Origin of the sequence: Streptomyces niger (genome assembly GCF_000718305.1) — a bacterium.
Lineage (GTDB): Bacteria > Actinomycetota > Actinomycetes > Streptomycetales > Streptomycetaceae > Streptomyces > Streptomyces niger.
On record NZ_JOFQ01000005.1, the window covers coordinates 171,672 to 287,014 of the forward strand.

Annotated in this window: 98 protein-coding genes and 1 riboswitch (2 of these 99 cut by a window edge); of the genes, 49 read left to right on the top strand and 49 right to left on the bottom strand. The window is 72.0% G+C overall.

Annotated features, from left to right (window positions below; translation table 11 throughout):
- Positions 1-377, bottom strand: partial view of a TetR/AcrR family transcriptional regulator gene (locus IF20_RS11715; RefSeq protein ID WP_052865037.1) — the 5' portion only. Its footprint begins 274 nt before the window's first position; 377 of the gene's 651 nt are visible here — the first part of the coding sequence; its start codon is at positions 375-377; its stop codon lies beyond the left edge, outside the window.
- A gap of 109 nt (positions 378-486) precedes the next feature.
- On the opposite strand from IF20_RS11715, the gene IF20_RS11720 reads away from it, so the two are divergent.
- Positions 487-1,230 carry a nitroreductase gene (locus IF20_RS11720; protein WP_110944077.1) on the top strand — a complete coding sequence of 248 codons (744 nt, stop codon included), beginning with the start codon at positions 487-489 and terminating at the stop codon, positions 1,228-1,230.
- A 54-nt stretch (positions 1,231-1,284) separates the two neighbouring features.
- Here IF20_RS11720 and IF20_RS11725 read toward each other — a convergent pair whose 3' ends face one another.
- The 11 genes from IF20_RS11725 to IF20_RS11775 all read right to left on the bottom strand — a co-directional run bounded on the left by IF20_RS11725 (position 1,285) and on the right by IF20_RS11775 (position 14,143).
- Positions 1,285-2,454, bottom strand: a complete 1,170-nt coding sequence (locus IF20_RS11725) for a cysteine desulfurase family protein (RefSeq protein ID WP_052865194.1) — start codon at positions 2,452-2,454, stop codon at positions 1,285-1,287.
- A gap of 102 nt (positions 2,455-2,556) precedes the next feature.
- Positions 2,557-3,402 carry a thioesterase family protein gene (locus IF20_RS11730; protein WP_052865038.1) on the bottom strand — a complete coding sequence of 282 codons (846 nt, stop codon included), beginning with the start codon at positions 3,400-3,402 and terminating at the stop codon, positions 2,557-2,559.
- Positions 3,403-3,503: 101 nt separating this feature from the next.
- Positions 3,504-4,907: a M1 family metallopeptidase gene (locus IF20_RS11735; protein WP_052865039.1), complete on the bottom strand. Its 1,404-nt coding sequence runs from the start codon at positions 4,905-4,907 to the stop codon at positions 3,504-3,506.
- A gap of 104 nt (positions 4,908-5,011) precedes the next feature.
- Complete coding sequence (locus IF20_RS11740) at positions 5,012-6,097, bottom strand: ABC transporter ATP-binding protein (RefSeq protein ID WP_052865040.1); 1,086 nt, start codon at positions 6,095-6,097, stop codon at positions 5,012-5,014.
- Positions 6,094-7,239, bottom strand: a complete 1,146-nt coding sequence (locus IF20_RS11745) for an ABC transporter ATP-binding protein (RefSeq protein ID WP_052865195.1) — start codon at positions 7,237-7,239, stop codon at positions 6,094-6,096. The genes IF20_RS11740 and IF20_RS11745 overlap by 4 nt, the downstream gene beginning before the upstream one ends.
- A 14-nt stretch (positions 7,240-7,253) precedes the next feature.
- Entirely contained in the window at positions 7,254-8,264 is a 1,011-nt protein-coding gene (locus IF20_RS11750; protein WP_052865041.1) for an ABC transporter permease, read from the bottom strand.
- Positions 8,265-8,338: 74 nt separating this feature from the next.
- A complete protein-coding gene (locus IF20_RS11755; protein WP_052865042.1) occupies positions 8,339-10,090 on the bottom strand; it encodes an ABC transporter substrate-binding protein in 1,752 nt (583 codons plus the stop codon).
- Between the two features lie 77 nt (positions 10,091-10,167).
- The gene (locus IF20_RS11760; RefSeq protein ID WP_052865043.1) at positions 10,168-11,166 is read right to left on the bottom strand and encodes an ABC transporter permease; all 999 of its coding nucleotides are present in this window, start codon (positions 11,164-11,166) and stop codon (positions 10,168-10,170) included.
- A gap of 408 nt (positions 11,167-11,574) precedes the next feature.
- Positions 11,575-12,363, bottom strand: a complete 789-nt coding sequence (locus IF20_RS11765) for an enhanced serine sensitivity protein SseB C-terminal domain-containing protein (protein WP_052865044.1) — start codon at positions 12,361-12,363, stop codon at positions 11,575-11,577.
- Between the two features lie 138 nt (positions 12,364-12,501).
- Positions 12,502-13,326: an enhanced serine sensitivity protein SseB gene (locus IF20_RS11770; protein WP_052865196.1), complete on the bottom strand. Its 825-nt coding sequence runs from the start codon at positions 13,324-13,326 to the stop codon at positions 12,502-12,504.
- 118 nt (positions 13,327-13,444) lie between these two features.
- The gene (locus IF20_RS11775) at positions 13,445-14,143 is read right to left on the bottom strand and encodes an AAA family ATPase (RefSeq protein WP_407702483.1); all 699 of its coding nucleotides are present in this window, start codon (positions 14,141-14,143) and stop codon (positions 13,445-13,447) included.
- 212 nt (positions 14,144-14,355) lie between these two features.
- Positions 14,356-14,452: riboswitch (glycine riboswitch) on the top strand.
- Between the two features lie 150 nt (positions 14,453-14,602).
- Between IF20_RS11775 and gcvT the strand changes: the two genes are divergently transcribed.
- From gcvT to IF20_RS11810, 7 genes are all read left to right on the top strand, one after another.
- Positions 14,603-15,811 carry a glycine cleavage system aminomethyltransferase GcvT gene (gene gcvT, locus IF20_RS11780; RefSeq protein WP_052865045.1) on the top strand — a complete coding sequence of 403 codons (1,209 nt, stop codon included), beginning with the start codon at positions 14,603-14,605 and terminating at the stop codon, positions 15,809-15,811.
- 130 nt (positions 15,812-15,941) lie between these two features.
- The gene (gene gcvH, locus IF20_RS11785; protein WP_052865046.1) at positions 15,942-16,319 is read left to right on the top strand and encodes a glycine cleavage system protein GcvH; all 378 of its coding nucleotides are present in this window, start codon (positions 15,942-15,944) and stop codon (positions 16,317-16,319) included.
- Positions 16,320-16,383: 64 nt separating this feature from the next.
- Positions 16,384-17,661: a serine hydroxymethyltransferase gene (gene glyA, locus IF20_RS11790; RefSeq protein ID WP_052865047.1), complete on the top strand. Its 1,278-nt coding sequence runs from the start codon at positions 16,384-16,386 to the stop codon at positions 17,659-17,661.
- Between the two features lie 239 nt (positions 17,662-17,900).
- Positions 17,901-19,298, top strand: a complete 1,398-nt coding sequence (locus tag IF20_RS11795; RefSeq protein WP_052865048.1) for an L-serine ammonia-lyase — start codon at positions 17,901-17,903, stop codon at positions 19,296-19,298.
- 492 nt (positions 19,299-19,790) lie between these two features.
- Positions 19,791-20,348: a GH25 family lysozyme gene (locus IF20_RS11800; protein ID WP_052865049.1), complete on the top strand. Its 558-nt coding sequence runs from the start codon at positions 19,791-19,793 to the stop codon at positions 20,346-20,348.
- 87 nt (positions 20,349-20,435) lie between these two features.
- Positions 20,436-21,266, top strand: coding sequence for an ammonia-dependent NAD(+) synthetase (nadE, locus tag IF20_RS11805; protein WP_052865050.1), 831 nt, complete (start codon positions 20,436-20,438; stop codon positions 21,264-21,266).
- Between the two features lie 252 nt (positions 21,267-21,518).
- Positions 21,519-21,851 (top strand): hypothetical protein, encoded by a 333-nt coding sequence (locus IF20_RS11810; protein WP_052865051.1) that lies wholly within the window; start codon positions 21,519-21,521, stop codon positions 21,849-21,851.
- Positions 21,852-21,870: 19 nt separating this feature from the next.
- Here the strand turns inward: IF20_RS11810 and IF20_RS11815 are convergent, their stop codons facing one another.
- The 9 genes from IF20_RS11815 to IF20_RS11850 all read right to left on the bottom strand — a co-directional run bounded on the left by IF20_RS11815 (position 21,871) and on the right by IF20_RS11850 (position 29,952).
- Positions 21,871-22,572 carry a disulfide bond formation protein B gene (locus IF20_RS11815; protein WP_234426612.1) on the bottom strand — a complete coding sequence of 234 codons (702 nt, stop codon included), beginning with the start codon at positions 22,570-22,572 and terminating at the stop codon, positions 21,871-21,873.
- Between the two features lie 81 nt (positions 22,573-22,653).
- The gene (locus IF20_RS39095; RefSeq protein WP_199896561.1) at positions 22,654-22,818 is read right to left on the bottom strand and encodes a DUF5993 family protein; all 165 of its coding nucleotides are present in this window, start codon (positions 22,816-22,818) and stop codon (positions 22,654-22,656) included.
- A gap of 111 nt (positions 22,819-22,929) precedes the next feature.
- Entirely contained in the window at positions 22,930-23,760 is an 831-nt protein-coding gene (locus tag IF20_RS11820; protein ID WP_052865053.1) for a cytochrome c biogenesis CcdA family protein, read from the bottom strand.
- Entirely contained in the window at positions 23,757-24,524 is a 768-nt protein-coding gene (locus IF20_RS11825; RefSeq protein WP_052865054.1) for a DsbA family protein, read from the bottom strand. Before IF20_RS11825 ends, IF20_RS11820 begins: the two co-directional genes overlap by 4 nt.
- Positions 24,525-24,628: 104 nt before the next feature.
- Complete coding sequence (locus IF20_RS11830) at positions 24,629-25,078, bottom strand: hypothetical protein (RefSeq protein WP_052865055.1); 450 nt, start codon at positions 25,076-25,078, stop codon at positions 24,629-24,631.
- Between the two features lie 445 nt (positions 25,079-25,523).
- On the bottom strand, positions 25,524-26,072 hold the full coding sequence (locus tag IF20_RS11835; protein ID WP_052865056.1) for an ATP-binding protein: 549 nt from the start codon (positions 26,070-26,072) through the stop codon (positions 25,524-25,526).
- A 276-nt stretch (positions 26,073-26,348) separates the two neighbouring features.
- The gene (locus tag IF20_RS11840) at positions 26,349-27,116 is read right to left on the bottom strand and encodes an enoyl-CoA hydratase/isomerase family protein (RefSeq protein WP_052865057.1); all 768 of its coding nucleotides are present in this window, start codon (positions 27,114-27,116) and stop codon (positions 26,349-26,351) included.
- A 129-nt stretch (positions 27,117-27,245) separates the two neighbouring features.
- A complete protein-coding gene (locus IF20_RS11845) occupies positions 27,246-28,499 on the bottom strand; it encodes a L,D-transpeptidase (RefSeq protein ID WP_052865058.1) in 1,254 nt (417 codons plus the stop codon).
- A gap of 235 nt (positions 28,500-28,734) precedes the next feature.
- Entirely contained in the window at positions 28,735-29,952 is a 1,218-nt protein-coding gene (locus IF20_RS11850) for a L,D-transpeptidase (protein WP_407702484.1), read from the bottom strand.
- Positions 29,953-30,117: 165 nt separating this feature from the next.
- Here IF20_RS11850 and glgX point away from each other — a divergent pair, with 165 nt between their 5' ends.
- From glgX to IF20_RS11880, 6 genes are all read left to right on the top strand, one after another.
- On the top strand, positions 30,118-32,337 hold the full coding sequence (gene glgX, locus IF20_RS11855; protein ID WP_052865059.1) for a glycogen debranching protein GlgX: 2,220 nt from the start codon (positions 30,118-30,120) through the stop codon (positions 32,335-32,337).
- A 106-nt stretch (positions 32,338-32,443) separates the two neighbouring features.
- Positions 32,444-34,339 carry an ABC transporter ATP-binding protein gene (locus tag IF20_RS11860; protein ID WP_110944079.1) on the top strand — a complete coding sequence of 632 codons (1,896 nt, stop codon included), beginning with the start codon at positions 32,444-32,446 and terminating at the stop codon, positions 34,337-34,339.
- Positions 34,336-36,210 carry an ABC transporter ATP-binding protein gene (locus IF20_RS11865; protein WP_052865061.1) on the top strand — a complete coding sequence of 625 codons (1,875 nt, stop codon included), beginning with the start codon at positions 34,336-34,338 and terminating at the stop codon, positions 36,208-36,210. Before IF20_RS11860 ends, IF20_RS11865 begins: the two co-directional genes overlap by 4 nt.
- Before the next feature lie 24 nt (positions 36,211-36,234).
- The gene (locus IF20_RS11870; RefSeq protein ID WP_199896562.1) at positions 36,235-37,044 is read left to right on the top strand and encodes a hypothetical protein; all 810 of its coding nucleotides are present in this window, start codon (positions 36,235-36,237) and stop codon (positions 37,042-37,044) included.
- 338 nt (positions 37,045-37,382) lie between these two features.
- Positions 37,383-39,383 carry a M4 family metallopeptidase gene (locus IF20_RS11875; protein ID WP_052865063.1) on the top strand — a complete coding sequence of 667 codons (2,001 nt, stop codon included), beginning with the start codon at positions 37,383-37,385 and terminating at the stop codon, positions 39,381-39,383.
- 221 nt (positions 39,384-39,604) lie between these two features.
- Entirely contained in the window at positions 39,605-41,233 is a 1,629-nt protein-coding gene (locus tag IF20_RS11880) for a M4 family metallopeptidase (RefSeq protein ID WP_052865064.1), read from the top strand.
- Between the two features lie 267 nt (positions 41,234-41,500).
- On the opposite strand, the gene glgP is transcribed toward IF20_RS11880, so the two are convergent.
- The gene (glgP, locus tag IF20_RS11885) at positions 41,501-44,140 is read right to left on the bottom strand and encodes an alpha-glucan family phosphorylase (RefSeq protein WP_052865065.1); all 2,640 of its coding nucleotides are present in this window, start codon (positions 44,138-44,140) and stop codon (positions 41,501-41,503) included.
- 415 nt (positions 44,141-44,555) lie between these two features.
- Here glgP and IF20_RS11890 point away from each other — a divergent pair, with 415 nt between their 5' ends.
- The 5 genes from IF20_RS11890 (at position 44,556) to glgB (ending at position 54,907) form a co-directional block, all read left to right on the top strand.
- Entirely contained in the window at positions 44,556-45,821 is a 1,266-nt protein-coding gene (locus IF20_RS11890) for a S8 family peptidase (RefSeq protein WP_052865066.1), read from the top strand.
- Between the two features lie 337 nt (positions 45,822-46,158).
- On the top strand, positions 46,159-48,150 hold the full coding sequence (locus IF20_RS11895) for an alpha-1,4-glucan--maltose-1-phosphate maltosyltransferase (protein ID WP_052865067.1): 1,992 nt from the start codon (positions 46,159-46,161) through the stop codon (positions 48,148-48,150).
- Positions 48,147-49,868: a maltose alpha-D-glucosyltransferase gene (gene treS, locus IF20_RS11900; protein ID WP_052865068.1), complete on the top strand. Its 1,722-nt coding sequence runs from the start codon at positions 48,147-48,149 to the stop codon at positions 49,866-49,868. The genes IF20_RS11895 and treS overlap by 4 nt, the downstream gene beginning before the upstream one ends.
- A gap of 376 nt (positions 49,869-50,244) precedes the next feature.
- Complete coding sequence (locus IF20_RS11905; RefSeq protein WP_199896563.1) at positions 50,245-51,849, top strand: maltokinase N-terminal cap-like domain-containing protein; 1,605 nt, start codon at positions 50,245-50,247, stop codon at positions 51,847-51,849.
- 61 nt (positions 51,850-51,910) lie between these two features.
- A complete protein-coding gene (gene glgB, locus IF20_RS11910; RefSeq protein ID WP_110944080.1) occupies positions 51,911-54,907 on the top strand; it encodes a 1,4-alpha-glucan branching enzyme in 2,997 nt (998 codons plus the stop codon).
- A 333-nt stretch (positions 54,908-55,240) separates the two neighbouring features.
- Here the strand turns inward: glgB and IF20_RS11915 are convergent, their stop codons facing one another.
- The gene (locus tag IF20_RS11915) at positions 55,241-56,653 is read right to left on the bottom strand and encodes a cation:dicarboxylate symporter family transporter (RefSeq protein ID WP_052865069.1); all 1,413 of its coding nucleotides are present in this window, start codon (positions 56,651-56,653) and stop codon (positions 55,241-55,243) included.
- A 152-nt stretch (positions 56,654-56,805) separates the two neighbouring features.
- Here IF20_RS11915 and IF20_RS11920 point away from each other — a divergent pair, with 152 nt between their 5' ends.
- From IF20_RS11920 to IF20_RS11945, 6 genes are all read left to right on the top strand, one after another.
- Positions 56,806-58,422, top strand: a complete 1,617-nt coding sequence (locus tag IF20_RS11920) for a sensor histidine kinase (protein WP_110944100.1) — start codon at positions 56,806-56,808, stop codon at positions 58,420-58,422.
- Entirely contained in the window at positions 58,419-59,159 is a 741-nt protein-coding gene (locus tag IF20_RS11925; RefSeq protein WP_110944081.1) for a response regulator, read from the top strand. Before IF20_RS11920 ends, IF20_RS11925 begins: the two co-directional genes overlap by 4 nt.
- A gap of 178 nt (positions 59,160-59,337) precedes the next feature.
- The gene (locus tag IF20_RS11930; protein WP_052865071.1) at positions 59,338-60,696 is read left to right on the top strand and encodes an ABC transporter substrate-binding protein; all 1,359 of its coding nucleotides are present in this window, start codon (positions 59,338-59,340) and stop codon (positions 60,694-60,696) included.
- Positions 60,693-61,613, top strand: a complete 921-nt coding sequence (locus IF20_RS11935) for a carbohydrate ABC transporter permease (RefSeq protein ID WP_052865072.1) — start codon at positions 60,693-60,695, stop codon at positions 61,611-61,613. Before IF20_RS11930 ends, IF20_RS11935 begins: the two co-directional genes overlap by 4 nt.
- Positions 61,614-61,631: 18 nt before the next feature.
- On the top strand, positions 61,632-62,471 hold the full coding sequence (locus tag IF20_RS11940; protein ID WP_052865201.1) for a carbohydrate ABC transporter permease: 840 nt from the start codon (positions 61,632-61,634) through the stop codon (positions 62,469-62,471).
- A gap of 75 nt (positions 62,472-62,546) precedes the next feature.
- Positions 62,547-63,020 carry an RICIN domain-containing protein gene (locus IF20_RS11945; RefSeq protein ID WP_052865073.1) on the top strand — a complete coding sequence of 158 codons (474 nt, stop codon included), beginning with the start codon at positions 62,547-62,549 and terminating at the stop codon, positions 63,018-63,020.
- A 19-nt stretch (positions 63,021-63,039) separates the two neighbouring features.
- On the opposite strand, the gene IF20_RS11950 is transcribed toward IF20_RS11945, so the two are convergent.
- Together IF20_RS11950 and IF20_RS11955 are read right to left on the bottom strand one after the other, a co-directional pair.
- Positions 63,040-63,243, bottom strand: a complete 204-nt coding sequence (locus tag IF20_RS11950; protein WP_052865074.1) for a DUF397 domain-containing protein — start codon at positions 63,241-63,243, stop codon at positions 63,040-63,042.
- The gene (locus tag IF20_RS11955) at positions 63,240-64,112 is read right to left on the bottom strand and encodes a helix-turn-helix domain-containing protein (RefSeq protein ID WP_052865075.1); all 873 of its coding nucleotides are present in this window, start codon (positions 64,110-64,112) and stop codon (positions 63,240-63,242) included. The genes IF20_RS11950 and IF20_RS11955 overlap by 4 nt, the downstream gene beginning before the upstream one ends.
- A 107-nt stretch (positions 64,113-64,219) precedes the next feature.
- Between IF20_RS11955 and IF20_RS11960 the strand changes: the two genes are divergently transcribed.
- The 3 genes from IF20_RS11960 (at position 64,220) to IF20_RS11970 (ending at position 65,997) form a co-directional block, all read left to right on the top strand.
- On the top strand, positions 64,220-64,864 hold the full coding sequence (locus IF20_RS11960) for an ATP-binding protein (protein WP_052865076.1): 645 nt from the start codon (positions 64,220-64,222) through the stop codon (positions 64,862-64,864).
- Positions 64,865-64,903: 39 nt separating this feature from the next.
- The gene (locus IF20_RS11965; RefSeq protein WP_052865077.1) at positions 64,904-65,086 is read left to right on the top strand and encodes a hypothetical protein; all 183 of its coding nucleotides are present in this window, start codon (positions 64,904-64,906) and stop codon (positions 65,084-65,086) included.
- A 209-nt stretch (positions 65,087-65,295) separates the two neighbouring features.
- Positions 65,296-65,997, top strand: coding sequence for a helix-turn-helix domain-containing protein (locus IF20_RS11970; RefSeq protein WP_407702485.1), 702 nt, complete (start codon positions 65,296-65,298; stop codon positions 65,995-65,997).
- A 39-nt stretch (positions 65,998-66,036) separates the two neighbouring features.
- On the opposite strand, the gene IF20_RS11975 is transcribed toward IF20_RS11970, so the two are convergent.
- Positions 66,037-67,062 carry an ATP-dependent 6-phosphofructokinase gene (locus IF20_RS11975; RefSeq protein ID WP_052865079.1) on the bottom strand — a complete coding sequence of 342 codons (1,026 nt, stop codon included), beginning with the start codon at positions 67,060-67,062 and terminating at the stop codon, positions 66,037-66,039.
- A gap of 278 nt (positions 67,063-67,340) precedes the next feature.
- Between IF20_RS11975 and pta the strand changes: the two genes are divergently transcribed.
- From pta to pyk, 3 genes are all read left to right on the top strand, one after another.
- A complete protein-coding gene (gene pta / locus IF20_RS11980; protein ID WP_052865080.1) occupies positions 67,341-69,431 on the top strand; it encodes a phosphate acetyltransferase in 2,091 nt (696 codons plus the stop codon).
- Between the two features lie 72 nt (positions 69,432-69,503).
- On the top strand, positions 69,504-70,715 hold the full coding sequence (locus tag IF20_RS11985) for an acetate kinase (protein WP_052865081.1): 1,212 nt from the start codon (positions 69,504-69,506) through the stop codon (positions 70,713-70,715).
- Positions 70,716-70,776: 61 nt separating this feature from the next.
- Positions 70,777-72,204, top strand: coding sequence for a pyruvate kinase (gene pyk / locus IF20_RS11990; RefSeq protein ID WP_052865082.1), 1,428 nt, complete (start codon positions 70,777-70,779; stop codon positions 72,202-72,204).
- Positions 72,205-72,318: 114 nt separating this feature from the next.
- Here pyk and IF20_RS11995 read toward each other — a convergent pair whose 3' ends face one another.
- The 4 genes from IF20_RS11995 to IF20_RS12010 form a co-directional block, all read right to left on the bottom strand.
- The gene (locus tag IF20_RS11995; protein WP_052865083.1) at positions 72,319-73,638 is read right to left on the bottom strand and encodes a hypothetical protein; all 1,320 of its coding nucleotides are present in this window, start codon (positions 73,636-73,638) and stop codon (positions 72,319-72,321) included.
- Complete coding sequence (locus tag IF20_RS12000; RefSeq protein WP_052865084.1) at positions 73,628-74,218, bottom strand: DUF6114 domain-containing protein; 591 nt, start codon at positions 74,216-74,218, stop codon at positions 73,628-73,630. Before IF20_RS12000 ends, IF20_RS11995 begins: the two co-directional genes overlap by 11 nt.
- Before the next feature lie 144 nt (positions 74,219-74,362).
- Positions 74,363-74,980: a DUF6230 family protein gene (locus IF20_RS12005; protein ID WP_052865085.1), complete on the bottom strand. Its 618-nt coding sequence runs from the start codon at positions 74,978-74,980 to the stop codon at positions 74,363-74,365.
- 578 nt (positions 74,981-75,558) lie between these two features.
- Positions 75,559-76,524: a tetratricopeptide repeat protein gene (locus IF20_RS12010; RefSeq protein ID WP_052865086.1), complete on the bottom strand. Its 966-nt coding sequence runs from the start codon at positions 76,522-76,524 to the stop codon at positions 75,559-75,561.
- A 407-nt stretch (positions 76,525-76,931) separates the two neighbouring features.
- On the opposite strand from IF20_RS12010, the gene IF20_RS12015 reads away from it, so the two are divergent.
- Positions 76,932-77,609, top strand: coding sequence for a TetR/AcrR family transcriptional regulator (locus IF20_RS12015; RefSeq protein WP_052865087.1), 678 nt, complete (start codon positions 76,932-76,934; stop codon positions 77,607-77,609).
- Positions 77,610-77,634: 25 nt separating this feature from the next.
- Here the strand turns inward: IF20_RS12015 and IF20_RS12020 are convergent, their stop codons facing one another.
- Positions 77,635-78,639 carry a GDP-mannose 4,6-dehydratase gene (locus IF20_RS12020; protein WP_052865088.1) on the bottom strand — a complete coding sequence of 335 codons (1,005 nt, stop codon included), beginning with the start codon at positions 78,637-78,639 and terminating at the stop codon, positions 77,635-77,637.
- Complete coding sequence (locus IF20_RS12025) at positions 78,636-79,811, bottom strand: UDP-N-acetylglucosamine--N-acetylmuramyl-(pentapeptide) pyrophosphoryl-undecaprenol N-acetylglucosamine transferase (protein WP_052865089.1); 1,176 nt, start codon at positions 79,809-79,811, stop codon at positions 78,636-78,638. Before IF20_RS12025 ends, IF20_RS12020 begins: the two co-directional genes overlap by 4 nt.
- Positions 79,812-79,874: 63 nt before the next feature.
- Here IF20_RS12025 and IF20_RS12030 point away from each other — a divergent pair, with 63 nt between their 5' ends.
- On the top strand, positions 79,875-80,603 hold the full coding sequence (locus tag IF20_RS12030; protein ID WP_052865090.1) for a response regulator transcription factor: 729 nt from the start codon (positions 79,875-79,877) through the stop codon (positions 80,601-80,603).
- Positions 80,600-82,015, top strand: a complete 1,416-nt coding sequence (locus tag IF20_RS12035) for a HAMP domain-containing sensor histidine kinase (RefSeq protein ID WP_052865091.1) — start codon at positions 80,600-80,602, stop codon at positions 82,013-82,015. The genes IF20_RS12030 and IF20_RS12035 overlap by 4 nt, the downstream gene beginning before the upstream one ends.
- Before the next feature lie 7 nt (positions 82,016-82,022).
- On the opposite strand, the gene IF20_RS12040 is transcribed toward IF20_RS12035, so the two are convergent.
- The 7 genes from IF20_RS12040 to IF20_RS12070 form a co-directional block, all read right to left on the bottom strand.
- Complete coding sequence (locus IF20_RS12040; protein ID WP_052865092.1) at positions 82,023-83,132, bottom strand: alpha/beta fold hydrolase; 1,110 nt, start codon at positions 83,130-83,132, stop codon at positions 82,023-82,025.
- Positions 83,133-83,226: 94 nt separating this feature from the next.
- Entirely contained in the window at positions 83,227-84,927 is a 1,701-nt protein-coding gene (locus IF20_RS12045; protein ID WP_052865093.1) for an acyl-CoA mutase large subunit family protein, read from the bottom strand.
- A 75-nt stretch (positions 84,928-85,002) separates the two neighbouring features.
- Positions 85,003-86,097, bottom strand: coding sequence for an acyl-CoA dehydrogenase family protein (locus IF20_RS12050; protein ID WP_052865094.1), 1,095 nt, complete (start codon positions 86,095-86,097; stop codon positions 85,003-85,005).
- 10 nt (positions 86,098-86,107) lie between these two features.
- Positions 86,108-86,449 (bottom strand): DUF3817 domain-containing protein, encoded by a 342-nt coding sequence (locus IF20_RS12055; RefSeq protein ID WP_110944082.1) that lies wholly within the window; start codon positions 86,447-86,449, stop codon positions 86,108-86,110.
- Between the two features lie 88 nt (positions 86,450-86,537).
- Positions 86,538-87,047 carry a MarR family winged helix-turn-helix transcriptional regulator gene (locus IF20_RS12060; RefSeq protein ID WP_052865096.1) on the bottom strand — a complete coding sequence of 170 codons (510 nt, stop codon included), beginning with the start codon at positions 87,045-87,047 and terminating at the stop codon, positions 86,538-86,540.
- Positions 87,048-87,134: 87 nt separating this feature from the next.
- Positions 87,135-87,437, bottom strand: coding sequence for an MTH1187 family thiamine-binding protein (locus IF20_RS12065; protein WP_052865097.1), 303 nt, complete (start codon positions 87,435-87,437; stop codon positions 87,135-87,137).
- Complete coding sequence (locus IF20_RS12070; RefSeq protein ID WP_052865098.1) at positions 87,434-87,799, bottom strand: DUF3817 domain-containing protein; 366 nt, start codon at positions 87,797-87,799, stop codon at positions 87,434-87,436. The genes IF20_RS12065 and IF20_RS12070 overlap by 4 nt, the downstream gene beginning before the upstream one ends.
- Before the next feature lie 169 nt (positions 87,800-87,968).
- On the opposite strand from IF20_RS12070, the gene IF20_RS12075 reads away from it, so the two are divergent.
- The 4 genes from IF20_RS12075 to IF20_RS12090 all read left to right on the top strand — a co-directional run bounded on the left by IF20_RS12075 (position 87,969) and on the right by IF20_RS12090 (position 90,636).
- The gene (locus IF20_RS12075; protein WP_052865099.1) at positions 87,969-88,607 is read left to right on the top strand and encodes an AIM24 family protein; all 639 of its coding nucleotides are present in this window, start codon (positions 87,969-87,971) and stop codon (positions 88,605-88,607) included.
- A complete protein-coding gene (locus IF20_RS12080; RefSeq protein WP_052865100.1) occupies positions 88,607-89,257 on the top strand; it encodes an AIM24 family protein in 651 nt (216 codons plus the stop codon). Before IF20_RS12075 ends, IF20_RS12080 begins: the two co-directional genes overlap by 1 nt.
- The gene (locus tag IF20_RS12085) at positions 89,254-90,024 is read left to right on the top strand and encodes an AIM24 family protein (RefSeq protein ID WP_052865101.1); all 771 of its coding nucleotides are present in this window, start codon (positions 89,254-89,256) and stop codon (positions 90,022-90,024) included. The genes IF20_RS12080 and IF20_RS12085 overlap by 4 nt, the downstream gene beginning before the upstream one ends.
- A 135-nt stretch (positions 90,025-90,159) precedes the next feature.
- A complete protein-coding gene (locus IF20_RS12090) occupies positions 90,160-90,636 on the top strand; it encodes a MarR family winged helix-turn-helix transcriptional regulator (RefSeq protein ID WP_052865102.1) in 477 nt (158 codons plus the stop codon).
- 151 nt (positions 90,637-90,787) lie between these two features.
- On the opposite strand, the gene IF20_RS12095 is transcribed toward IF20_RS12090, so the two are convergent.
- Positions 90,788-92,185 carry a sensor histidine kinase gene (locus IF20_RS12095; protein ID WP_052865103.1) on the bottom strand — a complete coding sequence of 466 codons (1,398 nt, stop codon included), beginning with the start codon at positions 92,183-92,185 and terminating at the stop codon, positions 90,788-90,790.
- 4 nt (positions 92,186-92,189) lie between these two features.
- A complete protein-coding gene (locus tag IF20_RS12100) occupies positions 92,190-92,852 on the bottom strand; it encodes a response regulator transcription factor (protein ID WP_052865104.1) in 663 nt (220 codons plus the stop codon).
- Between the two features lie 199 nt (positions 92,853-93,051).
- On the opposite strand from IF20_RS12100, the gene IF20_RS12105 reads away from it, so the two are divergent.
- Positions 93,052-93,741: a PepSY domain-containing protein gene (locus tag IF20_RS12105; RefSeq protein ID WP_052865105.1), complete on the top strand. Its 690-nt coding sequence runs from the start codon at positions 93,052-93,054 to the stop codon at positions 93,739-93,741.
- A gap of 104 nt (positions 93,742-93,845) precedes the next feature.
- Here IF20_RS12105 and meaB read toward each other — a convergent pair whose 3' ends face one another.
- Both meaB and IF20_RS12115 read right to left on the bottom strand, forming a co-directional pair.
- Positions 93,846-94,805 carry a methylmalonyl Co-A mutase-associated GTPase MeaB gene (meaB, locus tag IF20_RS12110; RefSeq protein ID WP_052865106.1) on the bottom strand — a complete coding sequence of 320 codons (960 nt, stop codon included), beginning with the start codon at positions 94,803-94,805 and terminating at the stop codon, positions 93,846-93,848.
- Positions 94,806-94,900: 95 nt separating this feature from the next.
- A complete protein-coding gene (locus IF20_RS12115) occupies positions 94,901-96,076 on the bottom strand; it encodes an acetyl-CoA C-acetyltransferase (RefSeq protein WP_052865202.1) in 1,176 nt (391 codons plus the stop codon).
- 168 nt (positions 96,077-96,244) lie between these two features.
- Here IF20_RS12115 and mce point away from each other — a divergent pair, with 168 nt between their 5' ends.
- The 8 genes from mce (at position 96,245) to IF20_RS12155 (ending at position 107,688) form a co-directional block, all read left to right on the top strand.
- The gene (gene mce / locus IF20_RS12120; protein ID WP_052865107.1) at positions 96,245-96,673 is read left to right on the top strand and encodes a methylmalonyl-CoA epimerase; all 429 of its coding nucleotides are present in this window, start codon (positions 96,245-96,247) and stop codon (positions 96,671-96,673) included.
- Between the two features lie 162 nt (positions 96,674-96,835).
- A complete protein-coding gene (gene scy, locus IF20_RS12125) occupies positions 96,836-101,266 on the top strand; it encodes a polarized growth protein Scy (protein ID WP_052865108.1) in 4,431 nt (1,476 codons plus the stop codon).
- 114 nt (positions 101,267-101,380) lie between these two features.
- Entirely contained in the window at positions 101,381-102,316 is a 936-nt protein-coding gene (locus IF20_RS12130; RefSeq protein ID WP_052865109.1) for a coiled-coil domain-containing protein, read from the top strand.
- 259 nt (positions 102,317-102,575) lie between these two features.
- Positions 102,576-103,685, top strand: a complete 1,110-nt coding sequence (locus tag IF20_RS12135) for an ABC transporter ATP-binding protein (RefSeq protein WP_052865203.1) — start codon at positions 102,576-102,578, stop codon at positions 103,683-103,685.
- Between the two features lie 2 nt (positions 103,686-103,687).
- The gene (locus IF20_RS12140) at positions 103,688-104,458 is read left to right on the top strand and encodes an ABC transporter permease (RefSeq protein WP_052865110.1); all 771 of its coding nucleotides are present in this window, start codon (positions 103,688-103,690) and stop codon (positions 104,456-104,458) included.
- Positions 104,455-105,345 (top strand): hypothetical protein, encoded by an 891-nt coding sequence (locus IF20_RS12145; protein ID WP_234426614.1) that lies wholly within the window; start codon positions 104,455-104,457, stop codon positions 105,343-105,345. The genes IF20_RS12140 and IF20_RS12145 overlap by 4 nt, the downstream gene beginning before the upstream one ends.
- A gap of 97 nt (positions 105,346-105,442) precedes the next feature.
- On the top strand, positions 105,443-106,648 hold the full coding sequence (locus IF20_RS12150) for an ABC transporter ATP-binding protein (RefSeq protein ID WP_052865111.1): 1,206 nt from the start codon (positions 105,443-105,445) through the stop codon (positions 106,646-106,648).
- The gene (locus tag IF20_RS12155) at positions 106,645-107,688 is read left to right on the top strand and encodes an ABC transporter permease subunit (protein WP_234426615.1); all 1,044 of its coding nucleotides are present in this window, start codon (positions 106,645-106,647) and stop codon (positions 107,686-107,688) included. Before IF20_RS12150 ends, IF20_RS12155 begins: the two co-directional genes overlap by 4 nt.
- A 73-nt stretch (positions 107,689-107,761) precedes the next feature.
- Here IF20_RS12155 and IF20_RS12160 read toward each other — a convergent pair whose 3' ends face one another.
- Entirely contained in the window at positions 107,762-108,079 is a 318-nt protein-coding gene (locus IF20_RS12160) for a hypothetical protein (RefSeq protein ID WP_052865112.1), read from the bottom strand.
- A gap of 192 nt (positions 108,080-108,271) precedes the next feature.
- Here IF20_RS12160 and IF20_RS12165 point away from each other — a divergent pair, with 192 nt between their 5' ends.
- Positions 108,272-109,300: an LLM class flavin-dependent oxidoreductase gene (locus IF20_RS12165; RefSeq protein WP_052865113.1), complete on the top strand. Its 1,029-nt coding sequence runs from the start codon at positions 108,272-108,274 to the stop codon at positions 109,298-109,300.
- A gap of 191 nt (positions 109,301-109,491) precedes the next feature.
- On the opposite strand, the gene IF20_RS12170 is transcribed toward IF20_RS12165, so the two are convergent.
- Positions 109,492-109,884, bottom strand: coding sequence for an SCO5389 family protein (locus IF20_RS12170; RefSeq protein WP_052865114.1), 393 nt, complete (start codon positions 109,882-109,884; stop codon positions 109,492-109,494).
- 283 nt (positions 109,885-110,167) lie between these two features.
- On the opposite strand from IF20_RS12170, the gene nucS reads away from it, so the two are divergent.
- Complete coding sequence (nucS, locus tag IF20_RS12175; protein ID WP_052865115.1) at positions 110,168-110,830, top strand: endonuclease NucS; 663 nt, start codon at positions 110,168-110,170, stop codon at positions 110,828-110,830.
- 89 nt (positions 110,831-110,919) lie between these two features.
- On the opposite strand, the gene IF20_RS12180 is transcribed toward nucS, so the two are convergent.
- From IF20_RS12180 to IF20_RS12195, 4 genes are all read right to left on the bottom strand, one after another.
- Complete coding sequence (locus IF20_RS12180) at positions 110,920-113,433, bottom strand: ATP-binding protein (RefSeq protein WP_052865116.1); 2,514 nt, start codon at positions 113,431-113,433, stop codon at positions 110,920-110,922.
- Positions 113,434-113,716: 283 nt separating this feature from the next.
- The gene (locus tag IF20_RS12185; protein WP_052865117.1) at positions 113,717-114,040 is read right to left on the bottom strand and encodes an STAS domain-containing protein; all 324 of its coding nucleotides are present in this window, start codon (positions 114,038-114,040) and stop codon (positions 113,717-113,719) included.
- 223 nt (positions 114,041-114,263) lie between these two features.
- Positions 114,264-115,112: a 3-hydroxyacyl-CoA dehydrogenase family protein gene (locus IF20_RS12190; protein WP_052865118.1), complete on the bottom strand. Its 849-nt coding sequence runs from the start codon at positions 115,110-115,112 to the stop codon at positions 114,264-114,266.
- 120 nt (positions 115,113-115,232) lie between these two features.
- Positions 115,233-115,343, bottom strand: partial view of a TetR/AcrR family transcriptional regulator gene (locus tag IF20_RS12195; protein ID WP_052865119.1) — the final stretch only. The gene runs 564 nt beyond the window's last position; 111 of the gene's 675 nt are visible here — the last part of the coding sequence; the start codon falls outside the window, past its right edge; its stop codon occupies positions 115,233-115,235.

A 115,343-nucleotide genomic window follows, 5' to 3' on the forward strand; every position in this document is an offset into this window, starting at 1 on the left:
TCTTCCGGGTCGGGGAACTCCGCCGCGGCGTCGATGAACGGGCAGCCTCGCACCGCGCCCGCGTCCGCCTCCGCGCCCGCGGCGGGCAGGTCGAACAGCCGAAGGATGCGCTCCCGGGGCGGCAGGTCCTCGCGGGTCAGCACGCCCTCCAGCGTGTTCCCCGAGGAGGCGAGCGCCTGCAGGTGGGCGAGCACCAGCTCACTCTTGGTCCGGAAGTGCACGTAGAGCGTGCGCTTGGAGACCGGCGCCTCCTCCGCGACCTGCTCCATGCCGGTCGAGGTGATCCCTTGCCGCGCGAACAGCCGGTCGGCCGCGGCCAGGATGCGGTCCCGTGCGCCCTGACCTCGTCGCTGCCCCGTCTTCGTTGCCGCAGTCACACGGCAAGTATACGACTGCGTTTACTTACGCCCGGGTGGATGGCTAGAGTGCGGAGCAGTATGTAAACGCCTGCGTTTACCTTGTCCGTCTCTCACCGGGGAGCGCTTCATGAGTCCTGTCGGTCACACCGCACCGAATGGCCACGCCGTATCGAATGGCCACGCCGCACCGCGTGCTCGCACCGAGCTGAGTGCGCACGCCGAGAAGCTGATCCGCGGCCGGCGCGCCGTGCGTGCGTTCCGGCCCGATGCCGTGCCCGAGGAGACCATGCGGGCGGTCTTCTCGCTGGCCGGCGCGGCACCGTCCAACTCCAACACCCAGCCGTGGCGGGTGGAGGTGGTCAGCGGCGCGGCGCGCGACCGGCTCGCGAGCTCGCTCCGGGCCGCCCACGCCGCGCGGCGCACCTCCGTCGACTTCCCGTACGACGAGGACATGTACGCACCGGCGCACCGGCAGCGCCGGGCCGCCTTCGGTGCGCAGCTCTACGGCGCACTGGGCATCGGCCGCGACGACCACGCCGCACGCGCGGCTTACGACGCCGAGAGCCTGGGCTTCTACGGCGCGCCGCACGTCGCGTTCCTCTTCGCCCCCGAGGGGGCCGGCGCGCGGCCGGCCGCGGACGTCGGCGCGTACATGCAGACGCTGCTCCTGGCGATGACCGCGTACGGCGTCGACAGCTGCCCGCAGGGGCTGCTGAGCTTCTACGCCGACACCGTGCGCGCCGAACTCGGCATCACCGGGGGAAAGCTGCTGGTGGGCGTCTCGTTCGGCTACGCCGACACCGCGGCACCGGTGAACCGGGTCACCGCCGGGCGCGCCGCCCTGGAGGCGACCACGACCTTCCACGGCTAGCGGGCCGTTCCGCCCGCCGCACCCTGGCCCGTGCCCGCCGCGGTCCGCCCCCTGTCAGCTCAGCCCCGCGCTCCGTGCCCGTTGCACGGCCGGGCCGATCGCGTCCGCCAGGGCCGCCACGTCCTCCTTCGTGGAGGTATGGCCGAGGGAGAAGCGGAGGGTGCCGCGGGCCAGGTCCGGGGCCATGCCCGCGGCGAGCAGGACATGGCTGGGCTGGGCGACGCCGGCCGTGCAGGCCGAGCCGGTCGAGCACTCGATGCCCTGCGCGTCCAGCAGGAGCAGCAGGGAGTCGCCCTCGCAGCCGGGGAAGGAGAAGTGCGCGTTGGCGGGCAGCCGGCCCGCCGGGTCGGGGTCACCGCCGAGGACGGCGTCGGGCGCGGCCGCGCGGACGGCCGTGATGAGCTCGTCCCGGAGGGCGCCGATCTCGCGCGCGAACTCCTCGCGGTGCGCGACGGCGTACCGCCCGGCCGCGGCGAAGGCGGCGATCGCGGGCGTGTCGAGGGTGCCGGAGCGGACGTGCCGCTCCTGGCCGCCGCCGTGCAGCACGGGCACGGGCGCGTACTCGCGGCCCAGCAGCAGCGCCCCGATGCCGTACGGGCCGCCGATCTTGTGGCCGGAGACGGTCATCGCGGCCAGCCCGCTGGCGGCGAAGTCCACCTCCAGCTGGCCGAAGGCCTGGACGGCGTCGGCGTGCATCGGGATGCCGAACTCGTTCGCCACGGCGGCCAGTTCGGCGACGGGCTGGACCGTGCCGATCTCGTTGTTGGCCCACATGACGGTGACGAGCGCGACGTCCTCGGGGTGCCGGGAGACCGCCTCGCGCAGCGCGTCCGGGTGCACCCGCCCGTACGTGTCCACCGGCAGCCACTCCACGCGCGCGCCCTCGTGCTCGGCGAGCCATTCGACCGCGTCCAGCACGGCGTGGTGCTCGACGGGGCTGGCCAGGACGCGGGTGCGGGCCGGCTCGGCGTCCCGGCGGGCCCAGTACAGGCCCTTGACGGCGAGGTTGTCGGCCTCCGTGCCGCCCGCGGTGAAGACGACCTCACTGGGGCGTGCGCCGAGCGAAGCGGCGAGGGATTCCCGGGCCTCCTCGACGGTACGGCGGGCACGCCGGCCGGCGGCGTGCAGCGAAGAGGCATTGCCGGTCACGGTCAGCTGGGCGGTCATCGCCTGCACCGCCTCCGGCAGCATCGGGGTGGTGGCGGCGTGGTCGAGGTAAACCATGGTGCGCACGATTCTACGAGCTTCCGAAAGGCGCACCGGGAGCGCACACCCCGCGCGCGGAGGCACCCTCCACAAGTCCGACCGGACGCACCCGGCCCCGGGTCAGTCCAGCAGCGCCCGCGCGAGCTGCCGGGACTGCGCGACCAGGCGGTCGTCGGCGTCCCAGACCTCGGCGTCCTCCTCCAGGAAGCCGCCGGCGAGGTTGCGGGTGGCGATCGAGACGCGGAGCGGGCCGGGCGCGGGGCGGCAGCGGATGTGGGTGGTGAGTTCCACGGTGGGGACCCAGCCCTTGAGGCCCATCTCGAAGGCGGTGGGCGGCAGCGCGTCGACCGTGAGGAGGAGGGAGAGCGGGTCGGCGTCGCGGCCGTCGGCGAGGCCGAACCAGCCGCGCATCTCGCCGTTGCCGCTGGGCGCGCCGACGGCCCAGCCGCAGGTCGCGGGGTCCAGCCGGACGTCGAGCCGGGCGGTGATCGCCGAGCTGCCGGGCAGTGCGGGGCGGCCACCGGGCGCGGCGTCGGCGCCGAAGCACTCCGCGCGGGCCGGCATGGCGGGCGGCTTGGCGGTGGTGCGCACGTCGTCCGGGAGCGCGTCGAGGTCGCCGTACGCGGCCAGCACGCGCAGCCGCTCGACCTCGGTGCCGTCGTCCTCGAACTGGACGAGGGTCGCCGTGCCGGTGGACATGGTGCGGCCGGTGCGCACGACCTCGGTACGGATGACGGCCGGACCCGGCCTGGACGCGGTGAGGTAGTGCGCGGTGACCGTCATCGGGTCCGGGTGCGGCAGCGCGTCACCGAGGGCGCGGCCCATCAGCGCGAGGAGGTAGCCCCCGTTGACCGCGTGGATGATCGTCCAGCCGGCCGAGAGCTCGGCGTCGTAGACGCCGGGAGAGCGGCGGACGACCGCCGTGTCGCGGTCGAACTCGCTGTTACCTATGGTCACCTGTGCCATGCGGTGCACCGTACATGGAATTATTACCGACCGGTAGGGGCGGCGGGTGCCCACACCGTCCCCACCGGCGGCTCCGGCGGCTCCGGCGGCTCCGACGCCCGTTACGGCAGCGCCGGCCGGCTGTCCGTGAAGAGCCAGGTGTCGAACAGGTCGTCCAGCTGCTGCCCGGATATCCGCTCCGCCAGCGCGATGAACTGGCCGGTGGTGGCGTTGCCGTACCTGTGCTGCTCCGTCCAGGCCGGCAGCAGCTCGAAGAACGCCTTGTCGCCGATGCGCTCGCGCAGCGCCTGCAGGGTCATGGCGCCCCGCTGGTACACCGCCGAGGCGAACATCGTGTCGCGCTGCGGGTCGCCGACCCGCACCTTCCAGAAGTCGGAGTCCGCGGGCCGCGCCGCGTACGCCTTCAGGAAGGAGTCGTGCGCGGTGGCCTTCCCCTTGTGCTCGCTCCACAGCCACTGCGCGTACGTGGCGAAGCCCTCGTTGAGCCAGATGTGGTGCCAATCGGCCACCGAGACGGAGTCGCCGAACCACTGGTGGGCCAGCTCGTGCACGATGGTGGACTCGCTGCGCACCGCGGAGTAGACGGGCTTGGACTGGGTCTCCAGGGAGAACTCCGCGTCCGGCATGTCGTCGACGATCGCCCCGGTCGTCTCGAAGGGGTACGGGCCGAACACCTTCGACCAGTAGTCGGTCGCCTCGGAGGTGACCTGGTAGAAGTCGACGCCGCCGGTGGGCAGCGTCGGGTCGCTGGCCACGTAGACCGGGATGCCGCCGGGTGTGGTGCCGGTCCGGACGTCGAACTTCCCGATGGTCGCGGTGGCGAGGTAGGTCGCCATCGGACGCGACTCGCGCCAGTGGGCGTAGGAGCGGCCGTGCTTCTCGTACGAGGCGACGAGCCGGCCGTTGGAGACGCCGGTCAGGCCCTTCGGGGCGTCGATGCGGATGTCGTACGTCGCCTTGTCGCCCGGGTGGTCGCTGGAGGGGAACCAGGTGGACGCGGCGTTCGGCTCGCACGCGACGAAGACGCCGTCCGGGGTCTTCATCCAGCCGTACTTCGAGCCGAAGACGATCGGGCCGCCGAGCGGTTCGGGGACGCCGCCGTAGTCGACGCGCACGGTGAAGCGCGCGCCCTTGCGGAGCGGGGACCGCGGGGTGACCGTCAGCTCGTCGCCGGAGCGCGTGAAGCGGGCCTTCGCGCCGTCGACCCGGACGGACGAGACGTCGAGCTGCTGGAGGTCCAGGTCGAAGGAGCTGAGGTGCTGGGTGGCCCGTGCGGTGATCGTCGTACGGCCGTCGAGGCGGTCGGTGTCCGGGGCGTAGCGGACGCCGAGGTCGTAGTGGAGGGCGTCGAAGCCGCCGTTGCCCAGGTTCGGGAAGTAGGGGTCACCCGCGCCGGGCGCGCCGGGCGAGGCGCCGGGCGCGGCGGCGACGGTGCACGCCGCCGCGACGGCGGTGGCCAGCGCGAGCAGGCGGGTTCTGTGACGTGCTGAACGGGAGAGTGCCATGAGTGAGCCGGTCCCTTCGAACACACGGATGTCTGTGGAACAACCGCGCCGACTCTGCACTCTCCCGTTCAGTCACACACGTCACTTTGCCAACTCATCAGCAATTACGCCGCAGTTGACTCCTTACCGGGCGACTCCGGGGCGTTGTCCGGGGCGTTCTCCGGGTGATGGCACGCCACCTGGTGCCCCGCGCGCAGCGCCACCAGCGGCGGCTCGGTCGTCGAGCAGACCTCCGTCGCCTTCCAGCAGCGGGTGCGGAAGCGGCAGCCCGACGGCGGTTCGATCGGCGAGGGCACGTCGCCCTTGAGCAGGATGCGGTCCCGCTCGGTGCGCCGCTTGGGGTCCGGTACCGGCACCGCGGAGAGCAGCGCCTTGGTGTACGGGTGCATCGGCGTCTCGTACAGCGAGGCGCGGTCCGCCAGCTCCACGATCTTGCCGAGGTACATCACCGCGATCCGGTTCGAGACGTGCCGGATGACCGACAGGTCGTGCGCGATGATCACGTAGGTCAGGCCCAGCTCCTCCTGGAGGTCGTCCATCAGGTTCACGACCTGCGCCTGGATGGAGACGTCCAGCGCGGAGACCGGCTCGTCGGCGACGACCAGCTTGGGCTTGAGGGCGAGCGCGCGGGCGATGCCGATGCGCTGCCGCTGGCCGCCGGAGAACTCGTGCGGGTACCGGTTGTAGTGTTCCGGGCTCAGCCCCACCAGCTCCAGCAGCCGCTGCACCTCCTTCTTCACGCCGCCCTCCGGCTCGACGCCCTGGAGCCGGAAGGGGGTGCCGACGATGCCGCCGATGGTGTGGCGCGGGTTCAGCGAGCCGTACGGGTCCTGGAAGATCATCTGGACGTCGCGGCGCATCGGGCGCATCCCGCCGGTCGACAGGTGCGTGATGTCCCGGCCCTCGAACTCGATGGTGCCGCCGGTCGGCTCGTCCAGCCGCGTGATCAGCCGGCCCATCGTGGACTTGCCGCAGCCGGACTCGCCGACCACGCCCAGCGTCTCGCCCGGGAACACGTCGAAGTCGATGCCGTCGACCGCCTGCACCGCGCCCACCTGGCGCTTGAGCACCCCCTTGGTGATCGGGAAGTGCCGGACCAGGCCGCGTACCTTCAGCAGGGGCGCGGCCGCGGGGGCGGCGGACTCCGGCGGGGCCGCCGCCGTGTTCTTCTCGTCAGTCGTCTCGGTCACAGCTTCGGCGCAATCTCTTCGGTCCAGATCCGCTCCCGTTCCTCCGCCGCCATGTGGCAGGCGGAGAAGTGGCCTCCCCCGCCGGCTACGCCCTCATCGGCGGGGGTGCCCCCATTGCCGACCTCGCGCAGCTCGGGGCGGACGGTACGGGTGAGGTTGTCCTTCGGCACGTCCGCGTACGGGCAGCGCGGGTTGAAGGCACAGCCGGAGGGGACGTTGATCAGGCTGGGCGGGGTGCCCTTGACCGGGATCAGACGGTCGGTCTGCGCGCGGTCGATGCGCGGCATCGAGCCGAGCAAACCCCAGGTGTAGGGGTGCTGCGGCGCGTAGAAGACCTTCTCCGCCGGGCCGCGCTCCACGCACCGGCCGCCGTACATCACCAGCAGGTCGTCCGCGAGCTCGGCGACCACGCCCAGGTCGTGGGTGATGATGACGACGGCCGAGCCGAACTCCTTCTGCAGGTCCCGGATGAGGTCCAGGATCTGCGCCTGGACGGTCACGTCCAGCGCGGTGGTCGGCTCGTCGGCGATCAGCAGCTCGGGGTTGTTGACCAGCGCCATCGCGATCATCGCGCGCTGCCGCATGCCGCCGGAGAACTGGTGCGGATGGTCGTCCACCCGCTTGTCCGGCTGCGGGATGCCCACCCGGTCCAGCATCTCGATCGCCCGCTTGCGCGCGGTCTTCTTGTCCACGTCGTGGTGGACCCGGTACGCCTCCACGATCTGGTTGCCGACCGAGTAGAAGGGGTGCAGCGCGGACAGCGGATCCTGGAAGATCATCGCCATCTCGCGGCCGCGCAGCCGCCGTACGTCGTCGGGGTCGGCGCCGATCAGCTCCTTGCCGTCCAGCCAGATCTCGCCGGACATCCGCACCTTGCTGCGCTGCCGGCGCGAGGCCCGGTGCAGGCCCATGACGGCGAGCGAGGTCACGGACTTGCCGGAGCCGGACTCGCCGACGATGCCGAGCGTCCTGCCCTTCTCCAGCTTGAAGGAGAGCCCGTCGACGGACTTCACGACGCCGTCGTCGGTCGGGAAGTGGACCTTCAGGTCGCGTACTTCGAGGAAGGCGGTGGGGGCCGTGCCGCCCTCCGCCACGGGCTCGGCGATCGCCGACGAGCCCGCGTCCGGTTCGCTCCTCGTCAGTTCTTCGGAGTCGGTCACGAGAGCCTCACCCGCGGGTCGACGGCGGCGTACAGGACGTCCACCACCAGGTTGCACAGGACGATGAAGAAGGCGGCGAGCAGGGTGACGCCGAGGATGTTGGGCAGGTCGTTGGCGGTGATCGCCTGGACGGCGAAGGCGCCGACGCCCTGGAGGGAGAAGACCTGCTCGGTGATGAGCGCGCCGCCCAGCAGCAGGCCGAGGTCCATGCCGAAGACGGTGATGATCGGCGTGAGCGCGGCCCGCAGGCCGTGCCGGACGACGACCTTCCGCTCGCGCAGGCCCTTGGCGCGCGCGGTACGGATGAAGTCCTCGTTCAGCGTCTCCAGCATGCCGGCCCGGGTGAGCCGGGCGTACAGCGCCGAATAGAGGAAGGCCAGGGTGACCCAGGGCAGGACCAGGGTCTGCGCCCACCCGAACGGGTCCTCCAGCAGCGGAACGTAGTCACTGCGCTGGAAGATCGGCCACTGGTAGGTGAACAGGGCCAGCGCCAGGGCACCGGTGAAGAACATGGGGAGCGAGACGCCGGCCAGTGCCACGCCCATCGCGGCGCGGTCGAAGAGCGAGCCGGGGCGCAGCGCGGAGAGCACGCCGGTGGCCACGCCGGAGACGACCCAGACCACCGCGGCACCGGCGGCCAGCGACAGGGTCACCGGGAGCCGGGACTGGATCTCGGGCCAGACCTCGATGTGGGTCTTGAAGGAGTAGCCGAAGCACGGGAAGTTGCAGCGGGCCGCTTCGGGCCCGAACTTGTAGTCGACGCCGGCGAAGATGCCCTTGAGGAAGTCCCAGAACTGCTCGTACACCGGCTTGTCCAAGCCGAGGTTCTTCTTCACCGCGGCGATGTCCGCGGGCGTGGGGGCCTTGCCGATGTACTGCTGCGCGAGCTGGTCGGTGGTCTGCCCGGCCAGCTTCGGCAGCACGAAGAAGATGCCGAAGGTGACCGCGCTGACGATCAGCAGCAGGATCACTGCGCTGATCAACCTGCGGATGATGTACGAGAACACGGGACTGCGGCGTCGTGCCCGCCGGCCGTCACCGGCCGGCGGGCACCGATGCCTTCACCTGCCTTCCGGGGCTGCTACTTCTTGACGCCGACGTTGAGGTAGTCGTACTGGCCGCTGAAGGCCGACGTGGACACCAGGTTCGTGGCCTCCGGCGAGCGGTAGTTCAGCACCTTGAAGTAGGTCAGCGGCACGATCACCGCCTGCTCCATCGTCTTCTTGTCGATCTCGGCGTACGCCTTCTCGCGCGCGGCCTTGTCGGTGTCGGCGATGGCGGTCTCGAGCAGCTTGTTGATCTCCGGGTCGTCCAGCTCGGAGAGGTTGGTGTTGCCGGACTGGCTGATCGCCTTGCCGTTCAGGATCTGCTGCAGGTAGCCGTAGCCGGTCGGGAAGTCCGAGCCCCACTGCATCATGATCAGACCGACGTTGTTCTTCTTGTTGAACTTCGGCACGCCCGCGTAGTCCGAGAAGTACTTGCTGGTCGGGTACTGCTGGATCTTGGCGTTGATGCCGATCTTCTTCAGCGACTCGACGACCGTGGTGGCCGCGTCGACCTCGTCCTGGCGGTCGGAGCGGGCGAGGATGGTGGTGTCGACGTTGCCGGCCCCGCACTCCTTCCACTTCTTCTTCGCCTCGGTCAGGTCCAGCTTGTTCTTGGCGTCGTACTTCTGCGGGTACAGGTCGAACTTCTGGTACCCGGGGATGTCCGTCGGCAGGACGGTGGAGGCGAGGTCACCGCGGATCGGGCCGCCGAGCGAGGTCTGCACGGCCTTCTTGTCGATCGCGTACTGCACCGCCTGGCGGCACTCCAGCTTGTCGAACGGCTTCACCTTGGAGTTGATCGCCGTGTAGACCAGCCGCTGGCCGAGCGCGTTGTCGGTGTTGGCCTTCTCCGACTCGCTGGTCAGCAGCTGGGCCTGGGTCTGGCCGTCCACGCCGGTGCCGGCGAGGTCGATGTGGGTGTTGCCGGACTTCAGGTCCTTGTCGATGGTCGACTTGGCGACCTTCATCTTCACGACGATCTTGTCCGGGAGCTGCTTGCGCAGCGGGTCCGTCTTGGCGGACCACTGCGGGTTGCGCACCAGGACGAGCTGCTTGCCCTCCTGGTAGCTCTGGAACTTGTAGCTGCCGGAGGAGACCACGGACCGGGTGTACTCCGCACCCTTGTCCTTGTCCTGCGGGACCGGGGCGGTCTGCGGCGCCGAGACCAGGTAGTCGAACTCCGCGAACGGCTTCTTCAGGTGGAAGACGATCGTGTGGTCGTCCGGCGTCTCGATGGACTTCAGCCCGGCCTTGGACTTGTCCTTGTAGGGGCCCTTGTACTTGTCGTCGTCCACCAGGAACTGCTGGAAGTAGTTCGGGCCGAGCGAGAGGGTGTCCCGCGCGAAGTTGGAGCGCTCGACCGCGTACTTGACGTCCTGCGAGGTGACTTCCCTGCCGTCCTCGTACTTCACGCCCTTGCGGAGCTTGTACGTCCAGGTCTTCCCGCCGTCGCTGGCCTTGCCCATCGACTCGGCGAGGTCCGGCACCAGCTCGTTGCCCTTCGCGCCGGGGGCCGGGTTGAAGGTGGTCAGCGGACGCGCGTAGAGACGGCTGAAGTTGTAGATGAAGGCGTAGTACGTGTTGCCCGGATCGAAGGACTCGGGGGCGTCGCTGATCGCGTAGTTGAGCGTGCCGCCCTTCTCGTTCGAGGCGTTGACGACCCCCTTGGTGGCGGCGTTCGCCTTGGACGAGCCGTTGGCGGAGTCCTTGCCGCCGCTGCAGCCGGCCAGCAAAAGGCCCGCACAGGATATGGTCGCGATCGCCGCGACCGGAACTGACCTTCGCATGATGGTCGGTTTCCCCTTCGTTCGTCGGAAACTTCGGGTGGAACTGGTGGGACCGCCCGGGCACCGCCGGAGCGGCGTCAGCGGCTGCGTGGGTCCAGCGCGTCCCGGAGACCGTCACCGAGCAGGTTGAACGCGAGTACGGTGACGAAGATCGCGAGGCCGGGGACGAGCATGTACTGGGGGTCGACCTCGTAGTACTTGACCGCCTGGTTGAGCATGCCGCCCCAGGAGGCCTGCGGGGGCTGGATACCGACACCCAGGAAGCTGAGCGCCGCCTCGAAGAGGATGTTGGAGGGGATCAGCAGCGTGGAGTAGACCACGATGGGCCCCACCAGGTTCGGCAGCAGTTCACGGAAGAGGATGAACGGTCCGCGGGCGCCCATCCCCCGGGCCGCGTCGACGAATTCGCGCTCCCGCAGCGACAGCGTCTGGGCCCGCACGATGCGGCCCATGTAGGGCCAGTTGAAGAAGCCGATCACGAAGATCAGGACCGAGATGTGCAGCGGCAGGCCCTCCAGGCCGAAGGCGCCGCCCTGCAGCGAGGCGGAGATGGCGATGGCGAAGAGCAGCAGCGGGAACGCCAGGAAGACGTCCATCAGCCGGCTGATCACCGCGTCCACCCGGCCCCGGTAGTAGCCCGCCACCACGCCGAGGACGGTGCCGATCGCCACCGACAGCAGGGTCGCGCCGAACGCCACGATCAGCGAGACCCAGGAGCCCTCCAGGACCCGGGCGAGCAGGTCGCGGCCGAACTTGGGGTCGACGCCGAGCGGGTGGTCCGCGCTCATGCCGCCCAGGTCACCCAGCGGCAGGGTGGTGTTGGGGTCGATCAGCGACTGATTCGGCTCATTCGGGTCCAGGCCCAGGAGCGACTGGAGCGGGCGGGAGAGCGCGGCGATGACGATGAGGAGGATGACAACGATGGCACCCGCCACCGCGACCTTGTCGCGCTTGAAGCGCAGCCAGGCGATCTGTCCGAGCGAACGGCCTTCGATCCGCTTGCTCCCGACGCCTTCCAGCACCGCTTCCGGCTGCGCTTCGGCAGCCGCCCCGGTGGTCTCGATCGGTGCGGTCACAGTGCCTTTGACCCCTCTCGGCCCGCCTGTGGCCGGCCCACGTCCGCCGCATCGGCGGCTCGGTTCACATCACTGGTGTGCACGCCGGCGGACGCCCGGAGGTCTTGCAGCTCATCGGTCTTCGGATGTCCGCGCGACAGTGGTCGAGTTGCTTGTCGCACACAGGGTCTAGACCCCTGCTGCGGGAGTCTTCATCCGAGTCGCGATCAGTCACCAGACCTGCCGGGGAAAGGATGCGCAACTGTGATGTGCTCCACGGCATACCGTTATACGGACATCACGGACGGCTGAGCGGTTCGCGCGGCCAGTTCGCGCCAGCCTCAACGGCGGTACGCACACGGGCAATTCGGCACACTACGGCACACGGGGAGGGCGGCGGGGCCCGCCGCACCCCGGCCGCGCGGAACGTCAGTGGGGGCGGGGGTAGCCGTAACCGTACGAGGCGGCCGTGGCCGGCGCCGGGCCGTGCGCCCCGCGGTCGAAGAAGGGGCGGGAGTAGGCGCGCATCCACATGGCCACGGGGTCGTACTCGTCCTCCATCGCCACCGTGGAGACCGGCAGGCCCTCCGGCACCGCGCCGATGGACTGCTGCATCATCAGCCGTACCGACTCCACCGCGGCCCGCCCGGTCTCGTACAGATCCAGGCCGATCGCGAGGTAGGGGACGCCGAGGGCGGGCTGCACCCAGGCCCGGCGCAGCGAGCGGACGGCGGGCGTGCGGTGCGCGTTCTGCCCGAGGAGGGCGTAGAACTGCGGGATCTCCACGACCGGCTCGGTGATCCGCAGCGGCCCCGCGGGCAGCCGGTCCAGGCCGCCGGCGATCCGGCGCAGGTCCAGCCAGGGGATGCCGACGCCGCCGCCGGGCGCGTGCGGGTTCAGCCAGAGGCCCCAGCGGTCGGGGTAGAGCGCGGCGGCGATCTCGGCGCCGGGCACGACCTCGTGGGCACGGGTCCAGCCGCTCGCCGCGAGCTCCGCGGGGGAAGTCACGCACGGCGCGTAGCCGAGCCCGTCGACCTCCATGTTCCCGTACTGCGCATCGGGGGCCCCGGCCTGGCCCTGCCACAGCAGCATCCACACCTGGCCGCCGGACAGCGCCTGCAGCAGCGCCTCGTAGGCGTCGTACCGGCCGGGCGAGACCTGCTGCAGCACCTGCTCGACCTGGCCGGTCGCCGCTCCCTGATGCGCACCCGCGCTCACGTGTCCCCGTCCCTTCTCCCGTCGGGCACGTGGGGGTGCCCGCCCGTCATCCCACCAGCTTACGGGCCGGGTCGCGGCGCGGTCCGGGCGCGCGCCGATCGGTCCGGCACGGGCCGCGACCGGCCCCGGCCGGCCGGGCTAGGTGAGGTCCTGTGTGTAGAAGGGCCGTACCCGTTCCCGCATCCAGTCGACGACCGGGTCGTGCGCGATGTCCAGCATGACCAGCTGGACCGGCCAGGGCACCGGTACCGTGCCGAGCGCCCGGCCCAGCGCCTCCAGCGCGACGTCGCGCTGGGTCTGGTCCTGGGCGGCGGCCGCCGGGTCGGCGACCTGCACGCCGACGAAGAGGGTGGGCGCGTCGCCCTCGATGTTCGCCAGGCAGCGGCGGGCGGTGGTGACGTGCGGCACGTGGGAGAACTCCAGGCCCGCGGCGGCGAGGAAGTCCACCGGCTCGTCCTGCCAGTCCGGCTCGTACAGCCGCACCCGGCCGCCGGACGGCAGCCCCTCGCGGGGCACGTCGCCGCGGCACAGCTCGGCCACGGCGGGCGGCGGCAGCGGGACGCCGACCGTGCCGTCCGGGTTCACCGCGATACCGATCTTCGGGGGCAGGCCGCGGGCGAACTCGCGGGCCGGCGCGACCGTGAACGACATGTGCGCGCCGACGACGCGCAGGAACTCCTGCTCGGAGCTGAAGACGGGCACGTACGCCAGGCCGTCGGGCAGCTCCACGGTGGGCAGGTCCAGGCCGGGCGCGCCGAAACCGGCGCTCTCGGGGCCGCCGCCCTTGGGCAGCGGCACCCATATCCGGCTGCGGCCGAGCACCTCGACTATCCGGGCGCCGGCACCGGGCTGACCCACCGACGCCGCGAGCACCTCCTCCAGCTCGTTGGCCGGCCAGGCCAACTGCGGAATGCTCTGCTCGAAAACGTCCTGACCGGGAATGCTCTGCTCCGGAATGTCCATGGTCACCCACCCGCTTCGTGCCGCACTGCCTGATCGAAAACCCTAGCGGCCCGCGGCGGACCGTTCGCCCCCCGTCCCGAAGCCCGGACGGGGGGCGCGGCAGTGTGCGCCCAGGCTCTCAGCCGAACGTCGTGCGCTCCAGCGCTTCGGCCGCCCGCCGGCCCAGCAGCACGGTCGCCGTGAACCCCTTCGGCAGCCGCGCGGCGTGGGCCCTGGCCAGCAGCCGGTCCACCGCACGCCGGTGCCGCGCGAAGGCGTAGCCGGACACCCCGCGGCCCCTGGCCCGCTGCCCGGACAGCGCCACCTCCGCGGGCACGTCGAGCAGCAGCAGGTGCAGCTCGCGGCCGTCCCGCCGGGCGGTGCGCGCGATCCAGCGGCGCACCCAGGCGACCGTGCCGCAGTCGTGCACCACGACGCTGCCGCCGGAGCGCAGCGCCCGCCGCAGGCCGCGGTAGTGCGCGATCCGCACCAGCGGGCGGAGCAGGCCGTACGGCAGCGCGCCGAGCCGGCCCGCCTCCCAGCGCTCCCGTACGTCCTGGGAGTCGATGCGGTGGACGGGCGCGCCGGCCCGGTCCAGCGCCGGCACCACGCGCTGCATCAGCGTGCTCTTGCCGCCGCCCGGCAGGCCGGAGACGACCACCAGGCAGCGCGCGGGGAAGTCCAGCTCGCGGACGTGTGCCGTGCCCTCCGCGCCACGCAGGTCGGTCACGCGGGCCCCGCGGCCCGGGCGCACCACCGCCTTGGGCGCGCGGGCGCGGCGGGGTACCGCGCCGCGCGCGGCCCCTGCCGATGTCGCGCATACGGCTTGCCTCTGCACCGTGATCGCCCTCCCCGTTCCGTTCACTGCCGGCCCCCTACCCGCAGAGTGTCAAGAAAAGGTAATGAGCTTCAAGCGCGGGGCTGGTCATGGCGGGTTGACGCCCGGTTCCCGGGGCGGCGCGGGCCGGGACTCCTGTATCCGGCGATCCCGTGCAATGATGTGCGCGCCGGCCGTGCCCGACGCCGGCCGCCAACTGCATACCGGCCGCTTGAATCCGCGCGGGAGAGTTCCCGCCAGGCCACGGCGGGGCGCCGAAGGAGCAAGTCCTCCCTTGAATCTCTCAGGCCCCTGTACTGCGCGGACGAGGCAGATCTGAAAAGCGGGCCGCCCGGGTGCGGCCCCACCCAAGGTGCAAGCCGAAGCCCGATCGGGGCTGTCGGTGAACCTCTCAGGTTCCGATGACAGATGGGGAGACGTCCGATACGTCCCTGTCGTCCATCCCGGGAGCCCGCCGCCATGAGTGAAGCCCGCCCGTCGCCCGCCACCGCCCCAGAGGGAGTCGCTTCGCGACGAAGCGCTCGACTCACCGCGCTCGATGCCACGCATCGCGCGCTCGGCGCGACCATGACCGACTTCGCCGGCTGGGACATGCCGCTGCGCTACGGCAGCGAGCGCGACGAGCACGTCGCCGTCCGCACCCGCGCCGGCCTCTTCGACCTCTCGCACATGGGCGAGATCACGGTCACCGGGCCGCAGGCGGCCGACCTGCTGGACTACGCGCTGGTCGGCAACATCGGCTCGGTCAAGCCCGGCCGCGCCCGGTACACGATGATCTGCCAGGAGGACGGCGGGATCCTGGACGACCTGATCGTCTACCGGCTGGCCGACCTGGGCCCCTCCTCGCCGAAGGCGGGCGAGGAGGGCGCGTACATGGTCGTCGCCAACGCCTCCAACGCCCAGGTCGTGCTGGACGCCCTCCGCGCCCGTCAGGCCGGCTTCGACGCCGCCGTCCGGGACGACCGCGACGCGTACGCGCTGCTCGCCGTCCAGGGCCCCGAGTCCGCCGGCATCCTTGAGCAGCTGACCGACGCCGACCTGGACGGCCTCAAGTACTACGCGGGCCTGCCCGGCACCGTCGCGGGCGTCGAGGCGCTGATCGCGCGGACCGGCTACACCGGCGAGGACGGCTTCGAGCTGTTCGTCCGTCCCGAGGACGCGGTCGCCCTCTGGGAGGCGCTGACCGAGGCCGGCAAGGACGCGGGCCTGGTCCCCTGCGGCCTGTCCTGCCGCGACACGCTGCGCCTGGAGGCCGGCATGCCGCTGTACGGGAACGAGCTGTCCACCTCGCTCACCCCCTTCGACGCGGGCCTCGGCCGCGTCGTGAAGTTCGAGAAGCCCGGGAACGAGGGCCGCTTCGTGGGCCGGGACGCGCTGGCGGCCGCCGCCGAGCGGGCCGAGCAGAACCCGCCGCGCAAGCTCGTCGGGCTGATCGCCGAGGGCCGCCGGGTGCCGCGCGCCGGCTACCCCGTCGTGGACGCCGAGGGCACCGCCATCGGCACCGTGACCTCCGGCGCCCCCTCCCCCACGCTGGGCAAGCCGATCGCGATGGCGTACGTGGACGCGGCGCACGCCGAGCCGGGGACGAAGGGTGTGGCGGTCGACATCCGCGGCAAGCACGAGCCGTACGAGGTCGTCGCGCTGCCCTTCTACAAGCGGGAGAAGTAACCGCCCGGAACGCTCCGGCCAGGAGAAATGGCCGCTCGGACGCCGTCCGGCCGGTAGAAGTGACGCAGTCGCGTCTCACCTGTCAAGACCCTCTGCACGATCATTCCCGCGCATCCAGGAGAATCGAACCATGAGCAACCCCCAGCAGCTCCGCTACAGCAAGGAGCACGAGTGGCTGTCGGCCGCCGCGGACGGCGTCTCGACGGTCGGCATCACCGAGCACGCGGCCAACGCGCTCGGCGATGTCGTCTACGCCCAGCTCCCCGAGGTCGGTGACACCGTCACCGCGGGCGAGTCCTGCGGCGAGCTGGAGTCGACCAAGTCCGTCAGCGATCTCTACTCCCCGGTCGACGGTGAGGTCACGGAGATCAACGAGGACGTGGTGGCCGACCCGTCGCTGGTGAATTCCGCCCCGTTCGAGGGCGGCTGGCTGTTCAAGGTGAAGCTGAGCGGCGAGCCGGAGGACCTGCTCTCCGCCGACGAGTACACCGCCTTCACCGCCGGCTGACCTACGCCCGCCCGCCGTGCCGGGGGCCCACAAGGTCCTCGGAGGCTCCCACCCAGGAAGACTCATGTCGCTTCTGAACAGCTCCCTCCATGAGCTCGACCCCGACGTCGCCGCCGCTGTCGACGCCGAACTCCACCGTCAGCAGTCCACCCTCGAAATGATCGCGTCGGAGAACTTCGCTCCGGTCGCCGTCATGGAGGCCCAGGGCTCGGTCCTCACCAACAAGTACGCCGAGGGCTACCCCGGCCGCCGCTACTACGGCGGCTGTGAGCACGTCGACGTCACCGAGCAGATCGCGATCGACCGGGTCAAGGAGCTGTTCGGCGCCGAGTACGCCAACGTGCAGCCGCACTCCGGCGCCTCCGCGAACCAGGCAGCGCTGTTCGCCATGGCCAAGCCGGGCGACACGATCCTGGGCCTCGACCTGGCGCACGGCGGGCACCTCACCCACGGCATGCGCCTGAACTTCTCCGGCAAGCAGTTCAACGTGGTCCCCTACCACGTCGACGGCGACGGCCTGGTCGACATGGCCGAGGTCGAGCAGCTCGCCAAGGAGCACCGCCCCAAGGTGATCATCGCGGGCTGGTCGGCGTACCCGCGCCAGCTCGACTTCGCCGCCTTCCGGCGCATCGCCGACGAGGTCGGCGCGTACCTGTGGGTCGACATGGCGCACTTCGCCGGCCTGGTCGCCGCGGGTCTGCACCCGAACCCGGTCGAGCACGCCGACATCGTGACCTCCACCACGCACAAGACGCTCGGCGGTCCGCGCGGCGGCATCATCCTGGCCAAGAAGGACTTCGCGAAGAAGCTGAACTCCTCGGTCTTCCCGGGCTTCCAGGGCGGCCCCCTGGAGCACGTGATCGCGGCCAAGGCGGTCTCCTTCAAGGTCGCCGCCTCGGAGGACTTCAAGGAGCGCCAGCAGCGCACCGTCGAGGGCGCCAAGCTCCTCGCCGAGCGTCTGACCTCCCCCGACGCGCGCGCGGCGGGCGTCAACGTGCTCTCCGGCGGCACCGACGTGCACCTGGTCCTGGTCGACCTGCGCGACTCCGAGCTGGACGGCCAGCAGGCCGAGGACCGCCTCCACGAGGTCGGCATCACGGTCAACCGCAACGCCGTCCCGAACGACCCGCGGCCCCCGATGGTCACCTCGGGTCTGCGGATCGGCACCCCGGCGCTCGCCACCCGCGGCTTCACCACCGAAGACTTCCGCGAGGTCGCCGACATCATCGCGCTGGCGCTGATGGCGCCCTCTCCCTTCGAGGCGGCCGACGCGGCCGCCCTGAAGGCCCGCGTCACCGCGCTCGCCGACAAGCACCCGCTCTACCCCGAGCTGGGCAAGTAAGACACCTGGTGGTCGTACGGGCTTCACGGGCCCGGGGCATCCTGTCCCGGGCCCGTGGCGTGTGCGCCTCGCCACAGGACGTCCGGTAACCGCCCGGTAGGCCCCTTCTGTCGCGTTAGCCTCGACAGTCGGCGAAGAAACGTCCCACCTACGCCGTTCACGGCCTGCTTCCGCGGGGCGTGCCCGCGGCACGCATTCCGCCCCTCGCCCACCCTGAGCAGACAAAGGAGTCCGCCACCGTGGCCATCTCCGTCTTCGATCTTTTCTCCATCGGCATCGGCCCCTCGTCCTCGCATACGGTCGGCCCGATGCGCGCGGCGCGGATGTTCGTCGGCCGCCTCAAGAAGGACGGCCTCCTCGCGCAGACCACCTCCGTACGGGCCGAGCTGTTCGGCTCGCTCGGCGCCACCGGGCACGGCCACGGCACCCCCAAGGCCGTCCTGCTCGGCCTGGAGGGCCACTCGCCGCGCACCGTGGACGTCGAGAAGGCCGACGACATGGTCGAGCGCATCCGCACCACCAAGCGGCTGCGGCTGCTGGACGCCGAGATAGGCGACCTGCACGAGATCGACTTCGACGAGTCCACCGAGCTGATCCTGCACCGCCGCCGGTCGCTGCCGTACCACGCCAACGGCATGACCCTCTTCGCGTACGACGAGCACGGCGCCCCGCTGCTGGAGAAGACGTACTACTCGGTCGGCGGCGGCTTCGTCGTGGACGAGGACGCGGTCGGCGCCGACCGCATCGTGCTCGACGACACCGTGCTGAAGTACCCCTTCCGCACCGGCGACGAGCTGCTGCGGCTCGCCCAGGAGACCGGCCTGTCGATCTCCGCGCTGATGCTGGAGAACGAGAAGGCCTGGCGCACGGAGGAGGAGATCCGGGCCGGGCTGCTGGAGATCTGGCACGTCATGCAGGCCTGTGTCGCCCGCGGCACCAGCCGCGAGGGCATCCTGCCCGGCGGGCTGAAGGTGCGGCGGCGCGCCGCGAACGCCGCCCGCGCGCTGCGTGCCGAGGGCGACGCGCAGGCGCGCGCCATGGAGTGGATCACGCTCTACGCGATGGCGGTCAACGAGGAGAACGCGGCGGGCGGCCGGGTCGTGACCGCGCCGACCAACGGTGCGGCCGGCATCATCCCCGCGGTCCTGCACTACTACATGAACTTCGTGCCCGGCGGGTCCTCCCAGGAAGAGAAGGACGAGGGCGTGATCCGCTTCCTGCTGGCCGCGGGCGCCATCGGCATGCTCTTCAAGGAGAACGCCTCGATCTCCGGCGCCGAGGTCGGCTGCCAGGGCGAGGTCGGCTCGGCCTGCTCGATGGCGGCCGGCGGTCTCGCCGAGGTGCTGGGCGGCTCCCCGGAGCAGGTGGAGAACGCCGCGGAGATCGGCATGGAGCACAACCTCGGCCTGACCTGCGACCCGGTCGGCGGCCTGGTCCAGATCCCGTGCATCGAGCGCAACGGCATGGCCTCGGTCAAGGCGGTCACCGCCGCCCGCATGGCGCTGCGCGGCGACGGCCGGCACCACGTCTCCCTCGACAAGGTCATCAAGACCATGAAGGACACCGGCGCCGACATGAGCGTGAAGTACAAGGAGACCGCGCGCGGCGGCCTCGCGGTGAACATCATCGAGTGCTGATCGGCCCGCCCGGACACCGGCGTACGACCCGTACGCCACCCGTATTCCTGATGTGACTCAGCTCACGGAATGGGCCTGGGAGTTCGGGGCAGGCGACGCTGGTGATTCTCATACTGCTGATCATGATTGCCGCACTGAGCCTGCTGGTGGCGCGCTACGCGCCCCGCCGTCCCTCGGCCTGACTTCGCACCCCGGCAACGGGTCCGATCCTCCTGTGGATCGGACCCGTTGTCGTTTTTTGCTTGCGCACCCGGCGCGGAGCCCGTATCCGTATTACCCACGGGAACTCCCGTACGTCGAGAGGCGTTTGGTTACCGACGGCGCTTGTCGCACAGCGTGCACAGCCGTCGTGCACGGGGGACGTCGAGGGGAGCGACGAAGCACGACCAGGAGCCAACTCCACCTTTGAGATCCGGCGTCAGCGGGCATGTCCATGAAGGCGGATCGCGGTGACGCTTGGTAATCGCATCGCACGGTTGCGGGAGGATGACAATGCTGCACGGCGTCGATGTCAGCTCGTATCAACCCACCTACTCCACGAAGGGCCAGGACTTCGTCTTCATCAAGGCGACGGAGGGCCGTTCCTACATCAATCCGCATCAGGGCGCGCAGGCGTCGCGGGCCCGTGAAGCCGGCTGCGTGGTCGGCTTCTACCACTTCCTGTGGCCGGGGAACATCGCGGCGCAGGCGCGGTACTTCGTCGAGAAGTGCGCGTCCAGACTGGGCGACGTCCTGATAGTCGACTGGGAGCGCACCAGCGCCGGGACCTACGCGAGCAACGCGCAGAAGGACCAGTTCATCCGCGAGGTGAAGGCCCTGCGCCCGGACCGCCACCAAGTACTCCTGTACTGCAACCGCGACTTCTGGCTCAACCACGACACCACGTCGTACGCCGGGGACGGGCTGTGGATAGCCGACTACGTCAAGGCCGGGCACCCCCGGATCAAGGCGAAGTGGCGCTTCCACCAGTACACCGACAGCCCCCTCGACAAGAACGTCGGCCAGTTCTCCAGCAAGGCCGCGCTGAAGAAGTGGGCGAACGACGAATAGAGTTTCCTCGTACGTATGCGCCTGTGCGCCGGTGCCGCCGGCCCCTCCGCACGCCCAGGCGCCACAGCCAGACCACGAGGAGCCACTGTGACCGACCCGGCATCCATGAGCCTGCAGCAGGAGATCGCCCGGGATCTCCAGGTGTCCGCGTCCTTCGACGCTCAGGAGGAGATCGAGCGCCGGGTGGCCTTCCTCACCGAGCGGCTGACGAGCACGGGACTGCGGGCCCTGGTGCTCGGCATCAGCGGCGGCGTGGACTCCACGACCGCGGGCCGGCTCTGCCAGCTCGCGGTGGAGCGGGCCCGCGCGGCCGGCCACGAAGCGACGTTCTACGCCATGCGGCTGCCCTACGGCGTGCAGGCCGACGAGCACGACGCGCAGCTCGCGCTCTCCTTCATCAAGGCCGACGAGGTGCTCACCGTCGACGTGAAGCCGGCCAGCGACGCGGCCCTGCAGGCCGTGCTGGACTCCGGCGTGCCCTTCCGTGACGCGCACCACCAGGACTTCGTCCAGGGCAACACCAAGGCCCGGCAGCGCATGATCGCGCAGTACGCGGTGGCCGGTGCCCGGGACGGCCTGGTCGTCGGCACCGACCACGCCGCCGAGGCGCTGACGGGCTTCTTCACCAAGTTCGGCGACGGCGCGGCGGACGTGGTGCCGCTGACCGGCCTGACCAAGCGCCGGGTGCGCGCGCTGGCCGACGCCCTCGGCGCCCCCGCCGAGCTGGTCTGGAAGGTTCCCACCGCCGACCTGGAGACGCTCTCCCCGGGCAAGGCGGACGAGGACGCGCTCGGCGTCACGTACGACGAGCTCGACGACTTCCTGGAGGGCAAGCCGGTCGGCGAGGAGACGTTCGCCACCATCGTGCGCCGCTACCGCCTCACCGCCCACAAGCGCGAGCTGCCGATCGCGCCCTGAGCGGACGCGCACGCCGGGGCCGGCGCCGGGCGCGGGCACGGGCGTGCCCGGGCCGGACCCGGTGGCCCGGGCGGGACGCCCGCCGCCCGGCGCGGGCGTCCCGCCCGTCACCCGGACGTCATGCCTCCGCAAGGGGGGCTTCCGCCGCGCGGTGGTGAAACGTCGCGGAGGGCGGGCATGCATCGGCGCATGGGATGCCACGAAGTGCGATCGGAAGATCAACTGTCAGTGGGTGCGCCTACGCTCCGGGGCATGAGTTACGCAGACCTGCGCGAACTCCAGACCGCGCTCACTCTCGCCGCCGACCTCGCCTCGGGCCTGCAGCAGGCCCCCAGCCGGCAGGACGCCGACCGCCTCGTCGACGTCCTGCGGCACGCCCTGACCACCGCCGGATCGCTCGGCTCCGACCCCGACCCGGCCGGCGGCCCGACCGGCTGCGCCGCCCACCCGCACGGCGCCGTGGACCCGCTGTACGGCGACCCCGAGGACCCGCTGCCGCCCGGCTACGGCAAGTGCCTGCTGTGCAACGACCGCCGGCGCCGGGCGGACGCCCGCCCGCACCCGCCGCTGCGCCGCAGCGCCTGACCCGGCCCGCTGCGCCGGCTCAGCGCACCAGCCCCAGGTCGTAGAAGAGCTGGTAGCGGCCGGGGGCGACCAGCAGGAAGGCGTTCAGCCCCGCCTCCAGGAAGACGGCCGTCGTGGTCGCCGCGACGACGGCCCCGGCGAGGAACAGCACGCCCACCCCCATCGCGTGGTGCGCGCCCCGCAGGGGGATCCGCCGGGCCGTGGTGAGGTGCGAGGTGACCAGCACGGCGCCGATGGCGAGCACCGACGCCTGGAAGAAGAGCCACGCCCAGAAGTCGGCCGGCACTCCCCGCACGAGGCCGCCGTACTGCCCGGCGGGTACGCCGCCGGCCGCACCAACGTCACCGGCGAGCAGGTACAGCATCGCCTGCCGCCCCGCGACCAGCGCACCGGCCGTGCAGCCGACGAGCGCGAGCCCCCACCCCATGAGGTAGTCCCGGCGCGGCACGGCGCCGCGCAGCCCCTGCCGGACGATGTGGGCGGCGCCCAGCAGCGCCAGCACCATGAACATCCGCTGGACGACGCAGAGCGGGCACGGGTGCTCGCCGTCGACGAGCTGGAGGTAGAGGCCGCCGCCGAGGACGCCGGTCCAGCCCGCCGCGAAGAGGCAGGCGAACCAGTACTGCGCGCGGGCGATGATGCCCGGCGGCCCGGGTTCCAGCGCGGGGATCGCCTGCGTGCACAGCGGCGTGGTCATCCGCCCGGTCAGTAGTGCGCTCATGACAGAGAAAACTCCGGTCCAGTCGGTTCCGGCCGGCCGTTCGGCCCGGGCCGGCGGGCGCAGGCGCAGGCGCGGCACGGTTCACTGGGGCAGGCCGGGCACGACGGCACCCGTGACGTGATGTGCCATCAGCCAGACGACGGCGACGAACATCGCCGACCACACCGCGACCACCACCGCTCGGCTCTTCTGGCCCACGACGCACAAGAAGGTGGCGAAGAGACCGGCGAAGAGGAGGGCGTCCATGCCACGGCAAGCTAGTGGTCGGGCGGCGACATACCGCGCACGCCACGTGAAGTCACCGGCCGCCGCGCCGGATATGAGCCGAATGGCCCTCTGATCGCCCCATGAGTGGGATCAGTCCTTCGTCTTCTTGTCCGGGCGGAGCGCGATCCGGCCGAGCACCGCGGCGACGGCCAGCGCGGCCACCGCGACGAGCACGGCGTCCGGCACCGCGTTCCCCGCCGCGGCCACCCATTCCTCCAGCCGGAACTCCGCGTCGGTGCCCAGGATTCCGGGCAGCGCGCTGGTGCCGTTGAACGCCAGGAAGAGGATGCCGATGCCGATGAAGAACAGCCCGGAGACGAGCGAGGTGGTGTGCAGCCGCAGCGGCCCGAGGCCGAACTCCCGGCCGCGCAGCCAGCCCCGCCGCCCCAGCTGGAACCGGTCCCACAGCAGCGCCAGCACGAACAGCGGCAGCGCCATACCCAGCGCGTACACGGCCAGCATCGAAGCGCCGTACACGGGCGAGCCGCTGACCGCCGTGACCGTCAGCACCGCGCCCAGGATCGGGCCGGCGCAGAAGCCGGCGAGGCCGTAGACGCAGCCCAGCAGGAAGGTGGAGACGGCCGAGCGCGGGGTGATCCGCGCGGCGGCGGATTGAGCCCGGCGGGAGGCGAAGCCCAGCCCCAGGATCTGCAGCACGCCCATCGCGATCACGACCCAGCCGCCGACGGCGATGAGCAGGTCGCGGTGGCCGTTGAAGAGCCGGCTCGCGGCGGTGCTGGCCGCGCCGAGCGGCGTCAGCGTCGCCGCCAGGCCCAGGTAGAAGACGCCGGTACGGGCCAGCAATCGGCCGGGCGTGCCGAGCGAGTACGCGAAGAACGCCGGCAGCAGCAGCGCGCTGCACGGGCTGAGCAGGGCGAGGGCGCCGCCCAGGAAGGCGGCGAGGTAGCCGATGTCGCTCACTTGCCGCCCCCGCTCTTCCCCGCCCGGGCCGCGGCCTCGTCGATGGCCTGGGTGAAGGTGGCGGTGGGCTGGGCGCCGGCGATCGGCTCGCCGTTGACCAGGAACGACGGGGTGGACTGCACGCCGAGTTCGTAGCCCTCCTGCTGGTCGCGGTCGAGCGCCTTCGCCGCCGCCTCGCTCTTCATGTCGCGCCGGAAGCGGTCGATGTCCTCGACGCCGCTGCTGCGCGCGAGGTCGGTCAGCTTGTCCTCGGCGAGCGCCGGGCCCTTGCGGCTCTTGGCGTACAGCGCGTCGTGCAGCTCCCAGAACCTGCCCTGCCGCCCGGCGGCCCAGGATGCGCGGGCCGCCCGCTCGGAGTCCTCGCCGTAGATGGTGAAGTTGCGGAACTCGATGCGCAACACGCCCTTGGCCACGTACTTCTTGATCAGTTCGGGCTGGGTCTCGCGGGCGAAGCGGCCGCAGAAGCCGCACTGGTAGTCGGCGTACTCGACCAGGACGACCGGCGCGTCGGCCCGGCCGACGGCCAGCGCGTCGCCCTTCTCCCGGCGGGAGGTCTTCTTCTCGATGTCGTCGTACATCTGCCGGCGGCCGCCGGGGGCGGGCTCGGAGACGGAAGCGGCGGGCCCGGGCTCGGCGGACGGGTGGTCGTCGTGGCTCTCGACGGCCGTGCCGACGGCGATGCCGATGGCGACGAGGCCGACGATGAGGGCGAGGATGGCGCCGACGGCCGCGAGGCGGCGGCCCGGCGAAGCGGATGCGGACATGCGGATGCTCCTGACGTACGGATGCGGGGACGAAGGGACTGCGCCGGTGCGCGCGCCGGGGTGCGGGGCATGGAGGTGCCCGGGAAACGGCGCGCGGGGTGGCGCTATATCCGCAGTACGGTCAGGAGGGCGCGGGGATCGGCGGCGGGTGCCGGGCCGGTGGGCGGCCGGGCGAGCGCGCAGGACGCGGGGTCGTGGGAGGAGAGGTACGGGGCGGGCGCGGCCGGCGGCGCCGCGAGCGGCTCGCCGCGGTGCGTGGCGGTCGCGGGCACGCTGTCCCCGGGCCCGGGCGCGTCGTGCGGCGCGCACCGCTTGGGCACGGCCGCGGCCACCGGAGCCGACTCCGCGGCCTGCGGGGTGACCGCCGCGTGGGACGGAGCGACGGTCTGCCGCGCGGCGCCGACCGCGGGAAAGGCCGGCACGGCCGCCGGCTGCGGCGTCGCCGCTGCCGGTGTGGATCCGCCCGTCCTGCAGAGCAGCGGTGCGAGGACCACCGTCAGGAGGATCAGCAGCGTCCAGGCCGCCGAGCGGTGCGCACGCCCCGTCGCTCCCATGCGGCCGCTCCTCCCCGGTGTCCGGCGCCGCCCGGGCCGGGCGGCTCGGCGCCCCATCCTACGGATCGCCGCGGCCCGCTCCCAGGGGGAGCTGCCGGTCTCGGACAGCGCCGGTCGGACGGGCCGCATAACCATCGAGCGGATCCGGTAATTACTCAGCGATCACCGGGTCGTGAGCGGCAATTGGAAGGTCGGTGGCGCAACTCACCTTGGATCGTCTGAGGGTTACCACCGATACATCCACTCATGACCGATATGTACTTTTGGCAGCCGCCTGACCTGCCTGCGATAGTCGGGGCAACGACCCCCATTGACCCGGGCCAGGTCGTCCTTGCGCCGTGGGCACACCCCTTCCGCCCGCCGGCGCGCGACTACTGGGGCCCGTTCCGCCGACAGCGCGGAAGGGCCCCAGTCACGTTTTTCGAGGGCAATGCAGGCAACGCCGTCACACGCGGTCCGTCACCCGCATCTCGAACCACGTCGTCTTGCCGCGCGGCAGCAGATCCACGCCCCAGCGGTCGGAGAGCTTGTCCACGAGGAAGAGCCCGCGGCCGCTCACGTCCAACTCGTGGACCGGCATCAGACAGGGCAAGCCGCGCGACGGGTCGCGCACCTCGATGCGGATCCAGCCACGGCGGCGCAGCATCCGCAGGCCGAAGGTCCGGGCGCCGGTGTGCCGTACGGCGTTGCCGACGAGCTCCGAGACGAGCAGGACGGCGTGCTCGGCGAGCGTGGGCGTCAGCGACCACTGTTTCAGCAGGACGGACTGCGTCAACCGGCGGGCGGTCGCCGCGGATTCGGGTCGCGAGGGGAGCCGTACTTCCTCGAGGGCGGGGTCACCGATGAGATCGAGCGCCCTGGACGCTCCGTCACCCCGAGCGGCAGCCGTCACCCTGGCCCTCTCCCCCTCCACGTCCTGGGCGGGCAGCACCCAGCGTGCGGCAGCCGTACCGGAGCGCGGCTGCGGCTGCTCCCAACCTTCGAGGCCCGCCATGCCACCATCATGGACGCAACCGACACGGTACGGGGGCGGAACCGCGGGAATCGGTCTCCCGGAATCCGCGGCTCCCACGCCCTCCGCGGTCATATGCCATGGGCAGAAAACCGGCCGGTACAACCCGTCCGACCTGCGAGGTAACCTCGCCCGCCGGAGATCCACGGGGCGGCACGAGCGGCCCTCCATAAGGCTCCCTTGAGCCTCACCTCATTCCCCCACAAGAGGCACGCGGCCGGGCCCGTTCCTCCCGCGCCCCACCCAACGCCGTCCGGTTCAGCGGAACTTGGCCTTGCCCGGGCCCTCCTCGACGAAGCTGCGCATGCCCGTCTCGCGGTCCTCGGTGGCGAACAGACCTGCGAACCAGTTCCGTTCGATCGTCAGTCCGGTGTCGATGTCGGTCTCCAGACCGGCGTCCACCGACTCCTTGGCGGCCCGCAGCGCGATCGCCGGGCCCGCGGCCAGCCGGGCCGCCCAGGCGTGCGCCTGCGCGTACACCTCTTCGGCGGGAACCACGCGGTCCACCAGTCCGAGCGCGAGCGCCTCGTCGGCCTTCACCTGACGGCCGGTGAAGATCAGGTCCTTGGCCTTGGACGGGCCGATGAGACGCGCGAGGCGCTGGGTGCCGCCCGCGCCGGGGATCAGGCCGAGCAGGATCTCCGGCTGGCCGAGCTTGGCGTTCTCCGCGGCGATGCGGAAGTCGGCGCAGAGCGCGAGCTCGCAGCCGCCGCCGAGCGCGTACCCGGTCACCGCGGCCACCACGGGCTTGGGGATGCGCGCGACGGCGGTGAAGGACTCCTGCAGCGCGCCGGACCGGGCGACCATCGCCGCGTGGTCCATCCCCTGCATCTCCTTGATGTCCGCGCCGGCCGCGAACACCTTCTCGCCGCCCCAGATGACCACGGCGCGGACGTCCTCGCGGCGGGTCGCCTCCGCGGCCAGCTCACGCAGCCGGTCCTGGGTGGCGGTGTCCAGCGCGTTCATGGGCGGGCGGTCCAGGCGGATGGTGCCGACGCCGTCGGCGACCTCGAAGTTCACAGTCATGAGGGCAGGTTAATAGCCGTTCACGCGAACGGCGCCGGTGCACTTGGTCACAGTGCGGCGGGGCCGTACGCGCCGGGGCCCCGCCGGCGTCATCCGGCCGGCGGGGCCCCGTGCTGCGCGCCTCGGCCGCTACTGCCCCGACTGGGCAGCCTGGGCCGACTGCGGCTTCTTCCAGTCCTCCCACGGCATGTTCCACACGTTCAGCCCGTTCTCGGGCTGGATGGTGCGGTCGTGCGAGTTCCGGACGACGACCAGGTCACCGATCATGGAGTTCTCGTAGAACCAGCCGGCGGGCGTGGACGTGGAGCCGCCGCGGTAGTCGAAGAGCCCCACGCAGCCGTGGCTGGCGTTGCGGTTGCCGAACGTCCACTGCCCCGACCAGTAGTTGCCGTGGATGAACGTGCCGGAGTCGCTGAGCCGCATCGCGTGCGGCACGTCCTTGATGTCGTACTCCCCGCCGAAGCCCACGGTCTCGCCGTTCATCCGCGTCACCGGGTGCTTCTCGCTGATCACCATCTTGCCGTTGTACGTCTCGGTGCCCGGCGCGCCCGAGGTGATCGGCAGGGTCTTGATCTTCTTGCCGTCGCGCACCACGGTCATCTGGTGCGACGCCGCGTCCACCGTGCTGACCTGGCTGCGGCCGACGGTGAAGGTGATCTTCTTGTTCTGCGTCCCGTACACCCCGGGGCGGCCCTCGACGCCGTTGAGGTTCATGGTGAACGTGACCTTCGTGCCCGGCTTCCAGTACTTCTCCGGGCGGAACTCCAGGCGGTCGTTGCCGAACCAGCGGCCCTCGATGGGCACCGACGGCTCGGCCGTCACCTCGATCGCCTTCTCGACGGCCTTCGGGTCCGTGATGCCGCGCGTGAAGCGCAGGTCGACCGGCATCCCGACCCCGACCGTCTGGCCGTCCTCGGGGACATAGCGCCCGACGAAGGTGTTCTTCGGCGTCAGGGTGGTGAAGTCGGCGTGCTCGGCGGCCTCGCGGCCCTCGGAGTCCTTCGCCACGGCGTCGACGGTGTACTCCGTCGCGGTGCCCAGGTGCCCGACCGGCTGCCAGACGCTGCCGCCCCTGGACAGCTTGCCCTCGACCTTCTTGCCCTTGCGGTCCTTGACGGTCACGGACTTCAGCGTGCCCTTGTCGACCGTCACCTTCAGGGCCCCGTTCGTGGCGACGTCCTCGGCGCCGTCCTTGGGCGATATCTTCACCGTCGCCCGCGACGGCGTGTCCCCGCCGCCCTTGTCCCCCTCGTCGTCACCACTGCCCCCGCACGCGGCCACCAGCACCATCAGCGCCCCGAGCACCGGAGCGAGCAGGACTTTTCCCCCCTGCCGCCGCCGAAACCGCTCCCGCGGCGCCCCCCATATCGGCTGCACGTCCAAGACTGGCCCCTTTTCCCCTCGTTTCCCCTCGCACAACCCGCATCCGCAGCACGCGGCACGGGCCACGCGCGCGCCTGCCGCCAGATAACCACACTGCGGACGGGAGGGGACTCCCCGGACATGTCACCGTTTCGTACCGACTGGTGAGGGTGGTGCGGAACGTGCGGGAGAGGCTGCGGCAGGCCGTCGATTCGGCCGGATAACGGCCCGGCAGGAGCCCGCCGGAACGCCGCGTTCAGCCGGCCGCGGAGCCCCGCAGCCACGCGCGCCACGGCATGTTCCAGCCACCCAGCCCGTTGTCCGGCGCCACCGTCACCTCGGGGGAGTGGATCACCTCCACGAGGTCGCCGATGAGCGAGGTGCGGTAGAACCAGCCCGCGGGGGTGTCCGGGCTGCCGCCCTGCTCGTCCCGCAGCCCGACGCAGCCGTGGCTGGTGTTGGCGGCCCCGAACGTGTTCCTGGACGCCCAGTAGTTCCCGTGCAGGAACGTCCCGGAGGTGGTCAGGCGCAGCGCGTGCGGCACGTCGGGGATGTCGTACTCGCCCCCGAAGCCGACGGTGCCGCCGTCCATCCGGGTCATGGGGTGCCGTTCGAGGATCACCATCCGGCCGTTGTACGTGGGGTTGTCCTGGTCGCCCGCGGTGACGGGCAGGGTGGCGACCGGCCGGCCCGCGCTCCGTACGGTCAGGGTGTGCGCGGTGGCGTCAACAACGCTGGTCCGATCCCGGCCGATCCTGAAGCGGACGGTCTTGTGCTGGATCCCGTACACCCCCGGTGCCGCACGGACGTCCCGCAGCCGCAGCGCCATCGTGACCTCGGTGCCCGGCCGCCAGGGTGCGCGGGGCCGGAAGTCCAGCCGGCGGTCGCCGAACCAGTGGGGCGCGACGGTCACCTCGGGGCGCGCGGTGACGGTGACGGCGCGCTCGACGGCGGCCCGGTCGCGCACCGGGCGGTTGAAGTCGAAGGAGACGATCATCCCGGTGCCGACGGTGGAGCGGTGCTCGGGGCGGAAGAAGCCGACGATACGGTGCTCGGGCACGTAGGTGGTGAAGGTGGTGTGCCGGGCGGTGCGCCGGCCCTGGCCGTCCAGCGCGACGGCCTCGACGGTGTACCGGGAGGCGAGCGCGAGCGGGGTGCCGGCCGAGCGCCAGCCGCGCCCGTCGGAGGTGAGCCGGCCGGGCACCGGTTCGCTGCCGGTGTCGCCCGCCCGGGTGACCTCGACCCGCTCCAGCCGGCCGTCCGGTACGCGTACCTCGATGCGGTGGTCGGCGGGTACGCCGTGCGCGCCGTCGTCCGGATGCACCCGGACGGCCTCCGCCGGGGAGGGCGGCGCGTCCGCCAGCCATCCGCCGGTTCCCTGGCAGCCGGTGAGCAGTGCGGCGCCCGCGAGCAGCGGTACGGCGGCCGTCCAGGGACGCCGGATCGTTCGGTACGTCAGGGATCGGTTGGTCACGGTGGTCTCAACGAGCGCTCCCTTCGTGGGGAAACGTGACGGCCCGGCCGGTTCGGGGAAGGAGGGGTGCAGGGAAGGATTGCCAGGAGGGCACGTCCACACACGCGGCCGGGACGCCGCGTACGGCACCGCCCGATCGAGTCGCGAGCCGCGGGAGGCTGCCACGTGTCGAGCGCGCTTGAGCAGGAGGCACTGCCGGACGAGGGCCGGGCCGGACCGGCCGCGGACGCGGTCACGGTCCGGCCGGGGACGCCGCAGCCGCTCGGGGCGCGGTTCCGCCGCGGCCCGGACGGCGTCGCGGGCACGAACTTCGCGTTGTGGGCGGCGGGCGCCGAGTCGGTGGAGGTGTGCCTGTTCGACGAGGCAGGCGCCGAGACCCGTCATCCGCTCACCGAGCTGACCCACGAGATCTGGCACGGCTTCGTGCCCGGTGTGCTGCCGGGGACGCGGTACGGCTACCGGCTGCACGGCCGCTGGGACCCGTGGACCGGCGCCCGCTGGAATCCGGCGAAGCTGCTGCTCGACCCGTACGCCCGCGCGGTCGACGGGGACTTCCTGCTGCCGCCGGAGGTGTACGGGCACGTGCGGGACTGGCCCGAGCAGCACATAGCGGACACGGTGCGCGACGACCGGGACTCCGCGCCGCACGTCCCGAAGGGGGTCGTCGTCCACGACGACGCGCCCGGGGACGAGTGGGAGGAGGACCGCCGCCCGAAGACGCCGTGGGCCGACTCGGTCCTCTACGAGCTGCACGTGCGGGGCTTCACCAAGCTCCACCCGGACGTCCCGGAGGAGCTGCGCGGGACGTACGCGGGGCTCGCGCACCCGGCCGCGATCGGGCATCTGACCCGGCTGGGCGTCACGGCGGTGGAGCTGCTGCCCGTGCACCAGTTCGCGCACGAGGACCATCTGCTGCGCCGGGGCCTGCACAACTACTGGGGCTACAACTCCATCGGCTACTTCGCGCCGCACGCCGCGTACGCCGCTTCGGGGACGCGCGGCCAGCAGGTGGGCGAGTTCCGCCGGATGGTGCGCGCGCTGCACGACGCGGGCATCGAGGTCATCCTCGACGTGGTCTACAACCACACGGCCGAGGCGAACGAGATGGGCCCGATGCTGTCCCTGCGCGGGATAGACAACCGCGGCTACTACCGCCTCGCGCAGGACCCGCGCCGGTACGCCGACTACACCGGCTGCGGCAACACCCTGCACGTCGTGCAGCCGAACGTGCTGCGCCTGATCACCGACTCGCTGCGCTACTGGGTCACCGAGATGGGCGTGGACGGCTTCCGCTTCGACCTGGCGGCGGCGCTGGCCCGCTCCATGCACGACGTGGACATGCTCTCGCCGTTCCTGGCGGTGATCGCGCAGGACCCGGTGCTGCGCCGGGTGAAGCTGATCGCCGAGCCGTGGGACGTGGGCATGGGCGGGTACCAGGTCGGCGCGTTCCCGCCGCTGTGGACGGAGTGGAACGACCGCTACCGCGACACCGTGCGCGACTTCTGGCGCGGCGCGCAGCACGATGTCCGGGACCTGGGCTACCGGCTGTCCGGCTCCAGCGACCTGTACGCCTGGGGCGGCCGGCGCCCGCAGGCCTCGGTCAACTTCGTCACGGCGCACGACGGCTTCACCCTGCGCGACCTGGTCTCGTACGAGCACAAGCACAACGAGGCGAACGGCGAGGGCAACCGGGACGGCACGGACGACAACCGGTCGTGGAACTGCGGCACCGAGGGCGAGACCGACGATCCGGACGTCCGAGCCCTCCGCCGCCGCCAGCTGCGCAACCTCCTCACCACGCTGCTGCTCTCCACGGGCGTGCCGATGCTGGTCGCGGGCGACGAGCTGGGCCGCACCCAACAGGGCAACAACAACGGCTACTGCCAGGACAACGCGCTGGGCTGGGTGGACTGGTCGCTGGCGGAGGACCCGGAGTGGCGGCCGCTGACCGAGCTGGTCTCCCGGCTGATCGCGGTGCGCCGGGCGCATCCGGTGCTGCGCCGGCGGGCCTTCTTCTCGGGGCGGCCGAACGGCCCGGACGGGCTGCGGGACCTGGCGTGGTTCACGTCGGCGGGGGTGGAGATGACGGAGGGCGACTGGTACGCGCCCGCCGCGACGCTGGGCATGTTCCTGTCCGGCACGGACATCCCGCAGCGGGACGAGCGGGGGCTGCCGGTGACCGACGACAGCTTCCTGGTGCTGCTGCACGCCGGGCCCGAGCCGGTCCGGTTCACCCTTCCGGCCGCGCCGTGGGCCCGTACCTACGAACTCCTCGTCGACACCGCGCGGGAGGACCAGGAGGCGGCGCCGGGCACGGCGTACGAGGCGGGCGGCGAGGTGGAGCTGGCGGGACGGGCGGTGTGGCTGCTGCGGGCCGGGCGGTGAGCGGCTGACGGAAGGGGGCCGGCGCCGTTCGCGGCGTCCCGCCGGCGCGGGCGGCGGGAAAAAACCGCGTGAGGATTGTCAGTGGTGACTCTTACGCTCACTGCTGATGAGCGATGCAGCGAACCGCCCCGAGTCCGCCGTCCCGCCACCTCGATCCGCCGTGCGGTCGCTGCTGCGGCTGTGGCCGTACGTCCGCCCCGTCCGCACGCGGCTGTTCAGCGCCGCGGGCGTCGCCGTCCTGGCGTCCGCCATGGGTCTGCTGATCCCGCTGGTGCTGAAGTGGCTGGTCGACGGGCCGGTGGCGCGGCGGGACGCGGGCGGCATCTGGCTGGGCGGCGGGCTCCTGCTGCTCCTCGGGCTGGCCGAGGCGGGGCTCTTCGGGTTGCGCCGGTGGCTGGTGGCGCGCCCGCTGGCACAGGTCGAGGCGGCGATGCGGGACGCCCTCTACCGCCATCTGCAGCGGCTGCCGGTGTCCTTCCACGACCGCTGGCCCTCGGGACAGCTGCTCTCCCGCGGCACGACCGACCTCCAGCTGCTGCGGATGTTCCTGGCGTTCCCGATGACGTTCCTGTTCGTCAACGGCGTCACCATCCTGGTCGGCTTCGCCATCCTCTTCGGCCAGCGCTGGACGCTGGGCCTGGTCCTGCTCGCGCCGCTCGTACCGTTGATGGTGCTGTGCTCGGTGTTCGAGGCGAAGTACTCGGTCGCGGCGCGCCGTTCGCAGGACCAGGTGGGTGACCTGACCACGCTGGTCGAGGAGTCGGTACTGGGCATCCGCATCATCAAGGGTTTCGGCCGGCACCGCGCCCAGGCCCGCGCCTACACCGCCCTCACCCACGAACTGCGCGGCACGGAGCTGCACAAGGCGCGGCTGGTCGCCGCGATCTGGGGCATGATCACGTTCCTGCCGGAGACCGCCATCGGGGCCGCGCTGGTCCTCGGCACGGTCGAGGTCGCGGACGGGGACCTGTCGGCGGGCACCCTCGTGGCGTTCCTCTCCACCGCGCTGGCGCTGCGCTGGCCGGTGGAGTCCATCGGCTTCCTGCTGGCCATCAGCAACGAGTCGGCCACCGCGGCCGACCGGTACTTCGAGGTCATGGACGTGGCGCCGGCGGACGCCGACGACGCGTCCGTACGCGCCGCCGCCCGCACCCCCGCGCCCGGCGCCCCGGCCCCCGACGGCCTCGCCTTCACGGGGGTGGAGTTCCGCTACCCCGACGCGCCGCCGGCGGCCCCACCCACGCTGCGCGGCGTCGACCTGCACATCCGGCCGGGCGAGACGATGGCGCTGGTGGGCGCGACGGGCAGCGGCAAGACCACGCTCACCGCGCTGGTGCCGCGGCTGTACGACGCGACCGGCGGCCGGATCACCCTGGACGGCCGGGACATCATGACCCTGCCGCGCGACGAGTTGCGCTCCCTGGTCGCGGTGGCGTTCGAGGAGCCGACCCTCTTCTCGGCGACCGCTGCGGAGAACGTCCTGATGGGTGGCGAGGAGGCGGGCGAGGACGGCGTCCTGCGGGCGCTGCGGACCGCCCAGGCCCAGGAGTTCGTCGCCGCGCTCCCGCAGGCCGAGCACACCCAGGTCGGCGAGCAGGGCCTGAGCCTGTCCGGTGGCCAGCGGCAGCGGCTCGCGCTCGCCCGCGCGGTGGTCGGAGCGCCGCGCTTCCTCGTCCTGGACGACCCGCTCTCCGCGCTGGACGTGCACACCGAGGCGCGGGTCGAGGCGGCGCTGCGGGAGGTGCTGGCGGCCACCACCGCGCTGATCGTCGCGCACCGCCCGTCCACGGTGCTGCTCGCCGACCGGGTCGCGCTCCTCTCGGACGGCCGTATCACCGCCGTCGGCACCCACCAGCGGCTGCTGCGCGAGAGCGCGGAGTACGCCCACCTGATGTCCGGCGCCGACCTGGCCGAGGACGCCCCGGGCGCGGAGGCCCCGGGCAGGGCCGCCGGAGCCACCGGAGCGCGAGCGCACCGCACCGAAGAGGAGACGGAGCGATGACCACGACCACGAGCACGGCCGGTCGGCCCCCCGAGGAGAGCGGCGCGGACCCGGCCGCCCCGGACGCCGTGCCCGGCGGGGACCCCTTCGACCGGGACGTCCTGCCCACCCCCAAGGGCGCCTCGCTCGCCCTGCTCCGCTCGCTGCTGCGCCCGTACGCCCGCCGCGGCCGGCTCACCGTCGTCCTGCTGCTGCTCCAGCAGGCCGCCGTGCAGGCGGGGCCGCTGCTGGTCGCGTACGCCATCGACCACGCCGTACCCGCGCTGCGGGCGCACGACCACGGCCCGCTGCTGGCCGTCGGCGCGGGCTACCTGGCGTGCGCGCTGGCCGCCGGCGCGCTGCAGTACGCCTTCACCCGCTCCTGCTCCCGCGTCAGCCAGGACGCCCTGCGCGACCTGCGCGGCCGGATCTTCCGGCACGCCCAGGCGCTCAGCCTGGACTTCCACGAGCGCTACACCTCGGGCCGGCTGATCTCCCGCTCCACCACCGACGTCGAGAGCCTGCGCGAACTCCTCAACGACGGCCTGCAGGAGCTCGTCGGGGTCGTGCTGTCCATGGTCTACGTGACGGCGATGCTGCTGTACCTGGACTGGGGCCTGGGCGCCGCCGCCGTCCTGTCGACCGCCCCCCTGCTGGTCCTGATCCGCTCCTTCCAGCGCCGCTCCCGGAGGGTCTACGAGCACCGCTCGACGGCCATCGCCTCGGTCATCGTGAAGTTCGCCGAGACGCTCAACGGCATCCGCCCCGTGCAGGCCTTCCGCCGCGAGCGGCCCAACGACGCCGAGTTCGCCCGCCTGAACCGCGTCCACGAGCGGGCCAACGGCACCGCCATCCTGGAGATGGCCCGGTACGTCGTGCTCTCCCGCACCTGCGCCAACATCGCCCTCGCGGCCATCGTCCTGTGGGGCGCCTACCGGGTCGCGACCGGCTCGCTGCCGCTCGGCGTGCTCGCCGCCGGCGTCCTGTACCTGCGCCGGCTGTACGACCCGATCGACCGCCTGGGCATGTTCCTGAACGCCTACCAGTCCGCCGCCGCGTCCCTGGAGAAGATCGCCGGCCTGCTGGCTCAGCGCCCCGCCGTCCCCGCGCCGGCCGACCCGGTGCCCCTGCCGCCGCCCGCCGACGGCCGCCCCGGCCGCGAGGTGGCCTTCTCCGGCGTCCGCTTCGCCTACCGCACCGGCGGCGAGGTGCTCCCCCGCTTCGACCTGACGCTGGCGGCCGGCAGCACGGTCGCGGTGGTCGGCAGCACGGGTGCGGGCAAGTCCACGCTCGCCAAGCTCCTCGCCCGCTTCTACGACCCCACCGAGGGCCGGGTACTTCTGGACGGTGTCGACCTGTGCGACCTGTCCACCGCCGACCTGCGGCGCGGCGTCGTCATGGTCACCCAGGAGGCGTTCCTGTTCTCCGGCACGGTCGCCGAGAACATCGCCGTCGGCCGCCCGGACGCCACCCGCGCCGAGATCGAGGCGGCCGCGAAGGCCATCGGCGCGCACGACTTCATCGCGGCGCTCCCGGACGGCTACGACACCGACGTACGCAAGCGCGGCGGCCGCATCTCGGCGGGTCAGCGGCAGCTCGTCTCCTTCGCCCGCGCGCTCCTCGCCGACCCGGCCGTCCTCATCCTCGACGAGGCCACGTCCTCCCTCGACATCCCCGGCGAACGCGCCGTGCAGCAGGCCATGCACACCGTTCTCCGCGACCGCACCGCCGTGGTCATCGCCCACCGGCTGTCCACGGTCCGGATCGCCGACCGCGTCCTGGTCATGTCCCACGGCCGGATCATCGAGGACGGCACGCCGGACCGACTCATCGCCGACGAGGGCCACTTCGCCGGCCTGCACAGCGCGTGGAAGGAGAGCCTGGTGCAGTGACAGCCCCATGACATCATGTTGATCATGACCACCCCGCCGCCTCCCGGCCCCCCGTACCCACAGCAGCCGCAACAGCCGCAGTACGGGCAGCCCCAGTACGGGCAACCGCCCTACGGGCAGCAGCCCGGCGCGCCGTGGGGAATGCCGCAGACGGCTCCGCAGATGGGTCCGCCGATGGGGCCGTTGATGGGTCCGCCGCCGAGGAAAAAGGGGCTGGGCTCCGGCGCGATCGTCGCCATCGTTCTCGGGTCGCTGCTCGTCGTGTCCGTGGCGGTGTGGGGCGTGGTCCAGCTCGTCGCGCCGTTCGCCCGCAGCTCGTACGGGCCGCGGTACACGCTGACGGTGCCCAGGACGCTGGACGGCGGGGCGTACTCGCTCGACAAGGACATCAGCGAGAGCGTCGACCGGGAGGTCGGCAACCCCGGCCCGGGCGCGAACGAGCACGGCATCACGGGCGTGGGCGGGCAGTACTCCGACGGCGACAAGAGGCTGGTGTACACCGGGCTGTACGGCACCATCAACAGCCCGGAGCTGGCGGTCGACCACAGCATCAGCGGCATGACCGAGGACGGGAACACCGAGGTACCGGTGGACGAGCGGGAGTTCCTCCCCGAAGGCACCGATGAGCCGGTGACCTGCGGCGTCGCGGTCGCACACGACGGCGGCACGGACACGACCATGCCGTTCTGCGTCTGGGCCGACCGGAGCCACCAGGCGAACCTGATCGAGACCGACAGCGCCCACCCCGACGCCGACCCCACCTCCTTCGACCTGCGGGCCTTCGCCGACAGGGCGGGCCGCGTCCGGGACGAGGTACGCGTCGAGGCCGACTGACCGCGGGCCGGGGCGCGGTCGGCGCCGCCGGGTTGGTTGACCGCTATACGAACGCCGGCCGCCGCTCTACGGACGGTTTCCGGCCATGTTGTTGAAGGGATCCTGACAATCGACTGTGCCGGGTGGGAAGCTGCGCGGCAGTCGAAGCGGGTCCCCACAGCACCACCGCCCGCAACGCTCACGTATGCACCGCTCCCCCCACACGCACTTGTTCTGCCCGGACGGCCACCCAGCCGACCGGTCCCCCCGGCCGCGGCCCATCCCGCCACGGCCTTGCAGAAGGAGCCAGCGTGACACGCACCCCCCATGCACGTACCGGACGGGCCCGCAGACGTGCGATGGCCACCGGCACCCTCGTCGCCGTGACCGCCCTGCTCGCCGTCGGCGTGCAGACCGGCGCGGGCAATGCGGCCCCCAACCCCGGCGCCGCCCACGCCCAGCCCCGGGCGGGCGCCCTGCCCGCCAAGCTCTCCCCCTCGCAGCGTGCGGAGCTGCTGAAGGAGGCCGCGGGCACCACCGCGCAGACCGCGAAGAAGCTCCAGCTCGGCGCCGAGGAGAAGCTGGTCGTCCGGGACGTCCAGCAGGACCGGGACGGCACCACCCACACCCGGTACGAGCGCACCTACAAGGGCCTGCCCGTGCTCGGCGGCGACCTCGTCGTGCACGAGACCCGGACCGGCAAGGTCGAGCGGGTCACCAAGGGCAACAAGGCCCGGATCGCCGTGCCGAGTACCAAGGCGGCCGTGACCCCGGCGACCGCCGAGGCCAAGGCCCTGAAGGCGTCGAAGGCCGAGGGCGCCGAGAAGTCCGACGCCAAGGAGCCGCGCAAGGTCGTCTGGGCGGCGGACGGCAAGCCGGTCCTCGCCTACGAGACCGTGGTCGGCGGCACGCAGGAGGACGGCCAGACGCCCAACCGGCTGCACGTCGTCACCGACGCCACCACCGGCGCGAAGCTGTTCCAGTACCAGGAGATCGAGCAGGGCACCGGCAACAGCCAGTACAGCGGCAAGGTGACCATCGGGACCGCGCCGTCGTACACCATGACGGACACCACCCGCGGCAACCACAAGACGTACAACCTCAACCACGGCTCGTCCGGCACCGGCACGCTCTTCACCGACGCGGACGACGTGTGGGGCGACGGCACCCCGCAGAACGTCCAGACCGCGGGCGTGGACGCCGCGTACGGTGCCCAGCTCACCTGGGACTACTACAAGAACGTGCACGGCCGCTCCGGCATTCGGGGCGACGGCGTCGGCGCGTACAGCCGGGTCCACTACGGCAACAACTACGTCAACGCCTTCTGGGACGACAGCTGCTTCTGCATGACCTACGGCGACGGGTCCGGCAACGCGGCCCCGCTCACCTCGATCGACGTGGCGGCCCACGAGATGACGCACGGCGTCACCTCCGCGACCGCGAACCTCACGTACAGCGGTGAGTCCGGCGGCCTGAACGAGGCGACCTCCGACATCTTCGCGGCGGCCGTGGAGTTCAACGCCGACAACGCCCAGGACCCGGGCGACTACATGGTCGGCGAGAAGATCGACATCAACGGCGACGGCACCCCGCTGCGCTACATGGACAAGCCCAGCAAGGACGGCGCGTCCAAGGACTACTGGTACTCCGGCGTCGGCAACGTCGACGTGCACTACTCCTCCGGCGTCGCCAACCACTTCTTCTACCTGCTGTCCGAGGGCAGCGGCGCGAAGGACGTGAACGGCGTGCACTACGACAGCCCGACGTCCGACGGGCTGTCCGTGCCGGGCATCGGCCGGGCCAACGCCGAGAAGGTCTGGTTCAAGGCCCTCACCCAGTACATGACCTCCAACACCAACTACGCGGCGGCGCGCACCGCGACCCTCAGCGCCGCTGCCGACCTCTTCGGCAAGGACACCCCGACGTACAACACGGTCGCCAACACCTGGGCCGCGGTGAACGTCGGCAGCCGCGTCGGGGACGGCGGCGACCCGGGCGACCCAGGTGACCCCGGCGATAACGTCTACGAGAACAACAACGCCGTGGCGATCCCGGACGCGGGCTCCGCGGTCACCTCGTCGATCACCGTCAACCGGACCGGCAAGGCCCCGAGCACGCTCAAGGTCGGCGTGGACATCACCCACAGCTACCGCGGTGACCTCGTGCTCGACCTGATCGCGCCGGACGGCACGGCGTACCGCCTGAAGAACTCCAGCGCCTGGGACTCGGCCGCGGACGTGAAGGCCACCTACACGGTCGACGCCTCCTCGGAGAACGCCGCCGGCACCTGGAAGCTGCGGGTGCGCGACGTGTACTCCGGTGACACCGGCCGTCTGAACGGCTGGAAGCTGACCTTCTGACCCGGTTTCCCACTGGTCGGTCAACTCGGAGTGCCACCCCCGCCGTTCGGCGGGGGTGGCACTCCTCCGTTATGCGGACGACAGCTCGCTCTTTGCGAACAAATTGCAAACCGGCCCCAATTACCCGGTGACAGCCGCGCGTTCGAATGACACGCTGACCCCGCACGTACCACCCGCATCACTTTGCACCCCCACCATTTGGCAAAGTTGAAGGAGCACGCGTGACCCCCCACATATCGCGCACCACTCGTATCGTCGGCGCCTCCGCCGCCGCGGCAGCACTGCTCGCGGCCGGCATCGCCACCGGCACCGCGGGCGCAGCCCCCGCCTCCCACCAGGCCGCCGGCGCGCCGATCAAGATGACCGCCTCGCACCGCGCGGAGCTGCTCCGCGACGCGCAGGCCACCAAGGCGAAGACCGCCGAGGAGCTCGGGCTCGGCGCCAAGGAGAAGCTGGTCGTCAAGGACGTCATCAAGGACGCCGACGGCACCACGCACACCCGCTACGACCGCACCTACGACGGCCTCCCCGTCCTCGGCGGCGACCTCGTCGTCCACCAGGCCAAGGGCGGCGCCATCGAATCGACCACCAAGGCCACGAAGGCCGCCGTCAAGGTCGCCTCCACCAGCGCGAAGATCGCCCCGAAGAAGGCCGCGGCCTCGGCCCAGACGGTGTCCGGGAAGACCGAGGGCATCAAGAAGTCCGACGCGGCCACCCCGAACAAGGTGATCTGGGCCGCCACGGGCAAGCCGGTCCTCGCGTACGAGACCGTGGTCAAGGGCGTCCAGAAGGACGGCACCCCCAGCGAGCTGCACGTCATCACGGACGCCAACACCGGCAAGAAGCTCTTCCAGCACCAGGCCATCGAGACCGGCGCCGGCACCAGCATGTACAGCGGCAAGGTCGAGCTGGCCACCAAGAAGGGCGGCAGCGGCTACGAGCTGACCGACGACTCGCGCGGCGGCCACTCCACGTTGGACCTGGGCGGTTCGGAGAGCGGCGAGGGCAAGCTGCTCACGGACGACGACGACAAGTGGGGCACCGGCAAGGGTGACGACCCGCAGACCGCCGCCGTCGACGCGGCGTACGGCGCGCAGGTCACCTGGGACTACTACAAGAAGGTGCACGGCCGCAGCGGCATCAAGGGCGACGGCAAGGGCGCGACGTCCCGCGTGCACTACGGCCAGGACTACGTCAACGCGTTCTGGGACGACAGCTGCTTCTGCATGACGTACGGCGACGGCGAGGGCAACACCCACCCGCTGACCGCGCTGGACGTGGCGGCGCACGAGATGTCGCACGGCGTCACCTCGGCCACCGCGAACCTGGAGTACAGCGGCGAGTCCGGCGGCCTGAACGAGGCCACCTCGGACATCTTCGGCACGGCGACGGAGTTCAGCGCCAAGAACGCCGAGGACCCGGGCGACTACCTCATCGGCGAGAAGATCGACATCAACGGTGACGGCTCGCCGCTGCGGTACATGGACAAGCCGAGCAAGGACGGCAACTCGCTGGACTTCTGGAAGGAGGGCGCCGGCGACGTCGACGTGCACTACTCCTCCGGCATCGCCAACCACTTCTTCTACCTGCTGTCCGAGGGCAGCGGCGCCAAGGAGATCGACGGTGTGAAGTACGACAGCCCGACCGCCGACGGCTCCAAGGTCACGGGCATCGGCCGGGACAAGGCCGAGAAGATCTGGTACAAGGCGCTGACCGAGAACATGACCTCGACGACCGACTACAAGGCGGCCCGCGAGGCGACCGTGAAGGCGGCCACCGACCTGTACGGCAAGGACAGCGCCGAGGTCAAGGGCGTCGAGTCGGCCTGGACCGGCGTCAACGTGAAGTAACCCCCGCAGTAACGCTCCGCCACCAGGCCCCCCTTACAGTTCGGGGAGCTTAGCGGGGCGGGCGGCAGGGTGGGCGTCGTCCACAGGGTGATCGGTCGCCGGAAGCGATCCGTCACCCCGGGGACGGCCCGCCGTCCACAGGCCGAGCGGTGTCCGGAGGCTCCCGAATTCCCTCCGGACACCGCTCCTCCATGTCATGGGGCGGGTCTGGTCGTACTGGTCGTACGGCGCCGTGCCGGGCTGTTCGGGACACGGCGCCGCAGCGGGTCAGCGGAGCAGCACTCCGGCCGCTTCGTTCGTGGCTTCCGAGGGGACCGCGAGCAGGCCCATCTCGGCGCCGGTCGCGAGGAGGGGGTGGGCGGGGAGGATGCGGACGGTGTAGCCGAAGGGGCCCGTCCGGTCCAGCACCAGCGGTCCCTCGTAGAGCCAGCGGCCGTCCAGGTCGGGGCCGCCGGCCGGCTTCAGCGCCACGGTGAGCGGGTCGGCGATCCGGTCGGACTCGTCGACCCGGCCGGAGACCAGCTGCACCTCGACGTCCTCGGGGGCCAGCTCGTCCAGCGCCACCCGGACGCGGAGCGCCAGGGTGCCGCCCAGTTCGGCCTGGCCGTTGGCGGGCGTGGCGGCGCTGCCGGTCTCGACGTGGTCGACGGCGACCCGCGGCCAGGCCTCGCGCACCCGGGCCTTCCAGCGCGCCAGGTCGCGCGCGGCGTCCGGGGTGAGGGCGCGGTGCGCGTGCGCGGCGGGGGCGTAGAGCCGCTCGACGTACTCGCGGACCATCCGGCCGGCCAGCACCTTCGGGCCGAGGGTGACGAGCGTGCGGCGGACCATCTCGACCCAGCGGTGCGGTACGCCCGCCTCGTCGCGCTCGTAGAAGCGGGGCGCGACGCGCTGTTCGAGGAGTTCGTAGAGGGCCGCCGCTTCGAGGTCGTCGCGGCGTTCCTCGTCGGTGGCGGTGCCGTCGGCGGTCGGGATGGACCAGCCGAAGTCCGGCTCGTACCACTCGTCCCACCAGCCGTCGAGGACGGAGAGGTTCAGCGCGCCGTTGAGGGCCGCCTTCATGCCGGAGGTGCCGCAGGCCTCCAGGGGGCGCAGCGGGTTGTTCAGCCAGATGTCGCAGCCCGGGTAGAGCTTCTGCGCCATCGCCATGCCGTAGTCGGGCAGGAAGACGATGCGGTGCCGGACGCGCGGGTCGTCGGCGAATCGGACCAGTTCCTGGACGAGGCGCTTGCCGCTGTCGTCGGCGGGGTGGGCCTTGCCGGCGACCACGATCTGGATCGGCCGCTCGGGGTGGAGCAGCAGTTCCATGAGCCGGTCGCGGTCCCGGAGCATGAGGGTGAGGCGCTTGTAGGAGGGGACGCGGCGGGCGAAGCCGATGGTGAGGATGTCGGGGTCGAGGACCTGGTCGATCCAGCCCAGCTCGGCGGTGGCGGCGCCGCGCTGCCGCCAGGAGGCGCGCAGCCGCATCCGTACCTCGGTGACCAGCTGCTCGCGCAGGGTGCGGCGGAGGTCCCAGATGGCGGGGTCGGAGATGTCGGCCACCGCCGACCAGCGTTCGGAGCCGCCGACGGTGAGGGCGTCCTCGGTGCGGGTGGCGCCGATCTGGCGGGCGCCGAGGCGGAAGACCTCGGGGGCGACCCAGGTGGGTGCGTGCACGCCGTTGGTGACGGAGGTGATCGGTACCTCGTCGGGGTCGAAGCCGGGCCAGAGTCCGGCGAACATCTGCCGGCTGACGCCGCCGTGCAGGGTGGAGACGCCGTTGGCGCGCTGGGCGAGCCGGAGGCCCATGACGGCCATGTTGAAGACGTTGGATTCGCCGCCGGGGTAGCTCTCCATGCCGAGGCCGAGGATCCGGGCGGCGTCGATGCCGGGGAGTTCGCCGTCGGGGCCGAAGTGCCGGGCGACCAGTTCGCGGTCGAAGCGGTCGATGCCGGCGGGCACCGGGGTGTGGGTGGTGAAGACGGTGCCGGCGCGTACGGCTTCCAGGGCGCTGTCGAAATCGAGTCCGCCGGCGTTTTCTTCGGACAGTTCGCGGATGCGTTCCAGGCCGAGGAAGCCGGCATGGCCCTCATTGGTGTGGAAGACCTCGGGCGCTGGATGGCCGGTGAGCCGGCAGTAGGTACGGACGGCGCGTACGCCGCCGATGCCGAGCAGCATCTCCTGGAGGAGGCGGTGTTCGCTGCCGCCGCCGTAGAGCCGGTCGGTGACCTGGCGTTCGCCGGGGCCGTTCTCCTCGACGTCGGAGTCGAGGAGGAGCAGGGGTACGCGGCCGACGCGGGCCTGCCAGATGTACGAGCGCAGCCGGCGGCCGCCGGGGAGGGCGAGGGAGACCTGTGCCGGGCTGCCGTCCTCCTCGCGGAGGAGTTCCAGCGGCAGCTCGTTGGGGTCCAGGACCGGGTAGTGCTCCTGCTGCCAGCCTTCGCGGGAGAGGGTCTGGCGGAAGTAGCCGTGGCGGTAGAGCAGCCCGACGCCGATGAGTGGGACGCCGAGGTCGGAGGCGGCCTTGAGGTGGTCGCCGGCGAGGATGCCGAGGCCGCCGGAGTACTGCGGCAGCGCTGCGGTGATGCCGAATTCGGGCGAGAAGTAGGCGACGGCCTCGGGCAGCGAGCCGTCGACGGACTGGTACCAGCGGCGGCCGGCGAGGTAGTCCTGCAGCTCGTCGGCGCAGGCGGTGAGCCGGCGCAGGAAGCGGCGGTCGGCGGCGAGCTCGGCGAGCCGCTCGGCGGTGACGGTGCCCAGGAGCTGGACGGGGTCGGAGCCGGGCCGCTGGCGGCCGTCGGGGTCCAGGGCGTGGAAGAGTTCGCGGGTTTCGGTGTGCCAGGACCAGCGCAGGTTCCGCGCCAGTTCGCTGAGCGGTCGTAGGGACGGGGGAAGGACAGGGCGCACGGTGAATCGACGAATGGCCTTCACGCTCCGACCGTAGCGGCGGCTCGGCCGCGGCAACCACAGCGCGCGCCCCGCGCCGCTGACAACCGCTCGAAAGGCCCGCCCCACGCGCCATGTGTGCTCCCGTGCGCCCCTTGCCGGGCGGGTCGCACGCCGCGCGCCTGGGGCCTGCCCCGGAGCGCGGCACAGGGCCGGCCGGCGCGTGCCCCGCGGGGCGCGGGGACCGGGCGAGGTGCGGCAATCCGGCCAGAAATCACCGCAACCTTCGCCACGCATCGCTCACCCGATATGGCCGATACTGCCCCCTCGTCCACTCTTGTACGGACTCCGGGCCCACGGAAGGCTGCAGGATGGCGTCGGTGGAGCGCGGCGCGGCAGCCGGCGCCACGGAACGCAACACCCTTGCCCGCCTGTCGAGTTGAAGAGGGGAACTCCGTACATGGCCTGGACACGAATAGCCCGGCGACGGCTGGCGGCGGGGGGTACGGCCGCCACGTCGGCGGCCCTGCTCTGTGCCGCCGCGCTGCCCGCCCACGCCGCGCCGCCCGAGGGCCGGATCCTGGGAGCGGGGGTGACCGGCGCGGTCGACAGCAGCTACATCGTCACCCTCAAGGCGGGCGCCCGAGGTGTCGAGGCGCGCTCGGCGGCGGGGAAGGGCCTGGCGGCCAAGTACGGGGCGACGATCCGCCGGACGTACCGCGCGGCCATCAACGGCTATGCCATCCGGGCGAACGAGACCCAGGCCCGGCGGCTCGCGGCCGACCCGGCGGTGGCCACGGTGAGCCAGAACCGCACGATCCGACTGACGGACAGCGTGGCCGCCCCGGGCACCGCGGCGACGGCTCCCGGGGACGCCCGGAAGAACCCGCCGTCCTGGGGGCTGGACCGGATCGACCAGAAGAGCCTGCCGCTGGACGGCTCCTACACCGCGCCGGCGCCGGACGGTGCCGGGGTGGAGGTGTACGTCCTGGACACCGGCGTGCGCCTCACCCACGCCGACTTCGGCGGCCGCGCCAGAAGCGGGCGGGACTTCGTCGGCGGCGACGCGGACGCGAGCGACGAGAACGGCCACGGCACCCATGTGGCCGCCACCATTGCGGGCAAGCAGTACGGCGTGGCGAACAAGGCCGACATCGTTTCGGTACGGGTGCTGGACGCCAAGGGGGCCGGCACCACCGAAAATGTCATCGCCGGCATCGACTGGGTGGCGCAGCGGCACGCCGAACAGCCCGGGGTGCCCGCGGTGGCCAACCTGAGCCTGGGCAGCTTCGCCTCGGCGGCGCTGGACAAGGCGGTGCGCAACGCCATCGAGGCCGGGGTGACGTTCACGGTCGCGGCCGGCAACAACGGCGCGCTGAGCAACCTGTTCTCGCCCGCCCGGGTGCCGGAGGCGATCACCGTCGGCGCCACCGGCAGCGACGACGCCCGCGCGAACTTCTCCAACTGGGGCCCGGGCGTGGACGTCTACGCACCCGGCGTGGGGATCACCTCGGCGTGGCACTCGGGGGACACGGCGTCGAAGACGCTCTCCGGTACCTCGATGGCCGCGCCGCACGCCGCGGGCGCCGCCGCGCTGTACCTGGCGAGGCACCGGGGCGCGACGCCGGCGCAGGTCCAGGAAGCGCTGGTCGCCCGCGCCACGCGGGGCCAGGTGCAGAGCGCCCCTCCGGGTGCGGACCGGCTGCTCCGGGTCGAGGGCTCCTGACGGAGGTCCCTTCCGGACCGGGCACGACGGCCGGCTCCGCCCGAGGGCGGGGCCGGTCCGTTGCTGTCCGGATGTCGCGCGGCGACCGGTTCGTCCCCCTTGATCGCCGTGCACTGTTACGTACGAGTAGTTCATCCGCGGGCGGATTGCCCGGCCGCGGCGCGTGGGAAGGCTCTGTCGGAACGTTCGTCGCGCGCCGCCTCCCCCGCGTGTCCCGCCCTGCGCACCTCCAACCGAGTGAAAGGCGACAGGACCGTTCATGCCCGCAACCCGTAAGCCCGCCGCGGAGATACAAAGGACAACACCCCGCAAAATGTCCCAAGTCTCAGGTGATCCCATGATCGGTCGCATTCCCGTCCTGGACGTCCGTCCCCAGATCGACTGCGGGCGCCGCCCGGCCAAGGCGGTGACCGGCGAGACCTTCGAAGTGTCCGCGACGGTCTTCCGCGAAGGCCATGACGCGGTGGCCGCCAACGTCGTGCTGCGTGACCCGAACGGCCGGAGCGGGCCGTGGACGCCGATGCGGGAGTTGGCGCAGGGCACGGACCGGTGGGGCGCGCGGATCACCCCGGACACCGAGGGCCGCTGGACGTACACCGTGGAGGCCTGGTCGGACCCGGTGACCACCTGGCGGCGTACGGCACAGGTGAAGGTCCCGGCGGGGCAGGACACCGACCTGGTGCTCGCCGAGGGCGCTGCGCTGCACGAGCGGGCGGCGGCGGGGGTGCCGAAGAACGCGGGGCGCGAGTCGATCCTCCGGGTGGTCGACACGCTGCGGGACGAGTCCCTGCCGGCCGCCACCCGGCTGGCCGCGGCGCTCACCCCGGAGGTCCTGGCCGTTCTCGGCCGGCATCCGCTGCGCGAACTGGTCAGCGCCTCGCGGCCGATGCCGCTGCTGGTGGAGCGGCGCCGGGCGCTGTACGGCTCGTGGTACGAGATGTTCCCGCGCTCGGAAGGGGCGTACGAGGCGCCCGACGGGACCATGGTCAGCGGCACGTTCCGGACCGCCGCCGAGCGGCTGCCGGACATCGCCGCGATGGGCTTCGACGTGGTGTATCTCCCGCCGATCCACCCGATCGGCACGACCCACCGCAAGGGCCCGAACAACACGCTCTCCGCGGGGCCGCACGACGTCGGCTCGCCGTGGGCGATCGGTTCGGCCGAGGGCGGTCACGACGCGCTCCACCCGGACCTGGGCACCTTCGAGGACTTCGGGCACTTCGTGCAGACCGCGCGGGACCTGCGGATGGAGGTCGCGCTGGACTTCGCGCTGCAGTGTTCGCCGGACCACCCCTGGCTGGACAAGCATCCGGAGTGGTTCCACCATCGCGCCGACGGCACCATCGCGTACGCCGAGAACCCACCGAAGAAGTACCAGGACATCCACCCCATCGCCTTCGACGCGGACTTCCGCGGCCTGGTGAAGGAGACGGAGCGGCTGCTGCGCTTCTGGATGGAGAAGGGCGTCCGCATCTTCCGGGTGGACAATCCGCACACCAAGCCGGTGGTGTTCTGGGAGAAGGTGATCTCGGACATCAACCGCACCGATCCGGACGTGGTCTTCCTGGCCGAGGCGTTCACCCGCCCCGCCATGATGCGCACCCTCGCGCAGGTCGGCTTCCAGCAGTCCTACACCTACTTCACCTGGCGCAACTCCAAGCACGAGCTGACCGAGTACCTCACCGAACTCGCCCACGACTCGGCCTCCTACATGCGGCCGAACCTCTTCGTGAACACCCCGGACATCCTGCACGCCTATCTCCAGCACGGCGGCCGGGCGGCCTTCGAGGTACGCGCGGTGCTCGCGGCGACGCTCTCCCCGACGTGGGGGGTGTACGCCGGATACGAGCTGTGCGAGGGGACTCCGGTACGAGACGGCAGCGAGGAGTACCTCGATTCGGAGAAGTATCAGCTGCGTCCCCGGGATTGGCAGACAGCGGGCCGTGAGGGCCGTAGCATCGCTCCTCTCATCACGGCACTCAACCGGCTGCGCCGTCGTCATCCGGCACTCCAGCAGTTGCGTGATCTGCACTTCCATCATGTCGACAACGACGCCGTCCTCGCCTACTCCAAGCGCGAGGGCGCCGATGTGGTCCTCACGGTCGTGAACCTGGACCCGCACCACACCCACGAGGCGACGGTGTCGTTGGACATGCCGGAGCTCGGCCTCGACCGGCACGAGTCCGTACCGGTGCGCGACGAGCTCACCGGCGAGACCTACCACTGGGGCAGGGACAACTATGTGCGCCTTGAGCCGGGACGCGCCATGGCGCCCGCGCACGTACTGTCCCTGCGACCGTCCTCACCGATCGGAGGGTCACCCAATTGATCGTCAATGAGCCCGTCCCCGACACGTTCGAGGACACTCCGGCCAAGGACCGCGATCCCGAATGGTTCAAACGGGCCGTCTTCTACGAAGTCCTGGTGCGGTCGTTCCAGGACAGCAACGGGGACGGCATCGGCGACCTCAAGGGTCTGACGGCCAAGCTGGATCATCTGCAGTGGCTGGGCGTCGACTGCCTCTGGCTACCGCCGTTCTTCAAGTCCCCCCTGAGGGACGGCGGTTACGACGTCAGCGACTACACCTCGGTACTGCCGGAGTTCGGTGACCTCGCCGACTTCGTGGAGTTCGTGGACGCCGCGCACCAGCGCGGCATGCGGGTGATCATCGACATGGTGATGAACCACACCAGCGATCAGCACCCGTGGTTCCAGGAGTCCCGCACCGACCCCGAAGGGCCGTACGGCGACTACTACGTCTGGGCGGACGACGACAAGCAGTACCAGGACGCCCGGATCATCTTCGTGGACACCGAGGCGTCCAACTGGACCTTCGACCCGGTGCGCAAGCAGTACTTCTGGCACCGCTTCTTCTCCCACCAGCCGGACCTGAACTACGAGAACCCGCAGGTGCAGGAGGAGATGATCTCCGCGCTGCGGTTCTGGCTGGACCTGGGCATCGACGGCTTCCGACTGGACGCCGTGCCCTACCTCTACGCCGAGGAGGGCACCAACTGCGAGAACCTCCCCGCCTCGCACGCCTTCCTCAAGCGGGTGCGCGCCATGGTCGACGCGCACTACCCGGACACGGTGCTGCTGGCCGAGGCCAACCAGTGGCCGGAGGACGTGGTCGACTACTTCGGCGACCCGGAGACCGGCGGCGACGAGTGCCACATGGCGTTCCACTTCCCGGTGATGCCGCGGATCTTCATGGCGGTGCGCCGCGAGTCCCGCTACCCGGTCTCGGAAATCCTCGCCAAGACCCCGGCGATCCCGTCCGGCTGCCAGTGGGGCATCTTCCTCCGCAACCACGACGAGCTGACCCTCGAAATGGTCACGGACGAAGAGCGCGACTACATGTACGCGGAGTACGCCAAGGACCCGCGGATGCGCGCCAACATCGGCATCCGCCGCCGGCTCGCGCCCCTGCTGGACAACGACCGCAACCAGATCGAGCTGTTCACCGCCCTGCTGCTCTCCCTGCCCGGCACGCCGATCCTGTACTACGGCGACGAGATCGGCATGGGCGACAACATCTGGCTGGGCGACCGGGACGCGGTGCGCACCCCCATGCAGTGGACGCCGGACCGCAACGCCGGCTTCTCCTCCTGCGACCCCGGGCGGCTCTTCCTGCCCACGATCATGGATCCGGTCTACGGCTACCAGGTGACCAACGTCGAGGCCGCGATGTCCTCGCCGTCGTCCCTGCTGCACTGGACCCGGCGCATGATCGAGATCCGCAAGCAGAACCCGGCCTTCGGTCTGGGCACGTACACCGAACTGCCCTCGTCCAACCCCGCGGTGCTGGCGTTCCTGCGCGAGGCTCCCGCGAACGGGGACGGCGAGGACGACCTGGTGCTGTGCGTGCACAACTTCTCGCGCTTCGCCCAGCCCACCGAGCTGGACCTGCAGGCGTTCGACGGCCGGCACCCGGTCGAACTGATCGGCGGCGTGCGCTTCCCGGCGATCGGCCAACTGCCGTATCTGCTGACCCTGGCGGGGCACGGCTTCTACTGGTTCCGGCTGCGCAAGGACGCGATGGCTTAGCCGGAAGGATGTTCGGGCGCCGGCCGGGCTGGTGGGCCGGCGCCACGCGGGCGCCCCGTACGGAGCGCCCGTACCCCGCCGCGTACGGGCCCGTCGCGCCGGCCGCCCGGCCGCGCCGGGGGCAGGCATTACCCGCCCGTACATGCACGCATGGCGTGTTCGGGTGTTTTTCGACCTTTCGCCCGGGCAGTCTCCCTACTGCCGCACGGGCCGGAGGATCCTCGCGCCGAGCCTGCGGGCGTGGGGTCCCCGGCCGCAGATTCCGCTGCCGTACGGACGATCCTCGCCCGACACGTCCCGCACCGCCCCACAGTAAAGGCCGTATTCCGGGACACTTGCCGTAGCTGTCGTGTGCCCGGGGAAAGGACGCGACGTCATGTCGGAAACCGCCTCGACCCGTGCTCTGCAAGGCCGGCATCACCGGCCGCCCGTCACCGCCGCGCCCGGGCTGCTGCCCTCGCTCGTGCCGCTGCTGCGCGAATGGGTGCCGCGACAACGGTGGTTCGCGGGCAAGGGCCGTCCGGTCACCGGCTTCGACCTGGTCTCCGCCGCCGAACTGCTGCCCGTCGACGGGCCCGCGACCCCCGGCATGCTGCACCTCCTGATCCGCGCCCGGCAGCCCGGCCCGCCGGCCCGCACCCCGGAGGACGACGACTGCTACCAACTGCTGCTCGGCGTGCACGACACGCTGCCGCCGCGGCTCGCCCACGCCCTGATCGGCCGCCCGGGGGACGGACCGCTGACCGGCCGGACGGTCTACGACGCGCTGCTGGACCCGCGGCTCTGCGCGCTGCTGCTGGAACGGCTCCGGGTACCGGGACAGCTGGGCGCGCTCCGCTTCACCGTGGGCCCGGACACCGCGATCCCCGCCGGGCTGGCCGCGCGGCCGCTGACCGGCGAGCAGTCCAACACCTCGGTGGTGTTCGGCGAGGCCTACATCCTGAAGGTGTTCCGCCGGGCCTCCCCCGGCCTCAACCCCGACCTGGAACTCCCGCTGGCCCTGGCCCGCGCCAAGTGCTCCCGGGTACCGCCGCCGGCGGCCTGGTTCGAGTCGCAGGCGGCGGGCCCGGTGCAGCCGGCCGACGGGCACCGCCACCACGCCGCGGAACCGATCACCCTCGGCGTGCTCACCCCGTTCCTGGACGGCGCGGCCGACGGCTGGCAGCTCGCGCTCAACGCCCTCTCGGTACGCGCCGACTTCACCGGCTCGGCACGGGCGCTCGGCCACGCCACCGCCGAGGTGCACACCGCGCTCGCCGAGACGCTCCCCACCACCGAGCTGCGCCGCACTCACCTGGAGCTGATCGCCACCGGCATGGCCGAGCGGCTGGACGCGGCGGCCCGCGCGGTCCCGGCGCTCCGCCCGTACCGCAACCGGCTGCGCGCCGCCTTCCAGGCGCTTCCCTCGCTCGGCGAGGACGGCCGTACCTTCGCCGCCCAGCGCATCCACGGCGACCTGCACCTGGGCCAGACGCTGCGCACGGCGGGCGAGGGCCGCTGGTCGGTCATCGACTTCGAGGGCGAGCCGGCCCGGCCGCTGGCGGAAAGGCGCGACGTCCAGCCCGCGGTGCGCGACGTCGCCGCTATGCTCCGGTCCTTCGACTACGCGGCGCGCAGCGGCCCCGGCGGCGGCGACGCCTGGTCGCTGGAGTGGGCGCGGCGCGCACGGGCCGCGTTCTGCCGCGGCTACGCCGAGGCCGGCGGCCTGGATCCGGACTCCGTTCCGGAGCTGATGCGCGCGTACGAGACCGACAAGGCCGTGTACGAGGTGCTCTACGAGGCCCGGCACCGGCCGGACTGGCTGCCCATCCCGATGGCCGCCGTCCGCCGCCTCGCCGGCGCCGATCCGCACCTCGGCACCGACCCGCACCTGACGACCGACCCCCATGTGGGCGCGGGGCCCGACCCCTACGCCGACACGGAACCGGAGGAGGGCGACCCGTCGTTCACCGCCTCCGCCCCGCCCGAGGACCGCAGCTGACCATCGTGCACAGCGCTTCGGTCCGCCGATCCCCCGACCGCCCCGCCAGGAGGCTTCTCCCGTGACCCCCCGTCCGCCGTCCCACCCCTCCTCCGACTCCGCCGCGGCGCCCGACGCCGACGTACCGCCCACCTTCCTGCCGGCCCCCGCCCGGCCGGACGGGGAGCAGGAGGCGCCGCCCGCTCAGCGCACCGGGCCCGGCCCCGAGGCGGAGGCGGCCACCGAACCCGCCGCGCAGCCGGCGCGGAAGAAGACCTCACGCACCAAGCCGGCCCGCGGCGCCGCCCGGCCGTCCGACGCGCCGGCCACCGAGGTGAAGCCGTCCGGCACATCGGAGGCCGATGTGCCGGGAGCCGGGGGCCCGGACGCCACCGGCCCCGCCGCCGAGAAGCCCGCCGCACCGAAGAAGCCCGCCACGAAGAAGTCGGCCGCCGGGCCGAAGCCGGCCAAGAAGGCCGCGGCGAAGAAGACCACGGCGAAGAAGGCCACGGCCGACGCGGCCAAGAAGCCGGCAGCGAAGAAGGCCGACGCGAAGAAGCCGGCCGCCAGGAAGGCCGGCACGCGGAAGCCGGCGGCCACGCCGGCCGCGCCGGAGACGGCCCCGGCCGACCCGCCCGCGACCGGGAGCCCGGCAGCCGCCGCCGCGCCGGTTCCGCCCGCGCAGCGTACCGCCGCCGGGGCCGGCACTCCCGAGCCCGCAGCCGTCGGCGCGAGGGCCGCCGGATCCGAGGCGTCCGCCTCGCCGGTCGGCGGGTTCGAGGCCGGCGCCGCCGCTACCGCTGGTCCCCGCACCGCCGCGGCGGCCGCGCAGACCGTCGGTGGTTCGGCGGCTCCCGCCGCCCCCGGCGGTGTGCTGCCCGCACCGCCGCTGGGCGACGGCGACCGGGGCCGGCTGCTGTCCGGTACGCACCACGACCCGCACGCGCTGCTCGGCGCGCACCCCGTGCGCGACGGCGTCCTCTTCCGCGTGCTGCGCCCGTACGCCAAGTCGGTGACCGTGGTCGCCGAGGGGCTGCGGGTCGAGCTGCCGCACGAGGGCGACGGGATCTTCGCCGGCGTGCTGCCGCTGTCGGAGCGCCCCGACTACCGGCTGGCGATCACCTACGGCGAGGGCCCGGACGCGCACGAGGTGACCGTCCACGACCCGTACCGCTTCCTGCCCGCCATCGGCGAGCTGGACCTGCACCTGATCGGCGAGGGTCGGCACGAGGAGCTGTGGCAGGCGCTGGGCGCGCGGGTCATGGAGCACGAGGGCGTGCCCGGCACCCGCTTCACGGTGTGGGCGCCGAACGCGCAGGGTGTCCGCGTCGCCGGGAACATGAACTACTGGGACGGCACGGTCTACCCGATGCGCTCCCTCGGCTCCACCGGCGTGTGGGAGCTGTTCATTCCCGGGCTGGGCGAGGGCGAGCTCTACAAGTTCGACATCGCCCGGCCGGACGGCAGCCACACGCTGCGCATCGACCCGATGGCCCGGCGGACCGAGTGCCCGCCCGCCAACGCCTCCGTCATCGACGTCTCCCGCCACGAGTGGGGCGATGCGGACTGGATGGCGCGCCGCGCCGAACGCCCGGTGCACACCTCGCCGTTGTCGGTCTACGAGGTCCACCTCCCCTCCTGGCGCCCCGGCCTGTCCTACCGCGAGCTGGCCGAGCAGCTCCCCGCGTACGTCAAGGACCTGGGCTTCACGCACGTGGAGCTGATGCCGGTCGCCGAGCACCCCTTCGGCGGCTCCTGGGGCTACCAGGTCACCGGCTTCTACGCGCCGACCGCCCGGCTCGGCTCGCCGGACGACTTCAAGTACCTGGTCGACGCGCTGCACCGGGCCGGCATCGGCGTGATCATGGACTGGGTGCCGGCGCACTTCCCGCGCGACGACTGGGCGCTCGCGGAGTTCGACGGCCGGCCGCTGTACGAGCACGAGGACCCGGCGCGCGCCGCGCACCCCGACTGGGGCACCCTCGAATTCGACTACGGCCGCACCGAGGTCCGTAACTTCCTGGTCGCCAACGCGGTGTACTGGTGCTCCGAGTTCCACATCGACGGGCTGCGGGTCGACGCCGTGGCGTCCATGCTCTACCTGGACTACTCCCGCGAGCACGGCGAGTGGACGCCGAACCAGCACGGCGGCCGGGAGAACCTGGACGCGGTCGACTTCCTCCAGGAGATGAACGCCACCGTCTACCGGCGCTGCCCCGGCGTGGTGACCATTGCCGAGGAGTCCACCGCCTGGGACGGCGTCACCCGCGCCACCCACCACGTCGGGCCCGGCGGCTTCGGCGGCCTGGGCTTCGGCCTGAAGTGGAACATGGGCTGGATGCACGACTCGCTGGTCTACATGTCCAAGGAGCCGGTGCACCGCAAGTACCACCACAACGAGATGACGTTCTCGATGGTGTACGCCTACTCCGAGAACTACGTGCTGCCCATCTCGCACGACGAGGTCGTGCACGGCAAGCGGGCGCTGGTCTCGAAGATGCCCGGCGACTGGTGGCAGCAGCGCGCCAACCACCGCGCGTATCTGGCCTTCATGTGGTCCCATCCGGGCAAGCAGCTCCTCTTCATGGGCCAGGAGTTCGCGCAGGGCGCGGAGTGGTCCGAGGAGCAGGGGCCCGACTGGTGGCTGCTGGACCCGGCGTACGACGCGGCGCCCGACCACCGGGGCGTACAGGACCTGGTCCGCGAGCTGAACCGGCTGTACGGGGCCACCCCTGCCCTGTGGGAGCGGGACACCGACCCGGGCGGCTTCGCCTGGATCGACGGCGGCGCGTGGGAGGACAACGTCTTCTCGTTCGTGCGCTACGACGACGCGGGCGACCCGCTGCTCGCGGTCTGCAACTTCTCGCCGGTGGTGCGGCACGAGTACCGCCTGGGGGTGCCGGAGAACGTGCCGGCCTGGCGGGAGGTGCTCAACACCGACGAGGAGCGGTTCGGCGGCAGCGGGGTGGTCAACACCGGGCGGCTGAAGCCCGAGCCGGTGCCGTACCACGGCCGGTCCGCCTCCCTCGCGCCGGTGCTGCCGCCGCTCGCCACGATCTGGCTGCGCCCCGAGGGCTGACGGCCGTACCGACGTGCTTGCGGGCCGGTGTCGCACCCCCTGCTCGTACGCACAGAAAAGGGGCCCGCCGACGTCTCCCGCCGGCGGGCCCCGTTCCCCCGTGACCCCCGTGCCCCCGTGCACCGGCGGTTTCCCGCCGGCCCTGGAGACTTTGCCGCTTCACAGCGTCCGGGGACAGTCCCGCCACGGGTTCGTTTCGCACCCGGGACACCGTGAGACGCAATCGAGAAATTCCGCACAAGATCGCGAACTTCGCAGGCCCCCCTCGCGTGCTGCGGCGGGGGCCTGCGTGGTGCGGCGGGGGCCTGCGTGGTGCGGGGCGGGACGAACGGCTCAGACGGCCGCCTTGTCGCCCTCCGCGCGGGGCTCCGGGAGCTCCCGGTCGGCCTCGGCGGCCGGGCCGTGGCCGTCGTCGACGAGGGTGGTCTCGTCGAAGGGACGGTTGCCCGCGAGGACCTCCTCGACCCGGGCCTTGTCGATCTCCTTGGTCCAGGTGCCGATGAGGACCGTGGCGACCGCGTTGCCGGCGAAGTTGGTCAGCGCGCGGGCCTCGCTCATGAAGCGGTCGATGCCGACGATCAGGCCGACGCCGTCGACCAGGTCGGGGCGGTGCGACTGCAGGCCGCCGGCCAGGGTGGCGAGGCCCGCGCCGGTGACGCCGGCCGCACCCTTGGAGGCGATGATCATGAAGACGAGGAGCGAGATCTCCTGGCCGAGGGACATCGGGGAGCCCATCGCCTGGGCCACGAAGATCGAGGACATCGTCAGGTAGATCGCGGTGCCGTCGAGGTTGAAGGAGTAGCCGGTCGGGACGGTGATGCCGACCACCGGCTTGCTGACGCCCAGGTGCTCCATCTTCGCGATCAGCCGCGGCAGCGCCGACTCCGAGGAGGAGGTGGAGAGGATCAGCAGGAACTCGCGGCCCAGGTACTTCAGCAGCGAGAAGATGTTCACGCCGGCGATCAGCCGCAGCAGCGTGCCGAGGACGACGATCACGAAGAGCAGGCAGGTGACGTAGAAGCCGACCATGATCACGGCGAGGGACTTCAGCGCGTCCAGACCGGTCTCGCCGACCACCGCGGCGATGGCGCCGAAGGCGCCCACCGGGGCGGCCCACATGATCATGGACAGCACGCGGAAGACCAGCTTCTGCAGGTGGCCGATGCCGCGCAGGACCGGCTCGCCGGCCTTGCCCATCGCCTGCAGCGCGAAGCCGACCAGCAGCGCGACCAGCAGGGTCTGCAGCACCTCACCGGTGGTGAAGGCGGAGACCAGGGTGGTCGGGATGATGCCGAGCAGGAACTCCGAGCTGGACTCGCCGCCACCCTCGGTCTGCGCCTGGCCCGCGTGCCGGAGCGTCTCGGTCAGGTGCAGCCCGGAGCCGGGCTCCAGGATGTTGCCGACGACCAGGCCGATGGCGAGCGCCACGGTGGACATCACCATGAAGTAGCCGAGCGCCAGGCCGCCGACCGCGCCGACCTTGGCGGCCTTCCGCACGGAGCCGACGCCGAGGACGATCGTGCAGAAGATGACCGGCGAGATCATCATCTTGATGAGGTTCACGAAGCCCGTGCCGAGCGGCTTCAGCTCCACGGCGACGCCCGGGGCGATGAAGCCGACGGCGATGCCGAGCACTACCGCGCCGATGACGGCGATGTAGAGGTAGTGGGTGCGGTCACGCTTCTTCGGCGCCGGCGCGGCGGGCTCGCCGGGGGTCCCGCCACCCGGCAGGGTCGTTGCGGCCACGACTGCCTCCTGTCCTCGATTGTCCGGTTCTGCGTGCGACCTGCGGCTCTTGAACGCAAAACAAAGTCCCGGCGACTATGCACCCCCCTCTTGATCACGTCACCCTTACGTACATTTCGTTCATGTAAACGTGACCGGGCATGCTTATGCACATGCGCCTTCCCCGTCCCCGCAGCCTGGCCGGGCAGCTCTTCGCCATGCAGGCCGTGCTGATCGCGGTCGTCGTGGCGGGCTGCGCCGTCTTCGCCTACCTGAACGCGAGCGAACGGGCCGAGGAGACCGCCCGCCGCCAGGCCACCGCCGTCGCCACGTGCGTGGCCACCGCGCCCGAGGTCGCCCGGGCCGTCCGGACGAAGGACCCCACGCGCCTGCTCCAGCCCTGGACCGAGCGGGTGCGCAAGGAAGCGGGCGTGGCCTTCGTCGTGGTGATGGACACCGACAAGACCCGGTATACCCATACCCGGCCGTCCGCGATCGGAAAGAAGTACCTGGGCCACATCGGACCCGCGCTGCGCGGCGAGATCTTCCCCGAGACGCACCGCGGCACGCTGGGACCGTCGGTGCGGGTGGTGGCGCCGGTACGGTCCGGCGGCAAGGTCGTCGCGCTGGTCAGCTCCGGCATCACCGTCGAGACGATCAACGGCGGGCTGCGCCGCCAGATGCTCTCGCTCATCGCGGTCGCCCTCGCGGCGCTGGCCCTGGGCGGCCTCGGCACGTACGTCGTCAACGCCCGGCTGCGGCGCCACACGCACGGCATGAACGCCGCCGAGCTGAGCCGGCTGCACGACTACCACCAGGCCGCGCTGCACGCCGTACGCGAGGGGCTGCTGCTGCTCGACGGGCGGCGCGCGGTCGCCCTGATCAACGACGGGGCGCGCGAGCTGCTGGGCCTGGACGGGAACGCGGTCGGCCGGCCGATCGCCGAGCTCGGGCTGCCCGAGCCGCTGACCGAGGCGCTGCGCTCCCCCGGCCCGCGCGTCGACGAGCTGCACCTGTCCGCCGATCGGGTGCTCGTGGTGAACACCGCCCCGGTCGACGGCGGCGAGCGGCGCGGCACCCTGGTCACCCTGCGCGACCACACCGAGCTCCAGGCGCTCTCGGGTGAGCTGGACTCGGTACGCGGCTTCGCCGAGGCGCTGCGCTCCCAGGCGCACGAGGCCGCCAACCGGCTGCACACCGTCGTCTCGCTGATCGAGCTGGGCCGCGCCGAGGAGGCGGTGGAGTTCGCCACCGCCGAGCTGGAGCTGGCGCAGCACCTGACCGACCGGGTGACGGGCGCGGTCGCCGAGCCGGTGCTGGCCGCGCTGCTGCTGGGCAAGGCCGCGCAGGCGAACGAGCACGGCGTGGAGCTGACGCTGACCGAGGACAGCGGGATCGACGACGGGCTGCTGCCGGCGTGGCTGCCGGCCCGCGACCTGGTGACCGTCCTCGGCAACCTGCTGGACAACGCGATCGACGCCGCGGCCGGCGCGCACCCGGCGGGCGAGGCGGCCCGCGTCGTGGTCACCGCCCGCGCCACGGACAGCGCGCTGCTGCTGCGGGTCGCCGACTCCGGCCCCGGCGTCGACCCGGAGCACGCCGAGGAGATCTTCCGGCGCGGCTGGACGTCGAAGGACACCCGCTCTACGGTGCACGGCCGGGGCCTGGGACTGGCCATCGTGCGGCAGACTGTGCGCCGCCACGGCGGCACGGTCACCCTCGACCGGGCGCCGGAGGGCGGTGCGGCGTTCGCCGTCCGCCTGCCACTGCGGACGGAGCGGGCGGAATGACCCCACAGGACGGCACGGGCGGCACCCCGCCGCCCGACACCACCGGCGACACCCCGGAGGCCCCGCACTCCCCCATCCGGGTGCTGGTCGTCGAGGACGATCCCGTCGCGGCCGACGCGCACGCGCTGTACGTCGGGCGGGTCGCCGGCTTCACCGTCTCCGGCACCGTGCACACCGCGGCCGCGGCCCGCCGCCACCTCGACCAGCACCCCGTCGACCTGCTCCTGCTGGACCTCTTCCTGCCCGACGGGCACGGGCTGCAGCTGGTGCGGACGCTGCGCGCGGCCGGGCACACCGCGGACATCTTCGCGGTGACCTCGGCCCGCGACCTGACCGTCGTACGGGAGGGCGTGTCGCTGGGCATCGTGCAGTACGTCCTGAAGCCGTTCACGTTCTCCACGCTGCGCGACCGGCTCACCCGGTACGCCGTCTTCCGCTCGGCGGCCGGCGAGGCCACCGGCCAGGACGAGGTGGACCGGGCCATCGGCGCGCTGCGGGCACCGCAGCCGGCCACCCTGCCCAAAGGGCTGACCCGGGCGACGCTCCAGGCGGTGACCGACGCGCTGCGGGCCGCCCCCGAGGGGCTGTCGGCGGGCGCGGCGGCCGAGACGGTGGGCATCTCCCGGATCACGGCCCGCCGCTATCTGGAACACCTGGTCACCGCGGGCCGCGCGGTCCGGAGCCCGCAGTACGGGCAGGTGGGCCGCCCGGAGCTGCGGTACACCTGGTGGAGCTGAGCCGGGCGCGGGCGCCGCACCCGTTCGACTGCCCAATAACAACGTTGTCACGGATCAACGGCCGCCGTGCGCACGGGCATTGACCAGCTTCGGAACGCCGCCTTACGTTCACCGGGCAGCCAACGAGGGCGGCCTCGCCGGAGCCGCCGGTGCCGGTTGGCTCGTAGGAGGTCGTGCCGTGCCCCGCCCCAGCGCTCCCCTGCTCCTCACCGCCGCCGTACTCGCCGCGTCCACGCTGACCGCCTGCGGCGGTGGTTCCGGGAACGACCCGGACGTCGTGAAGGTCTCGTTCAAGCAGTCCACCGACAACAAGGTCCGGGTCATGGACACGTACCTGGCCGCGATGAAGAAGGAGTTCGAGAAGGCGCACCCGGGCAAGAAGGTGAAGCTGGTACCGATCAAAGCGCCGGACTCCGAGTACTACACGAAGCTCCAGCAGATGCTCCGCTCCCCCAGAACGGCGCCCGACCTCGTCTACGAGGACACCTTCCTCATCAACTCCGACATCACCAGCGGCTATCTGAAGCCCCTCGATCCCTACCTGGACAAGTGGCAGGACTGGGACCAGTTCGTCGACGCCGCGAAGGACGCGGCCAAGGGCGAGGACGGCAAGACGTACGGCGTGCCGGACGGCACCGACACCCGCGGCCTGTGGTTCAACAAGGACATCTTCAAGAAGGCGGGCCTGCCCGCCGACTGGCAGCCGAAGAACTGGGACGACCTCCTCGAAACGGCTCGCACGATCAAGAAGAAGGTCCCCGGTGTCATCCCGCTGAACGTCTACACCGGCAAGCCCGCGGGTGAGATGTCCGCGATGCAGGGCTTCGAGATGCTGCTCTACGGCACGGGCGAGGACCCGCTGTACGACCCGGGCGAGAAGAAGTGGGTCGCCGGCAGCAAGGGCTTCAAGGACTCCCTGAAGTTCGTGGAGACCGTCTACAAGGAGAAGCTCGGCCCGGACGTCTCCGACGCGCTCGACCCGAACATCGGCACCCGCACGCGCGGCGAGCTGCTGCCCGAGGGCAAGCTCGCCATCAACCTGGACGGCTCCTGGCTGCCCCAGGACTGGATCGAGGGGTCGGGCCACGAATGGCCGGAGTGGTCGAAGAAGTTGGGCCTCGCGCACATGCCCACGCAGAACGGCGGGGCGCCCGGCAAGGTGAGCATGTCCGGCGGCTGGACGTGGGCGGTCCCGGCCAAGGCGGGCAACCCGGACCTGGCCTTCGAGTTCATCAAGACCATGCAGACCAAGAAGAACGCGCAGAAGTGGTACGTCGCCAACTCCGGCATCGCGGTCCGGAAGGACGTCGCCGAGGACCCGGAGTACGTGAAGGCGCAGCCCGGCATCAAGTTCTTCACCGACCTGGTCGCGCACACCCACTACCGGCCGGCCTACCCCGCGTACCCGAAGGTCTCCACCGCGATCCAGGAGGCCATGGAGGGCGTCACGACGGGCGACACCTCGGTGGCGGAGGCGGCGAAGACCTATGACGAGGAACTGGACTCGCTCACGAACGGCGAAGTGGTCAAGAAGTGAGCGCCGTCGGTACGCGCCCCGCGACCGAGAAGCCCACCGCGGCTCCCGCCGCCCGGCGCCCGCGCCGCAGCCTGGCGCGGGCCCTGCCGGTGACCCCCGGCGTCGTCCTGCTGCTGCTCTTCCTCGCCGGGCCGATCGGCTACTGCGTCTACCTGGCCTTCACCGACCTCCAGCTGACCGGCCAGGCGGAGTCGTCCTTCATCGGCCTGCACAATTTCACCAGGGCATTCGGTGACAAGGACTTCCTCAACGCCGTCTGGCTGACCCTGGTCTTCACGGTCCTCTCCTCCCTCATCGGCCAGAACACCCTCGGCCTGACGCTCGCGGCCCTGATGCAGCGCGCCTCCCGGCCGGTGCGCACGCTCACCGGCGGCATCGTGGTGGTGGCCTGGGTGCTCCCGGAGGTGGTGGCGGGCTTCCTGCTCTACGCCTTCTTCCGCCGCGAGGGCACCCTGAACGCGGTGCTCGACTGGCTGCACCTGCCGGCGCAGAACTGGCTCTACACCCTGCCCATCCTGGCGGTGTCCTTCGCCAACGTCTGGCGCGGCACGGCCTTCTCGATGCTGGTCTACTCGGCGGCCCTCAACGAGATCCCCAAGGAGATCACCGAGGCCGCCGAGGTCGACGGCGCGAGCGGCCGGCGCCGGATGTGGCACATCACGCTCCCGATGATCCGCCGCTCCATCGGCACCAACCTGATGCTCAACACCCTCCAGACCCTCTCGGTCTTCGGCCTGATCTGGGTGATGACCCGCGGCGGCCCAGGCAACCGCAGCCAGACGCTCCCCCTGTACATGTACGAACAGGCCTTCCAGAACAGCATGATCGGCTACGCGACGGCGGTGGCCCTGCTCCTGCTCCTGGTCGGCTCCCTCTTCTCCCTCGTCTACATGCGCCTGCTGCGCACGGAGGTCTGAGTGCCCGTCTCCGTTTCCGTGAAGCGCACTCAGGCAACCCGCCGCACCACCCGCCGCCTCGCGGCGGACGCGGCGCTCCTGGTGGTCGCGGCGGCCTTCGTCCTCCCCCTGGCCTGGGTACTCCTCTCCTCCCTGGACGCGCAGGCCGACCTGCAAGTGAAGATCCCCGACAAGCTCACCCTCACCAACTTCGACGCGGTCCTCGTCCCCGACGTGACCTTCACCCCGCTCCTCAACAGCCTGATCCTGTGCGGCGGGGCGACCCTGCTGACGATCGTCTGCGCGGCCCTGGCGGCCTACCCGCTGTCCCGCTACCGCTCCCGTACGGGCAGCGCCTTCCTGGCCACGATCCTCTTCGCCACCTGCCTGCCGATCACGGCGATCATGGTCCCGGTGTACGCCCTGTTCGTCCAGGTCGAGCTGATCGACACCATGCACGGCACGATCCTGTTCTTCGCGGCGTCCCAACTCCCCTTCGCGGTATGGCTGATGAAGAACTTCATGGACGGCGTACCGAAGGAGCTGGAGGAGGCCGCCTGGACCGACGGCGCCTCGCCCATGCAGTCCCTGCTCCGCATCGTCCTGCCACTGATGGGGCCGGGCATCGCGGTCGTGACCGTCTACTCCTTCGTCATGATGTGGGGCAACTTCTTCGTCCCCTTCATGCTCCTGCTCGACCCCGCGCAGATGCCCGCCTCGGTCAGCATCAACGACTTCTTCGGCAACCGCGGGACCGTGGTCTACGGCCAGCTCGCGGCCTTCTCCGTCATCTACTCGACCCCGGTGCTGCTCCTGTACATCCTGATCGCCCGCCGCCTGGGCGGCGGCTTCGCACTGGGCGGCGCCGTGAAAGGCTGACCCGTGCCTGTCCGGCGCCGCCCGGAGCGGCCTACCGTGCCCGGTGACCGCCACGCCGGCGCAAGGAGGTCCGCCATGTCCAGCGCCCCCTCCGCACCGTCCCGCGCTCTGCCGTCCCGCGCCCGCGTCGTCGCCGTGCACAGCGGCAAGGTGGTGTGTGTGAGCGAGGCATCCACCGCCGACGGCGCCCACGTGATCCAGTTCTCGCGCGGCGCCCGCGACAACGAGAAGTTCTCCCTGGAACCCGCCGGGGACGGCTCCTACCGGCTCGTGGCCAAGCACAGCGGCAAGGTCCTGAGCATCGCGGACGCCTCGCCGAAGGAGGGCGCGTGGCTGGTCCAGTGGCGGGCGGTCGGCACCGCCAACGAGAAGTTCCGGTTCGAGCCCCAGCGCGACGGCACGTTCCGCATCGCCGTGGAGCACAGCGGTCAGTACCTCGACGTCGCCGACGGCGCCACGGGCAACGGCGCCCGCCTCGTCCAGTGGCCACGCGCGGACGTCCCCCACCAGCTGTTCCGGCTGGAGCCGCTGGTCGACGCCGACTGGTGACGCCGCCGAAGCCGCCGTCTCAGCGCAGCGACTCGATGAAGTCCCCCCACGCCTCCCGCCCGAACCCGATCACCGGCCCGCCAGGCCACTTGCTGTCCCGTACGGGGACGATGCCGGGTATGTTGTCGGCGATTTCGACGCATTCACCTTGCCCGCCGCTGTAGCTGCTGGCCCGCCATATCGCTCCCGCGAGGTCGGGCTCGGCAGTACGGTCTCGGCTCATGATCTGTGCTCCTTCGCGATGCGCCGGATCAGCTTGAGCGATTCCGTCGGCGGCAACGCAGAGGTGCGGGCATCGTCGAACAGGCCGCGGTAGCAAGCCACCTCGGACTCGTGCTCCATCCAGATGTTGCCCGTCGGCGTTTCCGTGAGTACCAGATCGAGCGCCGACACCTGCGGAAAGCTCAGCAGCAAGTACGGCCCGAACATACCCGAATGCGCCCCTCGCGAGAACGGCAGCACCTGCACGGTGATGTTCGGCCGCCCCGCCATGCCTGCCAGGTGTTCCAACTGGTCGCGCATCACAGCGGGCCCGCCCACCTGCTGGTGCAGAACGCCTTCGGCGAGGACAGCCCAGAGCTCCAACGGGGTGTCGCCGGCGAGCCGTTTCTGGCGGGCCATCCGGACCTGGACGAACTGGTCGATCTCCGCCGCCGTCTGCCAGGCGCGCGAGGCCACCGTGACCGCGCGACCGTACTCCGGGGTCTGGAGCAGCCCGGGGACCAGCTGGGCCTGGAACGTCTTGATGCCGTCGCAGATGTTCTCCATGGCGATGTAGTCGCGATACGTCTCGCCGACTACGGAACCGTACTGATGCCACCACCCCTCGCGCCGTCGCCGGTTGGCCCGGCGTGCCAGCGCGACGAGACGGTCGCGGGTCTCTTCCTCCCCTACGCGGTACGCCTGCATCAAGGCGTTCAAGTCCGGCGTACGGACGGGCACATGCCCGTTCTCCAGACGGCTGACCTTCCCTTTGGTGCAGTCGAGCACCTCTGCCGCCTCGGCCATGGTGAGGTCAGCGGCTTCGCGCAAGCGGCGCAGTTCGTCACCGAGTTGGCGTCCCAGCACAGTGGACGGCTTGACGTTCGTCATGCCACCTGCCTACCAGGGGCGTCGTCTGCATGGCGTCTCGATACCCGAAAGAATGAAATTCAGCCTCGGCATCTCCTTCAACGTTGCAGGTTTGTCACCCTGCTGGCATGGCCGACAACACCCCGCCAGGGGAACCCGCCGTCATCTCCTTCCGGCTGCCCCGCAGCCACCGCACCGTGCCCAGAGCGCGGGCCGCACTGCTTGCGGCGACCGGCACCTGGGGGGTCAGCCAAGAGGCAGCGGCGGACGCCGAGTTGCTACTGTCCGAGCTCGTCACCAATGCTCTGCGCGTACCCGCGCCGCCCGACCGGCAGGTGGGGGTGCGGATCGTGCACGCGCCGGATGCCGGAACGCTGCGGCTGGAGGTGAGCGACGCCGGGGCCGGCCGCCCCGAGGTCCGCACGCCCGGCCCGGACGAGACGGGCGGCCGCGGGCTGCTGCTCGTGGCGGCGGTGGCCGAGCAATGGGGCGTCACCGCACGCCTCGGCGGTATCGGCAAAACGGTATGGGCGGAGCTGAAGGCACCGGCCCTCCTGACCGGACCCCGCGAGCAGGTCGTCGCGGCGGCGCTGGCGCAGGCCGGGAGTCGCGTACGCGCCTGGGGCGAGTGGCACTCCGTACGCAGCGTGGGCCACGGCCGGGACGCGCGCGGCAGGCCCGTCGTCGTGCTGGAGCTCTCCGGTGACGGCCCGAACCTGACGCTGCCCGCCACCGAGCCGCTGACCGTACGGAGCCATGAGGAGCGTGGATAGTCGCTCACCCGTGACGTCACGTGGGAGGTGCCACATGACGTGGAGAGAGTCGCCGATCCGAAGGCTGTACTCAAGGCAGCGCTCGGCGGGCGGCGCGCGCCCGAGCACGACGTCGACCGCTTGGGACAGACGGTGGCGCTGGAGAGGCTTGCAAAGGTTCCGGCGTACCGACGCTGGTTGAGCGACCTGCGCGCAGTGAGGGAGCAGCTGCACTTTCTGTGAATCGATCCCCGGCCGAAGTCGCGGACTGAGCGAGCGCTCAGTCAAGCAGGATTTTTGGCTGAGAATCCTCTCGCGTTTCGCTCACGGTCCGTGAAAAAATCACCCACCGTCACAAGATCACTCTCCGCAACCCGTATATTGCTACGAGTTTTCGAAGCAAAGGGCGGAACTACCCGCGTAGACATATCCGGGTCATTTACGGTGTGGCCGTGCACACGCCAGACAGGGGCGAGCGCCGCCCACCCTTCGACGCCCAGGCAGCCAAGCGCATGCGCGAGGCTCTCGGCATGACGCCCGCGCATGTCGCGTACGGCATCAACGCCGCGTACGGAAAACCGATTCAGCCACGGACGATCGCCGCGTGGGAGCGGGGCGAGGGTTCACCGACGGAGAGCGAGCTGAACGCGCTCGCGGGCGCGCTGTGGTGCGCACCCGGTGATCTGCTCGGCACACCCGACACCCTGCGCGAGTACCGCATAGCCCGCGGCATCGCCGCCGACGACCTCGCGCTGCGCATCGGGATGGAGATCCCGGCGTACGAGCGGATGGAGGCCACGGGTCAGTGGCAGGGCAACGACCGGCAGGCCGCGGCGCTCCGGGCCGAGCTGGATCTCCCGCTGCCCGCGCTGGTCCGGCTGACCGGCCGTGACCGGCAGCTGGCGGAGATGTTGCGCAGCGCGGCGACCACGCGCTGGCAGGCGTACACCCGGCCGGTGTGCAAGCTGCTGGGACTGCCCAAGCCGGCGGTGCAGAAGGCGCTGGAGTTCCTGTTCGAGGAGTACCACCGGCGGATGGCCGGGACCCTCGGCTGGGGCGGCGGCGTGGAGACGGCCGCGGAGTCCAGCGACGCGGGCCGGGACTTCCTGGCCGACGTCCTCACCCACTTCTGGGAGCAGGTCGGCGAGGGGTGAAGCCGCGCCCGGCCCGTCGGGGCCGGGCGCCGGAACGGCTCAGAAGACCGACTCGGCCTCGCGCATGCGGTCGGCGGGGACGGTCTTGAGGTGGGTGACCGCCTCGGCGAGCGGCACCATCGTGATGTCCGTGCCGCGCAGCGCGGTCATCTTGCCGAAGTCGCCGCGGTGCGCCGCCTCGACGGCGTGCCAGCCGAAGCGGGTGGCCAGGACGCGGTCGTACGCGGTGGGGGTGCCGCCGCGCTGGACGTGGCCGAGGATGACCGGGCGGGCCTCCTTGCCGAGCCGGTTCTCCAGCTCGACGGCGAGCTTGGTGCCGATGCCCTGGAAGCGCTCGTGACCGAACTGGTCGATCTCGCCCTTCGCGTAGTCCATCGTGCCCTCGGCGGGGTGCGCGCCCTCGGCGACGCAGACGACGGCGAACTTCTTGCCCCGGGCGAAGCGCTCCTCGACCATCTTGACCAGGTCGTTCACGTCGAAGGGGCGCTCGGGCAGGCAGATGCCGTGGGCGCCGCCGGCCATGCCGGACTCCAGCGCGATCCAGCCCGCGTGGCGGCCCATGACCTCCACGACCATGACCCGCTGGTGCGACTCGGCGGTGGTCTTCAGGCGGTCGATGGCCTCGGTCGCGACGCCGACGGCCGTGTCGAAGCCGAAGGTGCGGTCGGTGGAGGAGATGTCGTTGTCGATGGTCTTCGGCACACCGACCACCGGCAGCCCCGCGTCGGCGAGCATCCGGGCCGCGGTGAGGGTGCCCTCGCCGCCGATCGGGATGAGCGCGTCGATGCCGTACTCCTTCGACATGTCCTTGGCGTCCTCGCAGGCCTGGCGCAGCCGCGCGCGCTCCAGGCGGGAGGAGCCGAGGATGGTGCCGCCACGGGCGAGGATGCCGCCGACGGCGTCGAGGTCGAGCTTGCGGTAACGGCCGTCGAGCAGACCCTTGAAGCCGTCCTCGAAGCCGATGACCTCGTCGTCGTGGCCGGTGACGGCGCGGTGCACCACAGAGCGGATCACGGCGTTGAGGCCCGGGCAGTCGCCGCCCGCGGTCAGGACTCCGATACGCATCGTGCTGAGTCTCCTGTGCTCGATGTTGGTTCTGGTGAGCCGGTGCGATTGTTTCACGGGCCGGTGACCGGTGACCTCACGCGTCTCGGGTACTCCGCCTTCGGGTACCCGGCACAGGAGTCCTCACCCGCCTCGTGCACCCGCCTTCGCCCACCGGCGCCGACCATGGACACTGGAGGAAGCGGCCTATCCACTGACGCAGGTATTGTCAAGGGGGGCAAGGCCACCATAACGGGTAATTTCCCCCTGTGAGCGACGGAAAAGGACGGAGATCGCGCGTGACGCGGAGCGTGTACGTGACCGGCATCGGCCGCGGCGACGGACGCCAGGTCATCGAGCTGGGGGTCATGGAACTGCTGACCCGCCATGTGGACCGGGTCGGCGTCTTCCGCCCGCTCGTGCACGACGACGGCCCGGACCGGCTCTTCGACCTGCTGCGGTCGCGGTACCGCCTCACCCAGCCGGCCGACACGGTGTACGGCATGGGCTACGAGGAGGCGAGCGCCCTGCAGGCCGAGCGGGGCGCCGACGAGCTGGTCTCCCGGCTGGTGGACCGCTTCCACGACGTGGCCAGGGAGTACGACTACGTCCTGGTGCTGGGCACCGACTACGCCGACACCGGCCTGCCGGACGAGCTGAGCCTGAACGCACGGCTGGCGAACGAGTTCGGCGCCTCGGTGCTGCCGGTCGTCGCGGGCCGCGACCAGGAGCCGGAGTCCGTCCGGGACGAGGCCCGCAACGCCTACCGCGCCTTCGAGTCCATGAGCTGCGACGTGGTCGCCCTGGTCGTGAACCGGGTGGCCCCCGCCGACCACGCCGCCGTCGTGGAGCAGCTGGCCACGCACCTGCCGGTGCCCTGCTACGCGCTGCCCGAGGACGCCTCGCTCTCCGCGCCGACCGTCTCGCAGATCGCCCACACCCTCGGCGGCGAGGTGCTGCTCGGTGACGACTCGGGGATGGCCAGGGACGCGAAGGACTTCGTCTTCGGCGGCGCCATGCTGCCGACGTTCCTCAAGGCGCTGACCGAGGGCTGCCTGGTCGTCGCGCCCGGGGACCGCGCGGACCTGATCATCGGCTCGCTCGCCGCGCACAGCGCCGGCGCCCCGCCCATCGCCGGCGTCCTGCTCACCCTCGGCGAGCGGCCGGGGCCCGACATCATGGCGCTGGCCGCCCGGCTGGCGCCCGGTACGCCGGTGATATCCGTGCCGGGCGGGTCTTTCCCGACGGCCGGCGAGCTGTTCGAGATCGAGGGCAAGCTGAGCGCCGCCTCGCCGCGCAAGGCCGAGACCGCACTCGGCCTCTTCGAGCGGCACGTGGACACCGTCGAGCTGACCAAGCGCATCTCGGTCCTGAAGTCCGACCGGGTCACCCCGATGATGTTCGAGCACGAGCTGATCGAGCGGTCCCGGTCCGGGCGCCGCCGGGTCGTGCTGCCCGAAGGCACCGAGGAGCGCGTGCTGCGCGCCGCCGACGTGCTGCTCCGCCGGGACGTGTGCGACCTGACGCTGCTGGGCGAGGAGGACGCGATCCGCAAGCGCGCCGCCGACCTCTCCATCGAACTGGGTGACGCGCAGATCATCGACCCGCACACGGCGCCGGTGCGCGAGCGGTTCGCCGAGCGGTACGCGGAGCTGCGCGCCCACAAGGGCGTGACGTACGAGCTGGCGTACGACGTGGTCGCCGACGTCTCCTACTTCGGCACGCTGATGGTCCAGGAGGGCCTGGCCGACGGCATGGTGTCGGGTGCCGTGCACTCCACGGCGGCCACCATCCGGCCGGCGTTCGAGGTCATCAAGACCAAGCCGGACGCGCAGATCGTCTCGTCCGTCTTCTTCATGTGCCTGGCCGACCGGGTGCTGGTCTACGGCGACTGCGCGGTCAATCCGGATCCGAATGCCGAGCAACTGGCCGACATCGCCATCCAGTCCGCCGCCACCGCCGCTCAGTTCGGCGTCGAGCCGCGGATCGCGATGCTGTCGTACTCCACCGGCACCTCCGGCTCCGGCGCGGACGTGGACAAGGTGCGCAAGGCCACCGAGCTGGTCCGCGAGCGCCGCCCCGACCTGCTGGTCGAGGGCCCGATCCAGTACGACGCGGCCGTGGACGCCGACGTCGCCCGCACCAAGCTGCCGGACTCCGAGGTCGCGGGCCGGGCCACCGTGCTGGTCTTCCCGGACCTGAACACCGGCAACAACACCTACAAGGCCGTGCAGCGGTCGGCCGGCGCGGTCGCCGTCGGCCCGGTCCTGCAGGGGCTGCGCAAGCCGGTCAACGACCTCTCGCGCGGCGCCCTGGTCCAGGACATCGTCAACACCGTCGCCATCACGGCCGTCCAGGCCCAGGGCGACGCGACCCCGGCCGGCCGCTGACCCCGTCTCCCCCGCCCCTTCTTCCCGTAGTCCTCCCGTATTCCTCCCGTATCCCGACCCGAAAGCTTCTCCATGACTACCGACGCCACCCGAGTCCTCGTCCTGAACTCCGGATCCTCCTCGCTGAAGTACCAGCTGCTGGACATGAACGGAGGCGTCCGGCTGGCGGTGGGGCTGGTCGAGCGGATCGGCGAGCAGGCCTCGCGCCTGGTGCACACCCCGCTGGCGGCCGGCGGCGAGAAGCGCGAGCGCGAGGAGCGGATGGCCGACCATGACGCGGCGCTGAAGGCGGTCGCGGACGAGCTGTCGGAGGACGGGCTGGGGCTGGACTCCCCCGAGCTGGCCGCGATCGGCCACCGGGTGGTGCACGGCGGGCTGCGGTTCACCGAGCCGACGGTGATCGACGAGGCGGTGCTCAAGGAGATCGAGCGGCTGGTGCCGGTCGCGCCGCTGCACAACCCGGCGAACCTCACCGGCATCCGGACCGCCCAGCGGCTCCGCCCGGACCTGCCGCAGGTCGCCGTGTTCGACACCGCCTTCCACTCGACGATGCCGGAGTACGCGGCCCGGTACGCGATCGACGTGGAGACCGCCGACGCGCACCGCGTGCGCCGGTACGGCTTCCACGGCACCTCGCACGCGTACGTCTCGCGCGAGACCGCCAAGCTGCTCGGCAAGGACCCGTCCGAGGTCAACGTCATCGTGCTGCACCTGGGCAACGGCGCCTCCGCCTCGGCGGTGGCCGGCGGCCGCTGCGTGGACACCTCGATGGGCCTGACCCCGCTGGAGGGCCTGGTCATGGGCACCCGCTCGGGCGACATCGACCCGGCGGTCATCTTCCACCTGGAGCGCAACGCCGGGCTGTCCAGCGACGAGATCGACGAGCTGCTCAACAAGAAGAGCGGCCTGATCGGGCTCTGCGGCGACAACGACATGCGGGAGATCCGGCGGCGGATCGACGAGGGCGACAAGCGGGCGGCCCTCGCGTTCGACATCTACATACACCGGCTGCGGAAGTACATCGGCGCCTACACCGCCGTGCTGGGCCGGGTCGACGCGGTGGCCTTCACCGCGGGTGTCGGGGAGAACTCCGCGCCGGTCCGCGAGGCCGCGGTGCTGGGCCTGGAGGAGATGGGGCTCGCGGTGGACGCGCGGCTGAACGCCGAGCGGTCCGGCGAGGCGCGCATCATCTCGCCCGACTACGCCCGCGTGGCGGTCGCCGTGGTGCCGACCGACGAGGAGCTGGAGATCGCCAACCAGACATACGCACTGGTCAGCGCCTAGTTTTCGGCGCTTCCGCCAGGTGGAATATTCCGCTCTGAAACAAACCGATAGGATTCAGCCCATGCGCCGTTCGAAAATCGTCTGCACCCTGGGCCCCGCCGTTGACTCCTTCGACCAGCTGAAGACGCTGATCGAGGCCGGCATGAACGTGGCCCGTTTCAACATGAGCCATGGCACCCACGAGGAGCACGAGGAGCGGTACCACCGCCTTCGTAAGGCCGCCGAGGAGACCGGCCGCGCCGTCGGCGTCCTCGCCGACCTCCAGGGGCCGAAGATCCGCCTGGAGACCTTCGCCGACGGTCCGGTGGAGCTGGTGCGCGGTGACGAGTTCGTCATCACCACCGAGGACGTGCCCGGTGACAAGACCATCTGCGGCACCACCTACAAGGGCCTGCCCGGCGACGTCTCCAAGGGCGACCCGGTCCTGATCAACGACGGCAACGTCGCGCTCCAGGTGGTCGAGGTCGACGGCCCGCGCGTGCGCTGCATCGTCATCGAGGGCGGCGTGATCTCCGACCACAAGGGCATCAACCTACCCGGCGCGGCGGTCAACGTCCCGGCCCTGTCCGAGAAGGACATCGAGGACCTGAAGTTCGCCCTGAACATGGGCTGCGACCTGGTGGCGCTGTCCTTCGTGCGGGACGCCAAGGACGTCCAGGACGTGCACCGCGTCATGGACGAGGTCGGCCGCCGGGTGCCGGTGATCGCCAAGGTCGAGAAGCCGCAGGCCGTCAACAACATGGAAGAGGTCGTCGCGGCCTTCGACGGCGTCATGGTGGCCCGCGGTGACCTGGCGGTGGAGTACCCGCTGGAGAAGGTCCCGATGGTGCAGAAGCGCCTGGTGGAGATGTGCCGGCGGAACGCCAAGCCGGTGATCGTGGCGACCCAGATGATGGAGTCGATGATCACCAACTCGCGGCCGACCCGCGCCGAGGCCTCCGACGTGGCCAACGCGATCCTGGACGGCGCGGACGCGGTCATGCTCTCCGCCGAGTCCTCGGTCGGCCAGTACCCCATCCAGACCGTCAAGACGATGTCGAAGATCGTCGAGGCGGCCGAGGAGGAGCTGCTGTCCAAGGGCCTGCAGCCGCTGGTCCCGGGCAAGAAGCCGCGTACGCAGGGCGGCGCCGTGGCCCGTGCCGCCGCCGAGATGGCCGACTTCCTGAACGGCAAGGCGCTGGTGGCCTTCACCAAGTCCGGTGACACCGCCCGTCGCCTGTCCCGCTATCGCGCGGTGCAGCCGATCCTGGCCTTCACCACCGACGAGTCCACCCGCAACCAGCTCTCGCTGAGCTGGGGCGTGGAGACCTTCGTCGTGGAGCACGTCAACACCACCGACGCCATGGTCGACCTGGTCGACTCCGAGCTGCTGAAGCTCAAGCGGTACAACGCCGGCGACACCATGATCATCACGGCCGGTTCGCCCCCCGGCGTCCCCGGCACCACCAACATGGTCCGGGTGCACCACCTGGGCGGCGAGCGCGCCTGACGCGCCCCGTACGCACGCGAAAGGCCCCGCTCCTCCGAGGAGGAGCGGGGCCTTCGTGGTGCGGCTCCCGCGACGGGTACGTGGACCGGACGGATCCGGAGCTGCTGCGGTGCCTCAGGTCATGTACTGGTGCAGGCCCGGGACGTGCAGGTTGCCGCCGAACTGGCCGGCCTGGTCGAGCTCGACCTTGGTGAAGTAGGCGAACGGGGTGTTGATCGGCGGCGGGTGCTCCGCGTCGAACACGATGGGGATCAGCCCGAAGAGGTTGCCCTGCAGCCGCTCGGTGTACATCGTCACCTTGCCGCCGCGGAAGGTGGAGGTGGAGCCCTTGCGCGCCTCGACGTGGTACTTGGTCCCCGACGTCGGGTCGTCCACCGTCTGGTGCAGGTCGCCGATGTCCACGCTGTCGGCGGTGAACTTCAGCACCTGCTTGGTGTGGCCGCTCTGGGTGGTGACGTTGACGACGCCCTCGTAGTCCAGGCCGCGCAGGGTGAGCGCGGAGGACGTCAGGTGCCAGGGCTTGTCGGGCAGGGTGACGGGGGTCTGCTCGTCCTTGCCCTTCTGCTTGTTCTCGACGACGCAGGGGTAGCCCTTCTTGCCGTTGGCGTCCGTGCCGTCCAGACCGCCGCCGGGCAGGGCGTTGTCCGCCATGCCCACGGCGCCGTGGACGGTGTCGCCGACGGTCTTCGAGCCGTCCTTGAGCGAGTCGCCGGCCTTGCCGAGACCGTCCGTGACGCCTTTGACGGTGTCCTCGACGGGCTTGGTGGCCTTCCCGGCGGACGCGCCGGAGTCCTCGGTGGCCTCCTTGGAGGTGTCCTCGGACGCGGACTCCGAGGCCGACGGGGTCGGGCTCGGCGAGTCGGTGGCCGTGCCCTCGGAGTCCCCGGATTCCGAGGAGTCCTCGGACGTGTCGCCGCCGCCCAGCAGGCCGCCGAGCGCGTCACCGACGCCGCTCAGCAGGCCGCCGTCCTTCTTCTCCTCCTCGGGGGAGGCGGACGGCGACGGCGTCGCGGAATCCGACGGCTCCTCGCCCTTGGGGGTGGCGGACGGCTCGGACGTCTTGTCCTCGTCCGTGCCGGAGGGCTTCGTGGACGGCTCGGCGGTGTCCTTGCCGCCCTTCTCGTCGCCCTTGGCGTCCTCGTCCCCGGCCTTGGCGTCCTTCTCGTCGGCCTTGGCGTCCTTGTCGTCCACCTTGTCCGGCGCGGTCACGCACGGACCGCCGCGGAAGGGGCTCTCCGGGGGCTTGGGCTTGGCCACGGCCAGCTGGGGCGTGAGCCCCATGCCCATGAGCACGGCGGAGGGCATGGCGGCAATCGCGATCGCCTTGCCGGCGGGCACGTGCAACCGCGTCAGCAGCGGCTTCCTCGGCGCCGCGTGCCGCCCGGATCTCGCCCCGGCGGCTGCGCCCTCGTCGTGCAGCTCGTCACCCGGCACGATGCCTCCCGTTCGTCCCGTTGGTCGGGCTCTTACCTGACAGGTCGTCCAGTACGCCGCGCGAACCGCCCGCTCCGGCCGCCGCGGGTCGCCCGCCGCCGAACGCGTCGAACCCGTCGGCGCCGTCGTCCGCACGCCCGCTGGGTCCGTCGGTGTCCTCGTCGGCGGCCCCGGCCGGGGCCGCCTTACCGGGCGCCCAGGAGACCGCCAGCGCACCGCCGATCAGCCCCAGCAGGAAGCCGATCAGGAAGGCACCGAAGTTGGAGACGACCAGGGACACCAGCGACAGCAGGATCGCCGCGACACCGGCGAACACCCGCGAGGCGGGCTGGAACCACATGGTCAGACCGAGCACGACCAGCAGCACGCCGATGATCAGCGAGCCGGCGCCCGCCGTCGTCGCCATGCGGACGGTCAGGGAACCAATCGTGAGGTTCGCGTAAGGGATGTACATGATCGGGATGCCGGCCAGCAGGGTCAGCAGCCCGCCCCAGTAGGGGCGTTGTCCACGCCAAACCCGGAAGGAACGGCGCTGCCGGCCGATTGTCTCGCTCAGCCGTGGTCGCGTGTCGGCGCTCATCTCGTACAGCTCCTCGGGACTGGCAATTCGGTGGTACGTGAGCTGGTGGTGCTCGGTGCTGTCGACGGGTGGCGCACGGGCACAGGGTCACGGCCCGTCGGAGGGCCTGGTGTCCGGCTTCCCCGTGCCCGCACGCTCAGTGCGTCAGTAGCACTCGTTCTTGCCCGCGGAAACCTTCATCTTCAGGCCGCTGAGCTTGAACGTGCCGGCGGTGGTCGCCCACGCCGTCTGCTTGACACCGGTCAGGGTGGCCGTGTCGGCCTCCTGGGCGAACGAGCCGGGGTCGGCCTTGTCACCCTTCTTGATGCCGGGGCCCTTGGACGTCGAACCCGCGGCAACACCGATGTTGATGTTGTTGAAGGTCGCGTCCGCCTGCAGCTGGTCCAGGTCGATGTAGAGGTTCTTCGCCTCGACCGGCGTGTCACCGCCACCCGCCTGCAGCTTCATCGACACGTCGCCGAAGACCGGGACGGGCACGACGACGGACTGGCAGAGGTTCTTGATCTTGGCGTTGGAGAACGCCGAGACCGCCACCGGGATCTGCTTGCCGCCCTTCTGGGCGTCGACGGCGCCGTACTGGACGAACCCGGTGCCGTCCAGGCGGTCGGTCGACACCTTGAACTGCTGGCCGGACACGCTGAACGACGCGGCCAGCGCACCCTGCGAAAGGGCCACGCCGATCGCGGCCGTCGCAGCGACGCTCGGCACCATGACGACGGCGAACCGCTTCCATCTGGTCCCGCCACGAGCCAGGGACTCCATGACTTTCCTCCTTCTCGGACGTACATCTCCGGCGCCGGCCGATCGGTCATGGATACGGCCGCACCTGGGATGGGAGAAGTGCTACGTCCTCGGGAAGGAGAGCGCCTGCCTCGGAGGTCTTGCGTTCCGAAGTACCGGCGATCACCCCCGAGCGACAACCACTGGCCACGCTCTCGCGCAACCTCTCTGGACAGGCTCCGCCGGGACGGCGAAGACCCCCCTGCCCTCGGCCGGCGTCACTGCCGCCGGCCACTCGGTGGGGACCCACCCGCCGCGCTTTCCGGCCGGCTGCCGGACTGCGGTGTGATGGACCGAGCTTGGCTGATCGTGGTCCATTCGGAGCCGGCGCACAAGGGGCTCGTTACCTACGAGTAACAGACAAATAACCAGGTGCGCACCGAGCGAGATCACCCGGGTACGGACGGTCGCCCTTCACGCGGAAGAAACATCCGCAAATTACGCCCAAAACACGCCAAGCCACCCCAGCGGTCTTACTCCAAGTAACAGCGGCCACGTTTACCAAGTTTTGGTAAAACGTGGCCGCCGTTCCGTTTGAGGAGGGAGGACTTGGCGAGCTGTCAGAACAGGACGCGGGCCAGCGCGGTGCGCGCGCTCACCACGCGCGGATCGTCGGCGCCGATGACCTCGAAGAGCTCCAGCAGGCGGAGCCGCGCGGCCTCGCGGTCGTCGCCCGCGGTGCGCCTGACGACGTCGACCAGCCGCCCGAAGGCGTCCTCGACATGCCCGCCGACCAGGTCGAGATCGGCCGCCTCGATCTGGGCGGTCACGTCACCCGGGCTGTCGGCCGCCGCCTTGCGCACGGCCTGCGGGTCGAGGTCCTGCACGCGGTGCAGCAGCTCGGCCTGCGCGAGCCCCAGCTTGGCCTCGGCGTTGGCCGGGTCGTCGGAGAGCACGTTCTTGTACGCCTGGATCGCGCCACCGAGGTCGCCGGAGTCCAGCGCCTGGGTCGCCGCCTCCAGCACCGCGTCGTACGGGCCGGCCGGCACGGGCGCCGCGTCCTCGGCCGCGCCCTGCTCCGCCGGGTCGACGGGCGCGCCCACGATGCCGAACTGCTGCTCGGCGGCCTGGACCAGCTGGTCCAGCACCTGCCGGATCTGCGCCTCCGGGGCCGCGCCCTGGAACAGCGGGATCGGCTGGCCGGCGACGACGGCGAACACGGCCGGGATGCCCTGCACACCGAACTGTTGGAAGAGGGCCTGATTGCTGTCTACGTCGATCTTGGCGAGCACGAACTTGCCGGCGTACTCCCCCGCCAGGCGCTCCAGCAGCGGGCTCAGCTGCTTGCACGGCTCGCACCACTCGGCCCAGAAGTCGATGACGACCGGCACTTCGGTGGAGCGCTGCAGGATCTCCTGCTGGAACCCCGCCTCGTCGACATCGACCACGAGCCGGCCGGCCGCCGGAGCGCGACCGGTGCGCGCGGCCTCGGCGCGCGACTGTTCCGCCTTCTGCTTCGCTTCCCCGGCCGCCTTCACCGCGGCGAGGTCGACCACTCCACTCATGGACATATTGCGTGGCTGCATGGTCCTATCCTCCCCCCTGAGCGGGCCGTTCCGGAAAGCGGTGCGGAAAATCCAGGGCCCCCATGGCCCTGGACCCCGCGGGGTGAGCTCCGCACCCGGCCGCGCATCCCGCCGGTTTGCCTGAAGCGGGTCGGGAACAGAGCTCTGTGGTGGTCCCGAGGAGGACCGGTCTGTGGGCACGGCCCTCGCGGAGGGCCGGCGTGTACGGCCCCTGCCGGGGCCGGTCGCGGCCCCGAGAAAGGACCGTTGTGCTGCGGCCGGGGTCCCCACCCGCGGCCAGTGTGGCGTCGCTCTTTCGCTACGAGTCGTAGCGTAACTCTCCGGTCCCCCGCCGCCGCAAGCGCGCGGGCCCGCCGTGCCCGTGATCTGCCTCACCCGCCGCACGGTGCTCCCGCCTACCGGCCGGTATGGTCTGCCGCATGCAGTGCTCCTCCCCCGGGCCCCGCAAGGGGCGCGCCCGCCCCACCGGCCGCACGGGACGCCCGCGCAGCGCCGAGGCCGACGCCGCGATCCTGGACGCCACCCGCGCCGCGCTCGTCGAGCTGGGCTGGGGGAAGCTGACGATGGGCGACGTGGCGGCGCGCGCCAAGGTCGCCAAGACGACGCTGTACCGCCGCTGGGCGAGCAAGAACGAACTGGTCGTGGACGCCGTCGCGGTCCTCTTCGACGAACTCGAACTGCCCGACCGCGGCTGCCTGAAGGACGACATCGAGGGCGTGGTGCTCCAGTTCGCCGCGCTGCTCGCCCGCCCGGAGACCAAGACCGCCCTGATGGCGGTGGTCGCCGAGTCCACCACGGACGACGCGCTGCGCAACCGCATCCGCTCGGCCGTCGTGGACCGCCAGAAGCGGCTGGTGGTGCAGGGGCGGGAGCGCGCCCAGCGGCGCGGTGAGCTGCCGAAGGACACCGGCGATCCCGAAGGCGCGGCGTCGGCCGCGCGCAGCGTGGACATGATCTTCGACGTGATCGCCGGCGCCGTGGTGCACCGCGCCCTGGTCAGCGGCGAACCGGTCGACGCCGCCTGGGCGGCGCGCTTCACCACCCTGCTGCTCGGCGGCCTCGGCAGCCTGGAGCGCGAGGACTGAGCGCGGGCCGCCGCCCCGCGCCGCCTCAGACCTGGTAGCGGTCTGGCGCGAACAGGTGCAGGTGCCCGCCGACCCAGTCCGAGGTGCGCCGCAGCCCGACCGCCAGCGGCACCCGCGGCTGCCAGCCGGACAGCTCCCGGGCCCGCGCGTTGTCCGACAGCAGCCGCTCCACCTCGCTGCCGGCCGGCCGCAGCCGCGCCCGGTCCACGACCACCTCCGCCTCCCGGCCCGACGCCGCCATCAGCTCCGCCACGAGCTGCCCGATGGAGATCTCCCGCCCGGTACCGAGGTTGACCACCTCGCCCACCGCCCGGTCGCACTCCGCGAGCGCGAGGAACCCCTCGGCGGTGTCGGTGACGTAGGTGAAGTCGCGGGTGGGCGTGAGCGAGCCGAGCCTGATCTCGCGGGCGCCGGAGTGCAGCTGCGCGAGGATCGTGGGGATCACCGCGCGCGCCGACTGCCGCGGCCCGTAGGTGTTGAACGGGCGCACCACCGTGACCGGCAGTTCGAAGGCGTGCCAGTGGGAGAGCGCCAGCATGTCGGCGCCGATCTTCGAGGCGGAGTACGGCGACTGCGGCTGGAGCGGGTGATTCTCGGCGATGGGCACGGTGCGGGCCGTGCCGTAGACCTCGCTGGTGGAGGTGTGCACCAGCCGCCGCACGCCGTGCAGCCGGGCGGCCTCGCACACGTTCTCCGTACCGACCACGTTGGTCTGCACGTAGGCGCCCGGCGAGTCGTAGCTGTACGGGATGCCGATCAGCGCGGCGAGGTGGAAGACCGTGTCGCAGCCGGCCACCGCGTCCCGCACCCGGCCCGCGTCCCGTACGTCCCCCGCCATCATCTCCACGGGGCCGTCCGGCCGCAGGTACCGGGCCAGATGGCCCTTCTCCGCGTACGGCTTGTAGTGGACCAGCGCCCGGACCCGCGCGCCCCGCTCGACGAGCAGGTCGACGAGCGTGGACCCGATGAACCCCTCGGCGCCGGTGACGAGGACCCGGCGGCCCTGCCAGGGATTGTGCTGCGTGGTCATGCGTACTCCTTCGAAGAGGCGGGATACGTGATGGGGGTGGTCGGGGTGGTGCGGCCGGCCAGCCGGCGGACCCTCGCGGCCAGCAGGTCGGCGGCGCGGGCGTGGTCGCCCGGATCGGCGGCGGCGCCCATCGCCGCCAGCCGTGCCGGGTCGTCCAGCAGCGGGCCGACGACGGCGTCCAGCCGCTCGGCCGTGGTCTCGGCATCGGGCAGCAGCAGCGCGGCCCCGGCGTCGGACAGCACCCGCGCGTTGTGCGTCTGGTGGTCGCCCGGGGCGTGCGGATACGGCACCAGGACGGCCGGCATGCCGATCGTGGCCAGCTCCGCGACGGTCGCCGAGCCGGCCCGGCACACCACCAGGTCGGCGGCGGCGTACGCGAGGTCCATCCGGTCCAGGTACGGGACCGCCTCGGCGACCGCGGCGCCCCCCTCGGCCACCAGCCGCTCCCGCGCCGCGTCCAGCGCCGCCGGACCGGTCTTGATCACCATCCGCAGATCGGCGCGGTGGCGGTGCCGGGCTGCCAGCCCGACGGCCGCCTCGGTGAGCCGGGCCGCGCCCAGGCTGCCGCCGTTGACGAGCAGCAGCCGGGCCCCGTCCGGAACGCCCAGCGCCCGGCGGGCCGGGCCGCGCAGCGCCGCCCGGTCCAGCCCCGCCAGCGGCCCGGACAGCGGCATGCCGACCGTCTCGGCCCGGTCGCCGCCCGGCAGGTGCGCCCGGCTGCGGTCGAAGGCGAGGGCGATGTGCGGGGTGAGCCGGGCCGCGAACCTGTTGGCCCGGCCCGGTACCGCGTTGGACTCGTGGATCATGCTCGGCAGCCCCGCCAGCCGGGCGCCGACGATCACCGGCGCGCTGGGGTAGCCGCCCATGCCGACCGCCACCTGCGCGCCCTGCGCCCGCAGGATCGCCCGGCACTGGGCGCCGGACTTCAGGAGATCGGCGGGGAGCAGGAAGCGGCGGGCGCCCAGCGCCGGATCGAACGGGATCATGTCGACGGTGTGCAGGCGGTAGCCGGCCCGCGGGATCAGCCGCGTCTCCAGCCCGCGCTCCGTACCGACGAAGGAGATCACCGCGTCCGGCACGGCGCGGCGCAGCGCGTCGGCGAGGGCGAGCCCGGGGTAGATGTGGCCGCCGGTACCGCCGGCCCCGATGACAACGGAGAGTGGTGTGCGCATGGCCGCCACGCTCGCCGCGCGCCCTAAGAACGTTCTAAGAGCACCCTTTGGCAGCCTTGGCTCATGCCGCCGACCGCATCGCCCCCGCCGCTCCCGGACGCCGCCGCCCCGCACGCGCCCCGCATCCTCGTCGTCGACGACGACGCCGAAGTGCGCGCCGCGGTCGAGGACGGCCTGACCGTGGAGGGCTACCGGGTGCGCGGCGCCGCCGACGGGCTGGCCGCGCTCAGCGCCGTCGCGGAGTGGCAGCCGGACGCCCTCGTACTGGACGTGATGATGCCCGTGCTGGACGGCCTCGCCGTCTGCCGGCGGCTGCGCGCGCTGGAGGACCGTACGCCCATCCTGGTGCTGACCGCGCTGGACTCGGTGAGCGAGCGGGTGGACGGGCTGGACGCGGGCGCCGACGACTACCTCGTCAAGCCTTTCGCGCTGGACGAACTGACCGCCCGGCTGCGCGCCCTGCTCCGCCGCGTCACCCCGGCGGACCCCGCCGAGGCCCCCGCCGTCGCCGACCTCGTGCTCGACCCGGCCACCCGCTCCGGGCGCCGGGCCGGCCGCCGGCTGGAGTTCAGCCGCACCGAATGGGCGCTGCTCGAACTGCTCGCCCGCAACCCCGGCCAGGTCGTGCCGCGCGAGGTGATCCTGGAGCGGGTCTGGGGCCGCGACTTCGGCCCGGACTCCAACTCCCTCGCGGTGTACGTCGGCTATCTGCGCCGCAAGCTGGAGGCGGGCGGCGAACCGCGGCTGCTGCACACCGTGCACGGCATCGGCTACCGGCTGGGCGAGGCATGAGCGGCCGGCGCGGGGCCGGGGCCCCGTGGCGCCGCCGGCGGCCGCTGCGCACCCGGCTGGCGCTGGCCGCCTCCGCGGCCGTCGCGCTGGTCGCGATCGGCGTGTGCACCGCCGCCTTCGTCATCATCCGGTACGCCATGGGCCACCAGCTGGAGCTGAACCTCACCCAGTCGGCGACCCTGGTCATGCAGCAGAACCAGGGCCAGCACGAAGGAGCGCCCGGTGTCCTCGCCGCCGAGTGCCGCTTCCTGTCCGCCCCGGCCTGCTCCCAGATCGTCCCCGCCGACCCCGCGGCCGACCCGTCCGCGGCTTACGCGCTGCCGGTCACCGGCGCCGTCCGCGAGGTGGCGGCCGGCCGCCGCGCCCCGTACTTCACCGCCGTCACCGTGCACGGCCACCCCGCCCGGATGCTCGTGCAGCACTTCAAGGACGGCACGGCGGTGCAGGTGGCGCTGCGCGCGGACACCGTGGAGAAGGGGGTACGGCAGGCCGCCGGGATGCTCGCGGCGGTGGGCGGCGCGGGCGTGCTGCTGGCCGCCGCACTCGGCTACTGGGTCTCCCGCACGGGCCTGTCGCCCGTCACCCGGCTGACCGCGGCGGCCGAACGCATCGCCGCCACCCGCGACGCCGGCCACCGCATCGAACTGCCCGCCGGGCCGCCCGGCCGCGAGGACGAACTGACCCGGCTGGCAGCCAGCTTCAACACCATGCTCGGCGAGCTGGAGCAGTCCGTCGCCGCCCAACGCCGACTGGTCGCCGACGCCTCGCACGAGCTGCGCACCCCGCTGACGGCGCTCCGCACCAACGCCGAACTCCTGGCCCGCGCCGACCGGCTGACCGACGCCCAGCGCGACCGCGCCTCGGCAGCCCTGGGCCGCCAGCTCCGCGAGGTGACCACCCTGGTCAACGACCTGATCGAGCTGGCCCGCGACGAGGAGCCGCAACCGCTGGTCGAGCAGGTGCGCGCCGCGCCGCTGCTGGAGCACGCGGTGGCGGCGGCCCGCGGCCACTGGCCGGAGATCGGCTTCACCGTACGGATCGACGCGGGCGCGGCGGGGACGACGGTGCCGGGCGTCCCCGCCCGCCTCTCGCGCCTGCTGTCCAACCTGCTGGACAACGCCGCCAAGTTCTCGCCGCCCGGCGGCCCGGTCGAGGCGGAGCTGACCACCCCGCCGGGCGCGCTGGAGCTCACCGTCCGCGACCACGGCCCGGGCATCGCCGACGAGGACCTGCCGCACGTCTTCGACCGCTTCTACCGCGCGCAGGCCGCGCGTGCGCTCCCCGGCTCCGGGCTGGGCCTGGCGATGGCCCGGCAGATCGCCCGGGCGCACCACGCCGAGCTCACCGCGGAGCGGGCCCCGGGCGGCGGGGCGCTGTTCCGGCTGCGCTTCCCGCTGACGCGGGAGGCGTAGCGGCGGGTCAGCCGTCCGACTTCTGCCAGGCGCAGCTGCCCGGCGTGGCCCGCCCGTCGGCCACCAGCCTCTTCGCCGCGGCGGCCTTCGCCATCTCGCTGTGGCCGCTGACGCAGATCACCGTGCGGTCCGGAAACCCGGCCAGGTCGGCGAGGATCTGATCCCAGTGCCGGTACTGCACGTCGTGCCCGGAGTCGGCGTACGAGCGCACCACGGGCTTCCCGGGCAGGTGCTGCCGCCAGGTGTCGACCGTGCTCGGCGGCACGGTGGTGTCCTTCTTGCCGCTGTAGAGGAAGACCGGCGCGGTGAGCTTCGACAGGTCCGGGCCCGGCCGCTCGCAGTACAGCTTCTGCTCGTGCACCTGCGGCGCCGGGTCGGCCTGCTGTCCGCGCTGGTGGTAGGTCCGCGCGCCTTCTTCGTACGCGGTGTCGGCGAAGCCCGGGATCTTCTTGGTGGGGCTGTCGTCGGGGAACGCCCACCACTTGCGGGGGTCGGCGATCGTCGGCGCCAGCTGCTTGCCCAGCTCCGCGTCGGACAGGCCGCAGTAGTCGGGCTGCTTGCCGTACGGGGGCAGCGCGGCGGCCAGGTGCAGCGCCCGGATGCGCTGCGGGGCACGGCTCGCCAGCTCGGCGGCGTACGGCCCGCCACCCGAGATCGCGGCCACGCCGACCTTCTCGACCCCGATCCGGTCCAGGACCTCCAGCGCGTCCTTCGCGAAGTCGGCCTTGCCCAGGTCCTTGTCGTACGCGGTGTCACCGAAGCCGTTGCGCTCCACCGATATGAGCCGCAGGTGCAGCGACTCACGGGTGGAGCGGAAGAAGTCGGTCATGTGCGCGGCCCGCGCGCTGGTGCCCGTACCGCCGATGAACAGCACCGGCAGGCCGTCCCGCGGCCCCTCGTCGATGTAGTGCGCGGTGCGGCCCGAGGACAGCTTCGTGGCCCGCACCTCCGGGCCGAGGGAGTCGAAGTGGTCCTGGATGCGGGCCTGGTGGCGGCCGGCCGCGTGCGGCTCGGGCGCCGGCTTCGCCGTGGCGGTCGCGCCGAGGACGACGGAACCGGTGAGCAGGGCGGTGGCCAGCGCGGTGGCGCCACAGGCGGCGAGAACGGATCTCTTCACGTACGTCTCCCGGAGGGGTAGGTGGATGCAGACTGCACCCACCTACCCGGCGCCTCCGGAAGAACGCCGCGGATTCCGTTGCGTACGCGCGTGCTCAGAACCCCGCCGGCTCCGTGTAGACGCCCCACTCGTCCCGCAGCACGCCGCAGATCTCGCCGAGGGTGGCCTCCGCGCGTACGGCGTCCAGCATCGGCTCGATCATGTTGCCGCCGTCCCGGGCCGCCGCCAGCATGGCGTCCAGGGCCGTGCGTACCGCCGCGTCGTCCCGGGCCGCCTTGCGGTCGGCGAGGACGCGCACCTGCTCGCGCTCGACCTCGTGACTGACCCGCAGGATCTCCAGGTCGCCGGTGACCGAGCCGTGGGCGCAGTTCACGCCGACGACCTTCTTGTCGCCCTTCTCCAGCGCCTGCTGGTACCGGAAGGCGGATTCGGCGATCTCACCGGTGAACCAGCCGTCCTCGATACCCCGCAGGATGCCGGAGGTGATCGGGCCGATCGGGTGCTGTCCGTCCGGGACGGCGCGGGCGCCGCGCTCCTTGATCTGCGCGAAGATCTTCTCCGCGTCCGCCTCGATGCGGTCGGTGAGCTGCTCGACGTACCACGAACCGCCCAGCGGGTCGGCGACGTTGGCGACGCCCGTCTCCTCCATCAGCACCTGCTGCGTACGGAGCGCGATCTCCGCGGCCTGCTCGCTGGGCAGCGCCAGGGTCTCGTCCAGCGCGTTGGTGTGCAGCGAGTTGGTGCCGCCGAGGACGGCGGCGAGGGCCTCCACCGCGGTCCGCACCACGTTGTTGTACGGCTGCTGCGCGGTCAGCGAGACGCCCGCGGTCTGCGTGTGGAACCGCAGCCACTGCGCCTTCTCGCTCGTCGCGCCGTACACGTCCCGCATCCAGCGGGCCCAGATCCGGCGCGCCGCGCGGAACTTGGCGATCTCCTCGAAGAAGTCCACGTGCGCGTCGAAGAAGAAGGACAGCCCGGGCGCGAAGGTGTTGACGTCCAGGCCCCGGGAGAGGCCCAGCTCGACGTAGCCGAAGCCGTCGGCGAGGGTGTACGCCAGCTCCTGCGCGGCCGTCGAGCCCGCCTCGCGGATGTGGTAGCCGGAGACCGAGAGCGGCTTGTACGCCGGGATGGAGCGGGCGCAGTGCTCCATCAGGTCGCCGATCAGCCGCAGGTGCGGTTCCGGCTCGAACAGCCACTCCTTCTGGGCGATGTACTCCTTGAAGATGTCGGTCTGGAGCGTGCCGTTCAGGACGCCGGGGTCGACTCCCTGCCGCTCCGCGGCGACGAGGTACATGCAGAAGACCGGGACGGCCGGGCCGCTGATCGTCATCGAGGTCGTGACGTCGCCGAGCGGGATGTCCTTGAAGAGGACCTCCATGTCGGCGGCCGAGTCGATGGCGACGCCGCAGTGGCCGACCTCGCCCAGCGAGCGCGGGTCGTCGGAGTCGCGGCCCATCAGGGTCGGCATGTCGAAGGCGACGGACAGGCCGCCGCCGCCCGCCTTGAGGATCATCTTGTACCGCTCGTTCGTCTGCTCGGCGTTGCCGAAGCCCGCGAACTGGCGGATGGTCCACGTCCGGCCGCGGTAGCCGGTCGCGTACAGGCCGCGCGTGAAGGGGAACTCGCCGGGCCAGCCGATCCGCTCGAAGCCCTCGTAGGCGTCGCCGGCGCGGGGACCGTAAACCGGGGCGACGGGGTCGCCCGAGAGCGTGCTGAAGTCCGCGTCGCGCTTGCGTGCGGAGTCGTACCGGGCCTGCCAGCGGCGGCGGCCCTCTTCGATCGCGTCAGCGTCCATGCGACCAAATTTACTTGGACGTCCTACTAATTGTCGATGGCAGCCCGGCAGGGAGCGACCTGGCGGGGCCCGGAATCAGCCGCGCAGCGCCGCCAGATGCGCTTCCCTGACGTCCGCCGTCTGGCCCTGGACCAGCAAGAACATGCCCTCACGGGCGAGCCGCTGGGCCGGCCGGTCCAGGCCGACCGCCCGGCCGCCACCCGCCACGACAGCGGCCGTCGTCGCCGCCCGCAGCACGTCGTACGCGCGCATCTTCGCGGCCAGCCGATCCGCGATCCGCTCGGCCGCCGGCACCTCGTCCAGCAGCGCGTACGCGTCCTTGCGCACCGCCGCCAGCCGCTCGCGCAGCACGCCCGCCGTCGATGCCGCGGCCTCGTCGCCCGAGGCGTCCAGGAGGTCCAACGCGGCCCGGGCGACGCCCAGCACCGCCGGATTGACGTTGGTGTTCTTCGGCCGGTCGGCCGCCGCCCAGTCCTCGTACGGCTGCCGCAGCGCCACCGCGCCGTCCGGCAGCACCAGACCGTCCAGCTCCAGGCCGACCGTACGGGTACCGGAGAGCGCGGCCAGCTCCAGCGGCTCCGTGGCCCGCAGACCGGGCTGCGCACGCGCCTCGACGACGCCGAAGACGACCTCGCCGTCCTCCGTCGCGCCGCCCAGCATCAGCAGGTCGTTCAGGCCCCAGCCGGTGTACCAGGGCACCCGGCCGTCGAAGCGCCACCCCGCGTGCTCCCGGGTGACGCGCACCGGCAGCCGCGGGAAGGCACGCAGATGCGAGAAGGCGATGCCGGACAGCAGCGTGCCGTCGCACAGCGGACGCAGCAGCTGCTCGCGGACGGGCGTGCCCTCGGCCGCCGCGGCGAGCGTGGCGACCGGCGTGTGGTGCTGGGCCTGCACGAAGAAGGTGCTGCAACAGGCCCCGGCGAGGACCTCGGCGATCTCCCGTACGACGGGGGCCGGCGCGGCAGCGCCACCGTACGCGGCCGGCCCGGCGGCGCCGAGCACGCCGGAGGCCTTGACCGCGGCGATCGTGGCGGGATCGACACCCTCGCGGTCGGCGCGCTCGGCGGCGGGCCCGAGGGTGTCAGCGGCGAGCCGCCGGGCGGCGGCGACCAGCGGGTGGCCGTCGTACGGCGGGTCCTCGGCCGGGCGGTCGCCGTACGGCTCGCTCATGCGGGGGCCGTCAGACCTTCGCGGTCTGCGGCGTCGCGGTACCGGAGACCAGCGGCTCCAGCTCGCGCGAGACCTTGCGCTCGACGAAGAAGGCGGCGGTGGGGATGGTGCCGGCGATCAGCACCCACAGCAGCTTGCCGACCGGCATCTTGGCCTTGGAGCCCAGGTCGAAGGCGAAGACGAGGTAGATGACGTACAGCCAGCCGTGGGCGATGCCGACGACGCTGGTGAAGCCGGCCGCACCGTCGATGTGCAGCAGGTACTTGGCGATCACGCCGAGGGTCAGCAGGACCAGCAGCACGCCCGTCACGTACGCCATCGTCCGGTAGCGGGTCAGCACGCTTTTCTTCATGCCATCGAGCGTAACGGCACGGGCGGGGGCGATCTTCGCCGCCCCCGCCCGTGGCACACCGTTTACCGGCCCCTTATTGACAAGGGTTTTATTCGTCCTTGAAATCCGCCGCCGCCACCCGGAGCGGGCGCAGCAGGGCGAAGATCTCCTGGCACTCCTCGGCATCGTAGGCGCCGAGCCCGAAATCCATGGCCATCAGGTCGCGGGTGGCCGCGTCGCAGACCTCGCGGCCCTTGTCCGTGATGGAGGCGAGCGTGCCGCGCCCGTCGTTCGGGTTCGGGCGCTTGGCCACCAGGCCGGACTTCACCAGCCGGTCGACGGTGTTGGTGACCGAGGTGGGGTGCACCATCAGACGTTCGCCGATCTTGGACATCGGCAACTCGCCGGCCTGCGAGAACGTCAGCAGCACCAGGGCTTCGTAGCGCGCGAAGGTGAGGCCGTACGGCTTGACCACGGCATCCACCTCGCCGAGCAGGATCTGCTGGGCCCGCATGATCGAGGTGATCGCCGCCATCGAGGGGACGGCCCCCCACCGGCGCTGCCACAGTTCATCGGCGCGGGCGATGGGATCGAAGGGGAGACTGAGCGGCTTCGGCACGTCTCCGACCCTACCGGTCGCCCACATGGTGGTCAGCCCCGTCTCAGGAGACGGGCGCGGAAGGGGCCAGGGTCCCACTCGTTCCGGTCAGTCCCGGTCCTCCGCGAGGTATCGCTCGACCGTGTCCACCTTCGAGGTGAGCCCGTCGGTGACGCCCTGCCGGATGTCCGCCTTGAGGACCAGCGAGACCCGCCCCGCACGCTCCTCGACGGCCGCGACGGCGCGCTTGACGACGTCCATGACCTCGTCCCACTCGCCCTCGATCGAGGTGAACATGGCGTCCGTACGGTTGGGCAGCCCGGACTCGCGGACCACTCGCACCGCGTCGGCGACGTACTCCCCGACGTCCTCACCGACGCCGAGCGGGCTGACCGAGAACGCGACGATCATGCGCCGGCCCCTCCCACGACGGCTTCCTTCTCCTTGCGGGCGCGGGCGGCGATCACGGAGGCCTCGGCCTCACGCTTGAGCTTGCGCTCGGCGAAGAAGCCACCGGTGGGCAGCACGGAGAGGACGAAGTAGAGCGCGGCGGTACCCAGCGACCACTTCGTACGGTTCCAGGCGTCCAGCCAGAAGAGCACGTACAGGATGAACAGCACACCGTGGAGCATGCCGAGCGGCATGACGAAGGTCTTGATGCCCAGGACCAGCTTGAAGCCCGTACCGAAGATCAGCAGCAGGAGGAAGGAGACCGCCTCGGGGGCGGAGACCAGCCGGAGCCGGCGCAGGGCGGATGCGGTCTTGATGTCCACGGGAACCTCGTTCGGGTGGGATGGGTGCAGCCTTTAGCTTGTGCTTACATTCACAAGCACCGCTCCATTGTGACAGCAGTGCGGCCGGCCACCGCCGCCGGGCCCTTGCGGGCCGGTCCGCGCCAGGCGCTCTGCCGTCGGGCGGCGCGGCGGACTACGGTCTGATGCCGTGGCTCAGTTTCGGCTCCAGGGGAGCAAAGTGCTCGCCGTCGACATGACCGGCGATGCCGTGAAGGCGAAGAACGGCGCGATGGTCGCGTACGACGGTCGGATGGCGTTCAAGAAGATGAGCGGCGGGGGCGAGGGCCTGCGCGGCATGGTGACCCGGCGGCTGACCGGGGAGCAGATGGAAGTCATGGAGGTGAAGGGCGAGGGCACCTGCTATTTCGCGGACCGCGCGAGCGAGATCAATCTCGTGAACCTGCACGGCGAGAAGCTGTACGTGGAGGCCAGCAACCTGCTGTGCACGGACGCCGCGCTGCGGACCGGCACCACCTTCACCGGGCTGCGCGGCGCCTCGCAGGGCAACGGGCTGTTCACCACGACGGTGGAGGGGACCGGGCAGGCCGCGCTCACCTCCGACGGTCCGGCGGTGGTGCTGCGGGTGACGCGGGACACCCCGCTCCAGGTCGACCCGGGCGCGTACGTCGCCCATACCGGTGACCTGCGTCAGCACTTCCAGTCGGGAGTGAACTTCCGCACGTTCATAGGAGAGGGCTCGGGCGAGGCCTTCCAGATCCGCTTCGAGGGCGAGGGCCTGGTGTACGTGCAGCCCAGCGAGCGCAACACGATCGGCGGTGAGGTCTGATGCCGTTCACGGTGCTCAACTCGCGCATGGTGCGGGCGGAGATCGCGCCGGGTCAGCGGCTGTTCAGCCAGCGCGGCGCGATGCTCGCGTACCAGGGCGAGGTCAGCTTCACGCCCAACATCCAGGGCGGCCAGGGCGGCATCGGCTCGATGATCGGCCGCCGGATCGCGAATGAGGCGACTCCGCTGATGACCGTGGAGGGGAGCGGCTCCGTGATGTTCGGGCACGGCGGCCACCACGTCCACGTCGTCGACCTGACCGGCGACACCCTCTACGTCGAGGCCGACCGGCTGCTGGCGTTCGACGGGACGCTCCGCCAGGGCACGATGTTCATGGGCTCGCAGGGCGGCGTGATGGGCATGGTGCGCGGCCAGGTGACCGGCCAGGGCCTGTTCACGACGACGCTCGAAGGACACGGCTCGGTGGCGGTGATGGCGCACGGCGGCGTGATCGAGCTGCCGATCCGCCAGGACCGGCCGGTGCACGTCGACCCGCAGGCGTACGTGGCGCACCGCGGCAACGTCCGCAACAAGCTCTCGACGGCGCTGGGCTGGCGGGAAATGGTCGGCCGCGGCTCGGGTGAGGCGTTCCAGCTGGAACTGTCCGGCCAGGGCACCGTCTACGTACAGGCCTCGGAGGAGAAGCTGTGACCGGCCCCGTCATTCACGATGCGCATTCGCTGCCCGCGGACGACAACGTCAATCCGTACGCGTTCAGCGTGGACCTGAACGGCCAGTGGTTCCTGCAGAAGGGAAAGATGATCGCCTATTTCGGGCAGATCGAATTCCAGGGAATCGGGCACGGCGCGCTGGACCGGCTGGTCGCGAGCGCTTTCCATTCTCCGTTGCACGCGGCGGACTGGGTGGTCGCGCAGGGGCGCGGGAAAATGGTGCTGGCGGACCGGGCTTTCGATGTGAATTCGTATGACCTGGAGGACGGCAATCTCACGATCCGGTCGGGGAACCTGCTCGCTTTTCAGCCGTCCCTGTCCCTGAAGCAGTCGATCGTGCCGGGCTTTTCGACGCTCATCGGCACCGGGAAGTTCGTCGCCGCGTCCAACGGTCCGGTGGTCTTCGCGGAGCCGCCGATCCGGGTGGACCCGCAGGCGCTGGTGGGCTGGGCGGACTGCCCCTCGCCGTGCCATCACTACGATCACCAGTACCTGCGGGGCTTCCTCGGCGGGGTGCGGGCGCACACCGGGCTCGGCGGGGTCTCCGGCGAGGAGCACCAGTTCGAGTTCGTCGGCGCCGGCACCGTCCTGCTGCAGTCGACCGAGCAGCTGATGCCGGAGGTGCCGACGGGGACGGTGCCGGCGGAACCCGGCGTACCGGGCGGCTCCGCTGGTCACGGCGGTGGCTCACAAATGCCTCAGCTGCCGGGATCCCTCGGGGGGCTCCAGCGCCGCTTCGGGCTGTGAGCGGTAGTCTGCGGAGGGTGACCTCGAACGTCTGAGCCCTCCCGGCGGCCTGACCCCCGGCGGGAGGGAGCGGAGAGGGCATCATCACGGGGCATGACTAATTCACTATTCAACTTTCACGGGTAGAATTCATTCATGACGACCGACAGCGACACTCCCTGGCTGACCGACCAGGAACAGCGTGCCTGGCGCACCCACCTCGACGTCAGCAGGCTGCTGACGCACCAGCTGGAACGGGACCTCCAGCCGTTCGGGCTGACCTACAACGACTACGAGATCCTGGTGAATCTCTCGGAGGCCGAGGAGCGCAGGATGCGCATGAGCGACCTCGCGGCCTCCACCCTGCAGTCCAAGAGCCGGCTCTCGCACCAGATCACCAGGATGGAGAACGCCGGACTGGTGCGCCGCGAGAGCTGCGAGTCCGACCGGCGCGGACTGTACGCGGTACTCACCGACGACGGCTGGGAGACCATGCGGCGGGTCGCGCCGCACCACGTGGCCTCCGTGCGCAAGCACTTCATCGACCTGTTCTCGGCGGACGACCTGGCCGCCCTGCGCACCTCGCTGGCGCCGGTCGCCGACCACCTGCGGGGGCACCGCGGCAAGTACTGACCGGCCGGGCGCCGTGCGGGACGCGGGTGGGGGGAACGTGGGGGAACACTGCCGCATCCGCGCGGCGCCGCGGACGGCCGGCCCGAAGGTCGCCGGCGGTCTCAGTGCCGGCCTTCGGCGGCGGTCTCAGTGCCGGCCGTCGGCGGCGGTCTCAGTGCCGGCCTTCGGCGGCCGGCAGCCGCAGTTCGAACGCCGCGCCCTCGCGCACCGCCAGCGTGCCGCCGTGCCGTTCGGCGATGTCCCGGGCGATGGCGAGGCCCAGCCCCGCGCCGCCCTCGTCACGGCTGCGCGCGTCGTCCAGCCGTACGAAGCGCTCGAAGATCCGCTCCCGGTCGGCCTCGGCCACCCCGGGGCCGTCGTCGTCCACCCGCAGCACCGCCCAGCCGTCGACCCGGCCGACATCCACCCGTACCTGCGTACGGGCGTGCCGCTGGGCGTTGTCGACGAGGTTGCCGAGGATCCGGCTCAGCTGGCTCCGCGAGCCCGACACCGCCACGCTCGGCAGCTCGCCGGCGCGTACCGGCAGCCGGTCGGCGACCCGTTGCGACAGCTCCTCGCGGGCCAGCGCGCCCAGATCCACCTCGGTGTCCTTGGGCCGCTCCCCCGCGTCCAGCCGGGCCAGCAGCAGCAGGTCGGCGGCCAGGTGCTGGAGCCGTACGGTGTCCTCCACCGCGCCCGGCAGGTCCAGCAGCTCGGGATGGGCCTCGGCCACCTCCAGCTGGGTGCGCAGGCTGGCGATCGGGCTGCGCAGCTCGTGCGAGGCGTCCGCGATGAAGCGGCGCTGCCGCTCGACGGACGCCTCCAGCGCGGCCAGCGTCTCGTTGGTGGTCCGGGCCAGCCGGGCGATCTCGTCGCGCGAGGCGGGCTCCGGCACCCGGCGGGACAGGTCCGTACTGGCGGTGATCGCGGCCATCTCCGCGCGGATGCCCTCGACGGGGCGGAGCGCCCGGCGGGTGACCAGCCAGGTGACGCCCCCGACGATCAGGAGCAGCAGCGGCAGGGCGAGGAGCATGGCGGTCCGTACCGAGCCGAGGGTCTTCTCCTCGGCGCCGAGCGGGGTGCCGGCCATGACGGTCACGGTGCGGTCGTGGACGTCGGTGGCGTCCACCTCGACCCAGCGGTAGTCGGCGTGCTTGCCGTCGACGACAGCCGTGCCGTCGGAGTGTTCCGCGTCGTCGTCGACCTCGCCGGGGCGGGGCGCCTCGCCGTCGTCCTCGTCGCTGCTGTGGCGGCCGTTGTTGGGCGGCGTGCCCCGGGTGACCTTCGAGCCGTCGACCTTCTGGAGGTCCTCGCCGGCCGCCAGGACGCGGCCGCGCTCGTCGTCGACGAGGACGGGGTGCTCGTCGGCGTCCGGGAGGTCCAGGTCCTTGTAGGCGGTGCCGGTGGCGATCTCGGAGGCGATCTCGCGCGCGGTGACCTCGGCGTGCAGGTCGGCCTGGGAGACCAGGTTCGCGCGCAGTACCAGCAGGACGGCTATGCCGACCGCGACGAGGGCGAGCGCCACCACGGCGGTCGCGCCCGCGGTCGCCCTGGCCCGTACCGAGCCCATCGCCTCAAGCACCGGGCACCATCCGGTATCCCGCGCCGCGCACGGTCTGGATCGTGGCGGCGCCCAGCTTGCGGCGCAGCGCGCTCACGTACACCTCGACGATGTTCGGGTCGCCCTCGTAGGCGAAGTCCCAGACGTGTTCCAGGATCTCGGTCTTGGAGACCACCTCGCCGGCGCGCAGTGCGAGCTGTTCCAGCACGGCGAACTCCTTGGTGGTCAGCGGCACCTCCGCGTCCCCGCGCCGTACCGTGCGGGCGCCCTGGTCGATGGTGAGGGCGCCGACGGTCAGTACGGGCAGTGCGGTGCGGCCGCGGCGGCGCAGCAGGGCCTTCACGCGGGCGACCAGTACGACGTAGCTGAAGGGCTTGGTGAGGTAGTCGTCGGCGCCGGTGTCCAGGCCCTCGGCCTCGTCGTACTCGCCGTCCTTGGCGGTGAGCATGAGGATGGGCACGTCGTTGCCCGCGGCACGCAGGGCGCCACAGACCCGGTAGCCGTTCATGCCGGGCAGCATGATGTCCAGGACGAGGAGGTCGTAGGCGCCCTCGCTCGCCTGGTGCAGGCCCTCGAGGCCGTCGTGCACGACGTCCACGGCGTATCCCTCGGCGGTCAGGCCGGCGGCGAGGGAACGGGCCAGCCGCTTCTCGTCCTCCACGATCAACAGGCGCATGCGACAAGGGTGCCACCGCCTTGCTGAAGGCGGCTTCAGGCGCGGTTCCTGAAGACCACTTCAGGCTCCTTCAGGGTGGCTTCAGGAACGGGGCGGCAGTGTGTGGTCATCACCTCGGGGGCCCCGCCCGGCCCCCTCCGGGAGACCCCCGGCCCCCGGGTGATCCAGCCCGACAGCAACCCGTCTTGGAGACTTCACCATGAAGCGCAATGTCGTCATCGCCACCGTCGCCGCGGCCGCACTGATTGCCGGCGGCACCGCGACCGCCGTCGCGATCGGTCACGAGGACGGGACGACAGCGTCGAACTCGTCGCCGGCACAGGGGCAGCAGGCCGACGGCGTGGCGTCGTACGAGAACGGTCAGCAGGGCGACACCAACGACACCAACAACGACAACGACGGCGGCGACGCCCGGGAGGCCCGGGCCGCCTCGGTCACCGCGCAGCAGGCGGCGGCCGCCGCGCTGAAGGCCGTGCCGGGCACGGTCACCGAGGTGGACCTGGACGACGACGCGTCCGGGGTCGCCTGGGAGGTCAGCGTCCTGGGCAAGGACGGCAGGTGGCACGACCTCACCGTGGGCGCCGACCGGGCCGAGGTCCGCCACCAGCACGTCGACCGGGACGGTGACGGCGACTTCGGCAAGGCCGAGGTTCGCGCGGCCCTGAACGACGCCGACGTCGACATCGCGCGGGCCGCCGAGAAGGCCGCCGCGCACGGCACGGTCGTGTCCGTGGAGCTGGACGGCCCGGACCACGGCACGAAGCTCGCCTGGGAGGCCGAGACGGTCACCAAAAACGGCGCCGAGCACCACGTGAACGTCGCGCCGAAGGGCGGCGCCGTGACCCAGGCGCACTCGGACGACGACGACCACGACGGCGACGACGACTGATCCGGCGCGCCCACCACAAGCCGGCGGCGCCCCCCGCCGCCCGCCCGGCCGGCCCGCTCCTCGCCCCCCGAGGAGCAGGCCGGCCGGCCCGTGTGTCAGGCCTGTCAGGCCTGTTCCGTCAGGCCCGCCACCAGCTCGTCGGCGGCGGTGTACGGGTCGAGCGTGCCGTCCGTGATGCGCCCGGCGAGGGCGCCCAGCCGGCGGTCGCCGTGCAGGTCGCCGATGCGCTCGCGGAGGGTGGTGACGGCGATCGTCTCGACCTCGCGCGCGGCCCGGGCGGTCCGCCGCTCGGCGAGCACGCCGTGCTCGTCCATCCAGGCGCGGTGCTTCTCCAGCGCCTCCACCACCTCGTCGACGCCCTCGCCGCGGGCCGCGACGGTCTTCACGATGGGCGGCCGCCAGTCGCCCGGCGCCCGGGACTCCCCCAGGCCCAGCATGTGGTTCAGCTCGCGGGCCGTGGCGTCGGCGCCGTCCCGGTCGGCCTTGTTGACGACGTAGACGTCGCCGATCTCCAGGATGCCCGCCTTGGCGGCCTGGATGCCGTCGCCCATGCCCGGCGCGAGCAGGACCATGCTGGTGTCGGCCTGCGAGGCGATCTCCACCTCGGACTGGCCCACGCCCACGGTCTCCACGAGGATCACGTCGCAGCCCGCCGCGTCCAGCACGCGGATGGCCTGCGGCGCCGCCCAGGCCAGGCCGCCGAGGTGGCCGCGGGTGGCCATGGAGCGGATGTAGACGCCGGGGTCGGAGGCGTGCTCGCTCATCCGGACCCGGTCGCCGAGCAGGGCGCCGCCGGAGAACGGCGAGGACGGGTCGACCGCGAGGACGCCCACCCGCTTGCCCGTCTTCCGGTAGGCGCTGACCAGCGCCGAGGTGGACGTGGACTTGCCGACGCCCGGCGAGCCGGTGATCCCCACGACGTATGCCCGGCCGGTCAGCGGGGCCAGCGCCGCCATCACCTCGCGCAGCTGCGGCGAGGCGCCCTCCACCAGCGAGATCAGCCGGGCCACCGCACGCGGCCGGCCCTCCCGGGCCTGGGCGACCAGGGTGGGGACATCTGCCATTGCTCAGCGCTCCGTTCTCGGTCCCTACGGGATGTACGTACGGGCCGGGGTGCGGGTGCCCGGCGGGCACCCGCACCCTCACCTGCCCGGTCGGGTCACTTGCCGGGCACCTTGACGATCAGCGCGTCACCCTGGCCGCCACCGCCGCACAGGGCCGCGGCGCCCACGCCGCCCCCGCGCCGCCGCAGTTCCAGCGCCAGGTGCAGGACGATGCGGGCGCCGGACATGCCGATCGGGTGGCCGAGCGCGATGGCGCCGCCGTTGACGTTCACCTTTTCCGGGGACACGCCGAGGTCCTTCATGGACTGCACGGCGACCGCGGCGAACGCCTCGTTGATCTCGATGAGGTCGAGGTCGGCGACCGTCAGGCCCTCCTTGCCGAGGGCGTGGTTGATGGCGTTGCCGGGCTGGGACTGCAGGGAGTTGTCCGGGCCCGCGACGTTGCCGTGCGCGCCGATCTCCGCGATCCACTCCAAGCCCAGCTGCTCGGCCTTGGCCTTGCTCATCACGACCACGGCGGCGGCGCCGTCGGAGATCTGCGAGGCGGAGCCGGCGGTGATCGTGCCGTCCTTGGCGAACGCGGGGCGCAGCTTGCCGAGGGACTCGGCGGTGGTCTCGCCGCGGATGCCCTCGTCCTGGCTGAAGACGACCGGCTCGCCCTTGCGCTGCGGGATCTCCACGGGGGTGATCTCCGCCTCGAAGAGGCCGTTCTTCTGGGCGGCCGCGGCGCGCTGGTGGGAGCGGGCCGCGATCTCGTCCTGCTCGGCGCGGCCGATGCCGAGGCGGGTGTTGTGCTTCTCGGTGGACTCGCCCATCGCGACGTTCTCGAAGGAGTCGGTGAGCCCGTCGTGCGCCATGGCGTCCAGCATTTCCACGGAGCCGTACTTGTAGCCGCCGCGGGACTTCGGGAGGAGGTGCGGGGCGTTGGTCATGGACTCCTGGCCGCCGGCCACGACGATGTCGAACTCGCCCGCGCGGATGAGCTGGTCGGCCAGCGCGATGGCGTCCAGCCCGGAGAGGCAGACCTTGTTGACGGTCAGGGCCGGGACGTTCATGGGGATGCCGGCCTTCACGGCCGCCTGGCGGGCGGGGATCTGGCCCGCGCCGGCCTGGAGGACCTGGCCCATGATCACGTACTGCACCTGGTCGCCGCCGATGCCGGCCCGGTCCAGCGCGGCCTTGATGGCGAAACCTCCCAGGTCCGCGCCGGAGAAGGACTTCAGGGAGCCCAGCAGGCGCCCCATGGGAGTGCGGGCCCCCGCGACGATCACGGAGGTGGTGCTGCCGTTCGATGAGGACATCAGCGCGGCCCTTCCTGTGCAGGGAAGTTAACGAGGGTTTTCATCAATGTACTGAGCGGTACCGCACCGGGTCACCGGGCTGTGGATGTGATCGCGCGCACGTTGCGTAATCATGCGTGCGAGCGGTGCACTGGAGAAATGCTGACGCGAATCGACCACATCGGGATCGCCTGTCATGACCTCGACGCGACCGTCGAGTTCTACCGGGCGACGTACGGGTTCGAGGTCTTCCACGAGGAGATCAACGAAGAGCAGGGCGTGCGCGAGGCCATGCTCAAGATCAACGATACGTCGGACGGCGGTGCTTCGTACCTGCAGCTGCTGGAACCGACCCGGGAGGATTCAGCCGTGGGCAAGTGGCTGACGAAGAACGGTGAGGGGGTGCACCACATCGCCTTCGGCACCGCGGATGTGGACGGTGATGCTGCTGACATCCGCGGGAAGGGCGTACGGGTCCTCTACGACGAGCCGCGGACCGGTTCGATGGGCTCCCGGATCACCTTCCTGCACCCCAAGGACTGCCATGGAGTGCTGACCGAACTGGTCACGGCCTCCCAAGAGCACTGACCTTCGCGTTCCCCGGCCGGTAGAGTGCTGCTTCGGCCGGGGTCCGGATCGGGGCTCGGTCCAATCTCCGCCGATGATCTGACACCATTTCTTCGGAAGGGTCAGCTCCACGCACGACGGAGCCGGCCGCCACCATGACCAGGGGACGGATGGGACCGCGCAGTGCGGGGCAACGACCGCTACGAGGCTGACGATCACCTCTCGCAGTTCGAGGCCGAGATGGAGCGGCTGAAGACGGAGCGGGACAAGGCCGTCCAGCATGCCGACGACCTCGGCTATCAGGTCGAAGTTCTGCGTGCCAAGCTTCACGAGGCACGCCGTACCCTCATGACGCGCCCGGCGTACGACAACGTCAGCGCGCAGGCCGAACAACTGCTGCGGAACGCCCAGATCCAGGCGGACCAGCTGCGCGCGGACGCCGAGCGCGAACTGCGCGAGGCCCGGGCCCAGACGCAGCGCCTCCTGCAGGAGCAGGCCGAGCGCCAGTCGCAGCTGGAAGCGGAGCTGCACACCGAAGCGGTGGAGCGGCGCCGCCGGCTGGACGAGGAACTGAACGAGCGCCGGGCCACCGTCGAGAGCCACGTCAACGAGAACGTCGCCTGGGCCGAGCAGCTGCGCGCCCGTACCGAGGCCCAGGCCCGCCGGCTCATGGACGAGTCCCGGGCCGAGGCCGAGCAGCAGCTCGCGCACGCCCGCGCCGAGGCCCAGCGGCTGGCCGAGCAGGCCCGCGAGCGGCTGGGCGCCGAGGCGGAGCAGGCCCGTGCCGAGGCCGACGCCATCCTGCGCCGCGCCCGCACGGACGCCGAACGGCTGCTGAACGCCGCCTCCACCCAGGCCCAGGAGGCCACCGACCAGGCCGAACAGCTGCGGGCCTCCACGGCCGGCGAGTCCGAGGAAGCCCGCCGGCGCAGCGCCGAGCTGACCCGCGCCGCCGAGGAGCGGATGCAGGAGGCCGACACGGCGCTGCGCGAGGCGCGCGCCCGGGCCGAGAAGCTCGTCGAGGAGGCCGAGGCCGACGCCGCCAAGCGGCTGACCGCGTCCGAGTCGGAGAACGAGCAGCGCACCCGTACGGCCAAGCAGGAGATCGCCCGGCTGGTCACCGAGGCCACCAAGGAGGCCGAGGCGCTCAAGGCCGAGGCCGAGCAGCTGCGCGCGGACGCCAAGGCCGAGGCCGAGCGGCTGGTCGCGGAGGCCCAGGAGGCCGCCCGCGCCAAGGCCGCCGAGGACTCCGCGGCACAGCTGGCGAAGGCCGCGCGGTCCGCCGAGGAGATGGTCAGCAAGGCGTCGGAGGACGCCAAGGCCACCACCAAGGCCGCCGCCGAAGAGGCCGAGCGGATCCGCAAGGAGGCCGAGACCGAGGCGGACCGGCTGCGCGAGGAGGCGCACGAGACCGCCCAGCAGCTCAAGGGCGCCGCCAAGGACGACACCAAGGAGTACCGCGCCAAGACCGTCGAACTGCAGGAGGAGGCGCGCCGGCTGCGCGGCGAGGCCGAGCAGCTGCGGTCCGAGGCCGTCGACGAGGGCGAGCGGATCCGCGGCGAGGCGCGCCGCGAGGCCGTGCAGCAGATCGAGGAGGCCGCGGCCACCGCCGAGGAGCTGCTTGCCAAGGCCAAGTCCGACGCCGAGGAGACCCGTTCGGGCGCGACGGCGGACAGCGAACGGCTGCGCGCCGAGACCGCCGAGCGCACCGCGCAGCTGCGTGCGCAGGCCGAAGAGGCCCTGGAGCAGGCCCGCCAGGAGGCCGAGGACCTGCACGCCGCGGCCGAGGAAGCGGCGGCCGCCACCCGTACCGAGGCCGAGGAGGCCGCCGCCGAGCTGCGGGCCGAGGCCGAGCGCAGCGCGGACGAGCGCCGCGAGCTGGCCCAGGCCGAGCTGGACCGGCTGCACAACGAGGCGGCGGAGCGGGTCGCCGCGGCCGAGACGGCGCTGCGCGAGGCCCGCGAGGAGGCCGAACGGCTCCGCAAGGAGGCCCAGGAGGAGACCGCGCGGCTGAAGGCGGAGTCCGCCGAGCGCCGCCGGGAGAAGGAGCAGCAGGCCGAGGAGGAGGCCGAGCGGCTGCGGACCGAGGCCGCCTCGGACGCCGCCGAGGCACGGGCCGAGGCCGAGGCCACCGCGAACCGGCTGCGCAGCGAGGCGGCCGCCGAGGCCGAGCAGCTGAAGGCGGACGCGCAGGAGACCGCCGACCGGGTACGCGCGGAGGCCGCCGCGGCGGCCGAGCGTACGGGTACGGAGGCCGCCGAGGCGCTGGCCGCCGCGCAGGAGGAGGCGGCCCGCCGTCGCCGGGAGGCCGAGCAGCAGCTGGGCGAGGCCCGCGAGGAGGCCCACCAGGAGCGCACGGCGGCCCGCGAGCAGAGCGAGGAGCTGCTGGCCGCGGCGCGCGCCCGGGTGGCCGAGGCGCAGACCGAGGCCGAGCGGCTGGTGGAGGAGGCGGACCGGCGCGCCGAGGAGCTGGTCGCCACCGCCGAGCAGACCGCGCAGCAGGTGCGGGACGCGGTCGCCGGGCTGCACGAGCAGGCCGAGGAGGAGATCGCCGGGCTGCGCTCGGCCGCCGAGCACGCGGCACAGCGTACGAAGGAGGACGCGGAGCAGGAGGCGGACCGGGTCCGCTCCGACGCGTACGACGAGCGCGAGCGCGCCTCGCAGGACGCCGGCCGCATCCGGCAGGACGCGCAGACCGAGGCCGAGGCCGCCAAGTCGTTGGCGGAGCGCACGGTTTCGGAGGCCATCGCCGAGGCGGAGCGGCTGCGCAGGGAGGCCAACGGCGCGCTGGAGGAGGCGCGCGAGGCCGCCAACCGGCGCCGCGCGGAGGCCGCCGAGCAGGCCGACGAACTGCTGGGCGAGGCCCAGCGGGAGGCCGAGCGGGCGGTGGCCGAGGCGGGCGCCGAGGCCGAGCGGCTGCGCGCGGAGGCCAACGGCGCGCTGGACGAGGCGCGCGAGGAGGCCAACCGCCGCCGCAGCGAGGCCGCCGAGCAGGCGGACGAACTGCTGGGCGAGGCCACCGCGCAGGCCGAGAAGCTGGTCGCGGACGCCACGGAGAAGGCGCAGCAGCTGCGCACCCAGGCCTCGGACGCGCTGGCCGCCGCCGAGCAGGACGCGGCGCGGGCCCGTGCCGAGGCCCGCGAGGACGCCAACCGGATGCGGTCGGAGGCCGCGGAGCAGGCGGACCGGCTGATCGCCGAGGCCCGTACGGAGGCCGAGCGGATCGTCAACGAGGCCACCGAGCTGACCTCGTCGGCCCAGGCGGACGCCGACCGTTCGATCCGCGAGGGCCAGGAGGCGGCCGACCGGCTGCGGGCCGAGGCCGGCGAGCAGGCCGAGCGGCTCGTCGCGGACGCCACGGCGCAGGCCGAGCGGCTGCGTGCGGAGGCCGCCGAGACGCTGGAGAACGCCCGCACGGAGGCGGAGCGGACGGCGGACGAGGCGCGCAAGGACGCGGCGAAGCGCCGTGCCGACGCCGCGGAGCAGGCGGACAGCCTGATCTCCGAGGCCGGTACGGAGGCCGAGCGGCTGCGTACGGAGGCGGCGGAGAACACCGCGGCGGCGGAGCGGGAGGCGGACCGTACCCGGGCCGACGCCCGCGAACAGGCCGACCGGATGCTCGCCGAGGCGTCGGCCGACGCGGACCGGATGCGGTCCGAGGCCGCCGAAACGGTCACCTCGGCGCAGCAGCACGCGCAGCGCACCCGGACCGAGGCCGACCAGGTCAAGGCGGACGCCGAGGCCGAGGCCGAGCGGTTCAGGAACGAGGCGCTGGAGGAGGCCGAGCGCACGCTGGACGAGGCGCGCAAGGACGCGGCCAAGCGCCGTGCCGACGCCGCCGAGCAGGCGGACCAGCTGATCGCCAAGGCGCAGGAGGAGGCGCTGAAGGCGGCCACCGCGGCCGAGGAGCAGGCCGACACCATGGTCGGCGTGGCCCGCAAGGAGGCCGAGCGGATCGTCGCGGAGGCCACGGCGGACGGCAACGCCCGGGTGGAGAAGTCGCGTACGGACGCCGACACCCTGCTCAGCGAGGCGCGCGGGGACGCGACCGCGATCCGGGAGCGCGCCGAGGAGCTGCGGGCCCGCATCGAGGCCGAGGTCGAGGAGCTGCACGAGCGGGCGCGCCGGGAGTCGGCCGAGGCGATGAAGTCGGCGGGCGAGCGGGTCGACAAGCTCATCGCGCAGGCCGAGGCGCAGCGCGTGGAGGCCGAGGAGACGGCCAGGGAGATGCTGTCGGACGCGAGCAGCGAGGCCAGCAAGGTCCGCATCGCGGCGGTGAAGAAGGCCGAGGGCCTGATCAAGGAGGCCGAGCAGAAGAAGGCGAAGGCCGTACGGGAGGCCGAGGCGCTGCGTACCGAGGCCGAGCAGGAGGCCCAGCGGATCGTGGACGACGGGAAGCGCGAGCTGGAGGTGCTGGTCCGCCGCCGGGAGGACATCAACACCGAGATCTCGCGGGTCCAGGATGTCCTGGAAGCGCTGGAGTCGTTCGAGACGCCGGGTGGCGCCGGCGGCGGTGGTAAGGGAGGCTCGTCGCAGGGTTCCGGATCGGGGGGCGTCAAGGCCGCGGCGGGCGCGGGGGCAACTCGTTCGGGTGGCAAGCAGTCTGATGGTTAGCCACTCAAATGAGGGGTCATTCTCCACTTCAAACGGTCAATGACTCGATGACACGCCGCTCGGGCCCCTAGGATTCCCCTTATCACCTCACCGGTCTCTTTCGACAGGAACCCCATGAGCGACACTTCCTCCCCCTTCGGTTTCGAGCTCGTGCGGCGTGGGTACGACCGCGGTCAGGTCGACGACCGCATTACGAAGCTCGTCGCCGACCGCGACAGCGCGCTGGCCCGTATCACCTCGCTGGAAAAGCGCATCGAGGAACTCCATCTCGAAACGCAGAACGCCCAGGCCCAGGTCAACGACGCCGAGCCGTCCTACGCGGGCCTCGGTGCCCGGGTCGAAAAGATCCTCCGTCTCGCCGAGGAGGAGGCCAAGGACCTGCGCGAGGAAGCGCGCCGGGCCGCCGAGCAGCACCGCGAGCTCGCCGAGTCGGCCGCCCAGCAGGTGCGGAACGACGCCGAGCAGTTCGCCGCCGAGCGCAAGGCCAAGGCGGAGGACGAGGGCGCCCGGATCGTCGAGAAGGCCAAGGGCGAGGCGCAGCAGCTGCGCTCCGACGCGCAGAAGGACGCGCAGTCCAAGCGCGAGGAGGCGGACTCCCTCTTCGAGGAGACCCGCGCGAAGGCCGCCCAGGCCGCCGCCGACTTCGAGACGAACCTCGCCAAGCGCCGCGAGCAGTCCGAGCGGGATCTCGCCTCGCGCCAGGCCAAGGCCGAGAAGCGGCTCGCGGAGATCGAGCACCGCGCCGAGCAGCTCCGCCTGGAGGCCGAGAAGCTGCGTACGGACGCGGAGCGCCGGGCCCGCCAGACGGTGGAGACCGCGCAGCGCCAGGCCGAGGACATCGTGGCCGACGCGAACGCCAAGGCGGACCGTATCCGCAGCGAGTCCGAGCGCGAGCTGGCGGCGCTGACGAACCGCCGCGACTCCATCAACGCCCAGCTCACCAACGTCCGCGAGATGCTCGCGACGCTGACGGGTGCGGCGGTGGCCGCCGCCGGCACGCCGGGCGAGGAGGAGTCCTCCCGCGGGGTGCCCGCGCAGCAGGGTCGCTGACGCGGCTTGAAGTCGACGTTCCGCCCCGTGCCGTGGTCCGCGGTGCGGGGCGGTTGCGTGTCCGGGCACGGTGGCTCGTACGGGTGCCGGTGTCGTGCCCATGCAGGCCGTATCGCGGCCTGGCGGCCGCTCGTCCTCGAGCGCCGGACGGGCTTGCATTGCCGGGCACGCCCTCGTGCAGCGGACGGGACCGCGCGGCATGGGCCCGTACGGCTGCATTCCGGCGGCGGGCAGGGCGTGCCGCCCGTACCGTGGCCGCATGATCGAGATTGAAGGGCTGACGAAGCGGTACGGCGAGAAGCTCGCCGTCGACCGGCTGACCTTCACCGTTCGGCCCGGCATCATCACCGGCTTCCTCGGCCCCAACGGCGCGGGCAAGTCCACCACCATGCGGATGATGCTCGGCCTGGACAACCCCACCGCCGGCACGGTCCGCATCGACGGCAAGCACTACCGGCAGCTGAAGGACCCGCTCACGTACCTCGGCGCCCTGCTGGACGCCAAGGCGATGCACGGCGGCCGCAGCGCCTACCACCACCTGCTCTGCCTGGCGCAGAGCAACGGCATTCCGCGCGCCCGCGTCCACCAGGCGCTGGACACGGTGGGCCTGACCGCCGTCGCCAAGAAGCGCGCCAAGGGCTTCTCGCTCGGCATGGGCCAGCGGCTCGGCATCGCCGCCGCGCTGCTCGGCGACCCGCGGATCCTGATGTTCGACGAGCCGGTCAACGGTCTCGACCCCGAGGGCATCCACTGGATCCGCAACCTCATGAAGGGACTGGCGGCCCAGGGCCGTACGGTCTTCGTCTCCTCGCACCTGATGAGCGAGATGGCGCTGACCGCCGATCACCTGGTCGTCATCGGGCAGGGCCGGCTGCTCGCCGACACCTCCATGGCCGAGTTCATCCGGCGCAACTCGCGCAGCTACGTCCGGATGCGCTCGCCGGAGCACGAGCGGCTGCGGGACGTGCTGGCGACGGCCGGGCACACCGCCGTACCGGCCAAGGACGGGGCGTGGGAGATCGACGGGGTGAGCGCCGACCGGCTGGGCGAGCTGGCCGCCGGGCACGGCCTCGTCCTGCACGAACTCAGCCCGCAGCAGGCGTCACTGGAGGAGGCGTTCATGCAGCTCACCGCGGAGTCGGTGGAGTACCACGCGCACTCGGGGCCATCGGGCTCAACGGCCCCGGCGGACCCCGCGGCTCCGGCGGCCCCGGCGGCCCCGGCGGCCCCGGCGGCCCCGGAGCCTGCCGGGCCGGGTGCGGACCCGCAGGCGGGGCCCGCCGGCGGCTGGGGCGCGGACTGGCGCCGGAAGAACCGGGATAACCGGACGAACCGAAAGAACCGGAAGAACCGGAAGAAGGGGCGCTGACGATGGCGGTGGTCTCCCAGGTCATCGGCTCGGAATGGACCAAGATCAGGTCGGTGCGCTCCACGGTGTGGACGCTGGGCCTCACCGTGGTCGTCACGGTCGTGCTGGGCGCGCTGATCTGCCTGCTCGTCAAGAACGACTTCGGGTCCATGCCGGCCCGTGAGCGGCTGACGTTCGACCCGACCAACACGGCCTTCGCCGGCATGGGGCTGGGCCAGCTCGCGATGATCGTCTTCGGGGTGCTGGTGGTCTCCAACGAGTACAGCACCGGCATGATCCGCACCTCGCTCGCCGCCGTGCCGCAGCGCGGCACCTTCCTCTTCAGCAAGGTCGTCGTGGCCACCGTGCTCGCGTTCGTCGTGGCGCTGGTGACCGCCTTCGTCGCCTTCTTCCTCGGCCAGGCCATGCTCGGGCCCGACCTGCGGGTCGCGCTGGGCGATCCGGGCGTGCTGCGCGCGGTGTTCGGCGGCGCGCTCTACATGACGCTGATCGCGATGTTCTCCATGGGCGTGGCCGCGATGCTGCGCAGCCCGATGCTCTCGCTGGGCATCCTGATGCCGTTCTTCTTCCTGATCTCCAACATCCTCGGCACCGTCTCGGCGACCCGGAAGATCGGCCGCTACCTCCCCGACCAGGCGGGCCAGCGGATCATGAAGGTGGTGCTCACCGACGACGTCCCGTACGGGCCGTGGTCCGGGCTCGGCATCATGGCCCTGTGGGTCGTCGCCGCGCTGGTCGGCGGGTTCGTCCTGCTGAAGCGGCGGGACGCGTGACGTCGGTGCGGGCCGCCGGCCTCGGCGCCGTACCGGCCCTGGAACCGCTCAGCTATCCGGGACGCCCGGTGACGGCGCCCGCCCTCCTGGACGGCGACGCGCTGCTGCCGCTCACCGCCGTCCCCGGGCCGCACCGGGTCGGCGGCTGGCGGCTCGGCCCGGACCCCGACCACACGCTCGACGACGTGCTGGGCACCCGCGGCCTGTCGCTCACCGGGCGGCGCCACCCCGTCCTCGCCGTCGGCTCCAACGCCTCCCCCGCCCAGGTCGCCTACAAGCTCGCGCAGCGCGACGTGCCGGTGGCCGTGCCGATGGTCCCGGTCCGCGTCGGCGGCCTCGGCGTGGGCAGCTCCGCGCACGTCGGCACGCCGGGTTACGTGGCCGCCGCGCCCTTCGCCGACCCGCACGCGGAGGTGACGCTCGTGGCGGGCTGGCTGGACGCCGCGCAGCTGGCGGTCGTGGACGCCACCGAGGCCCGCTACCACCGGATCCTGCTGCCCGGCGACCGGTTCCCGATGACGCTGCCGTCCGGGGAGCGGCTGAGCGGCGCGTACCTCTACGTCAGCCGGTACGGCGTGCTCGCCGGGCCGGACGGCCGGCCGCGGCCCGCCGGGGCGCAGCCGGCGCTGCTCGGTGCGCTGCTGGCCGGCTCGGCGGCGCTGCGGCGGCTGCTCGGTCCCGACCCGAAGACGTGGGTGAAGCGGGCCTCGGCGGACGCGGCGGTGCGGGCCGCGGCCCGGCAGGTCTTCCGCGCGGAGGGCCGGGTGGTGCCGCAGCCGGAGTTCGCCCCATACGTGGACGATGACGCGGAGGTCCTGACGTACGACGACCTTCCGCCCATCGGAGGCGGCACGGGACTTCGTGGGTCACCGACACGCGGGGATTGAGTGGAACCGTCAATGGCTCGATAGCCTCCTAACCCTCACGGGGGCATGAGGTCGCTTTGGCACGCCCTGCCCCACACCATCTCGCGAGGGGCGGAGAATGATCGAGGCAGTCGGCCTGACGAAGCGCTACGGCGCCAAGACGGCCGTGCACAACCTGTCGTTCCAGGTACGGCCGGGCACCGTCACCGGCTTCCTGGGGCCCAACGGGTCCGGGAAGTCCACGACGATGCGCATGATCCTGGGGCTGGACACCCCGACGGCCGGGCACGTGACGATCGGCGGTCACCCCTTCCGCAAGCTGCCGAACGCGCCCCGCCAGGTCGGCGCGCTGCTCGACGCCAAGGCCGTGCACGGCGGCCGCAGCGCCCGCCAGCACCTGCTGTCGCTGGCCCAGCTCTCCGGCATCCCGGCCCGCCGGGTGGACGAGGTACTGGGCCTGGTCGGCCTGCAGGACGTGGCCAGGAAGCGGTCCAAGGGCTTCTCGCTCGGCATGGGGCAGCGGCTCGGCATCGCCTCCGCGATGCTCAGCGACCCCCAGGTGCTGCTCTTCGACGAGCCGGTCAACGGCCTGGACCCGGAGGGCATCCTCTGGGTACGCAACCTGATGAAGCAGCTGGCCTCGGAAGGCCGTACGGTCTTCGTCTCCTCGCACCTGATGAGCGAGATGGCGCTGACCGCCGAGCACCTGATCGTCATCGGCCGCGGGCAGCTGCTCGCCGACATGAACGTCAAGGACTTCATCGCGGCCAACTCCGCCGGCTTCGCGCGGGTCCGCACGCCCGACACCGAGCCGGGCCTGGCCGAGAAGCTGACCGCTGCGCTGAGCGCGGCGGGCGGCCAGGTCGCGCCCGAGCCGGACGGCGCGCTGCGCGTGACCGGGCTGGCGCTGCCGCGGATCAGCGATCTGGCGCACGAGGCGGACGTCCGGCTGTGGGAGCTCTCGCCGCACCAGGCCTCGCTGGAAGAGGCGTACATGCAGCTGACGCAGGGCGCGGTGGACTACCGCTCGGCGGTGCCGCCGCAGGTCCCGCACGGCGCGGTGCCGCCGCAGGCGATCGCGCAGCCGCCCGGGATGGAGCCGCAGGGGTACGCGGGCGGCCCGCCGGCCGGGGTGCCGGGGCCGTACGCCGGACAGCCGGGCCCGTTCCCCGGCGCGCAGCCGCAGGGCGCGCCCGTGCCCGGCCCGTACGGAGCGCCTCCGCAGCCCCAGCCGCACCCGCAGGCCCAGCCGCAGGCCCCTGCCGGGCCGCCGCCCGCCGCCCCCGCCGACCCGACCCAGCAGCACAGCGAGGACGCCCGATGACCTCCCCCGACCAGCCGCAGCAGCAGCCGCGCCAGGACGTACCGCCCCGCCAGGACGAGGGCACGATGATGCTGAACGCCGTCGGAGCGCGGAGCGGACAGCAGCCGGGTGCCCAGCCGCAGGCGCAGGCACAGCCCCAGGCACAGCCGCAGCCGCAGCAGTACCAGCAGCCCGCGGCGGTGCCCCAGCAGCAGCACGCGCCGCACGCCGCCGCTCCCCCGCAGTCGCAGCTGCCCGGGTCCGGCTACGTCTCGCCCATACCGGTGCGGCGGGCGCACCTGGGCCATGCGCTGGCCTCGGAGTGGACGAAGATCAAGTCGGTCCGCTCCACGGTGTGGACGCTCGGCGTGATGATCGTCCTCGTCGTCGGCATCGGCGCGCTCACCGGCATCGGCATCTCCGCCAGCGGCACGAACCTGCGCGGTGAATCGCCGCTGGGCTTCGGCATGTTCGGCATGCTGCTCGGCCTGATGTGCGTGATCACGCTGGGTGTGCTGTGCGTCTCCTCCGAGTACGGCACCGGCATGATCCGTACGACGCTGACCGCCTGCCCCAGCCGGGCGCGGGTGCTGGCCGCCAAGGCGATCGTCTTCTTCCTGCTGTCCTTCGTGGTCACGGCCGTGACCACGGCCGTGGTGGCGCTGCTGCTGACCGGCGTGCTCGGCGGTCAGGGCGGGGCCACGCCGAGCGGGTCGGAGTGGTTCAAGGCGACGGTCGGCGTCAGCCTCTACGTCGCGGTGATCGGGCTGCTCGCGCTGGGCGTGGGCGCGCTGCTGCGGCACTCCGCCGGCGCCATCACCATCATGATCGGCCTCGTGCTGCTGCCGCTGGTGCTGGCGCTGTTCATGATGTCGGAGAGCCTGTCCGACCTGCGGGAGTGGCTGTTCGAGTACTCCATCCCCAGCCAGCTCGGCGTGATGTACAGCAACGCCGTGGCCGACTCCGGCCCGTCGGGCTGGGAACCGCTGTGGATCATGACCGGGCTGACGGCCGTCGTCCTCGGCGGCGCCTTCTTGGCGCTCCACCAGCGGGACGTGTAGGCACCCACCGGGAACGGCCCTCGGAGGGGTCGGAAAGCAGCCGGAAAGCAGCCGGAAAGCACCGCGCCGCAGGTCAGTATCTGGGCGCGTTACGGGACCGCTGGAGCCGGGCGCTCCGGCGGTCCCGCGCGTTCCAGCAGGCCTTGTGCCAGTGCCGGCGGTCGTCGCCGTCGCTGTGCTGCGGCCAGGCCACCACGTGCGGCACGCCGGGCGGGATCTCCTGGTCACAGCCCGGGCAGCGGTAGTGCTTGGCCGCCGCGCCCCCGCCGATGTGGCGCACGTACCACTGTTCGCCGCGCCACTCCTCCGTACTCTCCAGGCCGTACCGGCTGCCGCCCACGCGGTCCGAGGGTTTCTCACCGCCGCGTGGACGGTTTCGACGGGGGGACACTGGGCACCTCGGGACTTCTCTGGGGGAGTAACGGCCTGTCACCAGACTACGGTGCGGGGCCGGCGTCCCGGGCCCCCTGTCGCAATGCTGCGATCATCAGGAAACTTCGCCGGGAGCCGTGCCTTTGGCACGTGTCAGCCGTTGTTGCCTGTAAGGGGGATGTCGCGTCGGCTGCGAGGAGGCAGAAGAGCGATGCGCGTTGGGGCATTCATCCTGGCCGCCCAGTTTCCGGGCCAGGGCGAGGGGGAGACACTGCACCGGGCCGTCCGGTCCGCCGAGGTGGCCGAGGAGGCCGGTCTCGACGACGTCTGGGTGGCCGAGCACCATTTCGTGCCGTACGGCATCTGTCCGTCGGCGGTGACGCTGGCCGCGCAGCTGCTGGGGCGTACGCACCGCATCGGGGTCGGCACCGCCGTCAGCGTACTGCCGACGGCGCATCCGGTCGCGGTGGGTGAGCAGGCGGCGCTGCTGCATCTGACGTCCGGCGGGCGCTTCACGCTCGGCGTCGGGCGGGGCGGGCCGTGGGTGGACCTGGAGGTCTTCGGATCCGGGCTCGCGGCGTACGAGGAGGGTTTCCCGGAATCCCTGGACCTGCTGCTGCGCTGGCTGCGCGAGCCGCGGGTCGGGGCCGACGGGGCGCGGTACGCCTTCCGGGACGTGGCGGTGGTGCCGCGGCCCGCGGAGGAGCCGGCCGGGCGGGACGGGCCGCCGGTGGTGGTCGCCTGCACCTCTCCCGGGTCCGTGCGGCTGGCGGCCGAGCGCGGCCTGCCGATGCTGCTGGGGATGCACGCGGCGGACGAGGAAAAGGCCGAGATGGTCGCCTGCTGGCGGCGTGCGGCGCTGGCCGCGGGGCGGGATCCGGACGAAGTCGCCGCGGTCGGACACGTCACCGCGGGCGTGGCCCAGATCGCCGACACCCGGCAGGACGCCAAGGAGATCCTGCGGAAGTCGATGCCGGGCTGGCTGCGCCAGGGCCTGGCGGCCCATGTCACGGTCGACGGCCGGCACCGCGCCATGCGGGATCCGCTGGCCTACACCGAGCTGCTGTGCCGGCTCCATCCGGTGGGGACACCGGAGAGCTGCGTCGCCCGGCTCGCCGAGACGGCGGAGCGGACGGGGATCAGGCGCTACGCCCTGCTGGTCGAGGGCTCCGGCGACCTCGCCACGACGGAGGAGAACATCCGCCGGCTGGGCAAAGAGGTCCTGCCGATGCTGTCCTGAGCGTGCCGCGGGATGCGACCGGGCGAGAGACCCCAGGGACCGGGGGGTCAGGAGAGAACGCTCAGGTGCCCGAGGGACCGTCCGCCCGTCGGCGGGGCCGGGTGGCCCCGCCGGCGGACCGTGGTCCGATGCCGCCGCTCACGTGCTGGCGCGAACGCCACATCCCATGCACGGAGCGGCGGCAACTCCGATCAGCAGTCGCGCAATTCGGGCGACTGGTTCAGCAACTGGCCGCGTACGGAGGTGAAGCGGGCCAGCCGATCGTCCACCGCCGGATCGAGCGGGAAGACCGCGACCCGGTGGCAGTTCTGGAACGCCAGCCGCACGCCGAAATGGCGTTCAAGCGACCCGCGTATCGCGTCACTCGCCAGCGCTCGCAGCAGTTGGCCACGCGCCTGCTCGTCGGGCGGCGGGGTCAGGTTGTCGGCGAACTCTCCGCCGTCCACCTTCAGTCGAGCCACCAGCGAGCTGATCATCTCCCATGCGTAGGGCAGAGAGGTCCGGACGCAGTCGACAAATGCGGCTTCGTCGACCTCGCCTCGCTCGGCCTGTTCGAGGAGGGCCGGTGAGACGTCGAGCGACATGAGGTTCTCCTCTCGCGGCTCCATAAGGGGCGGAGCCTCAGGGACAGGGCAGGGAATCGCCACGCAGCGTGTCCGCGTCACGACGCCCCGCGTCAACGGTATTCCGCCTTTCTTGACCGCACCAGGAGATTGGGCACACAACCGGCCACGGGAGTCCGCCGGAGCTGCGTCGGTTTCGGGCGCAACGTCGCGTGCTTACCGGACGCGCCGTCTTCCGGGCCTCCCGGGCGGACGGTACGGGCGAATCGCGTGCACCACCCGCCGTCGAGTAGCGTGGCGCACCATGCGTCTCGTCATCGCCCGTTGCTCCGTGGACTACGCCGGCCGGCTCACCGCCCACCTGCCCTCCGCCCCCCGTCTGATCCTCGTCAAGGCAGACGGCAGCGTCTCCATCCACGCTGACGACAGGGCCTACAAACCGCTCAACTGGATGTCCCCGCCGTGCACGCTCAAGGGTGGCGACGGCGACGTGTGGACCGTGGAGAACAAGGCCGGCGAGAAGCTCATCATCACGATGGAGGAGATCATGCACGACTCCTCCCACGAGCTCGGCGTGGACCCGGGGCTCATCAAGGACGGCGTGGAAGCCCACCTGCAGGAGCTGCTCGCCGACCGGATCGACACCCTCGGCGAGGGTTACTCCCTGATTCGGCGCGAATATCCCACCGCGATCGGCCCGGTGGACATTCTGTGCCGGGATGCGGACGGCGGGACCGTCGCCGTGGAGATCAAGCGGCGCGGCGAGATCGACGGTGTCGAGCAGCTGACCCGCTACCTCGAACTCCTCAACCGCGACCCGCACCTCGCCCCCGTGAAGGGGGTGTTCGCGGCGCAGGAGATCAAGCCGCAGGCCCGGGTGCTGGCCACCGACCGCGGCATCGGCTGCGTCGTCCTGGACTACGACGCGCTGCGCGGCATCGAGGACGACAAGCTGCGGCTGTTCTAGAAGCCCGGCCCTCCCCCGTACCTACGCACCGGCCCGCCCGCGAACCTCTCGCGGGCGGGCCGGTGTGCGACGTTCGGGGCCGGGTGCGGTCAGGCCGTCGGCTCGCCCGCTCCCGACGCGGTGTCGTCGGGGCCCGCGCTCATCGGGCTGCTCGCCGAGGGGCCGCTCGCGGTCTGCGACGGGCTCTGCGAGTCGCCGGTGGTCGGGTCGTCCGTCGGGTCCGGAGTGGTCGGCTCCTCCGTCGGCGTGGGGTCCTCCGTCGGGTCGGTGGGGTCGCTCGTCGGCGGCGTGGGCTTGTGGGTGGGCTCGTGGGTCGGTTTGTGCGTGGGGGGCGTCGGCTTGCCCGGCGAGGTCGTCGGCCCCGTGGAGTCGGAGGGCTCGTCGCCCGGCTCGGTGGTGCCCGGGGTGGTGGGCTCGCCGCTGGTGGCGGGGTCGCCGGGGCGGGTGGTGCCGGAGTCGGCGGGCTCGCCGGTACGGGCGCCGGTGCCGCCGTTCCAGGGGCCGGAGCCGCGGCTCGAACCCTGGCTCGGCTCGTCGGCGGTGAGGCCGCCGTCGTCCTTGCCCTCCTCGGCCGACTGCTCCGACTTGACCTTGTCGGCGGGGGTGTCGCCGCCGGAGGTGGCGCCGAGCGTCACGATCGTGCCGAGGACGGCGGCCAGCAGGGCGCCCGCGCCGGCCGCGACCACGTTGCGGCGCGCGCCGCTGAAGACCGCCCGCTTCTTCTTCGCGGGGGCCGACGGCGCCGGCTCGGCGGTGACGGCGGGGGCCAGCACGGTCGCCGCGGTCTCGTCCACCCGCGGCACCGGCGTGGTGATCGCGGTCGGGGAGCCGGGCGGCGAGGCCGACTCGTCCGTCCCGACCAGCGGCACCTCCTCGCCGGCCGCCGCCACCGCGGCCGCGGTGACCTCGGTCGACACGGGCACCCCGGTACGGTCGGCGACCAGGGCGAGGGCGCGCCGGCCCGCGACGGCGCCGCGCCGGTCGGCGAGCGCGCCGCGCAGCCCGATGGACGCCTCCAGTTCGGCGCGGGCCTTGTCCGGGTTGCCCAGGCAGAGCGCGAGGACGCCCAGCTCGTGGTGGAAGTACGCCTCTTCGCCGACCTCGCCGGCGATCCTGGCGGCCTCCTGGCCGTGCCGGAGGCTGCGCTCCCAGGCGTTCCACTGCAGGGCGGCGGCGAAGGCGGGGGCGGCGGTGCGGGCGAGCAGCACGGCGGCGCTGGCGTGGCCGGACTCGCGGCTCGCGGTGAGCCGGGCCATCGCGGCGAGCATCGCGTCGGCTTCGGCCGCGGCCCGCTCGGGGGCGACCGAGTGGTGTCCGGCCCACCAGGAGTAGTGCTGCGCCGCGGCGTGCGCACGGCCGGCGGCGCCCTCGGCGTAGCCGGCGGCGGTGAGCTGGTCCAGCACGGTCGCGGCGAGGCGGTGGTGGGTGCCGGCGGGGCTGACGAGCCCGCAGGCCAGCAGGTCGCCGAGGACGGCGTCGGCGTGCGGGTCCTTGAACAGCGCGGGGAGGTGGGCGGGGTGCGGGAGGTCGCCGCCGAGGGCGACGGCCAGCCGCAGCGTGTCCTGCGCGACAGGGGTCAGCCGCTCCGCGATGAGCGTGGCGAACGAGCCGGCCTGCGGAATGCCGGGCAGCGGCGGTACGTCCGCCGGGCCCGTCGGGTCGCCGTCCTCCGCCGTACCGTCCGTCGGCGCATCGGTGCGCAGCCGGTCGCGCTGCCGCAGGACCGCGCCGGCCTGCAGGAAGCGCAGCGGCAGCCCCTCGGACTCGAACCAGAGGTCGCCCGCCCAGGCGGCCTCCTCCTCGGTGAGCGGCCGGCCCGCCGCGCGCTCCAGCAGTTCCTGGCAGGCGGCGCGGCCGAGCCCTGAGACGAAGACCTCTTCGATGTGCGAGGCGGCGGAGGGCGCGGGCACGTCGGTCGTGGCCGAGAGCAGGAAGGCGCACTCGGGGGTGGCGGCCAGCAGCTCCTCCAGCGGCTCGCCGCCGAACTCCAGGTCGTCCACGAGCACCACGGCGCCGATGCCGGCGAGCGCGGTGAGCAGCTCGGGGCGGCCCGGCCGGTACGTCGGCGTGCGGTGCACGGCGGCGAAGAGGTCGTACATCAGGTCGGTGGCCGTGCGGCGGTACCCGGAGAGCCGGACGACGCCGTCGGGCGCGAGGCCGGCGCAGGCGGTGGCGACCGCGTCCAGCAGCCGCGTGCGGCCGGCGCCGGCGGGGCCGGTGAGGCGTACGGAGCGGCCGCGGGTGAGCAGCCGGGTCAGCCGGTCGGTCTCCTCCTGGCGCTCCAGCAGCGGGAGGCGGTCCACGGGGTGCGCGAGGCCGCCGGGCGGCACCGGCGGCGCGCTCGTGGCGCGGTTCCGCTCGGCGCGCTCCTTGGGCGTCTGCTTCTGCGGTGCGCCCGGCTCCTCGCCCGGCGGGGTCGGTTCGATCTCGCTGCCGTCGACGGGGTTGACGGTGAGCAGGTAGTCGCCGGCGATCAGGCGGGCGGTGCGCGCCGGGCCGTCCGGCGGCGTGAACTGCCGGCTGCCGGTGCCGGACGGGAACGGGCCCGCAGGGTGGTCCTGCGCGCTGTGCTCCTCCGGCCGCCGGCCGTTGTGCGGATCCATGGAATCGAGCCCCCCAGATGCGTGGCGTGCCGAACTGCTCTCCCGGCCGTCCGCACTCCCCGACCGGGCCGGGACGGGTCGCCCCGGCCGCCGCTGTGGTCCGGTGTCCGCCGCGGCCGTCCGGGACGCGACGAAACCGAACATTAAGCCTCGGACAGTATCTATGATGCGCCGGGGTCCTGCTCTGACCGGTACGTCACGGATTCGTGAGGATCACCGCGTATGCGCCACTTCCGCCTCCCACTTCCCGGCGGCCGTACGGCTCCTCGCAGGTCACCCGGTCTCAGACGCGGGGCAGCGACTCCGCTTCGATGCCGCCCTCGATGGCCAGAATGCGATGCAACCGGGTGGCCACCAGCAGGCGCTGCATCTGGGGCGGCACTCCGCGCAGCACGAGACGGCGGTTCACCCGGCCCGCACGGCGGTGCGCGCCCATGATCACGCCGAGCCCGGTGGCGTCCCAGGAGTCCAGCTCGGTCAGGTCCAGTACCAGGTCGCCACGGCCGGAGTCGACGGCGGTGTGCAGGGCCGTACGGGCGTCCGCCGCGCTGCGTACGTCGAGGCGCCCCCCGACGACCAGCTCGGCGTGGTCGCCCTTGATGTGCATATGCGCTCCCCGTAGTGATGCGAAATGTTTTTTGCGTCTACAGAACTGACTGCCTCTCACACGACGAAGTTGCCGCCTGTAAGCGAACCGATACCGAAATCACTCGGCCGAGTGACGGCCGAACGGGTGTGGCATCGGGTCGTGCGGGAACCCCGGCGTTCCCCGGGCCGAGGTCCGGGGCGCGGGCTTCCGGAGCCCGCGCCCGTGGTCGGGCACGGACTTCTCAGTGCTCGTAGAATCCCTGCCCGCTCTTGCGGCCGATATCGCCTGCATCCACCATGCGGCGCATGAGCTCCGGCGGCGCGAACTTCTCGTCCTGCGATTCGGTGTAGATGTTCTCGGTGGCGTGCAGGAGGATGTCGACGCCCGTGAGGTCGGCGGTGGCCAGCGGGCCCATCGCGTGCCCGAAGCCCAGCTTGCAGGCGGTGTCGATGTCCTCGGCGGTGGCCACGCCGGACTCGTAGAGCTTGGCGGCCTCGACGACCAGCGCCGAGATGAGCCGGGTGGTGACGAAGCCGGCCACGTCACGGTTGACGACGATGCAGGTCTTGCCGACCGACTCGGCGAACTCCCGCGCGGTGGTGAGCGTTTCGTCGGTGGTCTTGTAACCGCGCACCAGCTCACACAGCTGCATCATCGGCACCGGCGAGAAGAAGTGCGCACCCACGACCCGCTCGGGGCGGGAGGTGGCCGCCGCGATCTTGGTGATCGGGATGGCGGAGGTGTTGGAGGCCAGGACGGTGTCCTCCCGGACCAGCTTGTCCAGCTCCTGGAAGATCTCCCGCTTGATCTCGATCTTCTCGAAGACGGCCTCGACGACGATGTCCGCGTCGGCGGCCGCGTCCAGGTCGGTGGTGGTGGTGATGCGGGCCAGCGCCTGCTCGGCGGCGGCCGCGTCCAGCTTGCCCTTGGCGACGAACTTCTCGTACGACGCCTCGATGCCGCTGCGGCCGCGGGCCAGCGCGCCGTCGGTGACGTCCCGGAGGGTCACGTCCCAGCCGGCCTGCGCCGAGACCTGTGCGATACCGGATCCCATGAGTCCGGCCCCGATGACGGCGAGCTTCCTTGCCACTGAACGACCCCTCACACCCTGTGCACTTCACGACTTCTCCCGGGCGACGTTAGCGCCCGTTCGCCTCCCTCGGGAGGTCTGGCGAGTGCGTCCTGTCTCACATGACGGACATCACACCGGTCAGGCGGCCGCCCGCACGGCGTAGTTGAGTACCCGTTCGCTGAGCAGGTCCGCCAGCTCGTCCAGCAGATCCAGCGCTTCCCGCGACGCCTCGGCCGGCTTCCGGCCCGC

Coding starts and splice junctions, on each gene's coding strand:
- IF20_RS11720 (WP_110944077.1), top strand. CDS start 487: ATGAGTCCTGTCGGTCACACCGCACCGAATGGCCACGCCGTATCGAAT.
- IF20_RS11725 (WP_052865194.1), bottom strand. CDS start 2,454: ATGGTTTACCTCGACCACGCCGCCACCACCCCGATGCTGCCGGAGGCG.
- IF20_RS11730 (WP_052865038.1), bottom strand. CDS start 3,402: ATGGCACAGGTGACCATAGGTAACAGCGAGTTCGACCGCGACACGGCG.
- IF20_RS11735 (WP_052865039.1), bottom strand. CDS start 4,907: ATGGCACTCTCCCGTTCAGCACGTCACAGAACCCGCCTGCTCGCGCTG.
- IF20_RS11755 (WP_052865042.1), bottom strand. CDS start 10,090: ATGCGAAGGTCAGTTCCGGTCGCGGCGATCGCGACCATATCCTGTGCG.
- IF20_RS11770 (WP_052865196.1), bottom strand. CDS start 13,326: ATGGACATTCCGGAGCAGAGCATTCCCGGTCAGGACGTTTTCGAGCAG.
- gcvT (WP_052865045.1), top strand. CDS start 14,603: ATGAGTGAAGCCCGCCCGTCGCCCGCCACCGCCCCAGAGGGAGTCGCT.
- gcvH (WP_052865046.1), top strand. CDS start 15,942: ATGAGCAACCCCCAGCAGCTCCGCTACAGCAAGGAGCACGAGTGGCTG.
- glyA (WP_052865047.1), top strand. CDS start 16,384: ATGTCGCTTCTGAACAGCTCCCTCCATGAGCTCGACCCCGACGTCGCC.
- IF20_RS11800 (WP_052865049.1), top strand. CDS start 19,791: ATGCTGCACGGCGTCGATGTCAGCTCGTATCAACCCACCTACTCCACG.
- IF20_RS11810 (WP_052865051.1), top strand. CDS start 21,519: ATGAGTTACGCAGACCTGCGCGAACTCCAGACCGCGCTCACTCTCGCC.
- IF20_RS11815 (WP_234426612.1), bottom strand. CDS start 22,572: ATGAGCGCACTACTGACCGGGCGGATGACCACGCCGCTGTGCACGCAG.
- IF20_RS39095 (WP_199896561.1), bottom strand. CDS start 22,818: ATGGACGCCCTCCTCTTCGCCGGTCTCTTCGCCACCTTCTTGTGCGTC.
- IF20_RS11825 (WP_052865054.1), bottom strand. CDS start 24,524: ATGTCCGCATCCGCTTCGCCGGGCCGCCGCCTCGCGGCCGTCGGCGCC.
- IF20_RS11830 (WP_052865055.1), bottom strand. CDS start 25,078: ATGGGAGCGACGGGGCGTGCGCACCGCTCGGCGGCCTGGACGCTGCTG.
- IF20_RS11835 (WP_052865056.1), bottom strand. CDS start 26,072: ATGGCGGGCCTCGAAGGTTGGGAGCAGCCGCAGCCGCGCTCCGGTACG.
- IF20_RS11840 (WP_052865057.1), bottom strand. CDS start 27,116: ATGACTGTGAACTTCGAGGTCGCCGACGGCGTCGGCACCATCCGCCTG.
- IF20_RS11860 (WP_110944079.1), top strand. CDS start 32,444: ATGAGCGATGCAGCGAACCGCCCCGAGTCCGCCGTCCCGCCACCTCGA.
- IF20_RS11865 (WP_052865061.1), top strand. CDS start 34,336: ATGACCACGACCACGAGCACGGCCGGTCGGCCCCCCGAGGAGAGCGGC.
- IF20_RS11870 (WP_199896562.1), top strand. CDS start 36,235: ATGACCACCCCGCCGCCTCCCGGCCCCCCGTACCCACAGCAGCCGCAA.
- IF20_RS11875 (WP_052865063.1), top strand. CDS start 37,383: ATGGCCACCGGCACCCTCGTCGCCGTGACCGCCCTGCTCGCCGTCGGC.
- IF20_RS11890 (WP_052865066.1), top strand. CDS start 44,556: ATGGCCTGGACACGAATAGCCCGGCGACGGCTGGCGGCGGGGGGTACG.
- IF20_RS11895 (WP_052865067.1), top strand. CDS start 46,159: ATGATCGGTCGCATTCCCGTCCTGGACGTCCGTCCCCAGATCGACTGC.
- IF20_RS11905 (WP_199896563.1), top strand. CDS start 50,245: ATGTCGGAAACCGCCTCGACCCGTGCTCTGCAAGGCCGGCATCACCGG.
- IF20_RS11920 (WP_110944100.1), top strand. CDS start 56,806: ATGCGCCTTCCCCGTCCCCGCAGCCTGGCCGGGCAGCTCTTCGCCATG.
- IF20_RS11925 (WP_110944081.1), top strand. CDS start 58,419: ATGACCCCACAGGACGGCACGGGCGGCACCCCGCCGCCCGACACCACC.
- IF20_RS11945 (WP_052865073.1), top strand. CDS start 62,547: ATGTCCAGCGCCCCCTCCGCACCGTCCCGCGCTCTGCCGTCCCGCGCC.
- IF20_RS11950 (WP_052865074.1), bottom strand. CDS start 63,243: ATGAGCCGAGACCGTACTGCCGAGCCCGACCTCGCGGGAGCGATATGG.
- IF20_RS11955 (WP_052865075.1), bottom strand. CDS start 64,112: ATGACGAACGTCAAGCCGTCCACTGTGCTGGGACGCCAACTCGGTGAC.
- IF20_RS11960 (WP_052865076.1), top strand. CDS start 64,220: ATGGCCGACAACACCCCGCCAGGGGAACCCGCCGTCATCTCCTTCCGG.
- IF20_RS11975 (WP_052865079.1), bottom strand. CDS start 67,062: ATGCGTATCGGAGTCCTGACCGCGGGCGGCGACTGCCCGGGCCTCAAC.
- IF20_RS11985 (WP_052865081.1), top strand. CDS start 69,504: ATGACTACCGACGCCACCCGAGTCCTCGTCCTGAACTCCGGATCCTCC.
- pyk (WP_052865082.1), top strand. CDS start 70,777: ATGCGCCGTTCGAAAATCGTCTGCACCCTGGGCCCCGCCGTTGACTCC.
- IF20_RS12000 (WP_052865084.1), bottom strand. CDS start 74,218: ATGAGCGCCGACACGCGACCACGGCTGAGCGAGACAATCGGCCGGCAG.
- IF20_RS12005 (WP_052865085.1), bottom strand. CDS start 74,980: ATGGAGTCCCTGGCTCGTGGCGGGACCAGATGGAAGCGGTTCGCCGTC.
- IF20_RS12010 (WP_052865086.1), bottom strand. CDS start 76,524: ATGCAGCCACGCAATATGTCCATGAGTGGAGTGGTCGACCTCGCCGCG.
- IF20_RS12015 (WP_052865087.1), top strand. CDS start 76,932: ATGGTCTGCCGCATGCAGTGCTCCTCCCCCGGGCCCCGCAAGGGGCGC.
- IF20_RS12020 (WP_052865088.1), bottom strand. CDS start 78,639: ATGACCACGCAGCACAATCCCTGGCAGGGCCGCCGGGTCCTCGTCACC.
- IF20_RS12025 (WP_052865089.1), bottom strand. CDS start 79,811: ATGCGCACACCACTCTCCGTTGTCATCGGGGCCGGCGGTACCGGCGGC.
- IF20_RS12030 (WP_052865090.1), top strand. CDS start 79,875: ATGCCGCCGACCGCATCGCCCCCGCCGCTCCCGGACGCCGCCGCCCCG.
- IF20_RS12035 (WP_052865091.1), top strand. CDS start 80,600: ATGAGCGGCCGGCGCGGGGCCGGGGCCCCGTGGCGCCGCCGGCGGCCG.
- IF20_RS12045 (WP_052865093.1), bottom strand. CDS start 84,927: ATGGACGCTGACGCGATCGAAGAGGGCCGCCGCCGCTGGCAGGCCCGG.
- IF20_RS12050 (WP_052865094.1), bottom strand. CDS start 86,097: ATGAGCGAGCCGTACGGCGACCGCCCGGCCGAGGACCCGCCGTACGAC.
- IF20_RS12055 (WP_110944082.1), bottom strand. CDS start 86,449: ATGAAGAAAAGCGTGCTGACCCGCTACCGGACGATGGCGTACGTGACG.
- IF20_RS12065 (WP_052865097.1), bottom strand. CDS start 87,437: ATGATCGTCGCGTTCTCGGTCAGCCCGCTCGGCGTCGGTGAGGACGTC.
- IF20_RS12080 (WP_052865100.1), top strand. CDS start 88,607: ATGCCGTTCACGGTGCTCAACTCGCGCATGGTGCGGGCGGAGATCGCG.
- IF20_RS12090 (WP_052865102.1), top strand. CDS start 90,160: ATGACGACCGACAGCGACACTCCCTGGCTGACCGACCAGGAACAGCGT.
- IF20_RS12095 (WP_052865103.1), bottom strand. CDS start 92,185: ATGGGCTCGGTACGGGCCAGGGCGACCGCGGGCGCGACCGCCGTGGTG.
- IF20_RS12100 (WP_052865104.1), bottom strand. CDS start 92,852: ATGCGCCTGTTGATCGTGGAGGACGAGAAGCGGCTGGCCCGTTCCCTC.
- IF20_RS12105 (WP_052865105.1), top strand. CDS start 93,052: ATGAAGCGCAATGTCGTCATCGCCACCGTCGCCGCGGCCGCACTGATT.
- meaB (WP_052865106.1), bottom strand. CDS start 94,805: ATGGCAGATGTCCCCACCCTGGTCGCCCAGGCCCGGGAGGGCCGGCCG.
- mce (WP_052865107.1), top strand. CDS start 96,245: ATGCTGACGCGAATCGACCACATCGGGATCGCCTGTCATGACCTCGAC.
- IF20_RS12130 (WP_052865109.1), top strand. CDS start 101,381: ATGAGCGACACTTCCTCCCCCTTCGGTTTCGAGCTCGTGCGGCGTGGG.
- IF20_RS12135 (WP_052865203.1), top strand. CDS start 102,576: ATGATCGAGATTGAAGGGCTGACGAAGCGGTACGGCGAGAAGCTCGCC.
- IF20_RS12140 (WP_052865110.1), top strand. CDS start 103,688: ATGGCGGTGGTCTCCCAGGTCATCGGCTCGGAATGGACCAAGATCAGG.
- IF20_RS12150 (WP_052865111.1), top strand. CDS start 105,443: ATGATCGAGGCAGTCGGCCTGACGAAGCGCTACGGCGCCAAGACGGCC.
- IF20_RS12155 (WP_234426615.1), top strand. CDS start 106,645: ATGACCTCCCCCGACCAGCCGCAGCAGCAGCCGCGCCAGGACGTACCG.
- IF20_RS12165 (WP_052865113.1), top strand. CDS start 108,272: ATGCGCGTTGGGGCATTCATCCTGGCCGCCCAGTTTCCGGGCCAGGGC.
- IF20_RS12170 (WP_052865114.1), bottom strand. CDS start 109,884: ATGTCGCTCGACGTCTCACCGGCCCTCCTCGAACAGGCCGAGCGAGGC.
- nucS (WP_052865115.1), top strand. CDS start 110,168: ATGCGTCTCGTCATCGCCCGTTGCTCCGTGGACTACGCCGGCCGGCTC.
- IF20_RS12180 (WP_052865116.1), bottom strand. CDS start 113,433: ATGGATCCGCACAACGGCCGGCGGCCGGAGGAGCACAGCGCGCAGGAC.
- IF20_RS12185 (WP_052865117.1), bottom strand. CDS start 114,040: ATGCACATCAAGGGCGACCACGCCGAGCTGGTCGTCGGGGGGCGCCTC.